The sequence below is a fragment of the Bacillus sp. J14TS2 genome (assembly GCF_018333015.1).
In the GTDB taxonomy this organism is placed as follows: domain Bacteria; phylum Bacillota; class Bacilli; order Bacillales; family Bacillaceae_C; genus Lederbergia.
Genome location: NZ_BORE01000013.1, coordinates 1 through 115,343, shown reverse-complemented (window position 1 = coordinate 115,343; position 115,343 = coordinate 1). Strand labels below are relative to the sequence as shown.

Annotated in this window: 111 protein-coding genes and 2 pseudogenes; 11 read left to right on the top strand and 102 right to left on the bottom strand. The window is 37.3% G+C overall.

What is annotated here, in order from left to right:
• Positions 1-341: 341 nt before the first annotated feature.
• The 15 genes from KI375_RS19100 to KI375_RS19030 form a co-directional block, all read right to left on the bottom strand.
• Entirely contained in the window at positions 342-1,157 is an 816-nt protein-coding gene (locus KI375_RS19100) for a sugar phosphate isomerase/epimerase family protein (RefSeq protein WP_212975036.1), read from the bottom strand.
• Between the two features lie 207 nt (positions 1,158-1,364).
• The gene (locus KI375_RS19095) at positions 1,365-2,972 is read right to left on the bottom strand and encodes an extracellular solute-binding protein (protein ID WP_212975035.1); all 1,608 of its coding nucleotides are present in this window, start codon (positions 2,970-2,972) and stop codon (positions 1,365-1,367) included.
• Positions 2,973-3,545: 573 nt separating this feature from the next.
• The gene (locus tag KI375_RS19090; protein ID WP_212975034.1) at positions 3,546-5,795 is read right to left on the bottom strand and encodes a helix-turn-helix domain-containing protein; all 2,250 of its coding nucleotides are present in this window, start codon (positions 5,793-5,795) and stop codon (positions 3,546-3,548) included.
• 759 nt (positions 5,796-6,554) lie between these two features.
• Complete coding sequence (locus KI375_RS19085; RefSeq protein WP_212975033.1) at positions 6,555-6,989, bottom strand: hypothetical protein; 435 nt, start codon at positions 6,987-6,989, stop codon at positions 6,555-6,557.
• Positions 6,990-7,242: 253 nt separating this feature from the next.
• On the bottom strand, positions 7,243-7,998 hold the full coding sequence (locus KI375_RS19080; protein WP_212975032.1) for a hypothetical protein: 756 nt from the start codon (positions 7,996-7,998) through the stop codon (positions 7,243-7,245).
• Positions 7,995-8,807, bottom strand: coding sequence for a hypothetical protein (locus tag KI375_RS19075; RefSeq protein WP_212975031.1), 813 nt, complete (start codon positions 8,805-8,807; stop codon positions 7,995-7,997). The genes KI375_RS19080 and KI375_RS19075 overlap by 4 nt, the downstream gene beginning before the upstream one ends.
• Positions 8,804-9,550: an ABC transporter ATP-binding protein gene (locus KI375_RS19070; RefSeq protein ID WP_212975030.1), complete on the bottom strand. Its 747-nt coding sequence runs from the start codon at positions 9,548-9,550 to the stop codon at positions 8,804-8,806. The genes KI375_RS19075 and KI375_RS19070 overlap by 4 nt, the downstream gene beginning before the upstream one ends.
• Positions 9,551-10,596: 1,046 nt before the next feature.
• Positions 10,597-11,553: a 2-hydroxyacid dehydrogenase family protein gene (locus tag KI375_RS19065; protein ID WP_212975029.1), complete on the bottom strand. Its 957-nt coding sequence runs from the start codon at positions 11,551-11,553 to the stop codon at positions 10,597-10,599.
• Between the two features lie 253 nt (positions 11,554-11,806).
• On the bottom strand, positions 11,807-12,832 hold the full coding sequence (locus tag KI375_RS19060) for a HAMP domain-containing sensor histidine kinase (RefSeq protein ID WP_212975028.1): 1,026 nt from the start codon (positions 12,830-12,832) through the stop codon (positions 11,807-11,809).
• Positions 12,822-13,514 (bottom strand): response regulator transcription factor, encoded by a 693-nt coding sequence (locus KI375_RS19055; protein ID WP_212975027.1) that lies wholly within the window; start codon positions 13,512-13,514, stop codon positions 12,822-12,824. The genes KI375_RS19060 and KI375_RS19055 overlap by 11 nt, the downstream gene beginning before the upstream one ends.
• Positions 13,515-13,523: 9 nt before the next feature.
• The gene (locus KI375_RS19050; RefSeq protein ID WP_212975026.1) at positions 13,524-14,237 is read right to left on the bottom strand and encodes a hypothetical protein; all 714 of its coding nucleotides are present in this window, start codon (positions 14,235-14,237) and stop codon (positions 13,524-13,526) included.
• Between the two features lie 389 nt (positions 14,238-14,626).
• Complete coding sequence (locus KI375_RS19045; protein WP_212975025.1) at positions 14,627-15,406, bottom strand: ABC transporter permease; 780 nt, start codon at positions 15,404-15,406, stop codon at positions 14,627-14,629.
• Positions 15,406-16,155 (bottom strand): ABC transporter ATP-binding protein, encoded by a 750-nt coding sequence (locus tag KI375_RS19040; RefSeq protein WP_212975024.1) that lies wholly within the window; start codon positions 16,153-16,155, stop codon positions 15,406-15,408. Before KI375_RS19040 ends, KI375_RS19045 begins: the two co-directional genes overlap by 1 nt.
• A 338-nt stretch (positions 16,156-16,493) precedes the next feature.
• Positions 16,494-17,354 carry an alpha/beta fold hydrolase gene (locus KI375_RS19035; RefSeq protein ID WP_280528661.1) on the bottom strand — a complete coding sequence of 287 codons (861 nt, stop codon included), beginning with the start codon at positions 17,352-17,354 and terminating at the stop codon, positions 16,494-16,496.
• Complete coding sequence (locus tag KI375_RS19030; RefSeq protein ID WP_212975022.1) at positions 17,354-17,605, bottom strand: hypothetical protein; 252 nt, start codon at positions 17,603-17,605, stop codon at positions 17,354-17,356. The genes KI375_RS19035 and KI375_RS19030 overlap by 1 nt, the downstream gene beginning before the upstream one ends.
• Positions 17,606-17,724: 119 nt before the next feature.
• Between KI375_RS19030 and KI375_RS19025 the strand changes: the two genes are divergently transcribed.
• Complete coding sequence (locus tag KI375_RS19025; protein ID WP_212975021.1) at positions 17,725-18,348, top strand: TetR/AcrR family transcriptional regulator; 624 nt, start codon at positions 17,725-17,727, stop codon at positions 18,346-18,348.
• Between the two features lie 275 nt (positions 18,349-18,623).
• Here KI375_RS19025 and KI375_RS19020 read toward each other — a convergent pair whose 3' ends face one another.
• The 6 genes from KI375_RS19020 to KI375_RS18995 all read right to left on the bottom strand — a co-directional run bounded on the left by KI375_RS19020 (position 18,624) and on the right by KI375_RS18995 (position 23,318).
• Complete coding sequence (locus KI375_RS19020; RefSeq protein ID WP_212975020.1) at positions 18,624-18,962, bottom strand: VOC family protein; 339 nt, start codon at positions 18,960-18,962, stop codon at positions 18,624-18,626.
• A gap of 275 nt (positions 18,963-19,237) precedes the next feature.
• The gene (locus KI375_RS19015; RefSeq protein WP_212975019.1) at positions 19,238-20,287 is read right to left on the bottom strand and encodes a sensor histidine kinase; all 1,050 of its coding nucleotides are present in this window, start codon (positions 20,285-20,287) and stop codon (positions 19,238-19,240) included.
• Positions 20,284-21,003 (bottom strand): response regulator transcription factor, encoded by a 720-nt coding sequence (locus tag KI375_RS19010; RefSeq protein WP_212975018.1) that lies wholly within the window; start codon positions 21,001-21,003, stop codon positions 20,284-20,286. The genes KI375_RS19015 and KI375_RS19010 overlap by 4 nt, the downstream gene beginning before the upstream one ends.
• A 28-nt stretch (positions 21,004-21,031) precedes the next feature.
• Positions 21,032-21,787, bottom strand: coding sequence for an ABC transporter permease (locus tag KI375_RS19005; protein ID WP_212975017.1), 756 nt, complete (start codon positions 21,785-21,787; stop codon positions 21,032-21,034).
• Positions 21,788-21,810: 23 nt separating this feature from the next.
• On the bottom strand, positions 21,811-22,584 hold the full coding sequence (locus tag KI375_RS19000) for an ABC transporter permease (RefSeq protein ID WP_212975016.1): 774 nt from the start codon (positions 22,582-22,584) through the stop codon (positions 21,811-21,813).
• Positions 22,584-23,318, bottom strand: coding sequence for an ABC transporter ATP-binding protein (locus KI375_RS18995; RefSeq protein ID WP_212975015.1), 735 nt, complete (start codon positions 23,316-23,318; stop codon positions 22,584-22,586). The genes KI375_RS19000 and KI375_RS18995 overlap by 1 nt, the downstream gene beginning before the upstream one ends.
• A 1,384-nt stretch (positions 23,319-24,702) precedes the next feature.
• Here KI375_RS18995 and KI375_RS18990 point away from each other — a divergent pair.
• A complete protein-coding gene (locus KI375_RS18990; RefSeq protein ID WP_212975014.1) occupies positions 24,703-25,068 on the top strand; it encodes a hypothetical protein in 366 nt (121 codons plus the stop codon).
• Between the two features lie 190 nt (positions 25,069-25,258).
• Here KI375_RS18990 and KI375_RS18985 read toward each other — a convergent pair whose 3' ends face one another.
• From KI375_RS18985 to KI375_RS18955, 7 genes are all read right to left on the bottom strand, one after another.
• Positions 25,259-26,326, bottom strand: a complete 1,068-nt coding sequence (locus tag KI375_RS18985; protein WP_212975013.1) for a sensor histidine kinase — start codon at positions 26,324-26,326, stop codon at positions 25,259-25,261.
• Complete coding sequence (locus tag KI375_RS18980; protein ID WP_212975012.1) at positions 26,323-27,042, bottom strand: response regulator transcription factor; 720 nt, start codon at positions 27,040-27,042, stop codon at positions 26,323-26,325. The genes KI375_RS18985 and KI375_RS18980 overlap by 4 nt, the downstream gene beginning before the upstream one ends.
• 35 nt (positions 27,043-27,077) lie before the next feature.
• Complete coding sequence (locus KI375_RS18975) at positions 27,078-28,010, bottom strand: ABC transporter permease (RefSeq protein WP_212975011.1); 933 nt, start codon at positions 28,008-28,010, stop codon at positions 27,078-27,080.
• Positions 28,007-28,933, bottom strand: a complete 927-nt coding sequence (locus KI375_RS18970; RefSeq protein ID WP_212975010.1) for an ABC transporter ATP-binding protein — start codon at positions 28,931-28,933, stop codon at positions 28,007-28,009. The genes KI375_RS18975 and KI375_RS18970 overlap by 4 nt, the downstream gene beginning before the upstream one ends.
• Before the next feature lie 244 nt (positions 28,934-29,177).
• A complete protein-coding gene (locus KI375_RS18965; protein WP_212975009.1) occupies positions 29,178-34,889 on the bottom strand; it encodes a S8 family serine peptidase in 5,712 nt (1,903 codons plus the stop codon).
• A 483-nt stretch (positions 34,890-35,372) separates the two neighbouring features.
• On the bottom strand, positions 35,373-35,729 hold the full coding sequence (locus tag KI375_RS18960) for a hypothetical protein (protein ID WP_212975008.1): 357 nt from the start codon (positions 35,727-35,729) through the stop codon (positions 35,373-35,375).
• A gap of 103 nt (positions 35,730-35,832) precedes the next feature.
• Positions 35,833-36,750, bottom strand: coding sequence for a helix-turn-helix transcriptional regulator (locus tag KI375_RS18955; protein WP_212975007.1), 918 nt, complete (start codon positions 36,748-36,750; stop codon positions 35,833-35,835).
• A gap of 91 nt (positions 36,751-36,841) precedes the next feature.
• Between KI375_RS18955 and KI375_RS18950 the strand changes: the two genes are divergently transcribed.
• Positions 36,842-37,297: an effector binding domain-containing protein gene (locus KI375_RS18950; RefSeq protein ID WP_212975006.1), complete on the top strand. Its 456-nt coding sequence runs from the start codon at positions 36,842-36,844 to the stop codon at positions 37,295-37,297.
• 423 nt (positions 37,298-37,720) lie between these two features.
• Positions 37,721-38,329 (top strand): CPBP family intramembrane glutamic endopeptidase, encoded by a 609-nt coding sequence (locus tag KI375_RS18945; RefSeq protein WP_212975005.1) that lies wholly within the window; start codon positions 37,721-37,723, stop codon positions 38,327-38,329.
• Between the two features lie 110 nt (positions 38,330-38,439).
• Here KI375_RS18945 and KI375_RS18940 read toward each other — a convergent pair whose 3' ends face one another.
• From KI375_RS18940 to KI375_RS18920, 5 genes are all read right to left on the bottom strand, one after another.
• Entirely contained in the window at positions 38,440-39,309 is an 870-nt protein-coding gene (locus KI375_RS18940; protein ID WP_212975004.1) for a DNA-3-methyladenine glycosylase family protein, read from the bottom strand.
• A gap of 21 nt (positions 39,310-39,330) precedes the next feature.
• Positions 39,331-39,795, bottom strand: a complete 465-nt coding sequence (locus tag KI375_RS18935; RefSeq protein WP_212975003.1) for a DinB family protein — start codon at positions 39,793-39,795, stop codon at positions 39,331-39,333.
• Entirely contained in the window at positions 39,792-40,352 is a 561-nt protein-coding gene (locus KI375_RS18930; protein ID WP_212975002.1) for a CGNR zinc finger domain-containing protein, read from the bottom strand. Before KI375_RS18930 ends, KI375_RS18935 begins: the two co-directional genes overlap by 4 nt.
• Positions 40,353-40,580: 228 nt before the next feature.
• Positions 40,581-41,420, bottom strand: coding sequence for a helix-turn-helix domain-containing protein (locus KI375_RS18925; protein WP_212975001.1), 840 nt, complete (start codon positions 41,418-41,420; stop codon positions 40,581-40,583).
• A 168-nt stretch (positions 41,421-41,588) separates the two neighbouring features.
• On the bottom strand, positions 41,589-42,011 hold the full coding sequence (locus KI375_RS18920) for a VOC family protein (RefSeq protein WP_212975000.1): 423 nt from the start codon (positions 42,009-42,011) through the stop codon (positions 41,589-41,591).
• 442 nt (positions 42,012-42,453) lie between these two features.
• Between KI375_RS18920 and KI375_RS18915 the strand changes: the two genes are divergently transcribed.
• Entirely contained in the window at positions 42,454-43,290 is an 837-nt protein-coding gene (locus tag KI375_RS18915) for an AraC family transcriptional regulator (RefSeq protein ID WP_244852842.1), read from the top strand.
• A 58-nt stretch (positions 43,291-43,348) separates the two neighbouring features.
• A complete protein-coding gene (locus tag KI375_RS18910; protein WP_212974998.1) occupies positions 43,349-44,308 on the top strand; it encodes a DMT family transporter in 960 nt (319 codons plus the stop codon).
• Between the two features lie 123 nt (positions 44,309-44,431).
• Here the strand turns inward: KI375_RS18910 and KI375_RS18905 are convergent, their stop codons facing one another.
• The 30 genes from KI375_RS18905 to KI375_RS18760 form a co-directional block, all read right to left on the bottom strand.
• Positions 44,432-45,103: an ArsR/SmtB family transcription factor gene (locus KI375_RS18905; protein WP_212974997.1), complete on the bottom strand. Its 672-nt coding sequence runs from the start codon at positions 45,101-45,103 to the stop codon at positions 44,432-44,434.
• A gap of 219 nt (positions 45,104-45,322) precedes the next feature.
• Positions 45,323-45,529, bottom strand: coding sequence for a hypothetical protein (locus KI375_RS18900; RefSeq protein ID WP_212974996.1), 207 nt, complete (start codon positions 45,527-45,529; stop codon positions 45,323-45,325).
• 34 nt (positions 45,530-45,563) lie between these two features.
• Positions 45,564-45,899, bottom strand: a complete 336-nt coding sequence (locus KI375_RS18895) for a hypothetical protein (RefSeq protein WP_212974995.1) — start codon at positions 45,897-45,899, stop codon at positions 45,564-45,566.
• A 38-nt stretch (positions 45,900-45,937) separates the two neighbouring features.
• Positions 45,938-46,516: a TlpA disulfide reductase family protein gene (locus tag KI375_RS18890; RefSeq protein WP_212974994.1), complete on the bottom strand. Its 579-nt coding sequence runs from the start codon at positions 46,514-46,516 to the stop codon at positions 45,938-45,940.
• 332 nt (positions 46,517-46,848) lie between these two features.
• On the bottom strand, positions 46,849-47,949 hold the full coding sequence (locus tag KI375_RS18885; protein ID WP_212974993.1) for a flavin monoamine oxidase family protein: 1,101 nt from the start codon (positions 47,947-47,949) through the stop codon (positions 46,849-46,851).
• A 154-nt stretch (positions 47,950-48,103) separates the two neighbouring features.
• On the bottom strand, positions 48,104-48,400 hold the full coding sequence (locus tag KI375_RS18880; protein ID WP_212974992.1) for a hypothetical protein: 297 nt from the start codon (positions 48,398-48,400) through the stop codon (positions 48,104-48,106).
• Between the two features lie 178 nt (positions 48,401-48,578).
• Positions 48,579-48,809: a glutaredoxin family protein gene (locus KI375_RS18875; RefSeq protein ID WP_212974991.1), complete on the bottom strand. Its 231-nt coding sequence runs from the start codon at positions 48,807-48,809 to the stop codon at positions 48,579-48,581.
• Positions 48,810-49,364: 555 nt separating this feature from the next.
• Positions 49,365-50,657 carry an MFS transporter gene (locus KI375_RS18870; protein ID WP_212974990.1) on the bottom strand — a complete coding sequence of 431 codons (1,293 nt, stop codon included), beginning with the start codon at positions 50,655-50,657 and terminating at the stop codon, positions 49,365-49,367.
• Between the two features lie 22 nt (positions 50,658-50,679).
• Positions 50,680-51,339: an ArsR/SmtB family transcription factor gene (locus KI375_RS18865; RefSeq protein ID WP_212974989.1), complete on the bottom strand. Its 660-nt coding sequence runs from the start codon at positions 51,337-51,339 to the stop codon at positions 50,680-50,682.
• Between the two features lie 179 nt (positions 51,340-51,518).
• Positions 51,519-52,457, bottom strand: a complete 939-nt coding sequence (trxB, locus tag KI375_RS18860; RefSeq protein ID WP_212974988.1) for a thioredoxin-disulfide reductase — start codon at positions 52,455-52,457, stop codon at positions 51,519-51,521.
• A gap of 118 nt (positions 52,458-52,575) precedes the next feature.
• A complete protein-coding gene (locus KI375_RS18855; protein WP_212974987.1) occupies positions 52,576-53,643 on the bottom strand; it encodes a sensor histidine kinase in 1,068 nt (355 codons plus the stop codon).
• Positions 53,636-54,319 (bottom strand): response regulator transcription factor, encoded by a 684-nt coding sequence (locus KI375_RS18850; protein ID WP_212974986.1) that lies wholly within the window; start codon positions 54,317-54,319, stop codon positions 53,636-53,638. The genes KI375_RS18855 and KI375_RS18850 overlap by 8 nt, the downstream gene beginning before the upstream one ends.
• 47 nt (positions 54,320-54,366) lie before the next feature.
• Complete coding sequence (locus KI375_RS18845; RefSeq protein WP_212975075.1) at positions 54,367-54,747, bottom strand: OsmC family protein; 381 nt, start codon at positions 54,745-54,747, stop codon at positions 54,367-54,369.
• Between the two features lie 55 nt (positions 54,748-54,802).
• Complete coding sequence (locus tag KI375_RS18840) at positions 54,803-55,378, bottom strand: TlpA family protein disulfide reductase (protein ID WP_212974985.1); 576 nt, start codon at positions 55,376-55,378, stop codon at positions 54,803-54,805.
• A 20-nt stretch (positions 55,379-55,398) separates the two neighbouring features.
• Entirely contained in the window at positions 55,399-56,157 is a 759-nt protein-coding gene (locus tag KI375_RS18835) for a cytochrome c biogenesis CcdA family protein (RefSeq protein WP_212974984.1), read from the bottom strand.
• Complete coding sequence (locus tag KI375_RS18830; RefSeq protein ID WP_244852834.1) at positions 56,157-56,792, bottom strand: hypothetical protein; 636 nt, start codon at positions 56,790-56,792, stop codon at positions 56,157-56,159. Before KI375_RS18830 ends, KI375_RS18835 begins: the two co-directional genes overlap by 1 nt.
• A gap of 227 nt (positions 56,793-57,019) precedes the next feature.
• On the bottom strand, positions 57,020-57,322 hold the full coding sequence (locus KI375_RS18825) for a metal-sensing transcriptional repressor (RefSeq protein ID WP_207451884.1): 303 nt from the start codon (positions 57,320-57,322) through the stop codon (positions 57,020-57,022).
• 114 nt (positions 57,323-57,436) lie between these two features.
• The gene (locus KI375_RS18820; RefSeq protein ID WP_212974982.1) at positions 57,437-57,718 is read right to left on the bottom strand and encodes a glutaredoxin family protein; all 282 of its coding nucleotides are present in this window, start codon (positions 57,716-57,718) and stop codon (positions 57,437-57,439) included.
• Between the two features lie 21 nt (positions 57,719-57,739).
• Positions 57,740-58,561: a hypothetical protein gene (locus KI375_RS18815; RefSeq protein WP_244852832.1), complete on the bottom strand. Its 822-nt coding sequence runs from the start codon at positions 58,559-58,561 to the stop codon at positions 57,740-57,742.
• A gap of 4 nt (positions 58,562-58,565) precedes the next feature.
• Positions 58,566-60,992, bottom strand: coding sequence for a heavy metal translocating P-type ATPase (locus KI375_RS18810; RefSeq protein ID WP_212974981.1), 2,427 nt, complete (start codon positions 60,990-60,992; stop codon positions 58,566-58,568).
• A 294-nt stretch (positions 60,993-61,286) separates the two neighbouring features.
• A complete protein-coding gene (gene copZ, locus KI375_RS18805) occupies positions 61,287-61,493 on the bottom strand; it encodes a copper chaperone CopZ (RefSeq protein ID WP_212974980.1) in 207 nt (68 codons plus the stop codon).
• Positions 61,494-61,601: 108 nt separating this feature from the next.
• The gene (gene copZ / locus KI375_RS18800; RefSeq protein WP_212974979.1) at positions 61,602-61,808 is read right to left on the bottom strand and encodes a copper chaperone CopZ; all 207 of its coding nucleotides are present in this window, start codon (positions 61,806-61,808) and stop codon (positions 61,602-61,604) included.
• 393 nt (positions 61,809-62,201) lie between these two features.
• Positions 62,202-63,239: a hypothetical protein gene (locus KI375_RS18795; RefSeq protein ID WP_244852830.1), complete on the bottom strand. Its 1,038-nt coding sequence runs from the start codon at positions 63,237-63,239 to the stop codon at positions 62,202-62,204.
• A gap of 295 nt (positions 63,240-63,534) precedes the next feature.
• Complete coding sequence (locus tag KI375_RS28015; RefSeq protein WP_374706874.1) at positions 63,535-63,693, bottom strand: zinc-binding dehydrogenase; 159 nt, start codon at positions 63,691-63,693, stop codon at positions 63,535-63,537.
• A 12-nt stretch (positions 63,694-63,705) separates the two neighbouring features.
• On the bottom strand, positions 63,706-63,879 hold the full coding sequence (locus tag KI375_RS18785; protein WP_212974977.1) for a hypothetical protein: 174 nt from the start codon (positions 63,877-63,879) through the stop codon (positions 63,706-63,708).
• A gap of 466 nt (positions 63,880-64,345) precedes the next feature.
• Entirely contained in the window at positions 64,346-64,930 is a 585-nt protein-coding gene (locus KI375_RS18780; protein WP_244852828.1) for a response regulator, read from the bottom strand.
• Between the two features lie 80 nt (positions 64,931-65,010).
• A complete protein-coding gene (locus tag KI375_RS18775) occupies positions 65,011-66,483 on the bottom strand; it encodes a sensor histidine kinase (RefSeq protein WP_244852826.1) in 1,473 nt (490 codons plus the stop codon).
• A 939-nt stretch (positions 66,484-67,422) separates the two neighbouring features.
• Entirely contained in the window at positions 67,423-68,082 is a 660-nt protein-coding gene (locus tag KI375_RS18770; protein ID WP_212974976.1) for a DUF6320 domain-containing protein, read from the bottom strand.
• Between the two features lie 5 nt (positions 68,083-68,087).
• Positions 68,088-69,344, bottom strand: coding sequence for an acyltransferase (locus KI375_RS18765; RefSeq protein ID WP_212974975.1), 1,257 nt, complete (start codon positions 69,342-69,344; stop codon positions 68,088-68,090).
• Between the two features lie 102 nt (positions 69,345-69,446).
• Entirely contained in the window at positions 69,447-70,346 is a 900-nt protein-coding gene (locus tag KI375_RS18760) for an alpha/beta hydrolase fold domain-containing protein (RefSeq protein WP_212974974.1), read from the bottom strand.
• 1,011 nt (positions 70,347-71,357) lie between these two features.
• Here KI375_RS18760 and KI375_RS18755 point away from each other — a divergent pair.
• Positions 71,358-72,263, top strand: a complete 906-nt coding sequence (locus tag KI375_RS18755) for a DUF2268 domain-containing putative Zn-dependent protease (protein ID WP_212974973.1) — start codon at positions 71,358-71,360, stop codon at positions 72,261-72,263.
• Positions 72,264-73,119: 856 nt separating this feature from the next.
• Here KI375_RS18755 and KI375_RS18750 read toward each other — a convergent pair.
• From KI375_RS18750 to KI375_RS18730, 5 genes are read right to left on the bottom strand one after another with little or no spacing between them, the layout of a single operon-like run.
• Positions 73,120-74,181, bottom strand: a complete 1,062-nt coding sequence (locus KI375_RS18750; protein WP_212974972.1) for a BtaManbiosPhlase — start codon at positions 74,179-74,181, stop codon at positions 73,120-73,122.
• Between the two features lies 1 nt (position 74,182).
• Entirely contained in the window at positions 74,183-75,124 is a 942-nt protein-coding gene (locus KI375_RS18745) for an MTP-1 family protein (protein WP_212975071.1), read from the bottom strand.
• Positions 75,125-75,148: 24 nt separating this feature from the next.
• Positions 75,149-75,982 (bottom strand): carbohydrate ABC transporter permease, encoded by an 834-nt coding sequence (locus KI375_RS18740; protein WP_212974971.1) that lies wholly within the window; start codon positions 75,980-75,982, stop codon positions 75,149-75,151.
• Positions 75,969-76,850 (bottom strand): carbohydrate ABC transporter permease, encoded by an 882-nt coding sequence (locus KI375_RS18735; RefSeq protein WP_212974970.1) that lies wholly within the window; start codon positions 76,848-76,850, stop codon positions 75,969-75,971. The genes KI375_RS18740 and KI375_RS18735 overlap by 14 nt, the downstream gene beginning before the upstream one ends.
• Complete coding sequence (locus KI375_RS18730) at positions 76,850-78,169, bottom strand: ABC transporter substrate-binding protein (protein ID WP_212974969.1); 1,320 nt, start codon at positions 78,167-78,169, stop codon at positions 76,850-76,852. The genes KI375_RS18735 and KI375_RS18730 overlap by 1 nt, the downstream gene beginning before the upstream one ends.
• A gap of 379 nt (positions 78,170-78,548) precedes the next feature.
• Between KI375_RS18730 and KI375_RS18725 the strand changes: the two genes are divergently transcribed.
• Positions 78,549-79,565: a LacI family DNA-binding transcriptional regulator gene (locus KI375_RS18725; protein ID WP_212974968.1), complete on the top strand. Its 1,017-nt coding sequence runs from the start codon at positions 78,549-78,551 to the stop codon at positions 79,563-79,565.
• Between the two features lie 291 nt (positions 79,566-79,856).
• Here the strand turns inward: KI375_RS18725 and KI375_RS18720 are convergent, their stop codons facing one another.
• Together KI375_RS18720 and KI375_RS18715 are read right to left on the bottom strand one after the other, a co-directional pair.
• Positions 79,857-82,376 (bottom strand): FtsX-like permease family protein, encoded by a 2,520-nt coding sequence (locus KI375_RS18720; RefSeq protein ID WP_212974967.1) that lies wholly within the window; start codon positions 82,374-82,376, stop codon positions 79,857-79,859.
• A complete protein-coding gene (locus KI375_RS18715) occupies positions 82,373-83,125 on the bottom strand; it encodes an ABC transporter ATP-binding protein (RefSeq protein ID WP_212974966.1) in 753 nt (250 codons plus the stop codon). Before KI375_RS18715 ends, KI375_RS18720 begins: the two co-directional genes overlap by 4 nt.
• A 373-nt stretch (positions 83,126-83,498) precedes the next feature.
• Here KI375_RS18715 and KI375_RS18710 point away from each other — a divergent pair.
• Positions 83,499-83,868: pseudogene (locus KI375_RS18710) on the top strand (DUF4180 domain-containing protein).
• A gap of 446 nt (positions 83,869-84,314) precedes the next feature.
• On the opposite strand, the gene KI375_RS18705 reads toward KI375_RS18710, so the two are convergent.
• The 11 genes from KI375_RS18705 to KI375_RS18655 form a co-directional block, all read right to left on the bottom strand.
• A complete protein-coding gene (locus KI375_RS18705) occupies positions 84,315-85,715 on the bottom strand; it encodes a sensor histidine kinase (RefSeq protein WP_212974965.1) in 1,401 nt (466 codons plus the stop codon).
• A gap of 3 nt (positions 85,716-85,718) precedes the next feature.
• The gene (locus tag KI375_RS18700) at positions 85,719-86,432 is read right to left on the bottom strand and encodes a response regulator transcription factor (protein WP_374706873.1); all 714 of its coding nucleotides are present in this window, start codon (positions 86,430-86,432) and stop codon (positions 85,719-85,721) included.
• A gap of 214 nt (positions 86,433-86,646) precedes the next feature.
• Entirely contained in the window at positions 86,647-87,669 is a 1,023-nt protein-coding gene (locus KI375_RS18695; RefSeq protein ID WP_212974963.1) for a DNA glycosylase AlkZ-like family protein, read from the bottom strand.
• Between the two features lie 542 nt (positions 87,670-88,211).
• The gene (locus KI375_RS18690) at positions 88,212-88,784 is read right to left on the bottom strand and encodes a GNAT family N-acetyltransferase (protein WP_212974962.1); all 573 of its coding nucleotides are present in this window, start codon (positions 88,782-88,784) and stop codon (positions 88,212-88,214) included.
• A 367-nt stretch (positions 88,785-89,151) separates the two neighbouring features.
• On the bottom strand, positions 89,152-90,156 hold the full coding sequence (locus KI375_RS18685) for a sensor histidine kinase (RefSeq protein ID WP_212974961.1): 1,005 nt from the start codon (positions 90,154-90,156) through the stop codon (positions 89,152-89,154).
• Between the two features lie 5 nt (positions 90,157-90,161).
• On the bottom strand, positions 90,162-90,845 hold the full coding sequence (locus KI375_RS18680) for a response regulator transcription factor (RefSeq protein WP_212974960.1): 684 nt from the start codon (positions 90,843-90,845) through the stop codon (positions 90,162-90,164).
• 12 nt (positions 90,846-90,857) lie between these two features.
• Positions 90,858-91,589, bottom strand: a complete 732-nt coding sequence (locus tag KI375_RS18675; protein ID WP_212974959.1) for an ABC transporter permease — start codon at positions 91,587-91,589, stop codon at positions 90,858-90,860.
• Positions 91,582-92,439 (bottom strand): ABC transporter ATP-binding protein, encoded by an 858-nt coding sequence (locus KI375_RS18670; protein ID WP_212974958.1) that lies wholly within the window; start codon positions 92,437-92,439, stop codon positions 91,582-91,584. The genes KI375_RS18675 and KI375_RS18670 overlap by 8 nt, the downstream gene beginning before the upstream one ends.
• Before the next feature lie 11 nt (positions 92,440-92,450).
• Entirely contained in the window at positions 92,451-92,624 is a 174-nt protein-coding gene (locus KI375_RS18665) for a hypothetical protein (RefSeq protein ID WP_212974957.1), read from the bottom strand.
• Between the two features lie 684 nt (positions 92,625-93,308).
• Positions 93,309-93,974: a Pr6Pr family membrane protein gene (locus KI375_RS18660; RefSeq protein WP_212974956.1), complete on the bottom strand. Its 666-nt coding sequence runs from the start codon at positions 93,972-93,974 to the stop codon at positions 93,309-93,311.
• Positions 93,975-93,999: 25 nt separating this feature from the next.
• Positions 94,000-94,578 (bottom strand): TetR/AcrR family transcriptional regulator, encoded by a 579-nt coding sequence (locus KI375_RS18655; protein ID WP_212974955.1) that lies wholly within the window; start codon positions 94,576-94,578, stop codon positions 94,000-94,002.
• 146 nt (positions 94,579-94,724) lie between these two features.
• Here KI375_RS18655 and KI375_RS18650 point away from each other — a divergent pair, with 146 nt between their 5' ends.
• Positions 94,725-95,240, top strand: coding sequence for a ClbS/DfsB family four-helix bundle protein (locus KI375_RS18650; RefSeq protein WP_244852824.1), 516 nt, complete (start codon positions 94,725-94,727; stop codon positions 95,238-95,240).
• A 257-nt stretch (positions 95,241-95,497) separates the two neighbouring features.
• On the opposite strand, the gene KI375_RS18645 is transcribed toward KI375_RS18650, so the two are convergent.
• From KI375_RS18645 to KI375_RS18595, 11 genes are all read right to left on the bottom strand, one after another.
• On the bottom strand, positions 95,498-96,466 hold the full coding sequence (locus tag KI375_RS18645) for a hypothetical protein (RefSeq protein WP_212974953.1): 969 nt from the start codon (positions 96,464-96,466) through the stop codon (positions 95,498-95,500).
• 100 nt (positions 96,467-96,566) lie between these two features.
• Positions 96,567-97,331, bottom strand: a complete 765-nt coding sequence (locus tag KI375_RS18640; protein WP_212974952.1) for a kanamycin nucleotidyltransferase C-terminal domain-containing protein — start codon at positions 97,329-97,331, stop codon at positions 96,567-96,569.
• Positions 97,332-97,370: 39 nt separating this feature from the next.
• Complete coding sequence (locus tag KI375_RS18635; protein WP_212974951.1) at positions 97,371-98,129, bottom strand: ABC transporter ATP-binding protein; 759 nt, start codon at positions 98,127-98,129, stop codon at positions 97,371-97,373.
• Between the two features lie 3 nt (positions 98,130-98,132).
• Positions 98,133-100,448, bottom strand: a complete 2,316-nt coding sequence (locus KI375_RS18630) for an ABC transporter permease (protein WP_212974950.1) — start codon at positions 100,446-100,448, stop codon at positions 98,133-98,135.
• Between the two features lie 10 nt (positions 100,449-100,458).
• A complete protein-coding gene (locus KI375_RS18625) occupies positions 100,459-101,091 on the bottom strand; it encodes a TetR/AcrR family transcriptional regulator (protein ID WP_212974949.1) in 633 nt (210 codons plus the stop codon).
• A gap of 424 nt (positions 101,092-101,515) precedes the next feature.
• Positions 101,516-102,940, bottom strand: a complete 1,425-nt coding sequence (locus tag KI375_RS18620; RefSeq protein WP_212974948.1) for a DUF6179 domain-containing protein — start codon at positions 102,938-102,940, stop codon at positions 101,516-101,518.
• The gene (locus tag KI375_RS18615; protein WP_212974947.1) at positions 102,940-103,410 is read right to left on the bottom strand and encodes a DUF6323 family protein; all 471 of its coding nucleotides are present in this window, start codon (positions 103,408-103,410) and stop codon (positions 102,940-102,942) included. The genes KI375_RS18620 and KI375_RS18615 overlap by 1 nt, the downstream gene beginning before the upstream one ends.
• 227 nt (positions 103,411-103,637) lie before the next feature.
• The gene (locus KI375_RS18610) at positions 103,638-104,090 is read right to left on the bottom strand and encodes an NUDIX hydrolase (protein ID WP_212974946.1); all 453 of its coding nucleotides are present in this window, start codon (positions 104,088-104,090) and stop codon (positions 103,638-103,640) included.
• An 82-nt stretch (positions 104,091-104,172) separates the two neighbouring features.
• Entirely contained in the window at positions 104,173-104,571 is a 399-nt protein-coding gene (locus KI375_RS18605; RefSeq protein WP_244852822.1) for a hypothetical protein, read from the bottom strand.
• Positions 104,571-105,161: a TetR/AcrR family transcriptional regulator gene (locus KI375_RS18600; RefSeq protein ID WP_212974945.1), complete on the bottom strand. Its 591-nt coding sequence runs from the start codon at positions 105,159-105,161 to the stop codon at positions 104,571-104,573. Before KI375_RS18600 ends, KI375_RS18605 begins: the two co-directional genes overlap by 1 nt.
• 142 nt (positions 105,162-105,303) lie before the next feature.
• Positions 105,304-106,383 carry a citrate synthase/methylcitrate synthase gene (locus KI375_RS18595; protein ID WP_212974944.1) on the bottom strand — a complete coding sequence of 360 codons (1,080 nt, stop codon included), beginning with the start codon at positions 106,381-106,383 and terminating at the stop codon, positions 105,304-105,306.
• Positions 106,384-106,497: 114 nt separating this feature from the next.
• Between KI375_RS18595 and KI375_RS18590 the strand changes: the two genes are divergently transcribed.
• The gene (locus KI375_RS18590) at positions 106,498-107,379 is read left to right on the top strand and encodes a LysR family transcriptional regulator (protein WP_212974943.1); all 882 of its coding nucleotides are present in this window, start codon (positions 106,498-106,500) and stop codon (positions 107,377-107,379) included.
• Between the two features lie 539 nt (positions 107,380-107,918).
• Here KI375_RS18590 and KI375_RS18585 read toward each other — a convergent pair.
• The 10 genes and pseudogenes from KI375_RS18585 to KI375_RS27495 form a co-directional block, all read right to left on the bottom strand.
• Positions 107,919-108,584, bottom strand: a complete 666-nt coding sequence (locus KI375_RS18585) for a DUF1295 domain-containing protein (RefSeq protein ID WP_212974942.1) — start codon at positions 108,582-108,584, stop codon at positions 107,919-107,921.
• Between the two features lie 17 nt (positions 108,585-108,601).
• Positions 108,602-109,078 carry a DUF2269 family protein gene (locus KI375_RS18580; RefSeq protein ID WP_212974941.1) on the bottom strand — a complete coding sequence of 159 codons (477 nt, stop codon included), beginning with the start codon at positions 109,076-109,078 and terminating at the stop codon, positions 108,602-108,604.
• A gap of 80 nt (positions 109,079-109,158) precedes the next feature.
• Positions 109,159-109,812 carry a TetR/AcrR family transcriptional regulator gene (locus tag KI375_RS18575; protein WP_212974940.1) on the bottom strand — a complete coding sequence of 218 codons (654 nt, stop codon included), beginning with the start codon at positions 109,810-109,812 and terminating at the stop codon, positions 109,159-109,161.
• A gap of 151 nt (positions 109,813-109,963) precedes the next feature.
• On the bottom strand, positions 109,964-111,364 hold the full coding sequence (locus KI375_RS18570; protein WP_212974939.1) for a sensor histidine kinase: 1,401 nt from the start codon (positions 111,362-111,364) through the stop codon (positions 109,964-109,966).
• A gap of 6 nt (positions 111,365-111,370) precedes the next feature.
• Positions 111,371-112,081: a response regulator transcription factor gene (locus KI375_RS18565; protein WP_212974938.1), complete on the bottom strand. Its 711-nt coding sequence runs from the start codon at positions 112,079-112,081 to the stop codon at positions 111,371-111,373.
• 108 nt (positions 112,082-112,189) lie between these two features.
• The gene (locus tag KI375_RS18560; protein WP_212974937.1) at positions 112,190-112,534 is read right to left on the bottom strand and encodes a YxeA family protein; all 345 of its coding nucleotides are present in this window, start codon (positions 112,532-112,534) and stop codon (positions 112,190-112,192) included.
• A gap of 21 nt (positions 112,535-112,555) precedes the next feature.
• Positions 112,556-113,287: an ABC transporter permease gene (locus KI375_RS18555; protein WP_212974936.1), complete on the bottom strand. Its 732-nt coding sequence runs from the start codon at positions 113,285-113,287 to the stop codon at positions 112,556-112,558.
• 15 nt (positions 113,288-113,302) lie between these two features.
• Positions 113,303-114,049: an ABC transporter permease gene (locus KI375_RS18550; protein ID WP_212974935.1), complete on the bottom strand. Its 747-nt coding sequence runs from the start codon at positions 114,047-114,049 to the stop codon at positions 113,303-113,305.
• Positions 114,049-114,966, bottom strand: coding sequence for an ABC transporter ATP-binding protein (locus tag KI375_RS18545; RefSeq protein WP_212974934.1), 918 nt, complete (start codon positions 114,964-114,966; stop codon positions 114,049-114,051). Before KI375_RS18545 ends, KI375_RS18550 begins: the two co-directional genes overlap by 1 nt.
• Positions 114,967-115,077: 111 nt before the next feature.
• Positions 115,078-115,343 (bottom strand): annotated as a pseudogene (locus KI375_RS27495) (IS5/IS1182 family transposase); the annotation flags it as partial.

Genomic DNA, 115,343 nt, shown 5'->3' with positions numbered 1-115,343 from the left:
TTTTAGTTTTGTCTCAGCCTCAATAAGGGATTATTTAAAATAAATAACCTAATCGACATACTCATATCACCTTCTTAAAACACTTGTCCCATTAATGCGTATATCCAGTTTTTAAGGATTTACCTCAAATAGACTCTTTGCCTTTGGCTACTGTCATAACCAATGAGCAAGTGTTTAAGAAAGCCTGTCCAATCTATCGTCTTTTTAATACCCTTATCTATATTTAAGAATGATATTGCTAGTTTTTTATTTCTATCTTTTTTGACTCAACAGCTGGGAGCGGAAACCCAACTGTTGAGAAAACGCATTAATCGTACTAGTAAAATTTCAGCTAAGGTTCATTACTTTTTATTTTCATATACTTCAAGTAAGTTATTCCAACATGCTGCCAAATGATGGGGATTGGGCTCTTCTGCAACCTCAAACATAAACGGTCCCTCGTAACCAAACTCTGAAAGAGAGCTAATCACTTCCGGCCACTTAACGATTCCTTCCCCAGGCATCCAATGTCTTTCGTCTATTCCATCATAATCAGACATATGGACTGTTTGAATCTTGGTGTTTAATTCTTTAATAAAATCAACGGAAGTCTCGGATAAAAGATGATTCACATCACAACAAACTCTTAAGTTCTCGTTTACACCTATAAGTGTTTTTATTTCCTGACTTGTGTTTCCTAGACATGTTCGTGGTAAATCCTCTACACAGATATGGATATCCAGCGACTTTCCTTTTTCTGCTAATCTATGAAGAGAATATTTGCATGCTTCAATACGTTCTGCCCGTTCTTCAATCGGTATTGGTTCAAAACTTGGATGTACAACAACCTGCTTTATTTTCCATTCATTCACCCAAGTTAACAATTCATAATGCTGGTCAAGAATGGAGTTTCTAGTCTCAAGATCTATCGTAGATATATCCCATGCGACACCAAAAGGTAAATGAACAGACCAAACTTCAAGACCTAAATCATGTGCTTTTTCAATGTACGGATTAAATACCTTCCTTAATCCTTTTATCGTTAAATCTGGCTCCTTCCGCGGAATAACTAACTCGATACTATCCAAACCTGCAGCTTTAATTTCCTGTAAAGTAACAGATGAACTTGGCAAATAAGATGTACCAACCGCCCAATTTGCTGGCTGCGATTTCTCCATATTAAACATCTCCTCATTGATCATTTGATTTTCATCCGCTTGTTTAGTTCATAAATTTTATCTGAGTATAATAAGAGACTAAGTAGAAAAACATCAATTTGACTTATTCCTCTTGAATAAAACATTGCCCTAAGCCCATCTTTTGAGAGATTAAAAGAATCCAATTAATGATAATTCTTATTAATGTATAGCAAATTCTCTGCTATGTTATTGCCGGCTATATGCCGCCTCTTTAATCTCCATATATTCACTTAATCCCATCTTTTCAATTGTATTGACATATTTATCCCATTCACCAAAAGAAATTTGGCCAGCTATAAATTTATCGCGCATTTCTGTGACATATTTGTCAATATCCGCTCCCACACTGTTTAATACCTTCGTTTCTTCTTCCGTATACATGAAGGTAGGCCACGGATCTTCAACTAGATCTGCCTCTAGCAAATCAGCCGCTTCTAAGTTCTTTTCCGAACTGGCTCCTCCCTGATAAAATTCTTGGACCGTCATACTTGGTCCTCCACCACCTGGGAATGTCAAATACTTTGTAACTGCCTCTTCAAAGGACAATCCATCTGGATTATTTTTTATCTCTTCAATAAACCCAAAAGTCCCATCATCTTTTTCTTCATAGGTAACGCCTTCTATACCCAAAAAGTATAATTTAATCCCTTCCTCACCATAAAAGTAATCAATCCACCTCATCGTTGCTTCAGGATGTTCATTCGCACTGGTAATAAGAAAGGCACCTACATTATTAACTGGCGAGTTCAATCTTGTGATCATCTTATCTCCATGCGGCCCTTCTAATGCTGGAATTGCAACAAATGGTTTTCCAGCCTTTTCTCCAAATGTCTCTATCGGTCCAAACCAACTCGTACTGCCATACAAACCTTCACTTCCATTTGCTATAAATTGCTCCGGATCGATCGAAAAGATATTTTGTTCAATAAGTTTCTCTTCATATAGTTTATTTATATATTGTAGTAATTCTTTATACTCTTCCGAAATAGGATAAAACCTTAATGTATCGTCCTCGGGATCTAAATCTATATTTGGGTTGGCAGAGCCTTTATTGGCAACTCCAAATGCCCCCCTAAGCCACTCGACAATTTTCGTACTATCACCAGAACCATATGGAACGCCATTATTTCCACCTGGATCCTGTTCCTTCACGGCTTTTAAATATTGATAAAATTCGTCAGTTGTAGTTGGCATATCCATATCTAAAGCTTCAAGCCAGTCTTTATTAATCCATGAAACAAACGCAAGACGGCTTGATAAAAACTCTGGGTCATTAAGCTGAGGAAGAGAATATATATTACCATCTGAAAAAGTGATTTCCTTTTCTATTTCAGGATATTCCTCAAGTAAGCTTTTTATATTGGGTGCATATTTATCTATTAAGTCGTTAAGAGGGATAAACATGCCTTGTTGACCATATTTTAATATATCGCTAGTAGGCATCGTTGTGCTGTGAAAGGCATCTGGCAAATCACCGCTTGCTAACCTAAGATTTCTTTTTTCTGCTAGGCCAGCTTTGGGGACCATTTCCCACTTAATATCAATATTCGTCATATCCTCATATTCATTAAAACTTAGGATGTCATTCCAGTCTGGAGCCGATTGTGGTGCCAATCCAGCAAAAAAGTTCAGCGTGATCTGTTCATCTACAATCGGCATTCCCGATTCATTAACGTCTGTAACTTCCGCTCCATCCTTATCTTTATCTTGATTTGTCTCTTTATTAGCACTACAAGCAGACATAAGTATTAATACGAATGCAGTTAATAAAACGAACCAACTTTTAAATTTCATTCAAAATCCTCCTCATAAAGACCAATGAATATAGACACTCGAAGTAAAAGCCATACATCGAGAGGCAATGGAATTAATTTCACAGCTAGATTTCCTTTCGTATATTCAGAAGCCAGAAGTGTTTCTTCTATTTTTTCAACGCTTTCATTTTGTAACAACTGAAATTCGAGTTACCCTCTCTTCAGTTGTAAAACTTAAGAGATTCCTTCAAACCACCAACACTTTCTCTCTTTACTCAGTCATCTAAATGCAAAATCACCTCCTTAAAATAGAAATGTAGCTGCACAATTATAGAAAATCATCTGAAAATAATTTCCTGAGTCTACATTCGTTGTCTAGTTTTTGATCCCATAAACCAGAGTATACTAAACACGTAATTTCTAGTTTATGTAGCTGAGAAATATGTGGTTCACATGTTTTCAGATTAGCACCGTTCACTTATTTTGGTAATATGTCACTTTTATTTTCGTTATGTAAAACATGACAAAACGAGCATGGTGTAAGGCTTTTGTTGTTCCAATCTTGTGTTAACGATAAAAAAATAGTGACTTTCCACTCGTAAGTGGAGAATCACTATTTTTCATTCTGGCTGGGATTTTGCCCCAGCCTTCGTCTATACTGCCCTGGTGTTAATCCTTCTTCTTTTTTAAATTTCCTAGTAAAGTTGGCAACGTCTACATAACCAATATCGGTGACAATGTCTTTTATTGCATGATTTGTTTCCCTCAATTGATTTTTGAACTCTTCATTACGTAATCTCCAAACAAATTGGGTAAAAGTGCTTCCTGTTTGTTCTTTTATAAACCGGCTAAGATAGGAAACAGATATCTGAAAAGCTTCAGCTACATGCTCCAAACTTAAATCATGCAATTTATAGTGATTCTGAATATAGTCCAAGATATTATCACGCATCAGGTTATTATGACTCTTTTTTCTTTTTTCAATCTCTTCACAAATATTTACTATAAGCACATTGATCTTTTTTTCTAAATCATCGATTGACTGAAACTCAACAAGAGCTTCCATATCTCCCACACTATGATTTAATCTTAATTCTAAAATGTTTTTTATAACAGTATTCATAATATCAAAACACATACATCTTAGCATATGAATAGACGTATCTTGCTCTCTTAAATTGTTCGTAATATTTTTCAGCGTTTCTTTCGCAACTACTTGATCTCCTAGCTTTAAACTCTGAATAAATTTCATTTGTTCTTCAAATGGAAACCAAACATCTATATTACTTTCTTTCGTAATTTTTTCAAAATACACTGTCGTAGATTTATTGCTAATGATTGAGTGCTCTGCTGAGGCCAGGGCTTCAATATACGATCTATTTATTTTATCAATTCCTTCATAAATTCCACCCACACCTATTATCGGTGTTGGGAATCCATGATCCCCCACTAATTCTATCAGGCTTACAATAATTTGTTCCCGTTCCTTCCCCTCCATCTCTGCTTGCAAGTTAATGATTAAGCCCATCGTATTATCTTCAATCAAATCAATACCATATGCCATATTCTCAGAAAAGGATACATCCCTTAATAGGGTCAACATTTTGTCTTTTTTCTTTATTGAATCTAATTGATTGCAAGAAATCACAGCGACAAAGAATTTATTACTAGGAAATGTAACCTTAACATCGTTCAGTGTTTCAACCGTTATTTTGTTCCTGTTAACATCACCTTTAAGTAAATTTAGCAATAATTGATCCCGCACATAAGGTTGATGAACTTTTGCTTTATGATGTAATTTTTCGCTATTATCATGTAAGGATGTGATTGTTTCTTGTATAGCAGTAAACACATCTTGTCTACTATTTTCCAATAAATTCCCACCATGTATTTTTAAAAACTGTGTAATATTTTGAATGGGCCTATATTGTATAAAGGTCATAATAATTGTCGCAATAATACCAATACATGCGATAAAAAATAAAATCGTAAAAATAGTATTTCGTAAAGTATCTAGTTCTGTATAAAATTGCTTTGTAGGCATAGCAGTCACGAACGTCCAATCCATAACATCTGAATGGATCGTTACGAAAGAATAATTTTCACCAAAAATTCTTTGCTCTTTAATTCCTTCATTAGCTGGAATTTTACTTAATATGTCTTCAGATGCAACGGTTCTTGCACTTTCATTTGATGCTATTAGTTCATTTTCTTGATTATAAATCAAAAAATTCCCTTCAAAATTACCTAATATATTTTTCGTTAAAGCATTTATTCTTTCTTCCTTCACCAAAAATCCAACTACGCCATTTGGGCTCGTCCCACCAATCGGATACATGTACAAAATTAGCTGTTTATCGTCACTTGTTGTTGTTTTGACAGGGCGAATAATAGGTTGAGTAATCGATTCTATTTCATTTTTTAATCTGTCAACTTCTGAATGGGCAATCTTGAATTTATTACTAGTATATATATCAAAACTACCTATCCCGTTTGATGAATGCACGTTTTCATAACCAAAGTAATAAAGAAATAATCCATCAATCATAGAGCTATTTACTTGATAAGTCGTTAACTCTTTAATCGCTTCTTTACTTTCGTATGGCTGGGTAAACATATAGGGTGTCAAACGCTGATCGTTAGATATCCTCGTAGCAATCCTTCCTAACTCTGTTACCCTAGCATTCAATATATCCCTAACTTGTTCTATTTTTCCTATGTTTGACTGATTAATTTCTGTTCGAATACTATTCACTGACATTTGATAGAAAACAATACTTATTGTACTAAAAGGGATTAGAAATATGATTAAATATGAAAGTAGGTATTTCTGAAATAAAAAAGGTCTTCTCTTTTTTAACACTAATAAATACCTCCTTCAAAAAGATTTTGAGAACAAAAGCGCAAGCACCTTGAACTAGGAAGAAAGGCTAAATTCGCGCCGTCCTGACGCAACGCTGTTCTGACCTACATCCTGTTGGCCTCCGACAAGCAAATGTTCCTGAACCTAGGAAGGGGCTTTTTCCCTTCATAGGTTTAGGGTTATTTGAACTCGAGGGGCTAGGCGCTGTAGCTGGATGCCGACCGCGACATAAGCAGTTATCCACAAGCGACAATTTTATAGTTTCCTAAACCAGAACAAAAGCGCAAGCGTCCGTCTAGCGACGTACAAACTTTTAATGAAGATGAACGACTAAAAACGTCCCCCTTGCCAACAACTCAAACTGCTGTCGTATGCACAGTACATCCTATACGTCGCAACGCCGATGGTGCCTGGAGCTAGACATCGACCGTAATATCTTACGAATTACCATTTTCTAGTTTCCTAGTGTAACTAGAAAGGAACTCAACTAGGAAAAACGCTTACACATTTTAGTTCAAAGAAGAACTTACATGATCGTATTTTTAAAACACCCATCCGTCATTCCCTTCTAACGGAATGCCCTCATTTTAATATAACCTAAATCTATCGTACGGTAAGTTGTCGTGTCAACCCATATAAGTTTAGTAATATTTCTTTTTTTCAGAAGAAAAACTTAGCCAATGACACGGTTTCACCCGATAAGAAACAGGCCGCTCCCTTTTATTTCTAGGGAACGGCCTGTTTCTTATCGAGATTGCTTTATTCTTTTTCCACAGAGTATCTAACTTGTTTAAAGGTGACAATATCTCCTGATTCTTCGTCGTTGCTTGTTTGCAGTAATTGAACTTTTGGTTCATAATCTGTTCTTAGTGCGTCCTTGATATCGCCGATCTCTAACGTGTATACTTCATCATTTTTAATTTTACCTTCAAAGACGGTCTCATTTGCTACAGAGATAAAAGTCGTCTTGTTTTCGTCGATATCTGTCATCTTGATTTCAATTTCATTATCTTTATCAGTGATAGTTGGAGTCACTAATTCAAGCGATCCTTCACCCGTATCATTGTTTACGGCAACTTCCAAGTCACTACGATCTTCTTCATCCAAAAGATCTTCTGAATCAAGAATCTGTGCACAACCCGCCAATCCAATGAACACAGTGAAAATAAATAAAAATCTTCCTGCATATTTCATGTTAATTCCTCTTTTCTTCGTACTATGTATACCCTCATTTTATCGTATGAAAAAAAACTAGACAATAAGCCCCCCGACGTATTTCTCAGATGAAGTTTCATAAATCTTTAGAGATAGATCATACAAGAGGAATGATTTCACAACAAAAAATATTTGCATCCTGCTATAGTATAACAAGATGCAAATGGATTATATCTATTGAATTTGCTGTGAAAATCATTTGAAGTTTTTAGCAATCTCCTCTTTTCACTGCTTAACTGTCCCTCCGCAGAAAAGACAACCAATAAGCCGTAGTGCATACCAACCCCCAAACTAAAAGTGTAAAGAAAGCAATCCATGGTGGAAGTTCTGTCACTTCATAAGCAGGTGTTCCGAGCAGGCTCATCCCCGCTTGATCCGGAAGGAATCGTAATCCTTCCGGCCATTGTAAGATACCTGTCCCAATAAATATAGGAATCATAATTAAAATGGAAAGCGGTACGATGGTACTTCGTGCTATACCTGCAATGCCAAAAGCAATCATAGACATGAAGAAGTAGACTGCCGTCCAACGCGCGATATCAATCAAGATGTCGCTCATACCTACATCCGAAAAGATATGAATAATCAATCGTGAAGGGATGATAGCTACCAATATGCCACATACTACCGCCAGTATAACTGCAACTATTTTTCCATTGATCAAAAGTTGTCGATTTGGGGTAGCGGTCAACGTCATACGATACTGTCCACCCTGATATTCACTGCTTGCTGCACAAACCGGTAGAATAAGAAATGCATAGATAGGAGCAAACATAACGATACCAAACTCTGACACCGTAGAAGGCGGCGTATCACTTGCTGAATATAAAAGGAGACCACTTGCGTCTAATATAGCGAGTCCAAGATTCACAATCGTAGTGATGAAGATAAATAGCACGATTGTAGGATGTGAGATCATCTTAGTAAATTCAGAGCGGACTATATTCGAAAGTTGAATGGCAGAGTGCTCAGAAACAGCTGTCTTCATCGAGCATCCCTCCGCTTCATTAGAATAAGTGAAACAATTAATACTATGATCAGCCATAGCACGAAGACAATGCCCCCCATTAGATTACTCGAAGTAAAACCCGGACCTATTACAGGCATAGCTGCTTCTTGTAAGATAAAATTACGAGCTGCGCTTAGTGGTGTCCATGCATCTACTGTTGGGGCAAACGAAGCAAGAACTTGGGACATGGTCACACCAATGAACCCTCCCATAATCAAAATACCTAACAGGGTACGCCGAGTAATAAGCGTGATGCCCAAAGAAAGCAAGGTAATCGCAACAAGGAAAAAGACACCACCTAAAATTTTAATATATAATTCAGGCGACCATAAGAGTTCAGGGCGCCAATCTTTGATCATAAAGTATGCTGTAAACAGTGTCATGACGATATAAATGATGCCAATACCTAACGTATAAAGAGCCGTCGCAATGACCTTGCTGATGCCCAATTGTGTTCGAGAGGGCACCGCAAGCAAACTCACCCCTAATTGGCCTGTCCGGAATTCGGCTCCTGCAATGATTGCACCAAGTAACGGGAACAGGATTCCAGGATTAAATATCGCTCCACCTATGGTACCGTAAAAGTCCATTTCTGCATTGATAGGTCTTCTATACTCCCAATGCATACCGTTCTCATCTATCGATTTCAATGATTCTAAAAATCCAGCTCCACTTGCATATTGAAAAAGAAGACCTGCAGCCAATAAGATAAACGTGATAATCCAAACACTTCGCAGCGTGATTATTTTTGTGAATTCTGATTGAATCGTTGCTATCATATGTATCACCAGCTCTCCCCGGTCTTGATGCCAGTTAAGGCAAAAAATGCTTCCTCAAGTGAATCATAATCAGCAACAACAGCTTCAAGAGAGCCCGAATCAATAATCTTTCCTCTATTGATAATCACAATATCATCGACTATTTTTGAAGTTTCATCCATCAAGTGACTAGAGAGTAACACCGTATTACCATTTCGTGCATAGTTTTGCAGAAGTCTTCGAACACTCCGAATACCTTCAGGGTCCAATCCATTCACAGGTTCATCCAGGATAAGAATCCGGGGTTCTCCAAGTAATGCAGCAGCTAATCCAAGACGTTGTTTCATCCCTAGAGAATACTTTTTTACTCTTGTTTTTGCCGCATTAGAAAGACCTACCATTTCCAACACTTCAACTATTCTTTCTTTCGGAATACGATTCGACTCAGCAATCCATTTCAAGTGATCGATTCCCCGACGCTCCGGAACAGCCGCAGCCCCATCTAACATTGCACCAACTGATCGTAAAGGCTGACTATGTTCAACAAATGCCTTTCCTTCAATCAGAGCAGTCCCGCTAGTGGGACGATCAAGACCAAGTAAAATACGCAGAGTAGTAGATTTCCCTGCCCCATTAGGTCCTAAAAAGCCTGTCACCCGGCCTGGATGTGCGGTGAATGACACATTCTCAACGGCTATCTTTGTACCATATTTTTTCGTTACATTGTTAACTACAATACTTTCTACTCCTATGCTGCTGTTTTTTGTATGCATGTACACACTACCTTTCTGTTTCATGTAACTTTTAGTATAGCTATGAATAATAAACTGCCACATTTGAATTCATAAACAATTGATAATAAAAGATTACAAATTGATAAAGCGCGACTGCCAACTAGGTAAGGTTACTTCATTTCCCACTGATGGTTGGCGAGACGAATATCAGCAAGAGCTTTGGCCTACAAGTTGGTAAGGTCATGCATATGGCACTCTCGCCGTTCCCTTTTTGACTCTTTTCCTTGAAAAAGGGGACGGCCCTCTCTCCCGCCGTCACCCTTTTAGCTCTTTCCTTGAAAAAGGGAACGGCCCTCTCTCGCCGTACCCCTTTTAGCTTTTTTCCATGAAAAAGGGAACGGCTTGCTCTCTCGCCGTACCCCTTTTAGCTTTTTTCCACGAAAAAGGGAACGGTCTGCTCTCTCGCCGTACCCCTTTTAGCTTTTTTCCATGAAAAAGGGAACGGCCTGCTCTCTCGCCGTCACCCTTTTGGCCTTTTCCATGAAAAAGGGAACGGCCCACTCTCCCGCCGTCACCCTTTTAGCTCTTTTCCATGAAAAAGGGAACGGCCCACTCTCCCGCCATCACCCTTTTAGCTTTTTTCCATGAAACAGGGAACGGCCCACTCTCGCCGTCACCCTTTTAGCTCTTTTCCTTGAAAAAGGGAACGGTCTGCTCTCTCGCCGTACCCCTTTTAGCTTTTTTCCATGAAAAAGGGAACGGCCCGCTCTCTCGCCGTCACCCTTTTAGCTCTTTTCCTTGAAAAAAGGAACGGTCTGCTCTCTCGCCGTACCCCTTTTAACTCTTTTCCTTGAAAAAGGGAACGGCCCACTCTCTCGCCATCACCCTTTTAGCTCTTTTCCTTGAAAAAGGGAACGGCCCACTCTCTCGCCGTCACCCTTTTAGCTCTTTTCCTTGAAAACAAGGACAGCCATTACTTGCGCTGTCCTTGTTTTTCTACTTTTTCATGAAAATGTCCTATATTGTTATGCCAATTACCCTTCGTTTTTTCGGGTTAAAGACTTATTGTCTCTCATTTTTATCTATCAAAAAACAGGTGTCAGTGGATCATCGCCATTTAAAACAGCCAAAATATTTCTCGCGGCAATTTCCGCCATGGCATCTCGTGTTTCAATAGTCGCATTGCCAATATGTGGGGTTAAGACGACGTTTTTAAGGCTCTTTAATGCATTTGTAATTTCGGGTTCGAATTCAAAAACGTCTAAAGCCGCACCTTTAATATCACCATTTGCTAATGCATTTGCGAGATCTTTTTCATGAACAATGGGGCCACGTGCCGCATTAATAAGAAAAGCGGTTGATTTCATCTTTTTAAAAGCATCTTTATTAAACATGTGATGTACGGAATGGCTATATGGTGTATGAATTGTAATAAAGTCTGCACTTTCAAGCAGCTCATCCTGAGACACATAACTTGCACCAAATCGATCTTCAAGTTCCTTTGGTTTTTGTCTGGGGCCAGTATAGATAACGTTCATGTCAAAAGCTTTGGCACGTTTGGCAACAGCTTGTCCAATACTTCCCAAACCAATAATACCTAATGTTTTGCCACTCAAATCCGTACCTAAAAAGAATAAAGGCGCCCAACCATTAAAACCTTTTGTTCTGCATAACTCGTCACCTTCAGGAATCCGGCGTGCCGCCGATATAATTAAACCCATCGTTAAATCTGCGGTAGCATTTGTTGAGACTCCAGGTGTGTTTGTGACAGGAATTTGCCGCTCTTTTGCGGAGTTAATCGCAATATTATCAAAGCCTGCACCAAAGTTTGCGATAATCTTGAGATTTTCCGCATGACTAATAACACTTTCAGTCACTGGCGTTGAAAGAGGACTTAATAAAGCGTCTATATCTTTTGTTTTATGTATTAATTCTTCTTCCGAAATCAGTGCCTCACTGTCATCAAACATTTCAACATCGTGTTCGTTAAGCAACTTTATTGCTTTTTCCGGGACTTTTCCTGCTATAAAAATTTTTGCCATTTTGATCACCTCTATACAAAATATTATACCCACAATGCAACAATAAAAAGCAAATAATAGACTGATAGGTAGTGTCGTGATGAAGAAAAGTATATATGTAGCAAAATACGGAAATGTCTATTTTCCCTTTATTAAAGTGACAATGTTAAAGTGAAACTTCAATCAGTTGGCTGTTGATCCCCCACTTACAATTCTAGATTTTTCCACGAATTCTTGAAGTGGAGGGCTTACAGCCAGTTAATGCGGGATAAATTCAATCACTTATGGGAATAGAGACTATAAAAGTAATCACATCTTTTTGAAGTGTGGCTTCAAGCTTGCCTTTCATCGCAGTGATCAATGTCTTCGCAATGAATAAACCCAAACCTAAATGGCCTTCAGCGTTTTGCGGGTTATTGGTATAAAATCTTTGAAAAATTTGTTCTAAGGACTCTTCTTTCATTTCTGCACCATCGTTTTTAATAGCCACGACAAAACAATCATCTTGAATTGCGACCGATAATGCTAAGAGCTCTTTTGTATAACGATAAGCATTATCTAAGATGTTCTGTAGTGCACGTTCCAATTGATAGATATCTACATTCATATAGTTATGTTGGAAAGACGAATGATCTAACGAGGTTTCTATTTTGATTCCTTTTGTATGGCAATCCATAGAAACTGTGTCAAGGAAACGTTGTGACCATTCATGGCAGTAAATCCGTTCCAACTGAATAGAAACAGAATCGCTTGTTTGATAACTTAAGCTTAATTGTTGCGATAATTCATTCAACAGATGAATTTTATTTTGTATGACGCGAAAATACTCTTTTTCCTCGGATTTTGTTTGCGCAATTCCATCTTGTAAGGCTTCGATATATGCTGAAATGGATGAAATTGGTGTCTTCAAGTCATGCGAAATACTGTCAATAAATTGCTTACGTTCTACCTCAAATTGTTGGTGTTCCAGTTGTTGCACATATAACTCATTTCTCATACTGTCAAAAGCAGAGATAAGTTGGCCAATTTCATCCTTTTTATTATAATGAATCGGCGCAGCCAAATCCCCTATTGAAATTCGCATAGTTTCTTTTACTACTATTGAAATAGGTGCTAGAACTCGTCTTTTTATATAAAAAATGGTCAGCACTAGCAATATACTCATAAGAAAGAGCACAAAAATCAACAAAATTATTTGATAGTCTTCTTTAATCTGCATGATAAATAATAAAGAACTTAGCGGAAGAATAAACAAACCAAGAAATAAGAGTATGAGCCCCTTGATAACACTATTTTTCATTTACTTCACCGTCAAATCGATAACCTACTCCTCTGATTGTTGTAATGAATGGTGTTAAAGCTAATTTTTCTCTCAGTTTTTGGATGTGGATTACAACCGTATTGATATCACCAAATTCGTTTATTCCCCAAACATGCTGATAAATCTTTTCTTTACTCAGCACTTGATGCGCATTTTTGACAAGAAAAGCTAATACATCAAATTCTTTTAAAGTCAGATGAACGATTTTCTCGTTTTTTGTAACAATTCTTGAAGATAAATCGATTTCAATATCACCGAAATATAAAAGCAAATGTTTAACAGGTTTTTTTAGATAATCAATTCTTCTAAATAATGATTCCACCCGCACTATTAACTCTTTCACCGAGAACGGTTTCGTTACATAATCATCTGCACCTAGTTTTAATCCAATAATTCGATCTACCTCTGTTTCTTTTGCACTGATAATAATAATTGGGACAATGGAGATGGCACGTATTTGTTTTAATATTTCCAGTCCATCCAGCCCTGGCAGCATTATATCTAATAGAATCATATCTGGTTGATACTGGTTTATGACGTTGAGCGCATGATTACCTTGGCCACATATCACTGCATCATATTTTTCTCGTGATAAATAATTCCCTATCATTCTTGCTAAGTCTGCATCATCTTCAATGACAAGTACTTTTTTCTGTTTCATTGGTACCCCCTATATAAAAAGGTCTTGTTTATTGAATAGCTTTATTGTACCAACAAAAAATAAGAAGGTGAAAATGATATAACTGCCAATCGAAATAATTCCAGTTAAACTATTAGATAAAACAAGATCTTGTAAGCTGACTACATACAGGGTCGGAAAATGGGCTGAAATAGTCGGATCAAGACCCTCTACCAATATTTGCAAGAGCACAAGTCCAAGTGCCGCACCAATCGTGACTGTTTCTTTTCCAGAAAGAGTTATGACGATAGACAATAAGGATGAAAATAGGAGAAGAGAAAGAACAGCTCCCAAGAAAAAATAGGGAATGTTAAAATAATTCAATTCAATCCCCGCTGCAACGGAGCCCATTACTACCCAGCTTGTGACAATGTGTACCAATAGAATAAATACGCCTACTACTGTCGCAATCATTATTTTTGATAAATAATAATAGTTGCGATTGGATGATTTAGGAATAACATTTTTAAATGTTTGGGAATGATAGTCTGTCGAAAGCAAATCAGCGATCAAATAAGCACAAAGTATCCAAAAGAATTGTCTAAAGTTTCCAAATGCCTGGATTAGAGTATCTTCTTCTACTGTTACATTGACTGCAGTGTAAATGATTAATCCTGCAGTTAATAAAATGGTAAGTAATACAAGTAATCGATACTTCCTGTTATAAATGACATAAAATATGTCGTGTTTTAATTGTTGAATCATATACATCCCCCTTATAGTGCGTGTTCAAAAAGGACCAAGTCGGTTAAAAACGCTGACGTCCTGTCAGCAACACCGCCACTAGTACATCCTGTACGTCGGAAGTTCGAGGCGGACTTGCATAGGATGTGCTGACTTCTACGTTGCCCACAGGACGTGGGCGGTTTTAGTAGAAGATCATCCCCCAAATACATGAATATAAGTAAATCTTCCACGAATCCGCATCTCACGAAGGAAAAGTGGTTTTCTTTTCCAACCAAGGAGCAGAGAAACAGGCCAACGAGCTTGCGCGTGTTGTGGTGATTTCGACGTCCGACACAGGACGTGGCGGTAATTAGTCGAAGGTCATTTATCTCGCAGTGTCATTTTTACCAGACTTTTTGAACATCCTCTTATACATACAAATCTTGCTTTTTAAATAGATAATATCCAGCAGTTCCAAGCACTAAAAGATAAACGACAAGTACACTAAAACTCATTATGTTGTAAGAAAAAGATCTTTCAAACAAGTCAATGTGAAAAAATAATAAATGTTCATAGATCACATATTGTTTTATTTGTGGATACACAACGATATATTGTCCAATTAGCGTAGACATTCCCATAAGCATTGCTAGCGTAGAAATCCGTTGAATAAACTGCGAAAGCAATAAAGCAATTAAACCAAAAATAAAATAAGCAAAAGCAAACGCTAATCCGGCTATAAGGGTAACTCCTACACCACGCCATCCACTCGTAATTACAGAGTAAAAAACAAACGTATCTCCCCATCCAAAGAATAGGATGCCAACAACATAACCAATCATAATCATGATGAACGTTAAAAGAAGCGAAAATAAAAGGATCGATAAAATCCTTGAAATATAATATTGAAATCTGGAAACAGAACGTAATAAAACAAATTTGATGGTGCCGTTGTTTCGTTCCTGTATTAATACTTCCCCTACATAAATCGCAATAAAAACGGCTGTAAATGTGATACTAGCTTGAAGCATCTCTACAGAGAATGATTGACCATAACCAGCAACTACTGTGGAGTCAGCGCCATAAACTCTAAAAAGGATGCCCGTTAAAACATACATCGCAATAAAAATAAGTGTATATACAAGCAGCATTTTGGAGGTCAAAGTACGTTTGAATTCGAATGAGGTCAGTCTCCATATGTTCTTCATTACGTTAAACTTTCCTTTATACATGCAAAAAATAAATCTTCTAAATTAGTGACTTGATAAGTTTCTAATAATTCGGAGATATTTCCTTCTTCAACGATTTTTCCACCTTGAATAAAGGCTGCTTTATGACATAAATCCTCCATTTCTCGTAACATATGGCTAGAGATAAGAAATGTAATTTTTTCTTTTTCTGCCAATCGTTTAATTAAAGTTTTCATTTCCCGAAGCCCCATTGGGTCAACGCCGTTCGTCGGCTCATCCAATATAATTAAGCTAGGATAACACAATAAGGCATTGGCAATTCCTAAACGTTGTTTCATCCCTAAAGAAAATGTTTTTACCTTCTTATCCTTTGCATCTTTCAAATCAACAATCGATAAAACTTCATTGATCCTTACTTTTGTCACTTTTGTTGCAGCTAATTTTGCACTTAATGTTAAATTTTGTCTGGCACTAAGATGAAGATAAAAAGCGGGATTTTCGATAATACTGCCTACTCTGGAAAGTGCTAAAATCGAATCATTTCGAATGGAATACCCGTCAATTAAAACATCACCAGAGTTAGGGAAAATCAAACGGGTAATCATTCTTAATGTCGTTGTTTTCCCCGCTCCATTTGGTCCAAGAAATCCGTAAATATCTCCTTTCTGAATCGAAAAATTGATACCATGAATGACTGTTTCTCCGACAATTTGCTTATTTAAATTTTTAATTTCTAAAATGGGCTTTTCCTTATTTGCTTGTTTCATTTGCTCATCTCCTTATTTTGATAAGCTAAATTGTAGCAAAGCAAAATAAGCTGAGAATATGGTTATGATAAAGTTTTGATAAAGTATATGAAACGAAAGAAAAGCGCAAGCGCCCGTTTAGCGACGTACAAACTTTCATAGTAGGGACGAACAGCTAAAAACGCGCCGTCCTGGCGCAACACCTTTCTGACCAACATCCTGTTGTTCTCCGACAAGCAAATGTTCCTGAACAAAGAAAAAAGCCCCTCTAATGTTGGATAGCATGTCCAACATTAGGGGGAGCAGTTCAATTCGTTCATCCAGTTATTGAAATAATAGGAGTTCTACCTATCTAATTATTAAACTCCGAGAAAATTGCTGATTTCATTAAAAGCTAAATCCATTCTACCAATTTGACAATGTTGTTCTCCGCCTGTTTCTTTTGTAAATAGTTTCGTTTCAATTTTCTTGGAATTCACCAAACCTTTTTTAATAGTGAATAGACGCTTGTATGGTACGTACTGATCTTCTTTACCAGCTAAAAGCAAACAGTCCTGATTAATGAATCTTAAGATTGATTTGGCGTTGTGTCTTTTCAAATTGTTTATCAAATCATACGGATTATTCTCTCCAGTAAGTTGATAGCCATTATTCAATTTCCACATCATGTCAACATCTTTCGCTGCTATTTTGTTAATCACTTTATTAATGAAAGAATCAGCCCTCATTCTTAGCAGAATCGAAAGACACATAAATTTCAAAAAGCCTAAATTCATCCTTACTGTATCCATTGGAGAATAGAAAATATCCATGGTGATCACTCTTTTTATTCTCTTTTCAAACGCTGCCGCCCGTAATACTAGATATCCTCCCCATGAAAGACCAATCGCATCAACCTCATTAAGAGAAAAGTAATCTAATACTTTAGAGACAGGTTTCTCGAAGTTCGGAATAAATGTCAGTCCATGCGATGACGTATTTCCTTGACCAGGCCCATCGAAAATAAGAATATTATAGTCTGTATTTTTCATGTGTTTAAAGAAAGAAGCAATTTCCTCCAAATATCCATCAAAACCTCCCAAAACCAGCAATGTCTTTTGAGCATTAGGATTCTTTAAGAGAAGTGTTGGTAAATATGCCCCTTCGTATGGCACTTTGTGCCGTTCGAATGCAAAATCATTATAACTTTTATAGAAAGTACGAATAAAGCCAGCATACATTATTTTTTTTTTGGATCATCCTTTTTTAAATAAAACATCGCTGCTTTATAATAGCTTGCCGCTATTTTAAATTCGTTTGTTTGTTCATATTCTTTTGCTTTCTCCGACCACCACTCAAACCATGTTTGAAAATCCTTTATAAATGAACCAACTATTTCTCTATCTTGTCGTACATGAGTGTTATCTAAAAAAGAGAAAGTGAAGCGATCAATTTGAAAATCGAATTGTCTGTTCCCTGTAAATATAGCCACTATGAACACATCCTTTATCCTGTTTAACTAGCTGCAAAGCCCTTCTTGAGGAAAACCTCCACTAATTGAAGTTTCACCTTATCCTTATCTCAGTATCAATGATATCTAATGGCTGTAAAATGTTAAGAATATATTTGACAATGTGTTCGAAAACGTACAAAATTATCATAAATGTACGGAAATTTGGTGATATTATGGTTGATATCCGTGTTGTTAAGACCAAAGAAAATATCGTGACAGCTTTCTTTTCACTCTTAGACATAGAAAAATATCGAGACATTACTGTAGAACAAATTTGCCAATACGCTCGATGCAGTCGATCCACTTTCTATTCACATTACAATAGCAAAGAAAGTGTCCTCAAGGAGATCATCGATGATTATATGAGTCAATTTGACTCTTATGCTAAGAAACGCTTCAAGGAAAATACAGTTTTCAGCAATTTGTTAGCAGAGATCATGAACAAATTAATAATTCCAGAAAAGAAAAAATTAGGGAAACTCCTTCAAATAGAATTAGAAAATCTAAGCTTAACCAATCGGTTCGAAATCTTTTACAAAGAAATATTCTTAGTCCATTATCCAGATATACCATCAAAAAATATAATTAGTGAATTATACGGGGCATGTGTTGTCAAAATATTGAAGGCTATCATTGAAGATCGTTTAGAAGAAAACGATATAAGAGTGATTAATGAGTTGCAAAAGGATCTATTGAAGGCATCTGTATTTAAAGAATATTAATTCTCAAACATTATATATAAATAATGTGATATTGAGTGATAGTAGATGATGAAAAACATAGGATAGATGTGCAATTATCGAGGAAGATTTTTGTTAAAAGGAAGGAAAAATCCTATCCAAGGGAGGTTTAGCAATGTGGTTAAAGGGTGACCTCCTAGAAATAACAAGGGGTTGGTGACATGTTCCCTCTTTGACGAGAAGTTTGGACCTACTATTCGACTGGCAACATAAAACAATCTCCATCATCCATACGTAAATGAAGGAGATTGTGGCAATCACGTTTTTTGAATGGGTTCCTCTTCGGCAACGATGTTCCAGTGGATCCCGTATTTATCAGTTACAGCCGCATGAAAGGTGGTATAAAAAGCTTCTGTAGGAGGAAGTGTAACAATTCCATTATCCTGGAGCTTGTTAAAGATACGACGCGCCGCTTCGGCGGTGGATACGGTTGTAGTAAGTCTAACTGAGTTCCCCTTTGTTATTGGCAGAACATCATCGGCAAACCAAAAGTTTGTCCCACATATTTGCATTTCAGCGTGCAAAATCCAGGTGTCTAAATTCTTTGGAGGATGTTTAATACCATTAGGTACATAGCTTCCATAGGATTGTGACATTTTGACTTCACTTTGGAATATATCTTAATAAAAGTCTATTGCTTCCTTACAATTCCCATTAAAGGTAATATACGGAATAACCATACAACATCTCCTCTTAGTATTATTATCATGGCTGAATTCATGTGCATTTCTACCAGTTATTCTATCATGCATGGCCTGTTTAAGTTTCTTCTGAATTGCTATTTTCTACGCTTGTTGAGATGATCAATCATAGGCAATATTATTAGAATTTATAATCCTTTATAGCACTTTTAAGCTGTGTGACATCTACTCTATTTCTTTAAAATAGGAATCGTAAAATAAAAGGATGTACCAACATTTAGTTCGCTCTCTGCCCAAATCTCACCACCATGTTTATCAATAATTTTCTTACAGATCGCTAATCCGAGTCCGGCACCGCCGAAATGACGGGAGCGAGATTTCTCTGTACGATAAAATTGATCAAATACAAATGGTAAATCTTTTTGTGCTATACCTGCTCCATTGTCTGTTACTGAAACTTTAAGAGCATGATCATCAGCACTTCCCTCAATCGTTATCACTCCCTTAGTATCAACATATCTTTTGGCGTTGCTTACTAAATTATCAAAAACTTGGGCAATTTCTTTTGCATTGACAGACAGGTCAGCCTTTGGAAATGGCTTGATAACTTTCAGTTGGATGGGTGTATCGGTAAATTCCATCTTCATTGGGTAGATAATTGTTTCCAATAATTCTGCAGCATTCCAAACGGAAAAGCCTTCTTCTGTATTGTTCATATCTAATTGCGAATATTGGAAAAGGGCTTCGATTAGGTGATCGAGATTTTCCGTTTTATTTTTAATCACCGAAATATAACGCTGAAATCGTTCTTCATCATGAATAATACCATCCTGTAATCCTTCTACATAGCCTTTAATCGATGACATTGGAGTACGTAAATCATGTGAAATACTGGCGATTAATTCTTTGCGTGCTGTTTCATGCGCAGCTTGTTTTTCCCTTAATTCCTTTAACTCCCCCTTCATTTCATCAAATGCATGAGATAGATCACCCATCTCATCATTTTCCTGATAGGAAATCACAAAATCAAAATTCCCCTCACGAATCTTTTTGGTTGCATGCCCTAATTCACCCAGTGGTGCCAAAATATTTCGTGAAATCACCCATCCAGTAACCCATGCCCCAATAACAAAAGGGATAAGCAAAGCAAGGAGAAGTGGAAGAAGGCTTCCAAAGCTGATACTATTTGAATAAACCCCAGAAAGTAGCGCAACCACTATCGGAAACAGGAACATAGATGAAAAAGACAAGATTAGTTTCCCTTTTACCCCCAATCTCATCTTTTGTCTCCTACAAATTTATAGCCTACTCCCCAGACAGTTTTTATCCATTTAGGCGAGGTGATATCTTCTTCTATCTTTTGACGAATTTTTTTAATATGTATGGTTACTGTGTTGAGATCGCCATACTCATTGACTCCCCAAACCTGGTCATAAATTTGTTGACGGGTTAAGACCTGATTCACCTTCGTGGCTAAAAATCGCAGCACCTCAAATTCCTTGGTTGTGAATTCCACCTGTTGCGAATTTATTTTTACTGTATAAGCATTCAAGTTAATTTCTAGCTGTTCAAATGATAAGACTTCATTGCTAGGTACCTCTTTTTCACTTTTAGGAGATGCGGAGAATTGATGATGTCTCCTTAATTGTGCTTTTACTCTTGCCACCACTTCTCTTGGACTAAATGGTTTCACAACATAATCATCCGCACCTAAACCCAATCCTAAAACTTTATCAACCTCTGATTTTTTAGCACTAAGCATAATAATGGGGATAGAAGATTCTGCTCGTATCGTCCGGCATACTTCCATCCCATCTAAACCCGGTAACATAATATCCAAGACAATAAGATCTGGCTGATATTCACGAAAGCGTGTCAGACATTCCTCACCATCTGTACTAATCTTCACCTCATATTGTTCTTCTTCCAAATAATCTTTCATCAATTCGGCAATTTCCAGTTCATCATCCACAACCAGAATTTTCATATTTCGCATGGCACATCCCCTCCTTTCATATTCATAATTATACCAACACATCCTTCTTTTTAATAAAAAGAAAACTGCCAATATAAAAGAGGATAATATAGGCTAAGATAATTCCGATATTAAAAGAGATTTCTTGCCAAGCTGTTTGGTTAATAAATAACGCAGGAAAAGTATTCATAATATGCACAATTGAATAATCTTGAATACTTCCCTTCAATAAGGGTGCAAACATAAATAAGGCTAGAGCAGCACCAATAGTGATCCCAACATTCAGTGATAATAATGCAATAAAAAAGATCAACATAGCAAAACCAAAGACAGGCAAGATAAAAGCAAATGCCGTAGTTAAAGTAAACATAACTGCGTTTTCACCTAAAAAAAGCGGTTCTCCTTGAACAAGCATATGCTCTCCCCAACCAAAGAAAATGAATCCTATACCATAGGCAGTGAGTATGGTAAAACAAACCATAAAACAGATGCAAACCAATACCCCCATCGACTTTGCAAAAATAAATTGGCTACGATTAATCGGGCGTACTAATACCATTTTAAACATACCCCGTTTATATTCTTCTACAATGGTTTCCGCAATAAATACAGCCAGAAACATTGTGATATAAAGGGAGCTTTCAGCTAGTGCCTCCAAAGGAAAAGACTGCCCATTTAACAAATGGGATGCATGTCTAGACTGCAATGCATTTACTAGCTGAACGGCAACTATAACTCCCATAAATAGATAAAGCTTTTTTTGCTTAAGGAATTTGTATAGTTCATTTTTGATTAAACCAACCATTTGATCATCTCCATGCGAATCACTTAATAGACAATTTCTTTCTTTTTAAATGTCCAGAAGGATAGCCCCGCAAACACAGCAGCATAAATGAGAACAACACTAATATTTGCTAGCATTCCGAGCCAATCCTCTGTCTGTATAAAGTTTTCGGGAAGGTACATTAGATGATATGCTAAAGAATAAGGAGCAATGGCTGTCATATCATTTAGGTTTAATCCAATCGTAATCAGAACCAATGATATAATGATCGCTGTACTCATATTTTTGGCTAACACAGCTATAAAGCTAGCAATAATGCCATATGCCATGGTTGGTAAAATAAATAAAGCGTAGACTGCGATGGTTACACCAATTCCTTTAATTGGCGTGTAAGTATTTCCCATATACTCTGTTGCCTCTCCCCAACCAATAAAATAAATTCCTAATGTATAAGATAGAATTAAAAAGATAATTGTTGAAGCAGCGATAAATACGCACAATGTCATTATTTTTGCCAGCAGTAGTTTTGAACGAGTAATTGGTCGCAGTAAAGATAACTTTAAAGTTCCACTCCGATACTCATTACTAATACTATCCGCTGCAACAATCGGGATAAAAATAATCATAAATTGAGCAAAAATCTGGATCATCGTCAGCGGAACAGATTGTCCATACTGAAAATCCCACACTGTCATTTCCGAACCACCAGGCTGGTAATCATATAAATTTAACAAAGTGATCCCCAGCATAACGATCATAAAAACATATAATTTCTTCATTTTAAAAAGTTTGTACAGCTCATTTTTTAATAGTCTCATCACCTCCCGCCCCCGCTGGTTAGATTGAAGTATAATTCTTCCAAGGAATGGACGTCTCCGCCGGCAATTAATTCACTGACATTTCCTTCAGTAAGAAGCTTCCCCTTATTTAGAATCCCGACACGGTCACATATCTGCCCAATCTCGTGCAGTAAATGACTTGAAATAAAGAAGGTAATATTTTTTTCAGAGGAAAGCTGAAGGATCATTTCTTTTATTTCGATCATACCTTGTGGGTCCAGTCCGTTCGTTGGTTCATCAAGAATGATTAATTGCGGGTCATTTAAAAGCGCGTTCGCAATCCCCAGGCGTTGCTTCATCCCCAATGAATAAGCAGAGACCTTGTCCTTCGCTCTTGTCGTCAATCCAACCTTTTCTAATACCTCTGCTATTTTTTCTTTATCCATACCGGGAATTAGATTAACCATCAAAGCCAAATTTTCATATCCAGAGAGATAGTCATAAAAAGTTGGATTCTCTACTATTGCGCCAATTTGAGAAATCGCTTGTTTAAAATCAGTCCTTAGATTCAGCCCATTCATCACAACATCCCCAGAATCGGGAAAAATCAAGCCAGTTAACATCCGAATTGTCGTTGTTTTCCCCTGACCATTACGCCCAAGAAAGCCGTATACATCCCCTTTTTTAATGTTAAGATCTAGATTGTCGATAACGGTTTTACCATGAAATGATTTTGACAGTTTATGTGTTTCTAATAATGTCGTTGCACCCATCAGGCAGTTTCCTTTCTATAGGTAATGTACATGTCGATTGTATTCCCCCAGTATAGCTATGATAAATAAACTGCCACATTTGAATTTATAAACAATCGATAACAAAAGATTACATTTTGATAAAGAACAAAAGCGCAAGCGCCTGTTTAGCGACGTACAAACTTTTTAAGCTTCTGACGAGATAAAGGATACACGGCGAAGAATGAGCCGATGTTGACTTATCGTAGGAAGAAGCTGAAAGTTTGCTAGTCGCTGGGCGCTGGAGCTAGACGACAAAACTCAAAATTACAACTTATCCACAAGCGGCAATTTTATAGTTTCCTAAGCAACAAGAAAAGCGCAAGGCGCCCGCCTATCGGCGACAAGCAAATGTTCTGAGCTAAAGAAAGGCGTTCTTTGCCTTTCTTTGGCTCAGGTTATTTGACCTCGAGCCGATGGCGCCTGGAGCTAGACACCAACCGTAATGTAAACAGTTATCCACAAGCTACAATTTTATAATTTCCTAAACCAGAACAAAAGCGCAAGCGCCTGTTTAGCGACGTACAAACTCTCATAGTAAGGATGAACAGCTAAAAACGCGCCGTCCTGGCGCAACGCTGTTCTGACCTACATCCTGTAGCCCTGAGATAAAGGAGGTGTCGAGCAGAAACCGTACATTTGCTAGGAACTAGAACCTAAATTAGGGCAGTTTAATCCCCTACGCTCTACACTCGCTAAAGTCTTGAAGTGTGGTCTTAGAATACGGAATAAACACAAAAAATCCCCGTTATAATTTCAGAACGAGGGGAAATAAGCCGTACATATTGCTATTCGTCTCCATGATAAATACTTTCTCAGCTGTTTGAAATTCTTACTTTACTCCTGAAGTTTCCTGAGGTAAACTTATTTTTACGAGGGAAATTTCTGTATATTTGAAACCTTTTCGTTTAGGGCTATTAATTATGAAACAGTTAGTTTTTTTCGCTAATTAATTTTGAATTTTCTTTTAAAAATCAAGAGGCTGAGACAAAAGTGGTTTCAAACAAGCCAAAACCGAACTACTAGGTTCAGATACCTCTCTCCGGAAATATACTTCGCTTTCCGCGGGCGGCTGGTGAGCTTCCTCGTGCTATCGCACTCCGGGATCTCACCGAGGCCTTTGCTCCCGCAGGAGTCTTCGTATATTTCCTCCGCTAAAGCAATTCATTGTTCGTCTTTGAAGGTTAGCAATTTAGTTATGCTCCAGCCTCTTTCAAGAAAGGGATGATGAAAAATGGTTCTGTTCATTCAATGCATTGTTGCCTGTCTGCTGTTCTCTCTTGCTATATTTATTCAAGTGCTTAAAAATGACCCTGTAAAAGGATTGTACAACTATCCTCCAAAAATACAGGAGCGCGTTAAATCAATGAAAGAGTACGAGGGGCGAATTCCGAGTAGAAGTGATAAGATATCATTCAAGCTGATTGGTGCGATCGTGTTTGTCATAATTGGCGTTCTACTTGTCTGGATTGCTGGTTCAGAAGGATTTCTGGATGCATTCATTCATATGTTTATTTTATTTACAGTTGTCGGTCTCTATGATTTGATTGTGATAGATTGGTTGCTTTTTCGACATGTAAAAAGGTTTCGTATTCCCGGCACTGAAGATATGGTCAAAGAGTATCATAATTACTGGTTTCATTTCGTAGCATTTATGAGAGGGATCGTCATTGGACTTGTCATAGCAATGGTTGTTGCTGGTGTTTATATGCTGATCTTTTCATTCTTGTAAATAATACTAAGTTTGTTATAGGGCGTGTTCAAAAAGAACAGGCCGGATAAAGTGAAACTTTATTCAGTGCCCCCACCTATACTTCTCTCTATTCACTAAAGCCTTGAGGTGGGGGAATTACTTTCCTGTTAATGCTTGGTACATTAATGTAACAGGGAATGTTTCCCATTTATATGATCTAACATAATATTTAACCAAGGGGCAAATGAACGACAATAACCGTCCCTTGTCCCAGCTCACTTTTTACGGAAATCTCTCCTCCATAAGCAGCGATAATCTGCTGAACAATCGCCATTCCAAGGCCGGTTCCCTCTGATGGCTTTTCTGTAGAAGTCCCTCGATAGTAACGATCAAATAAATGATTAACTGTATATTCGTCCATGCCTTTACCATTATCTTCTATCACAACTTCTGCCTGTGCTCTTTTTTGGATCGAAACTTTAACATTTGTGCCTGCTGAATTATGTTCAACTGCATTGACTAGCAAATTCGTAAACGCTCTTTGGAACAGTTGTATATCTCCTTTTATATAGACAGGTTCATCATTGACTATGAATTCAAACGAAATCTCCTTATCGGCAGGTCTACTAGCTGTTTCAGCTATCACTCTGCGAAGCAATTCCACCAATTCTATCTCTTGAAAATTTTTCTGGATATCCAGTGATTGATCCATTCGAAAGGCGATTCCAAGGTCAGAAATCAGTTCTTCCATATGCATTGATTTTTCTTTGATTAGCTGTAAAAACTCTCTTCTTTCTTTCTCGCTCCACGTATGTTTCTCTGATAAAAGCATATCAGTATAGCCGGATATATAGGATAATGGAGTTTTCAAGTCATGTGTCACTCCAGCCGCCCATTCCTGTCTCAGCTTGTCAAATTCCTTTCGTTTCTTCTCATTCTCTTGAAGGATAACAGAAAGGGATTCCAAATTTGCATTGACTTCACGGTAGATTCGACTGGAAGGAAATCGTTTTTTCTGCTTTGGAGCGATATAATCTCCAATAGAGAGCGTTTCTATTCTACTTAAAACACCGTACATCGGTCGTGCAAAATAATAGCCATAAAACAAACAATATAAAAAGTAAAATACTACTGCGGTCCAGGATAGCACCATAATCATCACTTGATTATCTGGCTCCTGCAAGAGATAAATATATACTGCACCGGGAATTGCTAATACTAGCATCAACAAAAACTGATGCAAAATAAAACTTAATGTAAACCGGACAATCAACTTTCCATTTAGTCGCCGTTTCATAGCGAATCCCCTTCATCCGGCGGTACAAACTTATAGCCAATACCTCTTAATGTAACAATCAAGGCAGGCTGTTTTGCATCCTTTTCAATTTTTTTGCGCAACCGCATAATATGAATGGAAACCGTCTTCTCATCTCCATGGCTATCGTATCCCCAGACATTTTCATATAGCTGCCCAGCTGTAAACACTTGATTAGGATGCTCTGCTAAAAAAAGCAATAGTTCAAACTCCTTTGCCGGACAGGCTATTTCATTTCCGTTAACATGTAGCTGGGCTGATTTTTTATTAATCGTAAGCGAACCAAAATCATACACGTCCGTTGTTTGTTCCATTTGTTGCCGAAACTGCTCCTGCCTCCGAAATTGTACATGAATACGTGCCACAACCTCCAAAGGATTGAAAGGTTTAGTAATATAATCATCTCCACCGATTCCAAGTCCTGTCAGCATATCGAAGTCGCCTGAACGGGCAGTAAGAAATAAGATAGGAGCAGTCGTCTCTTGGCGAATTTCCTGACACAGCTGAAAGCCATCTGTATCTGGAAGCATCACATCCAATACAATCAGGTCATATGTTGTCCGTGCAATTTTTGCCCTTACTTCTTTTCCTGAATGAGCACTGCTAATATTGGTATAGCCTTCTTTGCGCAGTAGCGTTTCAAGCATTTGGATAATACCTGGTTCATCATCGACTAACAATATTTTTTGTGAATGCATCTTTGCTGCCTTCTTTCTATCTTAATCTGTCATGATCAAGCTGTATCCCGTTTTTTAAATATAATCCAGCTTAAGGCCGCCAGCACCAAAATATAAATAAGCAGAACAGATAGCGAAAAACCCAATGTCATTTCCGGTCTTGCTGGCAAATGGAAAATATACAGGCTTATATCGCTATTGGCAAAAGGCAAATATTTTAGCCAGGATAAATTGGCAGTCGCCTCTATCATGGAATTTCCTACAATCATAATAAACAAAGAAATTCCAACTGCCAATGCACTATTACGTAAAATCGTCGAAATAGCAAAAGACAGTGTTACATAGCTTAGGATAGGAAGAAAGCTCAAGCTATACATTTTTATTGCTTGCATGGGCACATTCATTTCCGTAACCTTTCCATCTGCATTTAAGAATAAGTCGCTTGTGTTCAGATTGCCAAATCCATAGAAAATGGCGTTCACACCATATCCTGTCATAAACAATAATGCCAGCATGCCTAAAGCGAATAATGCTACAGAGATATACTTTGAAAATAAGATTTTCGATCGGCTATGCGGGCGAATCAGTAATAGTTTGATTGTACCACTTGTATATTCCCTTGATACAACATCTGCAGCGATGACAACGGCAAAAATAATGACCATTTCAATTAATCCGGAAAACTGTAACAAAGCAGACCACGGATTCTCCTTGATTGGAGCCATATTATTTTCCAGACGGTATTCTGCAATTTGAAGTTTATTCTCTGTATCTGCATACATTTGCGGTGAAAGCTCATCAATCTCCAATTGCCCTTTATAACGCTCTATAAGTTCCAATTGTTCACTTTTCCAGTCGAATACAGGCTCCTCATTTATTTTGTTCATAACAAAACTTCCTACCGTTATAACAATCAACAGGAATAAAATAATCCAAGTCAGTTTACGGTTAATGATTTTCATCGTTTCATTCTGGATTAATCCGATCATTGCCCTTCCTCCATCATTTTCAGAAATTTGTCCTCCAGCGTCTGCTCCTGTACATGAATACTTAAGACTCGAACACCATTCTCTAACAATAGTTTGTTTAACTCTGGCACCTCATCTTTATTCATCTGAATCCATAGCTGGTTTGGTTTGCTACCAACTACAGCCGTCTTACTTAAATCCGCTACTAGCATTTTTGCTAGTTCGATTTGTGACGACTCCACATCGAGACATATGCGGGAAACATTGTCCTCTGCAATAAATTCATGTACATTCTCAATGCTGACGAGCTTCCCCTTTTGCAAAACAGCAATTTTATCGCACATCAATTGCATTTCCGCAAGCAGATGACTGGAGACAAAGACTGCTACGCCTTCCTGATGAGCAAGTTCTTTTAAATTATGGCGAAGCTCTCGGATACCAGCAGGGTCAAGCCCATTGGTTGGTTCATCCAGTATTAATAGAGATGGGTGATGTAACAATGCCTGAGCAATTCCTAAGCGCTGACGCATTCCTAGCGAATACGAGCTTACTTTCTCATGAATACTGTCCGTTAATCCGACATTTTGAACGATCTCATTGATCCGATTCTTAGAAATACCAGAAACCATTCGCGCATAATGTTTTAAATTTTGATACCCCGTTAAATATTTATATAAATCTGGATTTTCTACAATCCCTCCTACATGACGGATTGCTTTCTCAAACTGCTTGCTAATACTGTGGCCCTTAATCAGAATATCTCCCTGGCTTATTTTTATCAGCCCTACCATCATTCGGATTGTCGTTGTTTTGCCCGCCCCATTAGGACCAAGAAATCCGAAAATTTCACCGGAAGGAACAGCAAAATTCAAATCGCTTACGATTGTTTTTCTGCCAATCTTTTTGGTCGTGTGCTGAAATTGAACAATTGTCTGTTGTTTCATATACTCGTTTCCCTTTCTATTTCATAATATGGAGCGATTATCTGACGCTTCCATTCGATTATAAAAAGTGAAAGTAAACAGACCGTAAACGGAAATGAAACAATAGCTAAATTCTGAAGTAGCGAAGTGTTATTTTCTGGATTAAATATTTTAGCTAGAGATTGTTGCATGCTAAGAAAAGCGGCCTTAGCTCGTATCGAGCTAAGACCGCTTTTCTAGTTTTAACAAATTCTCTTAACTTGCTTTAGGCATTTTTTCGTTTGCGTCTTATCAAGAAGAAAGTAATTCCTGCTACTAAGAACAATGCACCAGCTCCTAATAGATTGTACATATTCGTAGCTGTATTTGGTAATTTTTTACCTGTTTTATCTTTTTCAGGAGTTTGGGTCACCTTATTTTTATTATCTGTTTTTCCTTTTTCAGGATACAGGGTGTCATCTGAATAATCCGGATCAGGATCGACTGGTTCAGGTAATTCGGGTTTCCCTGGATCAGGATTCTCCGGATCCTCTGGGTCCGGATCTTCTGGATCTGGTTTACCTGGTTCTTCCGGATTCTCAATTAAAACAAGGGCTTTATGGGCTGCTTCTAATGCAGCAAGTGCCTCGTCGACTTCTGCCTGCGTCGCCTCCTCATTATCCAGCACTGATGTCGCTGCTTCCAATGCAGAAGCGAATTCTTCCCAGCTTTCTGTTGTATAGTCAGCTGCTTCTATGTCTTTGACTTCATCTACTTTTTCCTGCAGCGCGGCTTTATCTGCTGGATCAGATGGTTCTTCAACTGGGTCAAGGGCTTTATGCGCTGCCTCTAATGCAGCAAGTGCCTCGTCGACTTCAGCTTGCGTTGCCTCCTCATTATCAAGCACTGATGTCGCTGCTTCCAATGCAGAAGTGAATTCTTCCCAGCTTTCTGTTGTATAGTCAGCTGCTTCTAAGTCTTTGACTTCATCTACTTTTTCCTGCAGCGCGGCTTTATCTGCTGGATCAGATGGTTCTTCAACTGGGACAAGGGCTTTATGCCCTGCCTCTAATGCAGCAAGTGCCTCATCTACTTCAGCTTGCGTTGCTTCTTCATTATCCAGCACTGATGTCGCTGCTTCCAATGCAGAAGCAAATTCTTCCCAGCTTTCTGTTGTATAGTCAGATTTCTCTATGTCTTTGACTTCATCTACTTTTTCCTGCAGCGCGGCTTTATCTGCTGGATCAGATGGTTCTTCAACTAGTACAAGGGCTTTATGGGCTGCCTCTAATGCAGCAAGTGCCTCATCTACTTCAGCCTGAGTTGCTTTCTCATTATCAAGTACCGATGTCGCTGCTTCCAATACAGAAGCGAATTCTTCCCAGCTTTCTGTTGTATAGTCAGCTTCATCTAATGCATTAACCTCTTCTACCTTTTTTTGTAGTTCAGATTTATCTACAGCTTCTTGCCCTTCTTCTACTTGAACAGATACTTGTTTGACTATATCTTTATATGTTACTTCAATTTCTGTTTCTCCGGGTGCCATTGCAGTTACCGTACCTTCTTCATCAATCGTGGCTACTTCATTATCCAGCGATTTGAATGTGATATCTTTTTGATCAATCGGTACGATGATTTTTTCTTTTCCATCTAGCATAATACCTGTTACATTGAGTTCTGTTTCCTCATTTTCTTTTAATACGAGCGAATCAGGTGTTATTTTTAAATCTGTTATAACAACTTCCTTTTCACCTAGTATTTCTCGTACGGTTGAGCGAATCATGTAATTTCGCAAGGAACCTGCACTTTCTTTACTCCAACGTTTACCTTCTTTCCGCCATGAACGATCCGCAAATTCACCATCAGTATCAATTGCGAGTCCTGGTACATCTGGAGATATGCCCTTTTGTAAGTAAACGACATAAAAGTCTCCCTCTACAATTAGTGGGTCAAGAATGGGAACCTCTGTCCAACTTCCGTCAAGAGATGCAACGGCATCATACGGTCCTGCAAGCAATGTTCCAGGTCGACCGTTCACTCCGTCTGCATCATAAATCGCATACTGAAACTCTTCTCCACCTGGTGTTGGCCAGCCTTTATCCCAAAAATAAAATTGAGCATTTAATAGCTGGGATTGCTTTTCAGCTGTCATGCGCACTGCATAGCCTGCATCTTTCCCATTAGAAGCGACAGCATTTTCAGCAGTACCGTCATCATAAAATAACGTAATATTGTTACCAGCTTCATATGGCGTCAATGCAATATCTTCTGTAAGCTCACCTGTTCCATCAGAGGTTATTTGAACCTCAGCACTCATATACCCTTCTGCCGAAGCGACTAAATGATAATTCCCTTCATACAATTCTAAAGAGTAATGTCCTTTTTCATCTGTCTGTACAGGTGTTACTTTCGCATCTTCAATCACTTTAACATTTGCATTTTTAATTGGTTTTCCTGTAAATACATTTGTTAATGTTCCAGATACGGTCATTTTTGCAAGTGGTTCTAATTGAATATTTTTCGTCGTGACTTCATTTTCTTGAATATCGACCTTTTCTTCAAATGGCTTATATCCGTATGCATTAACGCTCAATGTGTATTCACCATCTGGATGTTTCAACGAATATTTCCCGGTTCCTGCATCTGATTTAGTGGAACGATTCGTTTCTATAATTGAAAGGTTTGCTTCAATTGGTAATGTTGAAGCTGCTAGCTTTGTTTCTACTTTGCTTTTCCCTTCCATTTGCTGGAGCTTTTGTGCTTCTGTAGTGCCACTCCAAGTAGGTGCTTCCAAATTTTCAATTCTTTCCTCTTGTTCTTCGACTTCCTTTTTCTCAGCATCTACTTCATTCAAGCCTGTTTTCACAGATGGTGTTTCTCTTACTTCAAAATCATCGATAAACCAACCATTTCCCCATAGGCTTTGAGACGAATTATTTAAGTGAAAGCGAATATTTACTTTTTCTCCAATATATTCGTCGATATTTAATTCTTCTAGATACCAAAATTGTCTTGGATGATTGGAATCATATCCATCCTTTGGATATCTGGCAAGTTCCTTCCATGTTTCACCGCCATCATCACTAATTTCAACATGGCCATATTCACGAATGGTATAATCCATGTCAAACCAATGTTGGAAATAAATTGTCGCAAATTCTTTACCCGTTAAATCAATCGTTGGTGAAGTTAAAATATGTTCTTGGTCAGGTAAGTAAGGTCCTCTTAAATTTGTTCCCCAAACATTCTCGCCAGAAACGGCATTTCTTGGGCCTTCTCGTGGTATTCCTAATTCCCAGTCGCTGCCTTCATTTGTTGTCCACTCATCGGCTCCATCTTCAAAGTCCGTACTGTAAATTTCTTCACCACCTGTAAACGTCCATTTAACCGTATTAGATGGGTCACTTAGATCACCAGCATATGTGCGTGCTCGTACTTGATAATAATACGTCCCTTTTTGTACCTCTACAATTTCACTAAATCTTCTATCTTCTGTTGCACCAATTTCTTCAAAGCCTTCATACGGATTTGTTGAACGGTAAATGACATATTCTTTTATAGCGTCATGGTCTAATTTTGTCCATTCGACAATGACTCTTCCAGGTGCATTGCTTCGAACGCTTACTTCTGGTGTCTCAGGTTTGATCACCTCTGGATCTGTTAATTTGAGATCGTCAAGATACCAACCTAGATCAGAACCGTATATGCCTCGTAAATTAAAAATGATATACACTTGTTCACCTAGATAAGGGGTTAAATCTACATGATCTGTCTTCCATTCAGCTTGCGAATAATCATACAGTTTCTCAAGTGTAAATTCAAAGTCCTCTCCAACTGCTGGCTGTGTTCCGACATAAACCTCTGCTGTGTCCAATAATGCCATCATCCAGTTGCCTAAGCTATACCAATGTGAGAAAGATAAGACTGTTGGATCTGTTTCATCTCTTAGATCAAGTAATGGTAAAACGAGCATACTTTCAGTGCCATTTGCATAAACTCCATCTAGATTTGTAGCCATAACCTTCTCACCTGAAATGGCTTTTCCCGGTCCTGAACTTGGAACTCCCCATTCCCATACATCGTCTCCTTGGAAATCAAATCCGTCGATATTATCTTCAAAGTCTTGAGTATATCCTTTTGTAAGCCCTTCTGAAACTTCCACTGTATATATCTCTGTCGTTACTTCATTTCCAGTAGCATCGATCGCTTTTATACGATACTCCGTTTCTGGTACAGTTAACTGTTCTACTGGAATGACGCCTTCATATTCACCACTGACAGTCGTACCAGTCATAAGTTTCATCTCATGAGATACCCATTCGGAAGAGTCTTCTGCGCGTACCTCCAGTTCGACAGATTGGACACCAACATTATCTGCTACTTTCGTATAAACTCCTTGATCAAGTACATTAAAGATTAATGGAATGGGAGTATGAGAAATTTTCGGTGCTTCATTATCCTCACCTTCAACTGTCACTTCTCCCGCTAATTCTCCAAGACCATCCGTAAAAGTACTTACCGCATTAAGCGCACTGACGATACCACGACCATATCCATTATTCGGTGAACTAGGAAACTGACTATCTGTTAGAGGATCAGCCGTCTCCATAATCACTTCTTCTAGTTCATTCACATTTAATGTTGGATTTGCTTGTAAAATTAACGCCGCCAATCCTGCAACATGTGGACTCGCCATGGAAGTCCCGTCCATATAGGCATATTTTCCATCTGGTGCAGCTGAGCGAATCGATACACCCGGTGCGGAAACTTCAGGTTTAGTCTCATCATATGGAGACGGCCCTAAAAGGGAAAAATAGGCTAATTCATTATCTTCGTCAAGGGCTCCAACAGTAAACGATTCAGGATAGTTTCCTGGTGCTGGAACAGATGAGGGTCCTCCTTCATTCAAACCTGCACGAGTATTTCCTGCAGCAAATACAGGTAAAATATTAGCAGCTCGCCAGCTTTGAATAACTTCTCTGAGATATTCATTTTTACCAGCTCCAGAAATCGACCATGAATTATTTACAATATCAGGAGCCAAATCAGTATTCCCACCTGGGGCAAGCATCCATTCACCTGCTCGAATAAGTGCTGAATCTGTTGTTTCGCCTTTTGTATCAAAAACTTTTGCAGCAATCCAACTTGCCTTTGGAGCTACCCCTATTTTATTGCTTCCATCTGCTTCTTGTCCTAAAACAGAACCAGCTACGTGAGTCCCGTGACCATTGCCATCGGTTGGTAATTCCGTATTTTCATGTGTTACATCTAACCAATGATATTTCACGTCACTATAACTAGTGTTTTGGTCGTTTCCTCGCCATTTGTCTTGTAAAGCTGGGTGATTTAGGTCAACACCTGAGTCAATCACTCCTACTGTCACACCTTCTCCTTCAATCCCCAAATCCCATGATTCTTGTACATTCATATTATTTAAATTCCAGGGTGTTTCTTTACTTTTTTCATCCGTCTTTTCAATTCTGGCTTTCTCTATCTCGCCTTTTTCTAGCGTATACGTTTCGTTGAGATTAATAGATAATACATCGTCTCGCTTCGCTATTTCTTTCATTACTTTTTCATTTGATGTGACCTCGATCGCATTAATAATATAAAAAGAATGATAGTTTTGAACCGCAGACTCTTCTTTCTTCTCATCTAAAAAACTCTTCATACTTTGCTGCGTATTATTTGACACCTCTTGTAATGAATGAACAACGTAGTTTCTGACAACGCCTTTTTCATCAGCTAAGGTGCTCTGGCTAAACTTCGCCATTGACTCTCCTTGCGTTTTTGCTTGCTGCAAATCTACTTGCTCTTCCATTTTCACAATATATGTAACAAATTCTTCTTTTTCAAACGTCTTTGTGAGATTTTCCCCCACATTACTTGAAGCTTCTTCCGCCAATACACTGCTTGATAAAAACGGAAGATTTGAAAATAGTAGCATTACAGCTAATAGGATCATTGATATTTCTTTAAATAACCTGCATTTACCCATACCCTACTCCCTTTCCATTTTTATAAATTCTTGCTTATTCTCTTCTCTGTATTTTTCCTTAGGTCAAAAGAATTTTAATTTAAAATATAGTTGCACAGAGGAAACTTTATTTACCTTAACAAAATATGTATTATTTTGTCAATTAAATTTTTAATTTTTTTAAACACTAGAACGAGAGAAAAACAGAATCTAGGATCCATTGAAGAAGCTTTGCTTTGAATGGAATCTGCCTATAAAAAAAGGCATCCTACTTCAAATTCGAGAGCATATCATCAATGGTATAGAATGGTGGTAGGTCTATTCTCCTCACCAAAAAAGGTAGAAAAGTATTAGATATAGTCGGCTATGCAATAAAAAAAACCACAGCATTACCTGTTAATCAGGTACACTATTGGTTTATTATCAACTAATATCCATTTTTAGCATGCTTTAAAACAATTCTATATTAACTACTTCTGCAAACTCCCCTCATAATAAAACATTCTATTTTGCTTTCTTTAAGAGTTTGACATCAGCCCGCGTAGACAAGATTTCATCTGATAATATCGACAGCTTTGCATCTACTTTATCAATCTTATCACTTAATTTCTCCTCAACAGAGTCTATTTTAGCATTCAATCGCGTTTCGACAGAATCGATTCTTTGTTCAACAGAATCAAATCTTTTATCAACAGAATCAAATCTTTTATCAACTGCTTCAAATCTTTTATCAACCGCTTCAAATTTTTTATCGATTGCTTCAAATCTCTTATCAACCGCTTCAAATCTTTGCTGCATATCTGCCGATAACTCAAGAATAGCTTGCATAATAGCAGCATTATCAATATTTTTCTCTGTCACTTTTTTCACTCCTCTCTGTATATATACGATAGCTTTATTATACCTCAACAACAACTTTATTTCATCTCCTCGCTTGATGAAATAGAATCCAAATTATCACATCTCAGGTATTATTTCTATCTGCATATTGATAGACATCCTTCACCTCATCTATATATGTGATGAAGTGGTTTAGAAAGGTGTTGGGAGATATCACTCTTACAAATTTCCCATAGCCAAGCAGCGTGTTGTATCCATATACATTATCTTTTAACGGGTAAAGAACAGAGTACCAAGAATCATCTACTTTTTTCACATTTTCTCTTCCCAACAGCTCTAAAAATCTATCGATCACCACTTTGTTTACAAGCAATGTCACAGGAATTTTATCTTTTTCCATCCACTCACCACCATTATAAGAAATGGGTTCGTAGTCTCTTTTAGAAAAAGTCCCTCTTGTGCTTAAATTAGCTATTCTCGCAAGTTTGTATACATTGAATCGTTCCGTCGAATAACAATAAGCATCCATATACCAGCTCCTGTCTTTAAAGACAATGCGATATGGTTCTGCTGTTTTATTTGATTCTTCTCCTTGTGCATTCATATAGTCAAAATAAATAAGTTGATTATTTCGTATCGCTGAGAGTAAATCCAAAACGAGCTTTCTTAATTCAGTATTTCCTTTTGAAAGAGACAAATCAATTTCAAAATCAGCAATTCCTTCCATTTTATTTAACTTTAAAATGGCATTAAAGGTGGCATCATCATCAAGTACTTGCATCCTACTTTTTAAACTAGTTTCGATGGACATTAATTCTGTTATTGATAAAGGGGGCTTATTCATATCAACAGCATCCATCAAATAGATTCCACCATTTTTTCCCTTCTTACAGTATAGTGGAATTCCAGCTATTGTTAGATCATCTATATCACGCATAATCGTTCTTCTATTTACTTGGAACGTTTCCGCTAGTTCTTTTGCGGTTGTTTTTTGATGGTCCATCAAATAGGAGATAATTCCCATATGTCTATCTATTTTCACGATAAACACGTCCTTTTATTTTTAATATGACATATAGTTGCCATATTTTGTTTGCTAGCATTATAGCATAAACCATAAGGAGGCTATAAACATGCAAAGAAAGTTAAAAGATGCATCAAGGTTTGTTGGTAAAAGTATTGCAATAGAAGGGAAAGGAGTAAATGATGAGAAATACTCGCAAAAAAAGACAGAATTTTATCAAGAATTATTTAAGATAGGTGTGCTGAAGGAATTAATGCCAATATCAAAAGATAAAAAGGGGTATGCAGTTATTATTCCAAGCGAAAATGGGATCAGATATTTTGCTGGGGTTCTATCCGATGATTGGATAGAAGGATATGAGAGACTAGAGGTTGCTTCACAGGATTATGCAGTACTCGCTGCACAAGATGGTGTATCAAGACTTTTATTTGATCAATTGGAAGAGGCGTTTTTTGCAGATAGCGAGCATGCTAGACAATATAATGGCAAAGAAATCCTTGAAGTGCTTTTGAATGGAGAACCAACAAATGCAGATGTTGAATTATGGGTGCCTGTAACAAATTAATTTGCAAAAGGCTAATAGACTATATTTGAGAGTCTATTAGCCTTGTTAACGTAGTTTATCAATCACCTTCAGACACTGGACCATCGTACTCCGGGTCATCAGAAGGAGGTTGAATTTCAGTTGTTAATAAAGCGACATGTCCATTTTCATCTGTTATGGTGAACAACAAAGTCTGCCCTCCTTGCAATCCTGGTTCTCCTGATGCTCCATATGAAAAGTTAGAAAAGTCTCCACTAAAATCGCTGTTTTCACATCTATTACTTTAATGGAATAAGAGAATTGAACATTTAACCAGACGGAATGGGTCCGTGGGAAAGTTTTATTTTGATCCGCTTTTGAGGAAATAGAGACTTATTTTTATATCTTTACTTTCTTTTATTTGCTAGACTTTATATAACGATCGCAAAGGAGTGTGGAAATCTATTGCTTATTCAATCCATCATAGACGCATTGGTACAAGTAATTATTTTCGCTATTATTCCCTTCTTATATTGGCTAATAGCATTTAGAAAACGTGAAAGTTTTACACATTGGATCGGTTTAAAAAAAGCCGTATTCCACAATAAGACAAAGGCATTTATCTTCTCTATCTTGTCATTTGCTATATTACTGGCTTCGGGAACTATCTTACTCTCCGTTATCGATGACAAAACAATGATAGCGAATGCACAATTTGCCTCTATGGGTCCGCAAAGTATCTTGCTTATTTTCATTTATGCCATTGTCCAGACTGGACTGTCGGAGGAATTATTATTTCGTGGTTTCTTATTAAAAGTCTTTTCTGGTTGGTGGGGATTTGGAGCTGGTAATGCTATTCAAGCTCTTTTATTCGGACTGCTGCATGGTGTTATCCTATTTAGCTCTCTAAATACTTTTCTAGTCATTCTAATCATTATTTTTTCTGCTTTAGCTGGATGGATGATGGGATATGTCAATGAAAAACTAGGAAATGGCTCTATCCTCCCTAGTTGGCTCATTCATAGTCTTATGAATATTAGTTCGTCCTTGCTTCTAGCATTTAGCATCTTATGATGTACATGTTTGAATATCCCTTAGTTATAAAGGATGTTTAAGTGTGTTTACAAAAAGTTCAGAACCCCCCTTTCTTTCTGACGTGAAGTTGTAGTGATATATTCACTGTTTTAAGAGTAAATATCATACCAATATGCAAGGAATTTATAACTTCCCCATTTATCATACACACTTTCAAGCTTTTGCTTCGTAGGGGGCTCGCCATTAAAATATTTTTTGATAACATGAGCTTTATATTCTGAATCAACAGGTAACAAATCATATTTTCCAAGTATCATCGAAAGTGTATTAAATGCATAAGGACCAATCCCTTTAATCTCCTTTAATTTTGTACTATCACTTTCTGGTGATGTATAAGACTCAAGGTCAAAAACAGGATCTAAAGCTTTTGTGGCTGCATCGATAATGTATGTACTTCGGTAACCGACTCGCACATGTTCTTTTAGGTATGATTCACCTGCTTCTAACACGCGTTCTGGTGTGGGAAAGGTTTTGATTTCAGGCTGATGATTGGTTTTTACGGATTCGCCCAATCCATTCACAAGATTATTCACCATATTCATGGTCTGCTTCCATCTCGTATTTGTTGTTAATATTACTTTTACTACATCTTCAAAAAGTGTCGGCGAACGCAAAAGTCTTCCTTTTCTTTTAGTGGGGATATGTAAAAGCTCCTCATAATCGTGACAGAGGGTATAGAACGGCTCAAAGGTATCTTGCAATCTAAACATCCAGGATACTTGGTCTTTAATCTCTTTGGTGTCATTATGTTCTAAAGGAATATTCGTTTCAGTTTCGATCATCAATTGATGATTGTGTTTTGAAATACACAATAATACATTTTTCCCCGTACTTAATTGGATTGGGCGATAAAATAAATGCTCTTCATTATTCCAATAATTCGGCGACAACATCCACCAACCATAATCAGTGATAGCAGCTTCGAAATTAAACGGTTCTTGTAGAGGTATGATAATCATGATCTATACCTACCTTTCAAATTAATCTACACCAAGTTCTGATTTCCAAGTTCCCTGTTGTTTTCGAATATCTACAATTTGCCCGATATGATAAGCAGTATGAATAGTTAAATGGGTAAGGGCGTCTACATTTTTATTGAAGTGCTCATCCGCTGAATCATCAATGACCTGTTTCCATTCCTGCATCACTTGATCAATAGATCTTAATGTTTCCTCCCACGTATATCCATCTAAGTTATCAAAGGATTGGGCATTTGTATCAATTGTAAAACGCGTTCCCCCAGTGCCTTTAAAACGGTTTAAATAACCCTGGTTATAATAAAGTAAATGATTTACGATTCCCCATATATTATTGGCGTTTGGATGGTTTTTCCACATTGCTTCATCCTGTGTCACACCTTTTAGTGCCTGTGCCAACGAAACAAACCAACCACTTTTATTATGAACGGCTTCTAGCTGGGATGTTATTACCTCTTTAGTATTCATTGTTTTTCCTCCTTGAGTGTATCTCTATGCTTTCGAACTCTGGATAAGTTTCCACATGTCTCACTACTGCACCAATGTTTTCGCCCGTTCTTCGTATTGTCGTGAAAGACCCAGCGACAATCTTCATTCTTGCAAAACTTCACACGCTTATATTCTTCTTTTGTAAATAGTTCGGAAAAAGAGAGAGCAATTTCAGAAATAAAAGTGTCCCAGTCCTGTTGATCAGATACAAACTTCAATTCAAAATGATCATCGCTTTTGATTAACACCGGGCTCCGTTTTGCTTTATCCATAAAAGTATTTAATTCCATTATTTCATCAGCTGTTGGTAATTGATCCTGTGTTGTTTTTTGAAGAATATCTCTCATTAGCCGACGTAAATTTTGCAATTCATGAATGGTTTGAGCAGAAGGATAAGATAAATGAGTTAGATGCCAATCCTTTATAAAATACTCTATCCATTTCGGGTTTGTTAAGCGATCTTCGGACTTCCCTGTTCCACGATAGTCATACCACATCGTATTGATAACATCTAAGCAAATCATATTGTTAGCCAACTTGCCTTCTCCTTTATTTATTTTGAATGCGCTTTTTATTATATCATGTAATGTTTAAAATGAAAATTACCCATTACAAAAAATAAATGTAAGCTGACAACAATACTTTTATTCATGACTCGATTGAATTTTGCATCATATTTTTCTAAAACAAACATAACCTCGCTCTAAATCTAGAACGAGGTTAAAATATAAATAATTAAATTTCAATGAATGGCACAATGCGCCTTATCTCCTTGCTTTGACAAGCTTATCAACGTCAATGAAAGGCAATAATGGCTCTATTTCAGAAAATCCTTGTTTCTCTATAGCGTCCTCCGCCAACTCCTGCAAGAAATCCCTTTTAAGGAATGGAGCAGCACTTCGTAAGGAAGATAGACCATCTCGTTCATAGCTTTGTTGGCTAATCTCTTCCATACAATTTTTGTTTAAAAAAGGGAAAAGACTGCTCATTTCATGAAGGCCGTTTTTTGTGAATTCTATCTTTGCAATCTCAGCAATACTTTCTTGAGACAGAAATGGAACAAGAGATTTCAGTGCTTTTATTCCATTAGACGTGTACTCTTTTTCTGCTAGTTTTGACAAGTACTCATTACTTAGAAATGGAAACAGCTTAACTAAATCAGGCAGCCCGCTGTCATGGTAAAATTCCTCAGCTAATTCTTCTAAATAAGCTTCACTCAAAAAGGGCGCGAGTGCACTCAAATCAGAGGCTTGGAGCGTTTTTGTATTGGTCTTTACCGAGAGATCAACTTGATCAACCGTTAAAATAGGGGCAACTGACTTCAATTCTTCAAGAGGAATATCGATTGGCTCCCCTTCCTTTTCTTCAATTAGTTGCTTAACTGCTGCCGCTGTCTCTTTTTGATTGACTAATAGTTCATCAATGCTAACGTCAAATACTTCAGCTAACTCTGGCAGCTTTGTGATATCCGGCATCGTTTCCCCTCGCTCCCAGTTACTGATGGCCTGATATGTAACACCTAATTTATCGGCCACACCCATTTGCGTAAACTGCTTTTCTTTCCTCAACTTTGCAATTTGCTTACCAACTTTCTTCATATCCATCGCTTGATCACTCCCTTGGTTTGATTAGTTCAATTCTAGGCAATCAAACGGAATAAGTATATCAAGTTCTGCTTGAGTGGCTTGATTCCCTCAGTGTCAATGTTTTGACGAATTATTCAAAAGGTGTCACTCAATTTTATTAGCTGGTATTGGGGGATAATCTTCAAATTATTCATTGATCTCCAAATGTGGATTCCACACAACTTCCCATAAATGACCATCCGGGTCTTGAAAGTAACCAGAATATCCACCCCAAAAAGTGTCATGTGGTTGAACTGTGATAGTAGCTGCGGCCTTCCTTGCCTGTTCCATTACCTTGTCAACCTCTTCTTTACTTTCGACATTATGGCCAATAGTGAATTCAGTAGGACTGGAAACAGATTGATTAATCTGAGCATCATGCGCAATATTTTTGCGTTCAAAAATAGCAAGCTTTATTCCAGATAGTAAATCGAAAAAGGCAACAGCACCATGCTCAAATTCTTGGCCAACTATCCCTTCTGTTGGGAGCCCCAATCCGTCTTGATAGAACTTTAAAGATCTTTCCAAATCATCTACACCTAACGTTAAAACTGTAACCCGTGGTTTCATAAACATCATTCCTCCTATGTCATATAAAATTACATATTGTTTTCTGCCTCCAGTATACTCTTTTTTCTCTTAGGTTCAGAGCTATTTAGTGCACTCTGTTTTGTAATTTTTCACAATAGGGGATGGCTGTACCTCTCGCCATTCCCTTTTTTCCGCTTTTCCACCCTAACGGGCACGGCCAATACTCTCGCCGTCCCCGTTTTTTCCCTTGGCATCTATACTGTTTCTTTTCCAAACGGATTATTTTTCAAGAAAGTCTTTAATTGTTTACTGAGGTTTGCTGCTCCTGCTGGAGTTACTTGTTTCCACAGTTGCGTTATGGTAGATTTGGATCAATTGATTAGCCATTATCAAAAAGTTACAGATTAAATAGTCGCGTTCACATCGGATTGATCGCGCTCGCTAAAAAGGCTGGAAAGAGGGGGCATATCTTATTTTGAACATGCAAAGGGAAAAAGTTGTTTTTTGGAAAAGCAAACACTTCGAATCGATGGATTGTTTGCATGCTACCTATATTGATCATGCCTTCTCTAAACATGCCCACAGCGAATTTGCTATCGGTGTTATTGAGAACGGTGTCGAAGGATTTCACCATAAGGGTGAAACACGATTTGGAATGAAGAATAATTTAGTCGTTATCAATCCCGAAGAAATACATACAGGATATTCCGCTCAAAATGGAGGCTATACGTATCGGATGATTTATCCTGAAAAAACATTAATTGAAAAAATGTTAGGGATAGAAAATGCAACAGATAAAAGTCATTTGTTTTTCAAACAAGTGATTATGACAGATCCGGAAATTGTCCATCTATTTCTAGATTTGCATTATACACTTGAATATTCAAATTCCGAACTAGAACAAAAAGAAAAATTTTTGCTCTTTTTTAATGTATTGTTGGAAGGATTTGCTGAAAGATCTTTGAGGCATATTAAGGGATTTTCTTTACCCCAACAGAGAATTCGGCGAGTGAAGGACTATATCCATGAATATTATCACGAAAACATTACTTTATCAGAACTTTCCAAGATAACGGGGCTTAGCGAATATCAATTTGCTCGAACTTTTACCAAGCAATGTGGGATATCACCTCATGTTTTTCTTAGCCAAGTCCGAATCGAAAATGCTAAAAAGTTATTAGAGCAAGGGTTTGCCATTTCTGAAGCAGCTGTAGATGTCGGCTTTGTGGACCAAAGTCATTTCTCAAGACGTTTTAAGAAAGCACTTGGAATCACACCTGGACAATATGTACTAGCAAGCAAGAATGTACAATACTGATTAACTTCCTTTCCCTATAATGAAATAACATCATTGCTTTTCGCGGAGGTAATCAGAAATGGGAAACGATCGTTCATCTTTGCTAGGAATTATATTTGGTGTGGTTGCAGGGGCTGCTTGGGGGTTGGCCTTTCTTATTCCCAATATGCTTTCTGGCTTTTCCTCTTTGGAAATCACTTTAGGACGCTACTTTATGTATGGGATGTATTCTGTCCTTTTGTTCATAGTATACAGAAAGAATCCTGTTCATATCCCACCAAAAGTATGGTTTAAAGCACTTCTATATGCTTTTACTGGAAATGTTGGATACTTCTTTTTTCTTGTACTAGGAATTCAATATACAGGCGCTACTATTACCACGTTGATTATCGGCACTTTACCTATCGTCATTAGTTTTGTCGGGAACTTATTTAATAAAGAATTTCCGTTTAAAATCATGCTCATTCCTGCATGCTCCATATTAATAGGTATTTTTCTATTATCTTACAGTGAGCAAGGAGCTATGGGCAGTATAACTACCTCCAAAAGTGATCTTTTGTTTGGACTTCTATGTTGTTTCATTGCGCTAGCCCTGTGGACATGGTATGGAATATCAAATGCCCATTTTCTCAAAAAGGAATCTCAGGTTTCTCCAGATCTTTTTTCGACAATCATTGGTATCCAAACGTTCACATTAGTTTTATTCGTTCTGCTTATTAGTTGGCTGACAAATCAACAGATAATAAGTAATCTTCTCGATCGGGATCATTTGATTCATTATTTAGTTGGCATCATTGTTTTGGGGGTTATTGCTTCTTGGGTAGCGACTTGGGCATGGAATCAAACTTCTATGAGAGTATCTGTCTCCATAGCAGGTATGATGATAGTTTTTGAGACATTATTTGGATTGCTTTACACATATGCTTATCAATCTGTGGTTCCTTCTCTAGCAGAATGGGTAAGTATTGTTTTTATCCTTTTAGGAATCATATTTGGAATATCGAGAATCAATAGGTATAGGTACTCCGAACAAAAGTGAATGTAAAGTAAGACTGCAACCGGTTGGGATTAATCCACACTGGTTGCAGCCTCTTGCTTCCTCTTTCCAACTTATTTGCATAATGTACCTATGAAAAAATTGTTCTTACTTGGGAAATATATTTTAATGTTTCTGTTCTAAATACTTCTGCCATTCATAAATATCTTCCGCCATATGAAAGGCTGCAAATCCTTCATTTTTCAATTTTTGCGCAGCCAAGGCTGAATAAACACAATACCTTCCTCTACAGTAAGCAACAACTTCTTTATCCTTAGGTATTTGTTGAAGATATAGGTCTAATTTCTCCATAGGAATAGAGACTGCTCCTTCTATATGCCCTGCTTCATATTCCTCTTCTGGTCTCATGTCCATAAGGACAATATCTCCACCTTTTAACTTTTCATAAACTTCATCCATCGTTAGTGTATATAAACCTTCGATATCACCGAAAAAATCTTCTTGAATGCGAGTAAGATCTGAAAGTTGACTTTCACCGATCTGCCATAAGGAGTGTAAAAAATCGTTAACAGAGGGATCAGCCAATGAATAAATGGCATACGTCCCCTTCTTCGTAAATTTTACTAATCTCGAGTCGTTGAGAACTTGCAGATGACGAGAAACATTTGCCACACTCATTCCTGTATCCTGTGCCAATCTTTCCACTGTTTTTGGACCCTGAGTTAGCAGATTTAATATTTCAAGGCGTTTATCACTAGATAAACATTTGCCAATTCTTGATAGTTGTTTAAACAACTCATCCTTATAATTCTTTGCAGAAAAAATGAGCTCTTCCATACTTATCATCCTCTACATCGATTAATTAACTATATAGTTGATGATACTACAGTGGAAGTAAAAATAGCAAAATAATGATTATTACTTCATACGCAATATGAACTAGAGAAGTGAGGGAGAATAACCACTTCTCTAGTTTGAACTATAAAAGGCCATTAAGAATTTACCCTGCATTCTGAAGGCAAACTTGCCATCCCGTCTTGAGTATTTGCATTCCTATTATTCTTCAACGACATCTAATTCTGTCCAATCGAATTCGCCTTTACGTATTTTTCCCCGCCGATCCTTGGTGATATAATCCAGATCAGGATCTAAATTATAATCTCCTACTTTTTGATCTGCCACAGGTCGTTTTTGAGTGAGTATAAATGCAGCTAGATCAGCCGCTTGTTGATCTGTTAATGTTCCTTCTTTCCCTTTTGGCATATTGTTTTGAATAAAAGCTGTCGCTTTATTTCACTTACCAATTTCTCCATTTATTTTCCAATATACCTAATTCTCTTAGTATACTTGTGAAAAGTGTATCCTTTTCACCTTTTAAAGCATTTTCTGTACATGATGAATGAGGTTTATAATTTAACTCTTTTGCTTTTTTTAAACTAGTCTCGTCAATCCAATTTGTAACATCTGCCTTGTCAAAACACATCGGGGCAATGTAAGTTCTGTAAGTATTATCAATAATAACTCTTGTACTAGGTGATGGCTTAGTTTCTTTAGGTATGAAAAAGCTAGAAATAACAATTATTCCGATGGATACCATCAAGATAACCAAATACCTATTCTTATTTATTTTCACATTATTTCCCGCTAAGAGGTTTATAGGGTATATGGGACTTATTGTATCTTTTCAAGTTGCTCTACCATAAAATCATAATTCATTGCCCCCATTACAATAAATTGAATGCGACCATCAGAGTCAATCATATAGGTTGTAGGATACGCCACAACTCGATATTCTTTTGAAACAACAGATTCCTTATCCAAAGGAATTGTTAACGACAGATTTAATTCATCAACAAATTTCGGAATATTATCGGGACTCGACTCTGTTTCAGATAAATTCACAGCCAATACTTGTACATCATTATTATCTTGGAACTTTTGCATATCAGGCATCTCAGCACGGCATGGCGGACACCATGTTGCCCAAAAGTTTAGCATAACTGGTTTACCTTTATAATCCGACAACTTCACTACTTCACCGTCTAAAGTAGTAAGTTCAAAATCAGAAGCGAGCTCACCTTTACGAATTCCTGAATTACTATAATCACTAATTTCTCCCGAATTATATATTTGCTCTGAGGCAGCACTACCATATTCCCCAGCAGCGTTTTCATTTGAAGCAGCTATTAAATCATAAGTTATCCAACCAAGTAACCCTATAACTATGACAACTAAAACTGCATTTTTCATTCCTTATTACTCCTTCACCTTGATTTTTCGAACTATGTATCTTGCACTCATTCCATTAGAAATTCGGTGACATGATGACATTTGAACGATAAATAAGATAAGTCCCATAACAACCATAATCACAGCACCTATGTCGAGTAATCCACTTGGCTGTCCCCATGGGCTCAATATGAACATTACCAGAGCTTTATGAAAATCTGATGAATATTAATAATTATTCAATTTAAAATTAGTTTCAATAAAGAGGACGACTCCAATTCATTCTTCGAGTTGTCCTCTTTGATTGATCAACTATATATCTCTAAACCGATTAGCACGTGCATTCATAAAGGTCAGTTATTTACATTCATAATTTCAAAAAATGCTTGTTCAGCTGAGTGCAGTGCTCCTTCAAGATGTCCACCAAATTGCGAACTCGTCTCAGTTCCAGCAAAAATAATTTTCTTTTCCCAAATCCCTGCTTTTGGCGGCCTACCATATACTGGAAAATCACTGAGTGGTTCCAGGTCCTCTTCAACAGCCGTTTCAGAATCCTCAGTCCAATCCTTATACAGGATAGCTCTTAGGTTTTGAGCTGGGGAACCAAAGAGCCTAACCAATTGGTCAACAACTAAATTTAAAACCTTTTCTTCCCCTAGTTCTCTGCGTTTATACGCTGGCATTCCAAAGAAGCCAAATAATGCACCAGATCCTTTTTCAGGAGAAGCATCATGGATTTCTTGTAAGGGGCCAACCCAGCTTGTTGCGAATCCAGATAGCCCTGTTTCCCGCCAAAATGGACGGTCATAAATCGCAACTGCCTTGGCCTGTCCTGCCATCCATGTAGGTTTACTTACAAGGTCAGTAAGAGTATTTGGAGGGAGAGAAGGAGAGAACTCAATATGACGCGCCACAATTCGAGGCGGCAATGCTAAGATAACTGCACTTGCTGAAACGCCTTTTCTCTTTCCATCAGCAAGCTCGACTTCAACAGTAAGAGCGCCAGCTTCATCGAGCCGAATTGACGTAACACGGGTATTTAGCTCGACTATCCCCGAAGGAATAGTATCTGCCACAGCACCAATGAGAGACTGTGCCCCTCCTTTAAATCGAATTGATCTTGCACTCGAATTTTCTGGCAACATATAACGCTCTGGTGCTTCATTTTGGTATCGTTCTGCCAGCATTGCTCCCTTGGTGTACTGTATGAAAGTTTCTAAATTTAATTCTTTAACAAGATTGGCAATCGTTCTCTCGTACTGTGGCCAGAACCATGTTGGTCCGAGATCAAACTTATCTAGGTCTGGTCTATTTGCGTCAGAGGTACTCAAAACCCTACCGCCAATCCTATCTCTAGCCTCTAGAACCTTGCATTTGACGCCCTGCGCAACAAGTAGCGATGCAACACGAAGACCGCTTAAACCAGCACCAACAATGATTACAGGTTTTTTCACATTCTTTCCCCCTTCCGAAAATGTATAAAATAGTTGCCTCAACCATAAAAAAGAGAAGAAAGGAAAACAACCCTCTCTTCTCCATTGTAACTGCATATAAGTGATTTAAGAACCCGTAGAGACTGTATAGAGCTTGATATCTAAAAATGCATCTTTAATTAACACGATAAATTCTAATCTCTGGTTCAGCATTTAATAAATCTTTTAATCCAGTTACAACATCATGATTAAAAAGATCACTTTGAAGATAAGCTTGAGCTTCCTCCACATTGTTAAAACCATGTAATACCTGAACATCTTCATCACGGATTAAAAGATCTTTAGAAACTGCACCAGGAATTGACGTCAAGAATGGTTCCTTATAAGAAGTATAAACCTTTGCCGCAGCTGCCCGGTTGACTGCATCAACATCTAAAGTAATTTGTAGATAAGCTTTTGGTGTAGTGGTCATAATAATCTGCCTCCATTTTTTCATAATTTTATATTCATTAATTCAATTGTATATTTGAATAATGGATAAAAAAACATAAAGGTCATATAAAAGTTCAAGACCCATTCTGTATACTTCATCTGAAACTAAACAGTGTATCTGTTCAGTGATTTCATTACTCCTCTTAATGCAGGCTTTTTTACTCTACTAACTGCATAACTTTTTCCGGATCAAATCCTAATACCCATTGGCCATTTATTTCAGTTTGAGGAACTCCCATTTGTCCTGTTGCTTGTACTAAACGATTTGCAGCAACCGGGTCTTGCTGGACGTTTACTTCTTTAAAAGGAAGTTCATTTTCCTTTAAGAAATTTTTCATCATATCACAGTAGGGACACGTACTTGTTGTATACACTGTAATTTTCTTCATAAGACACCTCTCCTTAATTTTTTGTCATTCAACCAACAAACTGCCTTATACATTTGATACTTATTCCTCCCAGGCACAAAGATATTGCACCTGGTCATAATGGAATCCGCAGAAAAACGCAGCCAATTAATTAGTTATAACACCATCTTAAACTTTCCAATTAACTCACTTTTGACGAAGAAATCTTATAGCGGATGTTCAAAGTAAGGATCAAAGGCTAAATTCGCGACATCCTGTCGCAATGCCTTTGTGACCTGCATCCTGCAGGCCTCCGGTAAAAATGACACAGCGAGATAAAGGATCTTCGACTAAGTACCGACACGTCCTGTGTCGAACGTCGAAGTCACCACAACACGCGCAAGCTCGTTGGCTTGTTTCTGTGCTGGTCATGTATTTAAAAGCATAGCACCGCCTCGAACTTTCGACGTACAGGATGTACTAGTGCCGGTGTTGCTGACAGTACGTCAGCGTTTTTAACCGACTCGGTCCTTTTTATTCTCCTTTTTGAACACGCACTTATAGTGTTTTTATCCGCCATACCCCAGTTGAGATACTTTACAGCTCTCTCATCTCTTTATTTTTCATGACTTTTTTACTGCCAATAGACCATATCATGACTGGAATAAGGATTAATGACAAAATCCCGCCGACAAGTGATAAGGTTTCATAGCTTGAACCAGCCACAACCATTCCGGACATAGCACTGCCTGAAGCTCCAGATAATGCAATAAAAACATCTACTGTTCCTTGAGTCTTAGCACGCGTTGAGGGTTCTGTTGAATCAACAATAAGAGCCGTACCACTTATCAAGCCAAAATTCCAGCCGAGCCCAAGTAAAGATAGAGCGATAATCATTAGCACTAAAGAATCTCCTGGTGCAACCGCCGATAAGACACCCGAAAGGAGCAACGTAACACCTGAAGCAATCGCCATGGCAGAACGGCCAATCTTATCAACAAGAATTCCCGTTAATAGGGAAGGGAGATACATGGCACCTATATGAAAGCCGATCACAAGGCCAATTGCACGTAAACTATGGCCATGATGCCCCATGTGAATAGGAGTCATGGTCATAATGGCCGTCATCACAATTTGCGTAAGCACCATAATGATTGCTCCAACTGCTATTCCTTTATTGATTGGATTCTTCCTCGATACTTCTTTGGATTCTGTACTTTGTTTATTCGCATTTATTTTTAAAGCGATCATAAATGGATCCGGGCGTAAAAGGGCAAATAACACAAGACCAGCTAAGATATACGCAGCAGCTGCCAAGATAAATGGCCCCGCCAATTCTGGGACACCAATAGAGTGGGCAACCTTTCCCATCACATCCACTAGATTCGGGCCTGCAACAGCACCAACCGTTGTGGAAACCATCGCTACACTTACAGCAGTGCCTCGCTGTTTGTTAGTTGCTAAGTCTGTACCAGCATAGCGGGCTTGTAAGTTCGTTGCAGAGCCTGCGCCATATACAAGTAAGAAAATAAATAATAAAAACACATTATTTAACATGGCAGCAAAAATAATACCAACAGCACCAAGTCCACCTGTTATAAAACCAGTGGCAAGACCCATGCGTCTGCCAAAACGATTGGAGAGTCTGCCTACTAACAAGGCAGCTCCTGCTGAACCTAACGTAAATAAAGCAGCAGGAAGTCCTGCGAATGCATTTGTTCCTAGCATTTGTTCGGCAAGCAGTGCTCCTACTGTAATTCCAGCAGCTAATCCCGCTCCACCAAACATTTGTGAAATTACAACAATCATTAATGTACGTTTGTATAATTTCTTAACTTTTTCTGGGTGATCTATATAACTTTGTGCTAAAACATTCGCTTCATCTGACATAATAAGCTCCTTCTTCCCCCAATCAATGTAAGTGTTCTTGAAATTCATACCAATCTTGCACACTATTTTCTAGACGAAAGGCATTAATACCTTTCGTCTTTAATAGCTCTACTGCTTCTACTGACATCAAACAGTATGGCCCCCTGCAATAGGCCACAACATCACGGCTGGTTGATAGGGAAGAAAGTTTTTCTCTTAACTTTTCAATTGGAAGAGAAACAGCACCAGAAATATGGGCCTTATCATATTCTTCTTTCGGCCTGACGTCTAACAATAAAACTTCACCTTTTTCCATCCGATCTTGAAGTTCTGAAAACGTAATCCCATGCAAACCAAGATTGGTATTTAAAAACCCCTGTTTTATTTGTTGAACCTCAACAAACTGCTTTTCTGACAAAGTATGCACATTTTTTAAAAAGCCAGAAATGGCGGTATCTGCTAATTCATAAATCACGAAATTTCCTTTTTTATGAGATTTTACCAATCTTGAATTAGAGAGAGTTTGTAAATGTTGCGATACATTTGCCACAGACATGTTAGTTGCTTTTGATAGTGATTCCACTGACTTTGGTCCTTGGGATAAAATGTCAAGAATCTCTATGCGTTTAGGGCTAGAAAGACTTTTACCTATTCTAGCAAACTCCTGATACAATAAATCTTTTAAATTTCTTTCATTGAGCATTTATAACCACCACCAACTATACTCAATTAAATAATTGAATAGTCGAATTATAATCATAACGAAGTCATTTGTCAAAAACTCGCTTTGAATGAAGTCACTAGTTTGAATCCCTGCTCCCAACCAGCTTTTGCTTCGACATCTTATCAGAATCTCGTAGAAATGATTATTGCAATCTATTATTATTGATGTTCTTTTACTTCCTCGACATAATGTTGTGCTGCTTGAGCAGCAATACTACCATCGCCAGTGGCTGTGACAATTTGCCGTAACATTTTTTCGCGAATATCGCCTGCCGCGAAAATGCCTGGTATTTTTGTTTCCATTTGCTCATTTGTTTCAATATAGCCACTTTCATTGGTAATCCCTAGATTTTTAAATGGAGTAGACAATGGCAACATTCCTATATAAATAAAAGCACCATCTGCTTTAAATTCTTGTTCAGTCCCGTCAACCGTGGAAACAAGAGTAACACTTCCGACTTTTCCATCTATCTCATGAATTTCTTTAACCGTATGGTTCCAAATAAAATCAATCTTTTCATTTGCAAATGCCCGTTCTTGGAGAATCTTTTGAGCACGAAGTTGGTCACGGCGATGAATAATCGTTACCTTTGAAGCAAATCTTGTTAAATAAACGCCTTCTTCAACCGCAGAGTCTCCTCCACCGACAACAACTAACTCTTTTCCTTTAAAAAAGGCACCATCACATACTGCACAATAAGATACACCACGACCACCGAGCTCATTTTCACCAGGAACGCCCAGTTTCTTATATTCAGCACCCGTTGTGATGATAACAGAATACGTTTTGTATTCTTTTGTACCTGCTAGGACTGTTTTAATGTCTCCATGATCTACAATCCCTTTAATATCACCATAGGCATACTCTGCCCCAAACTTCTTGGCATGTTCAAACATTTTTGTCGACAATTCTGGACCGATAATACTTTCGTAGCTGGGATAATTCTCAACTTCTTCAGTATTAGCCATTTGGCCCCCAGGGATCCCACGTTCAATCATTAATGTAGACAAATTGGCACGTGAAGTATAAACGGCCGCTGTCATTCCAGCAGGGCCAGCGCCAATAATGATCACATCATAAATTTTTTCCTCTGTCATGTTGTTCACCTCTATCATTCAATTGTTTTATTGAATAGTTGAATTATAAATCTTATTTCCCCAATAGTCAATTTTTCAATTTCTACATTATATTTGAATCAAACAACATAAGTATTTTTCACAAAGGAAGGGTAAACCAGAATGTGTTCTGATCTTTACTCGGTTTATAGCCAATTTTGCCATGATGTTGTTCTATAATTTCTTTTGTTATACTAAGTCCAAGGCCCGCCCCTCCTGTATCACGACTGCGAGAGCCATCAATCCGGTAAAACCGTTCAAAAATTTTATCCTTATTATCAGCTGGGATCTCTTGGCTTGGACCGATGATAGAGACATAATATTCATTTTCCAACTTTTTCCCCTCGATTGTAATCGAACCCATACCTACGTAATAGCGAATAGCATTATCGATTAAATTACTTATCGCCTGCAAAATTCCTTCTTTATACATACTTATTTCAGCACATTCTGTATGAATTTCCACTGGAATATTTTTATCCTTTAGTTGCCAATAAAACATTTTTACAGATTCTTTAATCAGTTGATCAATAGCAATTTTTTCCTTTTCAGAAAAGGATTGCTTTGAAATATAATCCCATTCTTTTAAGGTTTCGAGTTGTGTAACCATCTTTGTTAGTCGTTCAGACTCTTTATAAAGCGATTGGTATAATGTTTCATCCCCTTCAATCACTCCATTTTTCAGCGCATATAAATAACCGTTCAAATTCGATAAGGGAGTCCTTAATTCATGCGATAAATCCATTACTAATTTCTGGCGATGTTCATGGTTAACCTTTAATTGATTAACCAATTCATTAAAATTACTTATTAATTGCCCTATTTCATCACTTGAAGTAACTTCAAGCGACTCAGGATAATTACCTCGCTGCATACTTTTGGTAGACTCAATTAATCTTTTTAAAGGATGGATTAATTTTTTCGTTAAATAAAAATGAATAATACTTCCTATGAAGATTGCAATAAGACTAAAAATCCATAAGTAATAAAAAAGCGTTGAATTAAACTGCTTTTGTTTCGCTCCACTCATCCCTTCCACCAAGAAACAAGCGGTATTATAAATCGCCAAGCTACTTAGTACAATAAATAAAGAGACAATAAGTATATTCAAAAAGGTTAAACGAAATAAAAATTGCTTGGGCAGCCACGACTTTTTATGTTTATTCATGAACAAATTTATACCCCATTCCTCGAACCGTTTGAATCCGTGTTGGGGCAGACGGATTTATTTCGATTTTACTTCTTAATTTTTTAATATGTGCATCAATTGTTCGATCTAATATTGTTTTATCGGCGTTTGGATATAGCTGATTAATCAGCTTTTCTCTTGATAAAACAATATTTGGATTTTCCATAAAATAATAGAGAAGATTAAATTCATGTTTGGTTAAAGTAAGCTCTTCTTCAAATAGCAACACTTCTCCTTTTCTTGGTTTTATGCATAACCCATCATAAGATATTTTTTGACAAAACTGCCCGGTTCTCCGTAAAACAGCCTCTACATGAGCAAGTAATTCGTCTGGAACAAACGGTTTGGTTAGGTAATCATCTGCACCTATTTTAAGCCCATTAATTTTCTCGTCAATCTTTGTTTTAGCAGAAAGCATAATAATCGAAACTTCATTTGCTTCTTGTTTTTTCACCCATTTGCAAAATTCTTCCCCACTTAGCTTCGGCAACATTAAATCTAGAATAATCAAACAAGGATGATGTGTTAAAAAGGCTGCTTTTCCCTCTTGACCATCAGCCGCTTCAATAACCTCATAGCCATCCTTTTCCAAATACACTTTAATAAGCTTGCGGATCATTTGGTCATCTTCAACAACTAATATTGTCTGTTTCATATATGGCACCTCTAACAGATTACATAGTCTCTTTTCAAGTTCTTCAACTAATGGATTTCAAATGACTCTGTCACTTCTATACTATCTTGCACAGATTGGACCATCCCACAATTTTTTCTTGCAATCGCCCCCGCCTTTTCAATTTTTTCCTGACGAAGATTTTCTCCTCTAATGACAAAATGCAGATGTATTTTTTCGATCCGGTTTGCTTTTGCTTGATTACGCTCCACTTCTGCTGATACCCTGATGTCTTTAAAGTCTAATCTCATTTTAGTTAACACTACCCTCATTGCAATTGAACTGCAACCAGCAATCGAGGCAATCATTAACTGAAAAGGACGAAAGCCATACTCCGAATCTGAGGAAATAGATAATTCATCAAATTCCGTCTGCATATTATACCCATGTTCTTTCATATTCAATTCGATCATGTCCACTACTCCTTTTTACTTTTATAGTCACTAATTACTCTCTACAGTAAGATTATTTCATCTTTTCGAATTCCTGAATCATAAGTTCATAATTCAATGCTCCAAAAGCCATATTATGTATGGTACCGTCAGAATTAATTAAATATGAGGTTGGAATGGGACTAATTCTGAAAAGGATTGCAGCCTCATTTCCTTTATCTACTAAAACCGGAAACGTCAGTTCATAATCGTCAATAAAGTCAACTACTTTTTCTAAATCTTGATTCGTCTCACTTTCAATTAAATTAACTGCTAATATTTCAATATCTGTATCTTGATGAAATTTTTCCATATCTGGCATTTCAGCTCGGCATGGCGGGCACCATGTTGCCCAGAAATTTAACATAACTTTCTTCCCACGATAATCAGATAATTGTACTTCTTCCCCCTCTATTGTTTTCAGCTTGATATCTGGAGCGGTATTTCCGCGTTCTAATCCGATTTCATTACCGTTCTGTTCAATCTCTAACCCGCTCGAAACACTACTTTGTTCGCTTCCTTTTGCTGTATCTTCCTTATTGGATATAAATTCATACACTGCCCATCCAAACATCAGAACAAAAACAATGATAAAAATTGCCTTTTTCATTTGTAAAGCTCCTTCCGATATTAACCTAATCTTGACAACCAAGTACCCTCGACTAAATCAAGCAAGAAGCCTGTAATTTGCGGCATAAATCCTGTGAATAATACAACCCCCATGATAATCATAATTATTGCTCCGACTTTCATAATAATGCCGCTATGGCGTACAATCCATTTTGTTGACCCAAGAAAAAAACTTAACACAAGAAATGGTAACGAAAAGCCAATTACATACATAACCGTATAAAAGACACCTTGGGCAGGATTACTTGCCGCTAATAGCAGGATCGAAGCAAAAATGGGGCCGATACACGGTGTCCAGCCAGCTGCAAATCCAAACCCAATAAAAAATGAACCGATGTAATTAGCCCTTTTTTTCGTATATTGAAAACGTCTTTCCTTCATTAAGGCCGGGATATTGATCCACCCCGCTACAAAAAGTCCCATAAAAATAATCAGAATCCCTGCAATTCTTTGGATTAATAATCCTGAATTTCCAATTAGTAAATCCTGCACCCACTTTCCTAGAAACGATGCACTTGCACCAAGGCTAATAAAAACAAGCGATACCGCAAGCAAGAAAAGGAAAGAATGCCTAAGAATCTCCCTGCGAATTTTAGCATTTTGACTTCCTTGTAATTCTTTTACACTTATTCCTGTTATGTACGACATGTAAGCAGGAAAAATAGGGAGCACACAAGGAGATAAAAAGGATAAAGCCCCTGCACCAATCGCAAGAAACATTCCGACGATTAACATTGTATCTGCCGCAATTCCACCCATTAAAAATCCCTCTTTCTAAAAATAATGAAAAAATTTACAATAAAAAACAAACCTACAAACCACGGTGCGATTATATAACCAAACACTGTAACAAACGGTTGGATGAAAGTAAGAAATAAAACGCCAAAACACCAACCCGCTAATATCGTGACAAATAAGAGTTTTGTACTCAAACGCCCATTTAAAAGCAAAAATAGGAGTAAGACTATCGTTATTAAGATAAAGTATCCGTTTGGTCCCCCCTTACTAAGGAAAACGATATAAATAAATTCATACAAAAACGATCCTACTAAAAATACAGGTAGAAATGATTTCAATAACGAAACTACATTTTCCCTTCCCTTTTTTGATTTTAAGAAAAGGGAAACACTACTACATAAAACGGCAATATAAAACGATCTTGAATCACTCGGATAAGCGAATATGGCTAATGGATCTTGTACAAATAAGGAAAAGTTTATCGCAATTTTTCCTACCCAAATAAAGATGACAAAGTTAATTAGTTCTGAAATCATCTGTTCTATATGTACTTTTTTTCTTTCCTTTGATAAATTACTCGATAAATAAAAGAAAAGAATCCCGCCAGCAATGCTCGCAGCCAAAACACCAATAGGCGCTAATTTACTTATTTGCACCAACAACCTTCTCCTTTATTCAATTTATATTTCTAATCAAAGCCTACAGATCTAATATGAAAATTTGATGAAAATAGTCTTTGTTTTAAACTTATTCACAAATTAAAATAAGGGCTGTTCAGAAACTCAGTGAAAACTAAGTTTTTGAACAGCCCTTTATTTATTACGCTTTATTCGGTTGTTCGACATCAGGCGCGGATTCTTATAGCTTTCTGAGCCTTCCTTCCTTACTTGGAAAACTGCTTCAGAACGCCCATTAATTCCTCAATTGTTTCTTTGCCTTCACCTTGTTTAATCGCATCACTGACACAGTGGTTAATATGTCGTTCAGTCACAGCGAAACCTACATTTTTTAAGGCAGATTGAATGGCACTGATTTGCACTAGGATATCCACACAATAACGGTCCTCTTCTACCATTTTCTGTATTCCACGGACTTGGCCTTCTATGCGTTTTAAACGATTAATAACTTTTTGTTTTTCATCCTGTGTTCTTGGTTTACTTGGGTGATCATGTAAGAATTTATCCAAATGGATCACTTCCTTTTGTTATATATCTTCATTATACCCCTATTAGGTATCACTTTCAACTAACCTTATTGAGAGCTGCTTTGGTGATAGATACAACATAACAGCAATATATTATCAGTTATCCACATTTAATAGCTGTTTTATCTCTTGTTTATTCCGTTCGAACCCTATCAGACTCCTTGGTTTTCTCAACCATCCTAGGAAGGACGGTTGAGAAAATACAAGTGCTGGGACAATTCTGCTTCCTGTTATCTTTATCAGATCTTTTTCTTTTGATGGTTCTTTTGCTAAATCGTATTCTTTATGAGGAATATGCTGACTCTGCAAGAATTTTTTCAAGTCTTGGCAATCTGAGCAAGTAGGTCTAGTGTAGACTTCAAGTTGATAATTTTTCATCTCAAAACCTCACTCCTTTGTTTATGCCTGTACTTCAATAATAAATGGATAGACATGAACATAATCATCAAACTTAAATTCAGCCCAGATTTTGTACATGCTAGGTTGAGAAAAATGCGCGTTAAACGTTGTTGTATCATCAGATGCTGGATGAACATGAATATATTGTTCAACATCCTCATCCACAATCACCACATGCCCTAGGGCACCTAGATAGGAATCAGGCGTTTCTCCATGCATATCAAATACCAAAGGGACTTCATCTCCAACTGTTGCATGAACATCTTCTAAAGTGACGGTCTTCCCATCGACTTCTTTTGTCCAATTATCCTCACTCTCTAGGCTTACTTTATCCGTTTCGTTCGTTCCAACTTGAACAAGATTTGGAGCGATCTGGTACGCCTTATTTTCTGGGGCAATATCGACAAAGGCTTGATAGGTGCCATCATTTAAAGCTTGGCTTACGGCATATGTTCCCTCTTGTTCCTTCTCTGGGTGTAGATGATAGTAGTTCTCCAAGTCATTGGAAACCATAATGAAGTGCATTTCTGCTTCATGTTCAATAGCTAGTTCAGGTGCCGCACCTGTATGATCTTCCAATTCAATAAAGACTTTTCCATCATTATACGTTACATTTGTATGAACCTCTGATTCGACCTGATGGCCATGATGATTGTGCTCGCTATGATCCATAGTCTCTTCCTCCTTGTTAACTTCTGAAGTTTCATGGTCATGCTCTAATTTCCCGCTTTGAAAAGGGTTATTTCCAGTCATTAAGCCATATGCGAGGACCACCAATACTACATATATAATACCTAGAGAAACCCATTTTTTGATTGACATAGCTTTACTGCCCTCCCTTTAGCTTCAAGCGTTGTAACCGCAAGGCATTGAGTACAACAGATACAGAGCTAAACGCCATCGCAGCTCCGGCAACCCATGGAGCCAGCAATCCAATGGCAGCAATCGGGATAGAAGCAGAATTATAGATAAACGCGAAGAACAGGTTTTGCTTAATATTACGCATTGTTTTCGTACTCAGTTCTACACTATCAGCTACACTGTGTAAATCTCCTCGCATAAGCGTAATGTCAGCTGCTTCAATGGCTACATCTGTTCCTGTGCCAATCGCCATTCCGATATCGGCAATCGCTAAAGCTGGTGCATCATTCACACCATCACCGACCATGGCTACTCTTTTATTTTCTTGTTGCAATTTCTTAATTTCATCAGCTTTTTGCTCTGGTACAACTTCTGCAATAACACGGTCAATGCCAACCTGTTTTCCAATGGCTTGTGCTGTTCGTTCATTATCACCTGTCAGCATAATGACTTCTAAGCCAAGTTCGTGCATTCTTTTAATTGCTGCTTTTGATGTGTCCTTTACCGTATCAGCTACTGCAATCACTCCTGCTAACTGTTGATCCACCCCAATCAGCATGGCTGTTTTTCCATCAGATTCTAATTTCGCCATTGCTTCTTCTACAGAAGTAACATCAATATTCTGTTGTTGCATAAGTTTTCTTGTCCCGACAAAAATCGTTTGTTGGTTAATTGTAGAGCGAATACCATAGCCAGGTATGGCTTCAAAGGAGTCTACTTCTTCTACTTTAACGCCTTTATCTTTCGCCCCTTTTACAATTGCTTCTGCAAGCGGGTGCTCCGAACTTTTTTCAGCAGAAGCCACCAAAGATAGTACCTCTTCCTCCGTAAATTCTTGCTGAGGAAGAACATCTGTTAATTCTGGCTCTCCTTTAGTTACTGTTCCTGTTTTATCTAAAACAATCGTATTTAGTAAGCGTGTATTTTCTAAATACTCTCCACCTTTAAATAAAACACCAAGTTCCGCTGCTCTTCCTGACCCAGCCATAACCGATGTTGGTGTCGCTAAGCCTAGTGCACACGGACAAGCAATAACAAGAACTGTAATAGCTGGAACAAGTGCTGAACGTAATTCGCCAGGTTCGACGAAGAAGTACCAAACTAGGAATGTCACGATAGCAATCCCTACTACAATCGGTACGAAAATACCTGATACACGGTCAGCGACTCGTTGTATATCCGCTTTACTTCCTTGCGCTTCCTCTACCACTTTGACAATTTGTGATAGCGCCGTATCTTTTCCAACTTTTGTTGCCTCAATCGTTAAGATTCCATTTTTATTAATCGTTGAACCGATGGCATTATCGCCCATTTTTTTATCGACAGGGATACTCTCTCCCGTGATCATCGCTTCATCTACAGCAGATTCACCTTTTATAATTTGCCCATCAACTGGAATTTTTTCGCCTGGACGAACAATAACGGTATCTCCCACGATGACTTCTTCAATGGCTATTTCCTGCTCGTTCCCGTTGCGGATTACTCGTGCTGTCTTAGCTTGCATACCAAGCAATTTCTGGATAGCCTGACCTGTACGTCCTTTAGCACGTACTTCAAAAAGCTTTCCAAGAATAACTAATGTGATAATAACTGACGCAGCTTCAAAGTAGAGAACTGGCATCCCCGCTTGGCCGTTCATTTGCCATTCAATACCGAGGAAAATGCTATAGAAATATGCAACAGATGTACCTAATGCAACGAGTACATCCATATTGGCACTTTTATTGCGCAATGCCTTATACGCCCCTCGATAAAATTGGGCCCCAACGATAAATTGAACAGGAGTCGCTAATGCTAATTGCACCCAAGGATTCATTAGCATGTCTGGTGAATAGATAAAAGACGTAAACTTAAAATGCGTAACCATTGTCCATAGCAAAGGCAATGTTAGAATCGCGGAGAAGATGAATTTTCCAGTTTGATTTCTTACTTCTTCATCCTTACTATTCGCCGTTTCTTCTTTGGATGTTGGAACCTTTAGGGTATATCCGAGCTTTTTTACCGCTTCGATCATATCTCCCGTTGTCACTTGACCGTGGTCATAATCGACCGTGACATTTTCCAAGGCAAAGTTCACCGTCGCGTTGGAAACCCCGTCCATTTTCGAAAGTCGTTTTTCAATTTTATTCGCACATGCGGCACAGGTCATCCCAGATATATCAAATGTTTGCTTATCATAGGCCACCTGATAACCTAATTTTTCGATTTTAGCTTCAAAATCTTGTACATTTGTTTTCTCTGGGTCATATACAACCTTTGTTTTTTCTATCGCAAAATTGACATTGGCATCTACCACACCATCAATCTTATTTAGACCTTTTTCAATTTTATTGGCACATGCAGCACAAGTCATGCCTTGGATTTGTAAACTTACTTCTTTTTGTGCTCCCATTGTTGTTTCCCTCCTTACAAATACCTTATAAGGGTATATTTTTTTCTAAAAAAGGGGATCGTGCTACAGAAGCACGACCACCCTAATGGTGTGTTCAAAAAGGAGAATAAAAAGGACTGAGTCGGCTAAAAGTGCTGACTTCGACGTTCGACACAGGACGTGTCGGAACTTAGTCGAAGGATCTTTATTCTCGCAGTGTCATTTTGACTGGAGTCCTGCAGGACGCAGGTCACAAAGGCGTTGCGACAGGATGTCGCGAATTTAGCCTTTGATCCTTACTTTGAACATCCTCTATTAGGCAATATCGTAGCCTTGTTCTTCAATCACTTCTATAATATCTTTCAAGTCTACTTTTTCTGGATCAAAGGTTACGTCCACTGTTCCAGCTTGCAAATGGACTTTTACGGTTTCGACACCGCTTAGGTCCCCAACATTTCCTTCAATCGAATTTACACAATGTTCACATGACATCCCTTGTACGTTAAGTGTTTTATTTGTCATTAAAACAACCTCCTATTTATATTTTCATTATACCCTATCTACGTATAGGTAAACAAAAGAACTATCCTATCCTGGGCACAATCGTCCGTGTGCCTACTCGCTTTATTCTTAGGCAATATCGTAGCCTTGTTCTTCGATTACTTCTGTGATATCTTTCAAGTCCACCTTTTCTGGATCAAAGGTTACATCGACTTTTCCTGCTTGCAAATGAACTTTTACGGTTTCGACACCGTTTAGGTCCCCAACACTTCCTTCAATAGAATTTACACAATGTCCACATGACATACCTTGTACGTTAAGTGTTTTATTTGTCATCGAGATTCCCTCCTATTTTTAATTCATTTCCATATTACCATACCCTAGTTAGGTATTGTCAAACCAAAAAAATTACTGGTCATCATCCAGACCCATTCTCTCCCTTTTGAATGACTAGTTCATTCTATTTCCTCTTTACATTTATTATACTATACCCCCTGTAGGTATGTCAAATGACTCTTATACCCAAAGATACCACCTCATGATGGTATCGATCACTGCTTCTTAGAAAAGTAGCTATTTCTGCCAAAACTTCAATACCAATTATGCCGCATCCTATTACTGTTGCGCGTAAAATCTTTTTACGTTCTGCTAAGTTATTTGTTTGTTGAGCATAACCTTTAAATGGAAGACGAAGTTTCTAGAAGGGGATAGTATCTAAAAAAAACCCTCTTAAATATTTCCACAATGCATGCATCGGCTTCTTCTTCTCTGGTAATAAGCCCATGTTGCTACTCCAAGCGATGCCCCCCAAGGAAGCCATGACAAGGTCGGTGCCATTTCTCCCCAATTCTCGCTCGTGATTGCCCCATGAATGATCATAGAAAAAACTGCTGGAAATACCTTCAGACCAGATAAAGTAATAATTGCCGACATTAACATCGCTGGCATCACAACAACAAAAACTGGGACTTGTTTTCCCGCTAAAAATAAACACCACCTTGGAAATACTTCCCCCCACCTTTTAATAAGGGCGAAAGTCAAAATTCCACCACCAATGCATAGTCCACCCAAGATAGCTTCACCACTAAAATCCCCAACAATGGACATATTGTTCGTGCCCAACGGAATTCCTAACGCCCAGGCCCAACGAACCATCCCATAGGGAAGGGCAAAGATTACTGCCATATAAGTAAACCATCTTCCCCACCGAGCTGCAGATCCTGCAGTAGTCCTTCCAGGGGTTCTACCACAATTACTACATGCATTCCGTGATGTCCGGGAATAAGCTATAGCTGCGGCACCCCATATAAAACCACCGATGATACAAAAAATTTGATGGACAACAATCCAATCAATTAAGTCAAAATGAAACATAAACAAATAGGCAAAATTTTGCATAATTCTTGAATCGGGAACAATCAATATAAGCAAAGCACTAAATATCCAAGCAACGGTAAGTAAAATATATCTTGCTATTCCCTTCCCCCACTTATTGACCATTGCAAACGCTGCTATAAATCCAATCCATCCGGCAGTGGCAATAATACCCCCACCTGATTCACTCCGAAGACTTGCTAGGTAGGAACCCATCATCTCCCCACGGGGATCATTTTCTCCGAACGGAAAGCCCGCTCCGCCAAAAAACCAATAAATACCAAGTAATCCATAACATAGAGACCATATTGCTGCTACATATCCAACCCAGTGTGACCATTTGGATAGCCATGTGGTTTTTACCAATTTATTCGTACTTAAATTCGACTCCATTACTTTCACCCCATAACAAGAAAAGCGCAAGCGCCTGTTTAGCGACGTACAAACTTTCATAGTAAGGATGAACAGCTAAAAACGCGCCGTCCTGGCGCAACGCTGTCCTGACCTACATCCTGTAGCCCTGAGATAAAGGATACACGAAATGCGAAAGACGGCTGATTAGGAGCTGGGCGCTGGGCGCTGGAGCTAGACGATAAAACTCAAAATTATCCACAAGCCAAGAATTTTATAGTTTCCTTAACAACAAAATGAACTCCTCTAGCCCTTTATATTGCTCTCATTTGATATTTCATTTGAGAACTAACTGATTGCTAGAACAACCTTTCCCACGTCCATGACCACTTTCAACCTTCCTATGAGCGGCAGCATTAGCTTTACATAAGGGAAAACGCTCTCTAATATGAATATGCAATTTGTCCTTTTCATATAGATCAACGAGTTCTTGGATTCTTGTTTTAGATCATGTACCAAAAATCGGTTGAATGCCAAGCTTTTGAACGGGTTCACCAGCGACCAGCGTTTGTATACGAGCTTTATTCTTAGCAAGCTCCATCGATGCTCTAAGTTCGTCAGATCCTGTTGCATCTAAAGCAGCATCTATACCATCTGGAGTAATCACTCTGATCCGCTTCACAACCCCGTTTCCATAGACTCATCTGTGGATCTTTCATATCCATGATACGTAATACATCTGGCGGACCATACGAATAAAGAGCTAGGTCTCCTCCGCCATGTTTTGGCGACCGCAAGTATAAATATTGCTATAACATGACATGTACTAAATTTCCTTTTTACCGCTTGCCTCATCAAACTACTAAAGACAACTTTGCGGTTTCTCAGATTTATTCTTTTAAAAAAACTCTCTGCTATTTGATAATGAACACTATTCATCTTACTATGGGTGGCCAATGTTGAAACGAATCTACAGAACCGTTTATGAACAGTTCTCAGGTCCGGTTATGCAATGGCATACATAACACATTAAAAAGAAATGTTTCAAAAGAAGACTTCCTTCCACTCGCTTCATATGAATCGAAGCGACGAAGACTTCCTTTGAAACAGTCTTAATGATATAGACAAACTCTAAATATTGTTTCCTTTTATTCTTCTGATTGCATAAAGCCTTGTTTCCAGGCGAAAACAGCTGCTTTTGTCCGATCTAGCATATGAAGCTTACTTAAAATATTGCTAACATGCCCCTTCACCGTTTTCTCGCTAATAAACAATTGCTCTGCTATTTCAGCATTTGTGAGGCCATTCGCGATCAATTTTAGTACTTCAAGTTCACGTTCACTTAATTCAGAAAAGGGATTAGAAGATGATTGTTTTGTATCACGTATCTCTTGCACCACTCTGGTGGCAATTTGTGAATCCATGACGGTTTCTCCGTTTACAGCCCTTTTAACTGTTTTAATTAATTGCTCAGGTTCAATGTCTTTCAGGACGTATGAAATCGCACCTGCTCGAAGTGCGGGAAAAATATACTTATCCTCATGATAAGAAGTAAGTACAATGACCTGCGAACGTGGACTTACTTTTTTGACTTCCCGAATAGCCTCTACCCCATTGATGCCGGGCATAACAAGATCCATTAATACTACATCTGGTACAAATTCCTTTGCGAGTGATACAGCAGTTTCCCCCTTCTCGGCCTGCCCCACGACTCGAAAATCATGATCTATCATGAATAACGTCATTAGGCCTTGGCGCACTATAGCATGATCATCAACGATTAAAATTGAAATCGGCTCTATCTTCGTTATTTTTATTCACTCCTTTCGATTGTACTCATTTCTTTTTCATGAACATTTGGGACACCAGTTTGTTCACATTGTACGGTAATACTTACACCATCCCCAGGGGCGCTTTGAATATTGATTTGACCGTTTAGTTTATGAACCCGTTCATACATTGAAGATAGACCAATGCCTGAATATGCGCGATCGGGTATGTCAAACCCAGTCCCATTATCTTGAATTGAAAGAATAACAACTTCTTCACAAACCAAGTGAATTGTTACTAGGCTTGCTTTACTATGACGGGCTACATTGCTTAAAGCTTCCTGTGTGATTCGAAAATATGCTGCTTCAATGATGGGGGAAACAGGATGATATCCGGAAATTTCAAGCTTCACAGAAATTCCACTTTGCTCTTGCCACAAGGTAATATAATTTGCCAAGGCATGTGATAGGTTCTTACCCTCAAGTTCAACAGGACGTAATTTGTGGATTAATGCACTTAATTCCGCCTGTATATGATGTAGTAATTGCTCGGCTTTCATTAAATATTCCCTAGAGGATTGCTCATCTTTTTCCAAAAAAGACTTGCTTGTATTGAGCCAAATGGAGAGGGTGAATAGTTCTTGCTTCACACTATCATGAAGCTCCCTTGCAAGCCTATTCCGCTCCTCAAGTGCCGCTAATTCTTGTTGTACTTGTAACAAATGATGAAGCTGCCGGGCCATCTCATTAAGTCTTTGTGATAGCTGCCCCAGTTCATCGTTAGAGGAGTCTTCCACAAATGTTGTAAAATCGCCTTTGCTCCATTGATCAGTAGAAGTCAAAATCCCCCTAATTCTTCGTACCAAACTTCGAGAAGTAAAAATTCCAAACGCCACACCTACAATCGCCGCCCCAAATAAAAAGGTTACAATACTTAGGCCAAAGATCTGGTATGTACCCTTCCAAAAATTCGTAGAGAATAGCTGGATATTTTGAGCCACCAGGACTAATGTTCCACGTACATCTTTTTCATTCGCTAAAGGTGCAACTATATAAATAACTCCACCTTGCTCGTAACTATATGTTCTCATCTCCCGTGCCTCAGAAGGATCAAGTGTTAAAGCTCTTTGCACATTTGCTCGGGCCTTTTTAGGTAGTTCAGAAGAGATATCAATATCATGTGATCCTTTTTTAGAAATGGCCATAACTTCCCCTTCAGGATCAATAACCATGGAATATCCTTCGAATTCCATGCCAATCTCAACTGGCCAATCCTCTAAGGACTTCTTTAAATTATTCCTATCCATAAAAGGCCCATTAAAATTAGTTGCTAAGACTTGCGCTTGAATACCAACCTGAAATTCAAGCACTCGGCTTTTATTAAATGTAACAAAGCTAAAAAAAAGGATTATCGCTATTATTTCGAGTACAAGAAGAACGATAATGGTAATGCATATATAGTATAAGGTTAATTTCCACTGCAAACGTTGGAATTTAAAATGGGATAAAAAGCTCATATTTGTTCCTTTCTATTGATCTATGGAACATCTAGCCCCCAATCACAATCAACCTATGCTGGAGAAAGAGTAACATTTACTATCTACCTACACCCACTAAAAAGCCAGCAGCTTTCTAGAATAGTGAAAGGCTTCCTATTACAATTAGTTTCTACCATTACTCCAAATGGTGAAACAAATTTGGGCTCCACATGACCAAATTTTTAAAAAGTACGTAAGGCTAAATACGCGCCGTCCTTACGTAGACTCATAGCGCTACGTCCTGATTCATCATCTGCATTACGTCCTGTACGTCGCAACACCTGCATGACTACAAGCTATAGGTATTTCCCAAGCGGGTTATAGGTCATAGATACATAGTAGTTCAACTTTTTGGGTGAAAATACTTCTGTCCCAGCCTTTAATACATATTTCTATTTCTTTCGATAAATTCCTTCTTAATATAACCCACACTCAAAGTATATTTCTTAGAAATTCAATATTTTTGACATACCGTTATAGTAGAAAAAAACTGCTCCTCTGTTCCTCTAAAAATAGTACAGTGGATTACATTCTATTGGCAGGTAGCTTCGGGACAGGATTAGCGGGAAAAATGTTTTTTATTAGATTAATCTTATTTAGTATTAGGCTGGTTTCTCAGAGCATATGGAAATGTTCATCATTGCAGGAGCTTTTATGGGGTTTGCTACTTCTTGACGGTGTTTATCGGCATAATTTTTATTGTTATAGCGATCACCACTACCATTCTTTTTCTCCTGTCACAAGCTATGACAACCAATAAAAATTAGGTATGGGCTGTTCCGAGTCAGGTGTAGACGGACTGAGTATTGAAGGTGTAGTAGCACAAATATAAAGTAAACTTTCATTGTGTCTTAGTTTTTTATTCTCCACTCAATAGAGAGAATGAAAAACTAAGACACAATATCCTGTATTTTATTATTAGAAATGGAACCTCCTCACAATTTCATTCTTCATCGTTTTTTCTGAAAATAGTATCATCCCAATCAGCGTTAGCAGGGCATATAAGGCAGTTGCCGCGCTCGGCCATAACACCGTTGACCATGAGCTTAGAAAAAGAATGACGGGAAGAAAGCCTAAAATAATCATTGTCGTCATATACCCAATGTATTCCCGCCATTTCATTGGCTTTCTCAGTACAATAATGGTTACAAACAATGTAGCAAGCATTACAAGAAAAGGAATAACGTAGTGGATCGACCATTTTGAACTTCCAGATGCAGCATCCAGAATAAAAAGCATAATGGAAAGGGCAATAACTTGAAAAATGACTTTGGAGCCAGTATGTGCTTTAGAGAGGATTGTATGATTAATTAATAACAATCCATATAAAACGGGCCCCAATACATACAAGAACCATAATTGATTCGGTTCAGTTAATAAATTGATTAATAAGCATGTACTAATAACAAAAGTCGCAATAAATAAAACGATTCGTTGTGCAAAGCGACGCCGGTGGACCTTGGTTTCATAGACGGGATAATACGGGTTATCTTCCAATTTAGCAGAAAGCTCATGTTTACATAATGGACAATATTGTTGTTTTGTATAGGTCTTGCAATTTGAGCAATAATGTTGCATTGGTTTCACCTGCTATCATTGGAATATACTTCTATCTCCAAATTATATGTCTCGGAAAGCTCTCTAAAGAAAGTACGGATAATGTCCGCTTCTTGTATCATTCTTGCAAATGTGATGACGAGTTCATCCCCGACCGCGATCATCCCTGCGTTAATTGGGCTTTTCTTTGTCGGGTATAAAACCATTTCCATATGATCAATATGTGATTCCATTGAGTCAGGAAGCCGTACTTTCCCCATATTTGTCAAGGTCATTGCTTTGGTGCGCTCACTAAAACTTCTATAACCATACCGAATTGCATGGTATTTAAGCGGGAGCGGAATAAATCGTGCTGTCAATCTAGTTTGCCATTTCACTCGATCGTTAATACTTTGCTGCAAGCTTTCTTTTTGCACTTTCTCACGCAATTGCTTCGATGTTTCTTCGATTATTTCTTCTAAAGTCATCTTCTCTGTCACAGACATGCCGATATTGACAACACCAAAAAAATTGCGGAGTGTACTGGAAGGGAAAAGGCTCCGTAAGTTAACTGGGATAGCAATCTTTATCTCTTCTTTATATGCTCGATACTGTAATCTCTCTTTATAAATAGCTGCAATTATAACGGCCGTGATAAAAGCGGTAATCGTTGTTCCGTACTTTTTGGCAAGTTGATGCACTTTACTTGCGCTCATTTTTCCATGCACAGTAATGGTTTGATCCATGGAAATACCGCGGATCTGATATGAAGGCGTCTCTTTAAATTTCTCTGCCTTTTCATCTGTCCCATAGTTTTGGTAACTATCGTCTCTTTCATAATAGCTTGGCTGATTATGAATATCGATTAATGTACTTTCATAGGTCACATCTTCTCCAAGATGAGATAGATAATAATAAATGAGTGCTTTAATAAATTCTAAAGCCCCTGTTCCATCAGTTACAGAATGGAAAAACTCCACAGCAATCCGTTTTTTATAATAAATAACACGCAATAAAAACCCGCTTGTTTCTATCGGATCAATTGGTGCACATGGATATTGGTTTTCAAGCTGAACATAAAGCTTTTCTTTATTTTCTACAAGAAAATCCCAGAAAACCCCTTTTCGAAGCTTTACTGAGAAAATAGGGAGGCGTTTGAGAACATCGTCCAACGCAAGTTGCAGTTTAGCTGGTTGTACTGTGTTCTTCATAATTGCAGCAACCCGGAAGACCGAAGAATTTGCTTGCTCCGATACAGCATGGAACAACTTCCCTGCATTATCAAGTTTGTACCATTCATCCATCTGTTGAACACCTCTATACATACTGATTTTGCCTCGCACTCTATTTTACCTTATATTTACTCTCGATTCATAATTAAATCTTATTTTACTGAGGTTATCCATTTACACATTCATTATGATATCCACAATTTTCTTAGTCGCCTTTTTTGCTTCTGGAATCGGGTAAAGTACAAAGATATGATTCATTTTCGGATATTCAAAATAGTTGATTCTAGTTCCTTTTGATGCAGTAATATCTTTGAACTTTCTAGCATCAGGTAAAAAAACTTCATGTGTTCCTATAAATAAAGTAATTTCTCCCAATCCTGTTATCTTCCCATTGATGGGACTGAGTAAATAATGATTTGGGTCAGTATCTCCTGCATAGGCTTTTCCCATTTGGATCAAACCATAAATTCCTAACATTGGATCCTTATGTTCCAATTCATAAGCATCTGGGTTTTCCATCGTAATATCAAGCCAAGGTGAGAATAAAATAATATGCCTGGGTTGTTGCAATCCTTTTTCTAAGAGCAATTGTGCTAACGCTAACGCGAAGCCTCCTCCGGCGGAGTCACCCATTAAGATAATATTTTCCTTAGCTGAAGTATCTAATATCCATTCATATAGTGGAAGAACCTTAGCAAAAGACTCTCTATATTGATGATTAGGTGCTTTAGGATAAATTGGAACATATATTTTAACATTGGTTTCCTTTGCAATTTTCCCAAGAAAATTCCAGTGATATATCGATGGTTGTTTTATGTATCCTCCTCCATGCAAATAAAGTATGGATCCTGAAGAAGTGCTTTCCTGATTAAAAATATAACAGTCCATTCCAGCAAAATGCAGCTTTTCAATATTAAACTTTCTCTGAATATACGTTGATAAGACATAGGGTTTTTCATTTTCAATTTGTTTTGTTTTTAAAAACTCAGCGTATAATTTTTCATCGGTGAAGCTATCTTTATTACTCAGTCGTTTGAGTAAATGTTCTACAAACCAGCTTCGAATACTTCTCATATTCGTTTCCCCCCCTCGCAAGTCTACAGTGTCTAACATATCCCCATAATATCAGAGTAGTACCTGCTCTATACCTATACTAGCAATAATCAATTAGCTTTGTATATTCTGTGCCGAAAAAATAAGTCCAACTCACTTTTGATTAATGACTGAATTAATTTCATAATCCCTTTCTGTAAAATACAATGTGAAAATTCAGTATAAGATGAGAGATGATGACTCAATTACGTAAAATAACGCGTAGAATATTACTATATACCAAAATTCAAGGAGAATCTCTGTAAAGTGGCGAGTAGGGGATTCTATAAATCAAAATTCAAGGAAAATCTTTGGAAAACAGTGCGTAGAGGCTTCTATGCACCAAAATTCAAGGTGAATCTCTGGAAAACGGCGCGTAGAGCATTCTATACACCAAAATTCATGGAGAATCTCTGGAAAACGGTGCGTAGAGCCTTCTATACACCAAAATTCATGGAAAATCCTTGTAAAACGGTGCGTAGAGTGTTCTATGAACCGAATTCCATGGAAAACCTCTGTAAAACGATGGCCAAGACAGCGCGTATTTAGCCTTTGTACCTTGACTCTCCTGCAGATCTCAACCACACGCCTCCCCCTCCCTCGGAAAGCGTTCACTTGGAGTTAAAATCAATATTGTTCGGATTTTAATACTGAATTTTCTATTATGAAATTGATTCAGATAAAAAAGGTTCCGTTTTGAAAGCTAAGTATAATTGACATTGACGCAACGGCATACTTTAACCTTTTAATTGGGAGGTGAATTACGCTGTTTACAACAGAAGTAGTTTATAAAATGACAGGAGTAACTGAATGCTCTATACGATACTATGCCACTTTAAACTTATTGAAGGCAAAAGAATGGCTTAGAAAAGTTTGTTCAAATCCTTTCCGCAAAAATGACAGGTTATTTCATTTAGACTTAGCTACCTCGGAAGAAAATATTAAGATGCTGCAAAATTACAACACCAGATATTGGCGAAAGGGATGATTGAAATGAGCTTAATCTATAAAATGATTAATACAATAGAACAGTATGAAGAATTGCTTGCTATTACAGAATTGGAAGAAAGAAAAGAATACTTTCGTTACAAAATGATGGCTCCATTTAAGGAAATGTGGAATCTAATAAATGTTCCTATAAAAGCAAAACAAGAGAATGGCTATGACGTTTTAATGGCCACAAACATGCTAGGTTACGCAGACATTTCTAACGATAAGCAACTTCAACAAGGACTATATATTCTAAAAGATCATAATGCCTATGAAATGGCAGAGGCTGCTATCCAAGCCTGCATACAAAATGCTATTGAGTCAGGCTTAAAAGTAAATGCAGATGAAATAAAATTTGGATTATACGTAGCAGATCCAGATAAATTGAAGCTTCAGAAGGGATATACGGGATTTGGGGGTATTCCTGGGTTTATTACTGTGAATATTTTCCCGAATGATTACAATATACCTAAACTTCCTGCCGTTATTGCTCATGAGTTCCATCACAACATTCGTTTTTCTTATTTCGACTGGGATCATGGCAATGTGACAGTGGGAGACTATCTTGTCATCGAAGGTTTGGCTGATTCGTTTGCAAAAGAGCTGTATGGAGCAGAGCAGTTAGGTCCATGGGTGACCAGCATGGATAAAGATGATTTAGAGTATTCAATCCATGTTATTGGGGAAGCTCTAAACATAAAAGGATTTGCCGAGGTCAGCAGCTATATGTTTGGGGATGAGATCGCCAAACAAGAGGGATACGAGCCTGTAGGACTTTCCTTTTGTGCTGGTTATGCAGTAGGTTTTAAGGTTGTTCAATCTTTCATGATGAAGCATAACAAAACGATCTATGAAACAACATTGCTTTCTAGTGATGAAATCATTCATGGATCTGGCTTATTTTCATGAAGACTAAAATCTCTTGCTTATTAACTATGAGAGAAAATTGAATTTTATTTGAAACATGTTGAGGTAATTATTGAAGAGACTGGGACTTAACTAAAATGCTAAGATTCAAAGACAAACAATGTATTGAGCGGAGGAAATATCCAATCAACTAAGGAGAGCCATCTCTTCAGAATAAGCTTGGAAAAAATGACGCGTAGAATCTTCTATGAACCGAAATCCATGAAGAATCTTCGAAAAATGGTGCGTAGAATGCTCTATGAACCGAAATCCAAGGAAATTCTTCGAAAAACAGTGCGTAGAGGCTTCTATGAACCGAATTCCATGAAGAATCTTCGAAAAATGGTGCGTAGAATGATCTATGAACCGAAATCCAAGGAGAATCTTCGAAAAGTGGTGCGTAGAAGGGGCTATGAACCAAAATTCAAGGAAATTCTCTGGAAAATGGTGCGTAGAGTCCTTCTATGAACCGAAATCAAAGGAAATTCTTCGAAAAATAGTACGTAGAAGGGGCTATGCACCGAATTTCGAGGGAATTCACTGGAAAACGGCGCGTAGAATAAAATCATAATCCTCTTTATACAGGCATTAAGATCCAGTATGGTAACCTTTATGCAGTTAGCGAAGTCTTGGACATATCGTAGTATATAAGAAGGAGACTGACGAGTTGGATGGAATCGAAAAGCTCTAAACGATTCTTCATGAGGTAGGATGTGAAAGAAGAGGAAAATAAGTTGAATCTCTGCATACTTTTAAATGTCATGCGTGCTGTTATCTAGACCAAAAGAAAGTTTTTTAGCAACCATTAAATCCAAAAGAAACGCAGTCTGACTAAATGCCAAACTGCGTTTCACCTTTTTTATACAGCTGTTAACGAGTCAAGTATTTCTTGCAAGCTTAATTCGGCGCAGGCCATGGAGGTGTCGGCAGCACCATAAAACATTTGGACAACATCGCCTTTTACAATAGCACCACATGAGAAGATAACATCACCAAAGAATCCTTCAACTTCATAATCGGCCTCTGGTTGTATAAGTGGCTTGTCTGAGCGGGCAATGACAGTAGTCGGGTCTTCAAGATCCAGTAAAACAGCGCCCATGCAATAGCGGTTATCTGTTGAAGCGCCATGGTAAAGCGCTAGCCAACCCTTTTCTGTTTTAATCGGAACAGCACCACCGCCAATACGCGCATTGTCCCACATCCCTTCACGTAACCCGAGCAGGTGCTTATGATTGCCCCAATACAGCAGGTTATCGGATTCTGCAAGCCAGATTTCAGGCATCCCGCCGCCCTTTGGCACTGGACGGTGCATGGCAAAGTATTTCCCATTAATTTTCTCAGGAAAAATGCAAACATCCTTGTTTTCTGGGGCAAAAATCATTCCGTGACGCTCAATGCTCTTGAAGTCCTTGGTGGATACTAATGCTTCGCCGACCCCATATGAGGAGGCAGCACTATAATAAATATAGTAGATATCATCAATTTTTGTAATCCGCGGATCCTCAATACCAAACACTTCCAATGGATCCTGAGGATAGATAAATGGCTCATCATCTATAGTAAATTCGTGTCCATCCTTACTTCTGGCAATTCGCAAATAGGATAATGACGTTAAATAGGCATAGCTATCTGGATCACTGGCTTTTCTGATCGAGCGCGGGTCTTCAAATCGATAATCCGGGTTGCTCGTTTCTAGCTCAATAATATCTAATGTATTTGTTTCATGGTTATAAACAGGCGCTTTAACCACATTTTTTTCATGATGAATTGGGCGCTCTGCCACACGTAAAAGCATGATGATCTCGCCGTTATATTCTGTAATTCCTGCATTAAATGCACCGATCACCTCGAAATCATCTCTATGTGGTGGTACATCTGTAGGTGTGACTAATGGATTTTCTTTGTATCGGTAAACATTCATATTAATTCTCCTCTTCGAACTGAGTAAATGGATCAACAATTGTTACTTTTTGAGCACTGGCATCACTAATGCCTACATATAAATCGGCTAAACCGTCTGCCCGCCTTATTAATCCGCCACTGAAAACAACTTGCTGTAAATCTGGCCGCTTTGATTCGCTAGGAAGAAAATCAGAGCGTTTGGCAATGAGCTGGAGATCGGAATATTGCCCATTTTGAGGATTGACAACAAATGCCATTGAATAGTAGTGGCGGTTTCCTTCCTCATCAAATCGAGCAATATGGCCTAATACACCAAGCAGTCCATTGGAGAGAAGATGTATTTCATTGGCTCCGCCCCATTCTTCTTCTGTAAATTGTTCGTCCAACAATGGGACTTGATTAATCAGATCATGTGTAAACTCTTCAATCGAATCAATCACTTGAAAACCAATTTTTCCTCGTCCACCTTTTTCACCTTGCGGGCGGGTGAAGACTCCAATGCGTCCGTCCGCTACTTGAACGAGGCGCAAATCCTTCATTCCGTCAGGACCGGTCGCAAATTGTTTTAAATCAGAGAGATTGCTTCCTCTATAAAAAACGGTTCGCCAGCTTAACGCATCCTGCATCGTGGGGTGTGGAAATATCTCAACTCCCCCTAAAATTAGTTCACTGTTAATCCTTGTGACAAATGGGTCCTGCAATTCAAAAATAGGCGCATCTGCCCGCGGCGACCATACTCCATCGTTTTCAACGAAAAAGTAGACGTAAGCATGTTCACTGTCCCGTTCTTCAACTCGGCCAGCGATCACATGTTCACCATTGTCTTCAAACGGAGCTGAAATATTGTATACATCTCGTTTTCCAACACCAGCAAACTCGATGTTTTCTGCTTGTTTAGAAGCTGGCCTGTTTTCATATTCGGCTAACAGCTCTGAGCATGTTTTCAACTCGTTTTTTATCATTGATTTCATTTACTAGCACTCCTTTTACTTTAGCGTAAACTGCATTCCGTCCTTGAACCTTTTCGCAAAGAGCAGGAAGATAATAATAATTGGCAGCGTGAGCAATACAGATGCTGCATACATTGGACCAGGGTAGCCACCATAAGGACCAAACATTTGCGAAATGAGCACATTTAGTGTCAGCATCTGATCACTGCGGACAACAATCATATCCCATAAAAGCTCTGTCCACCGTTCCATAAAGAGAAACAAAAAGATAACGGTCGTAATCGATTTCGACATAGGTACAGCAATCTTGAACATTATTTGTAAGGTCGAAGCCCCGTCTAATTTTGCCGATTCAATAAATGTCTCCGGAATAGCCCGGAAGAAGTTGGTGTACATAAAGACTGCCCATAGACTTAATGCCTTAGGAATAATCATCGCCCAGTATGTGTCATATAACCCAACATTTTGAACTAATAAGAACATTGGCACGAGCAAAATGACGCCAGGGAAAAACATTTGAAACAGGATGACATTGTTTAAAAATTTTCCGCCTCTAAACTTAATTTTTGCCAGCGTATAAGCGACGACTATCCCTGATATCATCATGAGGGCAGTGGAAGCCGCAGAGACAACAAATGTATTAAAGAACGCTCGTAACCACGGCTGTGGAATGTTAGCTTCACCGCCAATAAACAACCATTCATAGGAACGAAGTGTGAAACTAGTCGGAATTAGTTTTCGATCTACTTGTCCCCAGTCTGCAAATGACATGAGAACCATATATAAGTAGGGGAAAACCATAATGCCTAATAAGGCAAATGCAATGACATAACGTAATTGAACTTTTTTGTTCTTTTTAACTCCAGCCATTTCGTTTCCCCCACAATTCTAAAAGTTTTCTGAAGACAAAAATTGATGCGAATGTTACAACAGCGGCAATTAACGCAACTGCAGAAGCATACCCAGCGTTCAGGTTTGCAAATGCTTGGTTGTAAATTTCCATTTGCCATGTATTGGTGGCGTAGTTCGGGCCACCGCCAGTTAACTGGTAGACTTCAGTAAATATGCCAAACGTAACACCAATCGATAAAATCAGCGTTGTATAAAGAGCCGGGTACAACATTGGAAGTGTGATCTTCCAGAACCGTTGTGCCGGCTTTATCCCATCCATCTCAGCTGCTTCGTAGATTTCCTGATTGATGCCTTCCAAACCAGAAGTTAGAATAAGGGCATAATACCCTGAGAATTTCCAAGCAATAATGATAGCGACAACTACAAGAGCTGAAAACGGGGTTCCGAGCCAATTAATATCCAAGCCGAGTGTCCCACGCAAAAATACATTCACTGGGCTGTTATACGATAATATGCCTTTGACAATCAGTGAGGAAACAACACCAGATGCTAAGTAAGGGAGAAAGAATCCGACAAGGAAAATTCCTTTAAAACGGCTAGGCAGACTATTAACAACAAGGGCTACAAGTAAAGAACCCACGATCACCATTGGAACAAACACAGCTAAAAATTTAAAGGTAACAAAAAAAGCTGCTTGAACCCCTGGATGGTTAACAGCATTAATAAAGTTTTGTAATCCAATCATTTCAAAATCCGGCGATATTAGATTCCAATCTGTAAAAGCCAGATAAAATGACCATACTAATGGGATGAGGAAAAAAATAAGTGTGTATATAAGGTAAGGACTGGTAAATAACCAGCCCAATTTATTATTTTCCTTATTCATTACTGAAGTGCCCCCTCTATGGCCCTCTTCATATCCTCCCAAGCAGTTTTTGGATCTTTCGCTCCGGTTACAACTGGATTAAGGGCTTCCTGACCAATAAATGTTTGCAGTGTATTGAAATCAGGATTATCAATTGGTGGTACTCCGTAAGGAACTGCTTCTGCATACTGGACAAGCTCCGGATGGTCCTCCAAGAAGGTTTGGAACTGTTCATTCGTTCCCAAATCATCGCGTGCCGGCGGCATGTTCGTCTCTTCAAACCATTGCAAGTCCATTTCTGGGTTGTTGTAAACCCAAGTAATAAACTCCATTGCAGCTCGTTGCTCTTCCTCTGTTGCAGAGGCATAAATGACTATTCCTTTTGAATCAGCGAATGTATTCACTTCGTCTGTATCCATATCGTCTGGCACTGGAGGTGGTGTTAGCACAAACGTTTCTCCATATACCATTTCTGGAAACTGCTCAGCCCAATATGGGAACGTCCATGGTCCTAAATCAGCAAAGATACTAAGACCTGTTTCGAAAGGATCAGATGCTTCATTGGTCAATAGTCCATTTTGTTCCTGTACATTGCTTAGGAACTCTAATACTTGTTGGCCAGCATCATCATCGCTAATTAATGAATCACCTTCAATAAAGTTATTGCCATTTGAAGCGGCAGCATATAAGGTGAAAAAGTCAAACCATCGCGCACCCGCATCAGGTGACGCTAATTCACTTTTCGCCCATAAGAATTTATCAGGATATTCTTCTTTTAATGCATCAACCACTTCATACACTTCACTATATGTTCTTGGTGCTTCTTCAAAGCCAAGTTCCTTTAAGATGTCGATTCTCCAACCGAACTGCATAGAATTCGAATAAATTGGTAAAACATATTGGTTACCATCTGCAAATTCCCAAGCTTCGACGGTTTCTGTCATATTACGTTCCGTAAGAATATCATCCCAGCCATCTAATTCATTTAAAGGAACAAGCGCTTGGCTGTTCGCTAATTGGGATGCAAATCCACGATTAATATTTTCTGACATAGTTGGAGCGCTATCAGAAGCAAGAGCAGACTGAACAGTCGCTTCTGAAGTTGGCGTTTCTCTCATTTGACTGACTGCAACATGAATTTCATCTTGCGAGTTGTTGAATTCATCTGCAACCTTATTCCAGAATGATTCCTGTAATGGGTTTGCTGCTGCCCAAAACTCAATCACAGTTGCACCTTCGGGCGCGTCGATATCTGCGCCTTGATCGTCTTTGTTTCCACAAGCAGCAAGTGCTAACATAGAAAGTGAAACGGCAAGGACTAAATAAAGTGACTTCTTCATATGTGTATCCCCCCATACTAGTTTGTAAAAGCGTCATCTCTTATTTAGTAGCGTTACTTAATTTTTGAAAATTATTACCAAAACAGCCTGTTCAATACTTTTTATTCTTTCATTTTGAACCCACATGTAATGGAATTTAGAATTCTACTAAAACAAAGAATGACAAATTAAACATTTCTAATTACAAAAAATATTTTGTAATCAAAAAGTAATGATAAATAACCTTACAAAACCATCATATAATGTAATTACAGATTGGTCAATGAATATTTTATAAAATAAATCGGTTTCATCTATTTGTAACAAATTACTTTTTCATGTATAGTTAAATTTGTAACGTGACAAACAATGTAACTAACGACTTGCGAGGGATATAGAAATGAAACCAAAAAAAATAACCATGCAATATATAGCTGATCAATTAAATATTTCCAAGAATTCCGTATCCCAGGCGCTGTCAGGAAAGCCCGGAGTCAGTGAGGACACTAGAAAACGGATCGAAAAAGCTGCAGAAGAGTTAGGATATCACTATACAACGAGCAAAAAGCAACCTCCTAGAAAGCGTGGAAATATTGCTTTACTTGCCTCCGACTTTGCTTTTTCACAGAAAGGCTTTTTTGGGGAAATTTATTTATCTGTTCAAAGAGAAGTGGCAAAACGCGGAATGAATTTGGTCATCCAATCGATTGATGATGAGTCAAGAGATCGGCTCATCCTGCCTTCTTTTTTTGAATACGATACAATTGACGGAGTCATTATTATTTCACATATCAGTACTGACTACATTAATCGCATTTTAAGTACAGGAATTCCAACAGTTCTAATTGACCACCATCACCCATTCAATTGCACGGATGCAATTTTGCTTAATAATCGGTTTGCTGCTTATACAGCTACGCATCATTTAATTGAGCTTGGTCATAAACAAATTGGATTTATGGGAGATGTGGAACGTTCTCCAAGCTACCAGGAAAGATTGGAGGGCTATACGCTTGCCTTAAAGGAGCACGGAATCCCTTTAGAAAGAGAGCATATTTTGGCTGATATTAAGGAAAGGGAAGAGGATGTTTCGACTGCTCTGGACAAGCTTAAGGAACAGCCGACAGCTTGGTTTTGCATCAATGATGGATTTGGCTTCCTTGTGTTAACACATCTTCAGGCACTGGGCTATAAAATTCCTAACGACCTGTCCGTATGCAGCTTTGATAATGGTCCACTTTCTCGGCTGTCGAAACCAAAAATAACAACATTTAATGTAGACCTAGAGTTGTACGGCAGAAAAGCAGTTGAGCAATTATATTGGCGAATGGACCATCCAACTGAACCGCTGCAGGAGACCTTACTTCATACTTCGATAGTAAAGCGAGAGTCAACTGGACCGGCGCCTGGTCTGTAATGTTTCCATTTGTCAAAATATCAAAACACTTTTTTAAGATAAAGTGAAACTTCAATCAGAGGGGATTTCTTCATCCCCCACTGATTTCGGAAGAGCAAAATTCTTTGCCGTCATTGTCTATTATTTCCGATACCGAGTTCACTATATGGAGTCTAGGACATAATTAAAATATTAAACTCCAAAGACGAACAATGCATTACCTTTAGCAGAGGAAATATACGTAGACGCCTGAGAGGAATTACCACTCGCCCGTGGAATATACTAGTTCGTCTTTTCTTTCGTCCCAGACTCCTAACGTAATCCTTTCATTACATCTTGCCTCGTTGCCCATAGAGCAGGAAATAAGACTGCCCCCATCCCTATTAATGGAGAAAAAACGATTATTCCTCCCAGAAGTAAGGGCATGGACGGAATTGTCGTGGCATTTAAACTTTGAAGCAAACAGTAAGTAGAAATCATGGATAATCCAACTGCAAATACTCCAACTGTTCCCGTTAAAAGAGCTCCTTCAAGTAATAACAACGAAAATAATCGTTTCTTCGTATAACCAAGCACACGCAGCATACTTAATTCTTGGATTCTTTCCTTAATACTACTGGCTGTACTATTCATTAACCCGATGATGGTAAACATAATGATTAATCCGACAGCTAGAAATAGAATCAAAAAGCGTTGCATTAATTGTTCTTCTAGCTTATTTAATTCTTCCACTCTATTATATAAAATCGTATTAGCATACTGTGGTTGTTGAATCAGTGATTGTACTTCTTCTATTGTTTCTTGTTCGTCTACATCTGATGTTAGATTCATCTCTACACTGTGAAGAGTATGAATTTGAAACATCTCTTCCATATTTTTTCTAGTAGTGAAAACTTTGTAATCATCACTCATATGCTTTGAATTCGTTATAATACCTTCTACAATAAATTCTTCCTTATCAACTTGATCTGTATTTTCAGAGATATTAGCCTCTATGACATCGCCTAAATGATATCCTAATTTCTTTGAAGTAGTCTCTGTGAGCATAACGCCATTCGTACTCAATTCTTCCTCGAGACGAATTCCATCCTTTGTTTGAACCTCATCTCGATCTAAGCTGTATTGTAAATCAGTCCCGCTAAAGGCTAATATCACTTCACCTTGTTTTGCTGGAAGATTCATCGTATCAAACAGCATCTCGTTTGTGTAAAAATGCGCTTCTATATGTGGATTCTGACTAACAATTTCATAGAATGAAAACGGAAATCCCTCTTCTATTTGGGAGCCCACTGATACCAATTTTAAGTCATTGGGGTAAGTATCTATGATTGCTTCAGTGGTGTTCGCTTTAACACTTGTTAATACCACCATTCCTATAATTGAGATGACAACCCCTAAAGTGAAAATAGTAGATATTTGTATATTTCTGCCTAATTGCCTTAGTAAATTCTTCGTGGCTAATAAGCCTTCAGCTCTAACCTTTATTTTTCGATCGAACAGACTGATCCCCTTCTCAAATAGTACAAACATGAGTGGAATCGTAATAAAAATCAACGCTATAAACGAAACTGCGTTCATAACATACATCAGCCTTGATTGCCAATACCATTGATTAACGGCAAATAATAGAATGATGAATATTGCGTACAACAGACTAATCATGAAATATCTTTTAGTAATACCTTTGCTGTTTTTCACACCTCTATAAACAACAATGGGTGGAGAAAGACTTGCTATATAGCCGGGAATGAGAGAAGACAGGAAAATGACTCCTGTAAAAATCCCCAAACTAAATAGTATATTATCGTATGGTAAGACAATCCCGGCGTTTGGAATGCCCATTAGTCCTAAAAATACATCAAGTGTAAGAAAAGGAACTAGAATACCAATAAGGATTCCCACGGCTAAGGACACTAATCCTACTATCATCGTTTCAAATAAAACTAAAAACATAATGTGTTTTTTCTCAAAACCTAATAGTCGTAGCGTTGCATGTTCCTTTTGCTTTTCTTGTATGGACATTCTCATTGTGCTAATAAGTATCAATGCGCTTATAAGATAAATGGCGATATTAAGCCCCTTAACAAAAGGGCCTAGCCCTCCAATATTATTACGTTCATTGTTAATCTCTTGTCGATTATCAATAAAAAAATCTGGGTTAAGCTCTCGCAATGCTTGAACAGCATCCGATTTCTTTTCAATATCATCTAACTTAATAATCAATGCAGTTGTTCTTCCATCATTTAACGTAGCCTCTTGAAGCCAATGAAAATCGAGAATCACCATATTCGTTAAGCCTTCATGCTCTTCACTTATTCCCGATACCGTGATCTCTCTTTTCCCTTGTGGTGGAAAATTCAGTTCTATCATTGAACCAATTTGCAAGTTATTTAATTTCGCATATGTGGGAGAAATTAATGCTTCTGCTGCTTTAGGGAAATCTCCAGATGCTATTGACACAAATGGGTATTCATAAGCCATTTCATCATTATTAAAACCAATATAAATTGGTTCGCTCCACATCTCGTATTCTTCTTCTTTGTTTAAATAGGGGTATAGAAATGGACTTGTTTTTTCTACTCCTTCTATTGCCTCAATCGTCTCAATTTCTGACTTCGTTACGGATTTATGACTGTCCTGATAACCGACTACTACATCAAAATCACCATGTAAATCTTTGATTGTCTGTTCATTTGCTTCTTGTAAACTAGCCAATAAAATTTGCACAATAACAATTAGCGCAACACCTAGAGAAATGCCTAAAACTAAGAAGCCATTTCTTGCCTTATGATTGAATAATGAGTTAAAAGCTGCCTTAATAAATAGTCTCATAGGCTTAGTTCCTCAATCTTAGATGCAATGATCCTAACTATTTCATTATCCTGCATGTTTGAGTTTTTTAAATTTAACGTATCGCGGATTTTACCATCATGCATGAAAATAACTCGATTCGCATAGGCAGCTACATTTGCATCATGTGTGACTACAATTAATGTGTGTCCTAGCTCCTCACAGAAGTTCTGAAGAATGCCCATCATGGCTTTAGAGGTTTTTGAATCAAGGCTACCAGTAGGTTCGTCTGCCAGAATTAATTCTGGTTCATTGATCAGTGCTCTCACGATTGCTACTCTTTGTTGTTGACCACCCGATAATAGATTAGGTTTAGTTTGTATAAAAGAACCTAAACCTACCAAATCCAACAAGTCAGTGGCCTTTTTTTCTAATTCTTTCTTATTCTTTGCAGTTAGCATTGCCGGGAGTGTAACATTCTCTAGAACGGACAACACAGGAATTAGATTAAATAATTGAAAAATAAATCCTATTTTTTCTCTGCGTAAACGAGTCAATTCATGATCTGAATACCCCTTAATATTTTCACCACTTATTAGGACTTCTCCTTGTTCATAAGTATCTAGTCCAGATATCATATTTAAAAGGGTCGATTTCCCAGAACCACTCGTCCCCATGATTGCGACAAATTCGCCTTTTTCAATTTCTAATTCAATCTGATTTAATGCCTTTACTTGACTTTGACCTTGGCCATATACCTTAGAAAGTCCTCTCACGCTAAGAACAGACATTTTTGATCTCCCCCTTCTTATTCTCATAAAAATTATAGTCAAGGGAAATCAATTCTCTATCGATCTATTATCAAGACTTTATCAAGAAATATCATTATTTTATAAACAATAACAGGGTATAACCTTGAAAATATAATAATCCATCCTAAAAAGAGCTGTCCCAAAAGTCGAAAATCGTCATAAAGGCTCCCATCGCTTCAGCCTCCTCACATTCGCTCTAAGGTCTTCAGCTGATGCTATTCCCGCAGGCGTGTCACCATTTTTGCCGATTTTTCTTAGCGTTTACTCAAAAATAAAAAAGAAGTTATGGTAGTATTATCACAATGATCTAGAACAAACGGAGCAAACTATTCTGCATTAGGAGGTACACAAGATGAATATAAGAATCGATCAAAAAAAAGGGTCAAAAGTAGCCATTGTTGAATCTTCCGAAATATTAATTCGAAATGTCCAAGATGCTTTGGATTTAATGGGCAACCATTAGTTATATTCATGATAGCAATAAAATTGTTATTCACCAATCAAACATTACGGAGGAATTTTTTGATTTAAAGACAAAGCTAGCTGGTGACATCCTGCAGAAATATGTAAGCTATCATGTTAAGTTGGCAGTTCTAGGAAACTTCGAAGAGTATACCAGCAAGAGTCTTAAGGATTTTATTTATGAATGCAACAAAGGCAAGCAAGTTTTCTTTCTCACTGATGAAAAATCAGCTATTCAAGCTCTACACGCATTACATTAATGAGGACGTTAGTTTAACAATGTGAAAGGGAATACACTCGATTGTGAAACAAGATGGATAAGGCGAAAAACATACTAAGATTAGTGGGTAAGGTCATTGACGAATGACTTTGCCCACTATTTCTTTTTTTAGATGTATAGTGAGAAGTGGAAGAATAGCAAGATTTTGGACAGTCGTTCTCTGGATACCCTATTTTGTCTTTTTTGTACGTACTTTTGCTTTTTTCTTTCCTGCGACCAATCCTGGAGATGACCCAGGTCCAGGTGCAGGTTTCATACTAATGGGTGGATTGATTTTCTTTCCGTTTTATATACTATTTCTCAATCTCATTAGTATTCGTTCAGACTAGAGTTCACTTCACTCTAGTTTTTTTATGGTCCGATTGACTGGCACAATTGTTGTAGACAATTATTTACAATAATAAAAACGAAGGAGATCCTTCGTTTTTATGCTTTATGATCGCTGATATGTTTAGGTATTTTTATCACAATCTTTGCCCCTTTTTCCTCATCATTTGCGGCTTGGATTGTTCCACTATGCTTCTGAATTATAACCTGGGCAATGGTTAAACCTAATCCCATTCTTTGTTCAGCACTAAACTTTTCTTCTTCCCCTTTATATAAAGGTTGAAATATATGCGCAAGATCCTCTTCTGCAAAACCCTTGCCATTATCTACAATAATCGTTTCTATAAAACGATCTCTTTCTCTAATGACTACTTCTATTTTCTCTGTTGGCGGGCTATGACGAATACAATTGATCAGCACATTTTCAAATGCTCTTTTGAGCAATCTATAATCACCAGCAATGAGCTGATTCGTTTGATTATTTACTTCTAGTGTAAGTTTTTTCTCTGAAAGGTTAAAAAACAGCATCTGCTTTAAATCATGTACTAGATCATAAACTCGAAATTCTGTTATGTCTTCGAGTTTAATTTTTCCTTCGATATTTGCATAATTGGCCAAAGACGTGACCAATTCATTCAGGTGATTTGCTTGTTTCATACTCATTTCTACATATTGCCTTTTCTTTTGTTCATTTTTAAATAGGCCTTTTATTACCCCTTCCAAATAACCTCGCAATGAAAAAATAGGTGTCCTTAGATCATGAACAATGGAAGACACAAAGAGCTTTCTTTCATCTTCTAATCTTTCGTTCGTTTCCTGCGATAATTTAAGTTTTTTAGCCATTTCAATAAAGGCATGAGTCGTATAGCTCATTTCTTTAATGGTGGAACCTGGTAAATCTATGTTGTATGTTCCATTCGATATTAGCTGTGAAGATTTATTAATTGCACGCAATGGCTTCATTAAATTTACTTGTAAAAATACTATATAGAGTATCGAAACCAGAGAAAATGCACCTATGTAAAAGACAAAGTCGTAGTTTGTACTTTTAATTTGTTCTTCTGCAGGTATAGGGTAATTCATATAAACCGTTGCAATGAAAGAATCATCTGCATAAATATTATAAGGAACTATATTTAGATCAGGGGTCTTTTCGAGATTTTCCGAAAGGGCCTGCCTCCCTTCAGAAAGCTGGGTATTTTCAGATTTATTCATTCCTTCAGTATAGAGCAATTCATTATCTGCAAACATAATTAGAAACTCAAGATTATCTTCTTCAGCTTTCTTTTTTAATTCACTTCTCCATTCTTCCTTATCGAACTGTGTCTTATCTGCATTCACTATATTGTCCTGCACCCACAAGTCCAAATCGAATATTTGACTTTCCTTGGATGAATACACATCCGTTAGGCGTGTAACGGTTTTTGCTAAAAGGATTGGTGTGAAAACAATAATAATTAGGCTTAACGCAATAAACGCCTTAAAACTAATCTTTGGCATCTTCTATCCTCTCATTCCCTTATGCAACTGATAACCAACGGATCTAATTGTTTTTATCTCTGGAATTGTATCAAAAGGAGCTAGCTTTTCTCTTAATTTTGCAACATGGACTCGTACACTGTGAAACCCCGTTACATCATCATTCCATATCCGATCGATAATTTGCTCATACGTTAGCACTATCCCGTCATTTTCCATAAAATAATATAATAAATCAAACTCGATTGACGTTAACTCTACAGGTTGTTGTCCTACTTTTACTGATCTTGTGTCTAGGTTTATTTCAAGTTGATCGATGGATAAAATTCTATGCACATCTATAGCTTTCCGAGAATGTATAGCTATTCTTCTTTCAACTGCCTTGACCCTTGCCACAATTTCACTTGGACTTGCCGTTTTAACAATATAATCATCGGCTCCAAGCATAAGACCTCTAATTTTATCTGCATCCGTTTGATGATTGGCACTTAAAAATAAAATAGGAACTTCTGATTCTTTGCGGATTCTCTTACAAAGTGTAAAGCCATCAATCCCAGGCAGCATAATATCTAAAATAATACAATCGATTGTCATCTCTCGTAACAGTGTTTCTGCCTCTTCAGCATTTTTAGCACTATAAACTTCGTAATGTTCCATTTCTAGAAAATCAGTCATCAATTCGATAATTTCTATATGGTCATCAACAATTAATATTTTCTTAAAAGGCAATATAAACACCACTTTTTCTATAGCTTGTTTGATCCTTAGTATGATTCTACTATATCATTAGTTCAAGAACATGATTTAACGGTGCGTAAAATAGCTTGCCCTAAAGTCGAAAATCGCCAAAAAGATTCCCTTGCCACTTCAGGCTGCTCGCTTCCATGGGTGTCTTCAGCTGATATCGACATTACTGACGATTTTTCTTACTCATAAAAAGAAGGAGAATTCTCTAGTCTTTCTTTCTATCAATGAGCTTCATTCGAATGAACTCTCCCTCGATTTTCGCTTCTAAAGAATCCTCTTCATAGCAAGTAAATAATTTATACGCTTTTAATAAGCCCTTTTCTTGCTTCCAAGTACCGATTACAATACCATCTTTTAAAATAACCGCTTCTATATTGCCAGCTTTTTTAAAAACATTTGGATAATACTCGCGTTGAATATAAAATTTCTCTTTATGTGCAAGTAAATAAGGATCAAATCTAGGTAGAACATTAATTTGTGGATTAGTGTGTGGGAGCTTTGTGTTGGGAATATGTATACTTTTTTTATTTAGTATTTGCTTTAATCTTTTTATCGTCGTCCCGCTCCAATGGACAAAGTCTTTATAATCAGCAGGACCATATGAATGTATATAGCGTTTAAATAGCTCGAACAAGGCATCATCAGCAGACAACTTTACAGTTTGATTCATTCCAACATCTTTTCTTAAAACATATTTATTTATTTCTCCATCCGGATTGAAACATAAATAATTTTGGTAGCAAAGAGATTTTAAAAGCCCTCCCCAAGATGAAAAGGCATATTTTACCCAAGGAAAATCTCCAAATGTAGAAATAGCCTCCTCCATTAATTTATTTCTTGTAATGGGACCATTCGAAACTTTGTTCACGATCCACTTTTCCAGCATCTCTTTTTGTTCACTCGTCATATGGTTGAAAATAAATTTACTCCATCTATTTTCCCATTCTTTAGCAAATGCTTTTTGAAACAAAGACCAATCTTCAGAGGTTATCGTGTGCATCGTACCTCTTACTGTCCATATTCTCTCTAACAATTTGCTGGTAAACATCTTATTTAAAGTGTTAGCATCCACCTCAACATTCCTAGCTCTCGCTGAAAAAATAAGTGAATTTTTTGTTTGACTTTGGATGCCCACTAATTTAGTGATAAGTTGCAACATAGTACTATTTTCATTTAGGTACAAACCTTGTCTATACGAAAATTCTGCAGCCTTTTTTGCATCTACCAATATAATTACTCCTTTCTCAAGAAATAATGGTACTAATCTAAAACGAATCCTTAGTTTTTCATAATTTTATTATAAAACATTCAATATACGCGTTTCACTAATCATACTTGTCAATACATCCCATTTAGGCATGTCTAAAAATAACTAGTCAATTAAATCAATTTCATAATTAAAATTTTATGTTAAAACTCCGAACAATGTTGATTTCCGCTTCAGGCGGACGCTTTCCGGGGGGCATGCGGTGAGCTTCTCGTCGCTACCGCTCCTGCGGGATCTCACCTGTCATGCTAATCCCCCAGGAGTCACCGCCTTCCACTCCAATCAACCGGTGTAAGGTTACATTAAATATTTGAATCACCACAATGTTCGTGTTTTATCTTTTGATCCATAATTATGAAATTAACTCAATTCAAGTGAAAAAAATTTGATTATCCCATTGATCGCGCCCGTTTGTTGAATGTACGTTAAGGCTGAAAATGTGATGCAAAAAACTTTCTATTCTTTAAAACATATAAGCCCGTCCAAGAGAGGGGTTAAAAAAATTAATTATTCGTGTATTCCTCTTTAAGGATGCTGTATATTTCTAAATCAATAACTCCTTTGTCTGACCATATAGATGCTTGTCTTAACAATCCTTCTTTCATAAATCCGTTTTTCAAGAGGACTTTCTTTGAAATCTCGTTTGCAGGCATGACCTCTGCTTGAATTCTGTTAATATTAACCTCTTCAAATAAGAATTTTACTATCGTATGAACGGATTCGGTGGCAATGCCCTTCCCCCAATAATTTTCTGCCAAAAAGTAACCAATCGTTGCCATGTTCACTTTTTGGTTAAAGTCCATAAATTCAAAAACCCCAACCAATTTATTACTTTGATTCTTCTGGAAGATCCCCCACTTAACTCTTCTTTTTTTCTGATAATCCTTATCAAAATGACCAATCATCTTACTAACCGTCTGTATGTTATGTCTAGGAATGATCCCGCAATATTCGAATACTTTTTTATTGTCATAGATCGAATATAACTCTTGTAAGTGTACCTCTTCGATTTTTTTTAATATCAGATTCGTAGATTCCAATACTGGAAAATCCGCAAAAATTTTTTCAATATTCATGATACTTCCTCCCTTAGGCTATCCCTCAATTGGTATGTAGATCTTCATTTTCATTTCATGCGGAATTGTTGAATTTAAGACATCCGTTCTTTAAATGCTTAAGTTAGAATACTTTTTCCAGCTCCCGCAAATACCTAACAAATGATATCGGTTACTTTACTTTTTATAAATCCCTATAATTTACCATACCATTGTATCTTTTATTTTTATACGTTATATACCATTTGATTCGCTTTATCTGTTAAACCTGCTATAATCTCCTATCAGTTATCTTTTATTGTACAACGTTCGATATATTCTTTGTCTTCTAGTTTATTCAAAATTTGACTGACCACACTTATCTAGTCAATTCTCCATTATTTTTCTCTTATATTTTAGTTAGTACAATCCTTGTGCCAGACTCATTGCTCTCTATTAGAATGTGGAGATTTAACAATTTGGGAACCTCATTAATAATATTTAGCCCTTTTTGATTTGATTGCTGAAGTTGTTTTGTGAGATCGAAGCCCACACCGTCATCGGTTATAATCAACTGTTCTTGATTATTTTCTTTAATACCTTCTATTGTTAGCTGACTAGCCTTAGAGTGATATAAAACATTTTGCAATATATTATCAAAAAGCCTTTCAAACCATACTCTATCCAACTCCCAAACAAGATTAGCTTCTATATTGCTCGTAAACTTTATTTTCTTGTGACTTAAAGCATTGTTCCATTTTTCGATAATCGCATTTATGCAGTCATTTAAGCTGACCGGTGACATATGAGTAATGATAGAGTCGGAATTCAGATAATTCTTGTGATATATTCGATCGCTTAGCGTCGATATGATATCTGCATTTTTATTAATTTCTTCGATTGCCTTGTCGACATTTTGTTGCGTTTTTAGGTAGAATAAATTAATTTTTATGATCGATAATGGCGTTTTAATATCATGTGATAGTTGATCTAAATATCTTTTTCTCATCTCTTCTGATTCCCTATATTTATCCTGATTGTATTTTAATTGATCAATCAAAATATTTACTGACTCGCCCAGATGTTTCATTTCACTATTTTTCAACACATGGGACTCTACTGGTTCTGGATAGTTTTGATCTTTTGCTATCCTTCTTATCAGATGTGAAAGAAGCCTTATTTCAGATGAAATATTGATAATAATTTTTGATAGGAAGAAAACGTATAATAAAATCATAATGAAGAAAAGAGAAAAAACATATATATAATTTTCGTATGCTATAAAAGGAGTATCAGTCCCATTGATATAATCGTGTATTAGGTGGGCTCCCAATACGATATAATTGGAAATGATAAAGGCAATTGGAAAGAATAAGACAGAGATCAGCGTGAAAAAATATAGTTGTTTTTTCAATAACATCATTCCTTTTGATCCGATAATTTGTATCCATAACCATAAATAGTTTGAATCAACTTGCCTTCATTATCTACTTTATTCCTCAAACTATTGATATACACATTTAAGGAATTTGCTTGACTGCTACGCCCTTCTCCTCCCCACACATGATTAATTATTTGCTCTCTCGATAAGCTAATATTAATGTTATCGTACAAGTAAAAGAATATCTTATTTTCGGTTTCACTTAATGGAATTCTGGTTCCCGTTACACTATCTAATATTAAATGTGCCCGTTTATCGACTATTATCTCATCCAAATAGACAAGATCCCCATACTTGTCTTTCAGCAAATTTTTAAGTCTCGCAATAAGCTCTAAAGGTTCAAAAGGCTTAGGTATAAAATCATCACCCAATTCTAATCCTTTGATTTTATCATCTAGTTGACTATGCGCTGTAAGAAAAACGACTGGCTTGTTAGGATAAACCATTTTAATCCGTTTACAGACCTCATATCCACTATCAAACGGTATCTCGATATCTAACAAAAAAATATCTATGTTGCCAAAATCCGAATAATTAAAGCGATTATCTGTTTTGACAGTTACCCTATTAAAATAATCACTCAAGAATAGGTTTAAAAATTTTGATATATCTGGATCATCTTCAAGTACAAAGATGTTTAACTTTTTAAGGATATCCTCCATAATCAGACTCCTTTACAGATTCTTTTTATAAATTAATCTCAGGTTGATCATTAGCATTATAGCGTTTATTAGAATAAACAGGCCTATGCCTATAATAGTTGAAGATGTACCTCCTTCATAGTAGTAGCCATTATCAATGACTAATAGTCCGAGTCTGTACCCGAATGCTGTAGGAATGAAAAAAGAAAATGGTGCCGCCATTAGAATCATTGACAATAAAGAAACACCTATCCCAATAGATATACTGGCTACTATATTCTTCGTTAATTGGATGACGGCAGCAAATACGATAGTAATGGTTGTCACCACGATTACATTAAGGATAATATAAGAAGTTATTAAGCGCAGAATATTCTCTATATTTCTGTCTATAGCAAAATAGAAAACAGACAAAATAACTAATTGGATGATACAAATAGCTGACATAATGATGGTAGAGACAAGTATTTTTGAAAAAAGCAATTGAAAACGTGGAATATTATACGTTATCCAATCTAAATACATTTTGTTCTTAAATTCCATATAAAAAATAAAGGAGATTAACACATTAGAAATAATCGGTAACATCATAAAATACTGATTATAATAGGTAAAGTAAAAACCACTATCCAAGCTTATATCTTTATTATTTATAGCAAAATTGACGAAATTCATTAGTAAGGGAATTAAGCTAAGTATGACAATAACTAAGATTACCTTTTCACTCTTAATTTTAATCCATTCATTTTTGATCAACTTAAACATAGCTTTTCACCTCAATCAAATCTGTAGACATCAACTCAATATATAAGCTTTCCAATGTTAGTTGCTGTACCTCACTGTATACAAAATCTGTCATAGTCTTTAGCTTATTGAAATTGATTTCGCTTAAAATGAAGTACATTTCTTTTTTACTATTTTTCAATAAAGTAATAGCCTGTTTAACGTTTGAATTATCAGGTATTTGTTGTACACTACCAAACATATATATATCTTCGTTATTATCAATTTCTAAGATTTTTTTGCCGTCTCTTATAAATAGAAAAGTATCCGTAATCAAAGAAACTTCATTTAAATTATGGCTAGAAATTACAATCGTTCTGTGTTTGCCTTTTAGATTCTGTTCGATGAGATTTCGCATATCTTTCATGCCCATAGGATCTAACCCGTTAGTAGGCTCATCCAACAATAATAGATTTGGATTTCCCATCAACGCTTTTGCTACACCCAATCGTTGTTTCATTCCCATAGATAATTCTTTAAACTTTTTATGTTTAGCGTCAGGTAAGCCGACTACCCCTAATAAATGATTTACGATTGAATCATTGTACTCCATATCAGCATATGAGGCATGTAGCTTTAGGTTTTCTATACAGGTTAAATTTGGATAAGAGGCTGGATATTCAATCAATTTACCAATTGTCATATTACCATCTTCTTTGAAGATGTCGCCCTTATATACAATCGTATTTAATAAAACCTTAAATAACGTGGTTTTACCTGCCCCATTGGGACCTAATAATCCATAAACTTTCCCTCTTCTTAGTTCCATATTTATGTTATTTAGAATGCTATGTCTTCCCACTTTGAAACTAACATTTTTTAAAGTAATCATTATTTTCCTCCCTAATTGTTATGGACAAGCAAGAATAAAATCACACTAATGATATAAACAACAAATAATAATAAGGCTGGCTTGAAATTACTTTCTTTAAAACCGTTTTTAACAATTTCTACTACAAATAATGCAACGGATAATATAAATGAAACAATTGCTAGCATTATAAATACCTTTTCCATACTTCCATCTCCTTGACTTATATTGTTATCTCTACTGTAATCTACGATTATTAAAAAAAATTTAATTTTTTAGTATCCGAATTAGTTTCATAATTGCTTTTTGTAAAAATATATTTCGTTCAATAGAATTTGTATTAAAGTCTGCAAACATAACGTATGAGCTTATATACAGTTGATTTCCGTTGCAGGGGGGCGTGCGGTGAGCTTCCTCGTCGCTACGCGCTCCTGCGGGATCTCACCTGTCACGCTAATCCCCTAGGAGTCGCCGCCTTTCACTCCAATCAACTAGTTTATCTTTCGAAATCTGGTATTAGAGTTCGTTGTTGTTATTTACTCATTTCAACATTTTGAGGATTTACAGGTAATTAATTCGTCCGTATCTTTTCAAGTCAATTTTATAGTTAACCATAAAACCCAGCTTCTCATTTAAAAATAGCTGGGTGTCTAGAGAATTATAGCCATTCATTTAGCAATTTTGATTTGCCTGACAGCAATGTTTTTGTTCCGTAATTGAAATGGGGATTTATGAGAATTTTTGATTAGAAGAAGCCTAATTAATCTTTTGAATTTCAAGAGATTAATTAGGCCTAGATTCATTCTGTTAGATCAAAAAGCTAAAATAATACTTCATCTACAGAAAACTAATGGTTGCAGTATAGGAGGCTACTATTTATTTAGTTCATATCATATTATCTTTTTAGCATGTGATAAGGGCTTTTCTTTTTTTATTCTGAGAATAACTCTATTTATCAATATTAGCAGAAAACCAAGCACGGAATATACAAAAGTGAGACCTACCATAACGACGGCTACATTTGCATAGCTGCCAACTCCAATAGGAATATTATCGTTCGGGTTTAGGAAGAAATAAGGATAGAATCCATCATACATTCCTCTAATTAATGAGATCGCACCATAAAGGATAGGGAAAATTAGCCATAGGACGATTGATTTGTAACTATACCACTTTTTTTCCTCAAAGATGAGCCAGTTTAGTAAAACAAACAATGGAATTAAATAGTGTAATGTGAAATTTGTCATCACTCTAATCCCGGTGTATTCCCCACCACTAGAAAGGATAAAGTGGTAAGTTGATAAAACGACCATCATATAAATAAGTGCTGCATTTTTACAAAAGTTCAACACCCTGCTTTCCTGTTTCCTTACCAAAAGAGCAAAGGTGCTAATTGTAAATGTTATGGTAACAATGATATTGGAATGAATTGTGAATTTTGTAATCGATATACTTGGTTCGGGAGAAAGAAGGATATGTAATGGCACACTAATAAGACCGATTACAGCTATTAACATATGAAATAAAAATTTTCTATGTAAAAATCTTTCAGTCATAATCCACCTCACTTTTTCTATTACTTTACTGTTTCTTTAAAACGCCGTGAAAGATGATATTTCCGAGGGAATGGCCCAGATTCTCAGGTGAATAATCTTCATCCAACCCGTAGCGGGCAACTATACGTTCAATAGAAGCAACCAATAATTCAGCAAACACTTCTGTGTTAATTTCAGGCTTTAAAATTCCGAGGGTTTGATTTTGACTCATATTAGCTTTAATCTGAGTAACTATGCCTCTGCGTAATTCCTCTGCTTGCACTCCTTCAGTAAGGACAATTTTAGTCACGTTTTTATTGGCCCCAAACAACTGAAACAAACCTATATAGGTTTGAACTAAGTGTTCTTCCACTTCAGAAGAATCCTTCTGACCAATTTGCTGACCCGTTTCTACAAATTGAGCCAGTTGTTGCTCAAAGTTAAAGAATATCTCATCGAGTATTTCTTTTTTACTTTTAAAATATAAATAAAACGCTGCCTGTGTCAGACCAGCTTCACTCACAATCTGACTAACAGTAGTTCCATGATAACCACTTGCAGCAAACAAGTATTCAGCAGCAGTAAGTATCTTTTCCCTACTGACTTCACCTTTTCGTTTAGGCATTATCTCTCTTCCTTTCATATAACTAACTAATTAGTTATATTTTATTCACAAAACTATCCACTGTCAATGTCCAATTATAGCTAGGACAAAACATTAACTAAGACACTATGTTACAATGGACGAAATATAAGGAAAGGATGGTTTGCTTGCAAGGATATGCTGATAAACAAGCTTTAATTGATGAGATCACTAAAAGATCAAAGTTATTTATTGATGAATTTCGTTCTGTTAACGACCTTGATAAAGATGTTTTGATTGATGATGTCGATAGAACACCATCCCAAATGATTGCTTACCAATTAGGGTGGATTAATTTAATATTGTCGTGGGAACAAGATAATAAAAATGGAAAAGAAGTGATTACCCCAACCCCTGATTATAAATGGAATAACCTTGGTGGACTTTATCAAAGTTTTTACGATCAATATGCAGAATACTCGCTCGAAAAATTAATTAAAATGTTTGAACATGATGTAAATAAAATAATTCAACTAGTAGAAAGCTATAATGATAAAGAATTATTTGAACAAGGCGGCAGACAGTGGGCAGCTACAACTCCTTCTAGTTGGCCAATTTGGAAATGGATTCACATTAATACCGTTGCCCCATTCAAATCATTTCGAACTAAAATAAGAAAATGGAAAAAGATTAGAGCTGTATAACCTTTTATGGTATCAAAGGAAGCTAGACGCTAAACAAGGTTTGGACATAACTAAAAAAGCTCCAAAGACGGAAAAAATTTATTACCTTAGCGAAGGAAATATACGTAGACTCCTGCGGGAAGTGAGAGTTCGGCAAGGCCCCGGACTCGGAATAAAGGATCAAAAGCTAAATACGTGTCGTCCCGGCGGCAGGGATGTGCCAAATAGACTAAATAGCCTCAAGCTAGAATAAATATTTAGTGAAGGCATTATTTGAATTAAATAACTCCCTCTACTGTCATTGCGTGATGTATTTTAAGACTTTCAGTATGTTCATTAAATAGTCTTTTGGCAAAATGGCGTAAATCTTCATAATCTATTGCTTTCCATTTTATCGGTTGTTTTTCTAGATCTGTATTAAAAAAGTGTTTAGAGTACTGTTTGATAATGACGAAAGCTGAATAATTATGCGGATTAGAATTATTCACCGCTTGAATCAATAATTTTTCAAAAAAAGTGTGGTTTGAATAATAGATAACTTCAACAAGTTTTGCTCGATACTCTAAATCAGGAGCTTTTAATTTTGGAAATTGTTTGTAGTCACTATAGTGTTGGGCCTCGTGCTTTAGAAAGGATACCAAAAATTCGTCTCTATCTAATTTGTCTTGATACCTAGGCAATATACAGTAGAGAGCATCTTCTTTTGCCCAACCGCCAGTATATACTTGCCCAAATGTCGCAAAATGTAACCAACTTATCATAAGAAAATCATCTAGTAACCTTACCTGCACTTGTTCCGTCGTATCAGGGAGTTCAACTTGATATGTTTTTTTGTCCACTGTTTTCCAAATATAAGGTCCATAATGCGGGTTCGTTTTACCACCTAAAAAGTAAAATCCCTTTTGTCTAAAAATGGCCTCTATCTCTTTCTCTGCCGTATTCATATCCACCAGATGATCATTTTTATCTAAAAGTCCAATTAAACTTTCTAATAATTCTAATTCCGCCTCAGAGCGTTCTACCTTATTTGTTAAAACATCAACAAAATAAGAACGATATACATTGATGACAGCCTCTATCCACGGGTCAGGATTAAAGAATTTATAAACAGGATCTTTTTGAAAAAAGCGTTGATAGTACAAATTTTCAAATTTTATTTGTTCATTTGTTTTATGCTTTAGATTTCTTAAATAATCATATGTTTGGTTCACATCACCTTTGACACAAAACATAAATATATCCTTCAAAGCAATTCTCCTATTCTCTAGCAAAATGTTTCAGCTGATAATCACTAAAATCAATAGTAGGATTCTTCCATCACTATATATCTAGAAGCTGCGTCTGCTATTAAAATGAAGGGAGTTCCTGAACCCTATAGTCGATGCCAAGCTTTTTATACCATTCATTTAGACCAGCCCATAAACTTTCACATAGCTGGTAAATATGTTCTATATTACTTAGCTCCCCTCTCATAACACAGTTAGCAAGTTCGACGTATCCACTTGGTTTAGATTCCATCCTAATTGATTCCTCAAAAGTTCTAGCCCGTGTGCTATAATATTTCTTATTCGCAAGACCAATAAGTTTAGCCGTTTGCCATGTTAGATCCTTTGCTCCCATAGGGATGTAATTGAAATTTTCAATCATAAAATTATTTCTTAGTTTAGCGATTGTTTCATACGGTTCCCAAATCATAAATTCCCTCATTGTTTCTCGTATTGCTGAATCGGGAACTTGTAAAGGGATTTTCTTTATTTCATCGAATAAGTTTTGCGGGTCATAAATAGACATAATATTGATAAAAACCCCCGTTTTAACAGCCCATGAATCATCTACTTCTGTTGCTTGTTTAAAAAACTCTCTTTTTTGTTTTACACTAAGCTCTATTTTGAATTTATTGTATATAAATTCATGACTTTCCATGATTGTGTCATCTGTTGTGATCACATGCAACTCAATATCAGAATAAGGCCTATCACTTTCTAATCCAAGTGATCCATATACGCCAATGGCTACAATGTTTTCGGAATGTGCGACTAATAATCTTTCTTTTATTTCCTCTATTATTGCTAACTTCTCTTTTCGAGTAGTAGCTACTGGAAAAGCTAACATACTGATCTACCTTTCTTCATTAGGGATTTTAGGACGCTTTTACATTTCTACCTTCAGCATTTTGCTCGTTACTCTTTCGACACGGTCTTCGATTGTCTGATTAGATAGCTTGCCTAAATGTAGTTCCTCGACGATTTGTCCGTCCTTCATAAATAACACGCGTTCACTTTGTGCTGCAACCTTCGCATCATGTGTCACAAGCATGATTGTCATACCTTCTTGATTAATCTGAAGAAAATGGTCCATAACTTCTTGTGCAGTCTTTGAATTTAAAGCTCCTGTTGGCTCATCACCAAAGATAATTTTCGGTTGATTGATTAACGCTCGACAAATCCCGGCTCGCTGCAGCTGTCCCCCGGAAGCTTGACTCGTCATTCGATAGGCTAGGTTGCCAATCCCTGTTGTTTCCAGAAGCTGCCGTGCTTTATTCGCTAATTCTTTTGCCTTTTTCCGATTATCCCGCATAGCAGGAAGCACAATATTATCGATAATCGTTAAATTTTTTAAAAAGATAGGTTGTTGGAAGACAAAGCCCATTTGTTGGCGGCGAATATCTGACAACTCTGTTTCTCCACATTTCGTAAGACTTTGATCAATGAATAATACATCTCCACTGTCAATCGTATCCATACCACTTAAAGCATAGAGCAAGGTTGATTTTCCCGATCCTGAAGGACCCATAACAGAGATAAACTCACCTTCATAAATGGTTACAGATACATCTTGTAAGACCTTGACCTTTTCCTTCACACCATCAAAGGATTTATGAATATGTTGCCCATCAATTATTTTTTTCATGGTTTACTCCTTTACATTTTCTGCGATTGCCATGCTCCCAGCTTGATTTGTTCCAAGTTTTGTTGCTAGTAAAGTAACGAATAACATCAATAATGGAAAACCCAAGTAGATGAGTGGGTGACTAACAAAGGTAAACGTATCTACACCAAAGGAAGAGATCGCCATTCCTGCGATTGATTCTCCAAACGTATTGGCCAATATACTTCCGCCAACAACGCCAATGATCAAAATAAAAATTCCGCGTGTCGCATATTGCCTGGACAAGTCTTGATTGGTAAATCCGAGCGCTTTTAACATCGCAATGGCAGAACGATCTTTAGCCACTAATAATTTCATAAACAAGAGACTAACTAATCCTGTAATAAATAAAGCCACAAGTAAAGCAACATATGCTGCTGTCTTGATGGAAGCCATAGTGGAACCGAATACTTGCTGTTTATGATTATGGGCATCCGTTACTTTTGCAAAAGGCAAAGCCTGTGACATTTCTGCAGTTTTAGCGGCTATCTGACTGGCGTCGTTAAGCTTAATATAATAGTTTAGCCACATCATTGGAGCCGTTTCATCCAAGAAGGTTGCTTTAGCTGTTTTTCCTCCATTAAAAATATTGGAGTAAATCCCAGATACAACAAAGCTCTCGTCTCCGCTAGCTGTAATGATTTCAATCGTATCACCAACTTGCTTTTCAAGCTCAGCCGCATTCATGGAGGATAAAGCAATTTCAGTCGGCAGCGCTGGTGCCTTTCCTTCACTGTATTCGATTGGAAATGCAGAATGATCTCCAAGCTCAATGACTATTTTTTCTTCTGAACCGTCCTCTTTCCTTACTTTAAAAGATTTTGAGGTAATTTGGACATACTGTTCAATAGCATCATCTTCATTAAAATAGTCAGTGATTTGCTCCTCCTCCTCAACTGATTCATCTGATGGATACATACTGACCATCAGATCCATTTCTCCAAAACCCAAGTATTTCGTGAAGGTTGGGGACGATACAGTATGATACGTATTCCAAGGAACCATCATAATAAAGCAAGAAAGCAACAGGACAATCAACATCGTGGTGTACAGCTTTTTCCGGGATAATACATCCTTTATGCCTAAAAATATATTAGTTGATAGTAACGTATTTTTGCTGAGCAAAAGATAGTTTTTGCGGGTGGTTTTTTCCTCTGGGCTGCCAGTACGGATTGCCGCAGACGCAGAGATTTTTTTAAAACGCCTTAATAAGAAATGGACATAGCAAATAACTAACAGAAAAACGATGATACTCCCAAAGCCAGCTAGTAAAATACTCAAGTTACGATACTGACTTTCTCCCATATAAAGGCGGATATTCTCCAGTAAAGAATCACTAAAAGCAAAGGATATAAATAATCCAAGCAAACAACCTACAAAAGCAATCAATGCATATTTGGCCAGATAGATTTTCTTGATATCAGACAGCCGTAGACCAATTGCCTTCATCGTTCCAATCTCGTGATAATCCTCCTCTATTTTTGTTAATAGTGTAAAACGAATGCACATAAAGGCTATCATCACAATGAGAAAGCCGACTAGTAGAATCATGGCAATCATAATGCCATCCGATAAACCATTGATTACTTTAAACAAATCGCCGGTTAAGGTTGGACCGTTGGCTTCTAGTCCTGCATCCGCATACGCCGTTGCAAACTCATTGTTTTTGGTTGGATCATTCAGTTGGAATTCAATTAAATATTCCAATGTGCCTTCTGATTCTAAATCCTGATAATCCTGTTCATGGATTAAAAAACGTTTTGAGGAAGCTAAGGGTGAATTCATTTGCCCATCTCTGAGAAAACCAGTAATCTTAAACTTTTTCCCGGCAATAATTGCCTCGTCACCAATTTTACCTAACCCATCCTTCATATAACCAATCGGTACATATAATTCTCCTATAGCAGGCTGGATCGGCTGGCCATCCAGGTTTAACAGATAATCGAATGACGGACTCTGTGTAGAAAAGCCGTTGTCCTGAATATTGTCGGCTAAATTATTTTTCCCTAATTGAATCTTTGAACCGGGAATGTTTAAGAAATTTAAAACCTGATAATCTTTTACATTTTCGTGTTCTAGAGCAAAACGATTCAGTCGTTCCTTATCAATATGCCCAGCATGCATTTGCAAGAAGTCTGGTACCTGGGTCTGCTTCATTAATGTAGTGATAGAGCCAGAAAGGTTAACAGTTAATATAGCCACTAAGCTTACAAGTGCTGTTGCAGCAGTAATGAATAAGATCGTCGTGATGCTAATTAGCTTATTCCTCAACAGGTCATTACGTATAATTCGATGATACATATCCTTGCCTCTATTCTTTTGTTAAAATTTTCAGCAATTGCTCGCTGATCATCCCTTGCTCTGTTCCAAACATTCTTTCTGCATTAAAGGCAAAAGCGGTCATCCTTTGCAACTGCTCCTCTTTCGTTAATTCAATCATCCCGTCATCAAAGATCATAGTGGCATACACCAACAGCATCTCCACACTTTCATAGGGATAGGCTGTCTGAAAAATATTCTCTTCTATTCCATTCTGGATAATGCTCGTAAAAATTGGTGTAATTTCTGTAAATAACACCTTCTGAATCTTCTGATGCATAAGCGCGTTTTGCGGCTTATGAATATGTGTCATCAATTCTTCCGAGACAGCTCCACTCACATTTAATGAGGTAATGGCCATCAGTAATCGCTCAATCACAGGTATCTCCTTTTTCCCTGCAATGGCTTGTGCCCCCGCAATTACTTTTTTGTTGTAGCGATCGATAATTCCATCCATGATCGCTTCCTTACTCTTAAAATGGTAATACAGCGTGCCCCTGGCAATCCCAACCTTTTTCAAGATGTCATTCGTGCTTGTTCCATCATAGCCCTGCTCATTAAATAAAGCTTCCGCCGCATCTAAAATTTCATTTCTTCTTTCCTCTGCCTCTTTAACTACTCTCATGAATTTCACTCCTTGGGTTGTTTGGATTGTTTGGGTTGTTTGGATTGTTTGGTCCCCCTAGACCGTCTGTCTGTCGGTAAAATAGTATTAATAAATTATAACGGAAAATTTCTAAATGTCTATTAGACTCGAGGCTTATTTTTTTACTATAAAGTGAACCTTCAATCCAAAAAGAACATAGGAAGGTGCTCTATGCACCGAAATTCATGGGAATGCGTCGAAAAATGGCGCGTAGAACGCTCTATGCACCGAATCTCAAGAAGAATCACTGAAAAATGGTGCGTAGAACACTCTATGCACCGAATTTCATCGAAAATCACTGAAAAAAAGCGCGTAGAACACTCTATGCACCATGTACATGTATGTGTTCGTGTTCATAAATCCTCCCAAATAGCTTATTCTACTATAATCGATTTCCTTAATTTTAGTAAAAACTAATTTCTTCATAATCAATATCATTAACGTATTTCTCAATGGCCCCTTTTCTATTCATATCAATGCTTTGAATAAATTCAATGAAATGGGCTTGCCATTCACTTTCATGTTCCTTTTCCTTGCCATAGAGAGAGGATAAATCCGCTGAATCATTTCGTAATTCTTCATAGAACACTATTTTTATCAAAATAGCTAGTTCTACATCACCAAAGGTCTTAAACAGTGCTTCATATTCAGCATTCATTAAACAGTCGGTATTCAGCATATCGATATAATCATGAAGGGAGTGGAAATTTGCCTGAATCACAGCCACCTTGTCCGCTATCTTTTCACTATTCATAACTTTTTCAATGATTAACCGAAAGCGAGTATCGCTCATTCGATCGGCCGCTTTGAATGCCGTTACGATCGGCTTCGATTTCACTTCCCTTTCCACGATTACCACTGTTTCAAGGCGGTTTTTAACCCTGTCTACAAGATTCATTCCACACTGGTTCAAATAATCAGTCATCTGTGGATCATTAAGATTGAAATGATCTTGCAATTGCTCCACGGCTTTTAAAATAATGGACTTAACCTGCTGATCATCCGATCTCTCAAATAAATCTTCTAATTGTTTAAATTGATTACTTGTAATTTTTAATTGATCGGGCTGTCCTCCAGATAAAACAGAAAAGATCGCATTATTTAATACTAGCTCAAATATATTGAATAGTTCTATTCGATAGTCGAACTCACATATTCTCCCGTAATTAATCAAAACAGATTGAATATCATCTTTTTTATACAAGAGGCAAAACTGGGTTTCCATTTTTAAATGAGTTAAATATTGTCTAAGATAATAAACACCTTGAATACTCATATCATCAATTGCTAACGGATAATCAATGCTTGCCATCGTATTATGCGCATCGAAAATGATACCATATTTCTTTAGAAACACAGGGATTGATTCATCAATCGTTAGATTATAAGCTTCTACGGCAACATCTAATTTATGATTGTAGATTTCTTTATAGAGCTGTTTTGTTTCCTCAAAACAGTGGCGGATCAAGTCTATTCCTTGGTCATATCCATTTTTTATATTACCGTTTTTTAAGACGTCGATTGCTTTTTCTGGATCGCTAAAATGGAGCAGGTACGCATCTACAGCATATAGAACTGAAGATAATATACTAACAGCTGTTTCAGATGTTACAGAAGAGCTTTCTCCTTGGGTATACCTTCTAATTAACTTCTCTAATATAGACATCAATTGCCTTTGTGTGCCGTATACATCCTCATTATTCAGCAAACCTACTCGTAATCCTTCATTCAAAATGGACAGTGTATACTGGTTTTGTAATAGACGAGCTTGATTTATCTTTCCTTGTGTCACTAAAGAATGATCATTGTATCGTTTTTCTGATTCCATTAACGTTCATCCCTTTCAAGAAAAGACTTTCTGAATGAAGATTCATTTCTAAACCTTTCCGCAAATTCTTCAAGCTTGCTCTTTAAAAGTTCCAAAGAGCCATTGCAAACATCGTCAAAGTAATTCTTCATCACGGCAATCAATGGAGAGTCGCCAATCTTATCTTCCGTCTCATTTTTTAAGTAATAAAAGATTTCTTGCAGCTCATATAGAGTGGATACATAGTTCTTATTATCAACATGAGGAGAGGCACAAAAAACTGCTGCTAACTCTTTGGTTACATCAACACTTAATTCCACTCGACCATAGCTATGAAGGACTTGATTTCTAGCAACTATGATATTTTTTATTTCATCACGGGTTAACTCAAGCCCAAATTCTTTTGTTTTTTGATTCACCTCTACGATTTCATCCGTATATTTATCCAGCATCGAAGAATTTAGCGCATATAACATTTTGGGCGAAAACATATACAGTTCCTCCTAAAAAATATTTTTAATAACCATTGACTTTCATTCCAAAAAGTGTTATGATATATTTATATATGTTTATTTTTATTAAGGTGTATATTTTAAGCCTTTATTCATTGATTGTCAATCACATTTCTTATCTTAAAAATTCAAAATAGTCAAAACAAAAAAAGCGCAGATTAATCTCTGTGCTTTTCTTGTTCTATATTGTATATAAATGTCCTGAATTAACGCCCGGTGCTTTCTATAAACTGCTCAATAAATCCTCTATACTCATCAGTTACTCCAGCCGGCAAATGATTGATTGAAAAATATTGCATTTTCTCTGACTCGCTATAATCAACCGCCAAATCTCCACTAACATCTCTCGTATAATAAACAGCTGTTACCGAATACAATTCGTCGCCATTTTCAACTTTGAAATAGTGTTCAGAACCAGAAAACACATTGAGTAACTGTAAGTTTTGCACGACTAATCCTGTTTCTTCATACACCTCTCTTTTTGCTACCTCCTCAAAACTTTCTCCTAAATCCATTAAACCACCGGGTAACCCCCAATATCCATCGAGTCTTTTTTGCAGTAAAATTTCATTTTGTTCATTCAAAATGATCACAACAGAACCAGGCAAAATAATGGGTTTATGTCCTACATACTGTCTCAAATATTTATAGTACTCCATATTACTCCTCCCTTAGAAAAGTTTAAGTATTATCTCCTTTTAAGAATAAGAGCACCTACCCCTACAATCCAAATAAGACCTATCAATGAGCCTGCTTCCCTGACCTGTTTTTTACACTCTCTATCCTTAAACCTAGTACCCAAAACAAAACCAATAGATAATTCTCAACCGCTCCAATTAAACTGATAGTTTTACTTCCATCCTCAATAAATCCGAGAAGATGATTAGTTCCAAATCCTAACCCTCCAACAATCAGAGATATTACGACAATCTTTAAAAAGTAATAGTCGTATTTCAAATTCACTCCAATTAAAATGGGCAAGATTGCTAGGTTCCAAAATCCAATTTCTCTCTGCCATCCCGGTGCGATCCCATATTCTGAATTGGCACCCATTATTTCTGGAAAAAACAACTGCATGATTGCAGCACCAGTCATAGCAACAATTAAAATAATAAACATAATGCGCAGTAATTTATTCATCATGTTTCCTTTCCAATACTTCTACTGGTAATCATCGAAGCTAATTCTCTAAATGCTTCGTCAAAGCTAATAATTTCATCGCCATCAGCAATAGAAAGCAATAATATCGAAACTAATCCTTGAAAAACAGATTTACTGACGACTAAATCATCTGCAATCGAGTTATAAACTTTTTCCCATATCAGTTTTTTCTGAGAAGAAATTTGATTTTCCCCTTCAGTCGACAGCCTATTTAGCATGGAACTAAACTCGTTTCCAGTAATTTCAGTAATCCATGGATATTCTTTTGCCATATTCTTTAAATAAAGCAAAACATCAAAAAGAAAAACGGAATTACAAGAGCTTGATCGTTTAATTTGCTCAATTTGTTTTTCTATTACTGTGAGAATTTCCAGCACTACTTCAAGAAATAGTTGCTCCTTATTATCGAAGAAAAAGTAAAATGTTCCCTTCGCAATATTAGCTTTCTTCACTAAGCTGTCAACGCTAATTTTAGAAGCTGCTCCATCATTAATTAAGTATGTTTTGTACTCATCCAGTATAATTTTTCTAATCTTTTCTTTGTCTAAATCACTGAATTTCTTTGGCATAGGCTCTCCCTTAATGACTATTTTTTTTATTTAGTCATTTAAAAATAACACAAAAGCAATAATTTCACAATCTTAATGACTATTATATAAATATAGTCATTATTACAACCTCCCAGGCAGATTGCGCAACTTCTCATGGGGATTATAGGCCAGTATATTCAGAAAGAGGCCTAAAAATCCGATTGTTTTCTGCTTGTTCAAGAACATGTGCACTCCATCCGGCTGCTCTGCTTGCAGTAAAGGTTGGTGTGTATAGTATTTCAGGCAGATCGATTGCTTTGAATACAGCTGCAGCATAAAACTCGACATTTGTATAAAGCCTTCGTCCAGGTTTATATTCTTCAAGCAGACGAATAGCTGTGTCATCAACATGCCTTGCCAGTACAAACCAATCATCATCGCCTGATAAACTTTTAGTTACATCTCTTAATGCCTCGGCTCGGGGATCATTGGTTTTATAAACACGATGTCCGAATCCCATCAGCTTTTCTTTTTTGTCTAGTTTTTCCCTCAGCCAATTTTCAGCATTTTCTATTGCCCCTATGCTGTTTAGCATCGCCATAACACCAGTTGGTGCACCGCCATGTAACGGACCCTTCATTGCGCCAATGGCCCCGGAAACTGCAGAGAACAAATCAGATTCAGTAGATGCAATCACCCTTGATGTGAATGTCGCAGCATTCATGCCATGTTCTGCTGTAAGTACAAAATAAGCATTCATAACCCTTATATGTGCAGCTTTCGGTTTGTTACCGGTAAGCATATACAGATAATTAGCAACATGATCCAAACGATGATTCGGAGGAACAAATTCTAATCGGTGTAAATATCTATAGCGATAAGCAAGTATAGTTGGTATCACAGCCGTTATGCTGATTGCCTCTTCTAATGTTGGCGGCCATTCCGGATTTGCTTTTAATGAAGAGATGCATGTTCTTAAAACAGCCATCATTTCCATATTCTCTGGCAGTTCATCGATAATATGAATAATGTGCTCAGGTAACTCTCTTGCTTTTTGAAGTTGTTTTTTCAAGCTTTCTAATTCACTTTGTCCGGGTAACCTTCCATACCAAAGCAAATAGACAATTTCTTCAAATGTATGTTTACGAGCTAATTCGTCTGCATGATATCCACGAAAAATCAAGCGACCATTCTCTCCATCTACAGAACTCAATTTGGTTCGCACCGCTGTAACACCTTCAAGTCCAGGCCGAAAATCCATAAAACCCCTCCACTTTTACTGTTTGTTTATATCATAAACGAGATATATAATAATGGATATTAGTTATTTACTCATTAAATGATTAACAATCATAATCAATTAAGGGATGGTAATATGGATATTAATTGGCTACGGACTTTTATTACAGCAGCTGAAAATGAAAATTTTAGAAAAACTGCAGAAAAGCTGTATATGGCACAGCCAACCGTAACAGCGCATATTAAACAACTTGAAAGAGATGTAGGTACACAATTTTTTAGGCGAGCTGGACGTAATATCGTTCTTACAGAAGCTGGACATCGATTCTTGCCCCATGCTCGACTAATATTGTCCTCCTATGATCGTGGCACACATGACTTATTAGCTTGGGAACAAGGCTATAAAAGAAAATTGTCCATTGCTGTTTCTCCATTGTTAGCCGCCTCAATTCTTCCGTATATTATTAGGCAATTTATGGAACAACATATGGATGTCGAGGTAATCGTACAAGTAAAAGAATCAAAGGAAATCAGTGAAATGGTTGAAAAGGGAGAAGCAGATCTCGGGTTGCTGCAGATGAAGCCCGTGCAAAGCTTATTAGATGTGCAGAAAATAAAAGAAGATGATGTAATCTGTGTATGCCCACATGACGGCGGCGATTTAGAAAGCAGCCCGCCAATCGACATTCATGATCTATTTGAAAATCAGACATTATTCACTTATAATCATCCAGAATACTGGGACGACCTCTTAAGTGCGATTCACGCAAAGCATCACAAGATACGTACCATGGTTGTGACACAGGTACATATTACGAAAAGATTTATTGAGGAAGGGTTGGGCTTTTCTTTTCTTCCAAAAATATCACTGCATCGAGAGCTAATGGAAGGGCGGTTGCTAGAGGTAAAAACACCTGGATTGCAGCTTCCAAAGGCATCCACTTATATGATTATTCGTGAGGATACAGAAGAAAATAGATTGTTTCAAGCTTTTCTCAGAGAATATTTTTCATATTGATCTATTCAGATCAGTAAAGGTTCAACGTATAAAAGAGTGCCTCATTTTAAAACCACCTCTACCCTTGAGGTGGAAGGATCACTGCTCATTAATGTGGGATAAAGTGATACCTCATTCAGTGTTTTTTCCTCCCCACCGAGTGTTAAGGATCAAAGGCTAAATTCGCAACATCCTGTTGGCAGACTCAAACGTGACATCCTGCCGCTCTTCATCTGCACTAGTACATCCTATATGTCGCTACGCCCTCTGTGACCTGCGTCCTGCAGGCTTGAACCAACCGGGTATTTACTGGCAGTTGTTCCCCACTTACAATTCTCGTTTTCACCTCAAATTTTTGAAGTGGGGGGTCTTACTGCCCATTAATGCGAGATAAAGGAATTTTCATTATCATTTCCACACCTTTTTGGGAGGAATTCCTTTCAATATTACATTCTCCCTTATGCACTTTCATAATTCTGAAGACCATCGGTAATCCCAAACCATGCCTCTGTTTGACTCCGTCTGGCAAGGTTTCAAATACAAAGGTAAAATAGTTTTGACTAATAGACAAAAGGGATAAACCTTTTTGTCTCCTTCTCATATTGTTCAAATGACTTTCCGTATTTTCCTCTTAAATATTGATCATGATGCGGGATATTCAGAAACACAAACATTAGGAATAAAAAAAGCGGCATCACCCCGGACCACATGTTTCTTGTGAGCAATGCAAAACCGGTCACCCAGACCACATCCCCAAAATAATTAATGTGGATTGCATACTTGAATAATCCTCCAGTATAGAGTTTGCCTTTATTCCGGCTGTGCCTCTTCCATCGGTCCCTTAAAATCTCGGCCAATGTATTAATCACTGACCCCGCCAAAAATAGAAATACGGCGATGCCATCAATCCAATCCAACGGCTTGTCAGTGATCCCACCTAACACCGAAAATCCGATATAATAGAAAGCAAACGCAAAAGGGACACTCCCTGCTTCTCCCCAGGTAATTCCCCGTTTTAACAAATAAACTACCATGAAACTCATTCTAAAAAATACAATTAAGCAAAATACAAATAACAGCTCTTTTCGATAAAAATCACCTTCAGGTAAATGAAAGATTTCATTTCCGTTTAAGAATAAAAACCAATACACAAACACAAGAAGAACACACTCACTTGCAAGAATTGTTAATCTTTGTGGCCAGGATTTGTTTGCTGAACCATACATGACAAATCACCCTTTTTTTAAAATAAACTCCTTTGAAAAATCATCAAGTACAAAATAAGTAAAATCGCTACAATTACTGGAAAGCCGGTAAGATAGTATCTCTTGCTGACACTCCAATATTTATCGGATATCACCTGCTGTTTGTTTTCCTCTGAACGTCCAGCAATTTGATGTAATCGATTCTCATAATGATTTCCAACAAAAAATAAAATGAATAAAACGGCAAGAATTATGGTGGCTTGCAAAACCCATCCCCCAAGTAATGGTAAGTGAAGGATAACAGTTAGCCCTATCCCGCTCAACGCCACAACCACCAAAGAAGGGAATATCAAAACTTTGTTAAAATACACCGTTAAGGCGAGAACTGAAGCCATTCGATGTACATTTCCTGTACGGTCTGCGAACATCTTTCCGAACCCATTCGCAAGGGAAATACCTACCATGACCATGGCCGCAAAAATGTGAATATACAAAAGCACATGATACAATACCATCTTCGGTCGCCTCCTTTCATTCTAAAAAAATAACTGTCTGTCCGATCAGTCAGTTTCATGACAAACAATTTTGTTTGACGCTATTTACCCTGAATCCCTAAAACCTGAAGAATACCCTTCGTTTGCAATGCCCAGATTTGTTGATACTTTTCTCTCTGATCATGAAGTAAATAGTGGAAACCAATGCCGTCCATCATTGGCAGAATCAACTGAGAAACAGATTCAATCGTTTCTTGTTTAACATGATCCGGCGCCAGTTCTATGAGTTGATTATAGAAAAGTTCATTCATTTGGGCAGCATAAGAAACCAAAATTTCTTGATAAGCCGAGTCAAATATCCCTTCATGAAAAAAGGACAAAAAGGCCTTGACAGAGCTCAGATTGGCTTCGGGCACCTGAAACAAAGATTGACCCAGTGTATCCAAAAAATGTTCAACATCCCGATATACCTCTATTTTCATTGACTGTAACAACTCTTCAAATACAAGGTTTAATGCACTCATCAGTAATTCATCGCTGGATTTGAAATGATGGAAAATCGTGCTTTTACTCACTCCGGCGGCGGTAGCCAGCTTAGCTGTGGATATGTCTTTCAAGCCATTTACTGCGATAATTTCAATCGCCGTCTGTAATATGATCGCACGCGTTTGTTTCCCTTTTTGCATTCGTTTATCATCATACACATCCCCCACCTCCATTTTAATCATTAAAACTCTGACCGATCGGACAGTCAATTACTAACAAACTCCTAAATATCTTACTCATTATATTGCATAGCCCAGAGGATAAGCCCGATGGATGCTGCTGAAAAGGCTGGTATCTCCCGGATGATGGTTATATATTGAGGGTAGTGACAGCTTCGCTGATACTACCCTCAATGAAGGATCACTGCCCATTAATGCGAGATAAAGGAATTTTCATTATCATTTCCACACCTTTTTGGGAGGTATTCCTTTCAGTACTAAATTCTCCTTTATGTGCTTTCATAATTCTGGAGACCATTGGTAATCCCAAACCATGTCTCTGTTTGACTCCGTCTGCTCTTTTTGAAGCATAAGGTAAGAAGGTGATCTGAGAAATAATTTCTTCGGGTATCCCTATCCCATCGTCTCGGACAATGATGCAATACATTGAATGGTCTTCTGATCGTTTCGTTTCTAGAACGATATTGCATCCTTGAGGATTGTGGGTAACACTATTTTGTATCAGGTTAGTGAGCGCACGCGATAGTAATTTCTCATCCCCTGTGATCAGACCCTCCTCATTGGAAATTTGCAGTTCAAGCGTATATTTCTCTTCCAGACCTCCGTTCAAAAATTCCGCTGCTACCTTTCGAACGATCACAGACGGTCGCAATTCTTTTAAATCTAACGGCTGCATTTCATACTCTAGCATGGAAATTAAGTTGAGATCATTTACAAGTTCACGGATTTTTTCAGTACGACGTCTAATGATGGAAGCCTGTTCCTTTTGTTCTGCTGGCATTTGCTGATTATCTTCCATCTCACTTGCATAACCGAGGATAATCGATAGCGGTGTTCTAATATCATGAGAAATACCAGCAATCCAGTTAGACCTTGCTTCATCCCTTTCTTCTAATGCCTGCTTATTTTCTTGAATCTTGGAAGAAGTAGTGTTAATGCTTGTTGCAACATCTCTAAATATCCCATTCGTGCTTAAATTCACTTTTTTCTCTCTGCTTAAATCATGGATACCGCTAATTAATGGACGAATGCCTTTAATAACCCTTGTACTTAAAATAAAAGAAATAAGGATAGCCATTGCAATATTAATAGCAAGCAAAATAACGATTCTTAATGGCGTAGAACGTGCCCCTTCTGACCAAAATTGGATTTGGTATTTCCATAAGCTAGCTTTCGGATAGCCAACTACTAATAATCCATCTTGTTGCTCCCAAGTATAAACTGGATAATCATTTAAATAATACCTTGAAAATTTTGCGATATCCACAAGGCTATAAGAACGCGGAACATCCTCTGGCAGATCAAACTCCCACATTACTTTTCCATCATGATCTATTAACATCGCCCATGCATTATTATTCTCAAGAAACATCTGACCATGTTTTCGTAAAGCATATTCACCATTCTGAAATACCAAATCCTCTGTTAAACCTTCCATTATCTTTTTTGGCGAAGGGGTATTACTAAGTTCATCACTAAATATCAAGGTGAACAGAAGGATAAAATTGACGATAATGAGCAGAAAAGCAATGAATACAGTGATCATTAAATAACGACGGATTATTCGAATTACACCTGCCATGTAAAATCATTCCTCTTCTGCTATCAATTTGTATCCGAGCCCTCTTACTGTTAATAAAAATTTAGGCTTTGAAGGATCTGCTTCAATTTTTTCTCTAACTCTTCTTATATGAACCATCAATGTATTCTCATAACCAAAATTATCATCACCCCATAGAAATTGGCACAAAGAATCAATGGTTACAATCCTGCCTTTATTTTCATAAAGCTTTATTAATATAGCATGTTCTTTCGCTGTTAACTGTAATGTTCCATCATCCCTTTGCACAACAGCACTTTCCAGATCGATCGTTACTTCTCCTAATTGAAATTTGGAAATCAGCTTTGTTTCTTGAGGAGCATACACCCGTTTTAAAACCGCAGAAAGGCGTAAAACAAGCTCTCGCGGAAGAAAAGGCTTCACGATATAGTCATCTGCTCCCAAACCCAAGCCAAGGATTCGATCTTCTCCCTCATCACGAGCAGTTAGAAATATCACCGGCAAATCACTAAATTTCCTTATAGACGATAACAGAGTAAAGCCATCTTCGTCAGGTAACATCACATCCAATATCGCGATATCTGGTTGAACAGAATGCAATGTTTCGATTGCTGTTTTATAATCTTCGGCTGGATATACGAATGAGAATCCATGCTTTCGTAATATCGCCTCAATCATTACTCTTATTTCCTCTTCATCTTCAACAAGTAATATTTTCTTATCCTTTACGTTACTCATAGGCGCCCCCCTCCATTCTTAAATAGACACAATGTAAATATTATATTTACAACATAACATAACCTGAACGCTGTATTCATATATGATGGAAGGAGATACATCACTTTTTTATTCCAAGTATGGTTGCACTGCCTCAGGTAATTCTTCCAAACTTACTTCTTCCCAATGGGTTACGCCTCGAAGCTTTGTACGATAAAGTTGTATATAGGCGCCCTCTCTAAGTTGGTAGCTTGCAGAAAACTCTATCTCCTTTTCTTTTGCGTCTTCGTCATATGCCAGTACTTCATAATTATATCGGCCGCTATCTCCTTCCGTTCCTTCCCCAGTAATGACTGTATAATAGATCTCTTTCCCTTTAGGGTTGTCTGGGGAGAGCTTATCAGCTGAGCATCCTCCTACAAACATTAATAGACCAACAATCAATAATATGAATTTCCATAGATTAACTTTCATATAAGAACCCCCTCGGATCAATTAGGATGAAACAATATCTTTTGTTTTTAATTGGCGGATTGAAAGCATGGAAAATAGTAGAATAAATAAACTAGTCATTCCCCAAAACAATATATTTTGCATCCCTGCCAAACTATCTTGACTAAGTACACTTAAGCCAATCGTTAGCAAAGAAAATGGAAAAAGCACACCTATATGTGAGACATACATCAATAAACCAAAAAAGACGGCACACAGGCTGATTCCTATCGGGGTAGCAAAACTACGGAATCGAAGCGAAAGACCCAATTGAAAAGCGATAATAGATAACGAAGCAAACCAGCCTCTTAATGTCCACGCAATTATTTCTATAGGTAACGAACCTTGCAGGGATAGTATGATTCCTGCGATCCAATATAATCCGACAAAGACAAGTTGAGCAAATAAGATTAACATGCTCACGATCACAAACTTTGCAACGTATACACTGCCAATAGAAACTGGGGCTGACATCACCAAGTTCCAATTTTGATTCGTGTGTTCCAAACGACAGATATAAGCACAGCAGATGGCAATCAGAATTGGCAGAAAAAACTCACCATAGAAAAGACCAACCTGACTCCAAAGGCTATGCCACCCTCCTTCCAACACCTCTTGATTCATATAAAAATTTGCACTCCCAATAATTAGGCTTAAGATTGGTAAGATCGCTATAACCAAAATAATCTTAGAGTTTTTTAATTTTAGCCATTCAGCAGATAAACTTCGTCTCATTATTGTTCCTCCTCATTAGATTTCTTGTCTATTTAAATTGATTCTGCCCAAGAAATAAAATATAGCTAACATAATTAAAGCAGAGATGGCTAAAGGTATATTTAAAGTCTCCCGAGCATAGACCGTTCCTAGTGCTTCGGTGTACGAATAGGAAACAGGGTTTAAATCTACATAATAGGCCCAGATGAAAAAATGTCTGATGGAAGAAGGAAACAAGGCAGCCGTCATACCGATAAACCCACCTACCATACCTAAGCAAAGAGCGAAAGCCTGATTTTTAATAGCTAGAGAAATCCATTGTTGGATAGCTGTAATAACCATTGTTGTTATAAATGCCCCAGCAAAAAATGAAATAAGTAAATGAAGTGGAAAGCTTCCTGAAAAGTTATTTAGAATTCCAAAAAGAAAAATGAACATCGTCTGAACAATAAGGACAAACAGTAATAGACTATTTGCACAAATATACTTGGCGGAAAATAATGTACTTCGCTTTACATTTGTAGCTGCAAGCATTTTCCAAGTATTCCCTTTATGTTCCATATCACAAATACGAGACACAACAATCGCTGAAAGGATGGGCAGGAAAAGTCCATTCATACTTGATACAACATAGATAATAGATTCCCAGCTTGCATCTTCTGGATTATTAGCAATAGAACGTGTAACAGACATAAATACCCAAGCCATCTCTACCATCAGGAAAAGGATCATCATTAGCCAGATTTTTTTCCGACGTATCTTAAAAAATTCTAGTTGTAGCATTATAGACTCTTCTCCTTCCCAGTTAATTCTAGGAATATATCCTCTAGACTTAGTTTCTTCTCTTCAATACGAGTTACCATAATATCGTTGTCTATCAATAATTTATTAATCCTGGCCACTTCTTGATCTCCATTATTCTCAAACGTGATTCTTGAGGCTTCTTGAGACAAACGGTAGCCATGACTTCCAAGCAATTGCTGTGCATCTATATTGTCCTCCGTTTTTAAACGGATGGTGCTACGCCTTTTTTCCCTCAAGTCATCCATACTTCCTTGATATAGCAATTTCCCTTCATTTATAATCCCGACAGATGTCGCCATTAGCTCTATTTCTGAAAGTAGATGACTGGATAGCAAAACCGTTATTCCATAACGAGATGGCAATGATTTGATAAGCTGACGCATCTCACCGATACCTGCTGGATCAAGACCATTTGTTGGCTCATCCAAAATTAATAATTTCGGAAAGGAGAGCAATGCCATCGCCATTCCTAATCGTTGTTTCATACCTAAAGAATATTGGTTTACTTTCTTATCCTTTTGCTTGTCTAGTCTGACAATACGAAAGGCTTCATCCACATTCTTCATCGGGACATTTCTAAGCCGTTTCATAACGAGCATGTTCTCTAATCCCGTTAAATGTCCATAATAAGAGGGGGATTCAACTAATGAACCCGTATTTTGTAAAATTGCTGACCGAGATTTACGAATATTTTTTCCAAATACCTGAATGTCTCCTTCTGATGGCTTAATTAGACCTAATAACATTTTTATCGTTGTTGTTTTCCCTGCACCATTTGGCCCTAAAAAACCATAAATTTCGCCTTCTGGTACATAAAGATCAACCTTATTTACACTTTTAACAGTGCCATGCATTTTGGTTAAATTTTTTGTCTTTACTATAATTGGCTTATTCATCGTGTCATTTTCCTCCATATAATTATGATTAACATAAGTATAGAAAGGGAACCTTGCACCCTCCTGAAAGCTACCTGAAGATTACCTTAAGAATTTGAAAATCAAGGCCATTCATTTAAATCGGTTCTTTTCCAAAATGAAAGAGGCTGGGACATAACTAGCCAAAAATAAAAAAAGATGGATTCCACATCGAGTTTTGATGCGAAATCCATCTTTTTTGAAATCATTTATAAGTAGATACATAAAAAAACGGCTAGAGGCAGTGTATCTTCTCAGATTCACTGCCATTAAGGCGAATCCCAATTCATTTTCCACTTTGGGTTTTCCTCGTACGGAGAAACGAGTGAAACCCAAATTAGCCTTCAAGAATCCAAAAA

Excerpts from the sequence above, each read along its gene's own strand:
- KI375_RS19100 (WP_212975036.1), bottom strand. The coding sequence starts at position 1,157 with ATGGAGAAATCGCAGCCAGCAAATTGGGCGGTTGGTACATCTTATTTG.
- KI375_RS19095 (WP_212975035.1), bottom strand. The coding sequence starts at position 2,972 with ATGAAATTTAAAAGTTGGTTCGTTTTATTAACTGCATTCGTATTAATA.
- KI375_RS19085 (WP_212975033.1), bottom strand. The coding sequence starts at position 6,989 with ATGAAATATGCAGGAAGATTTTTATTTATTTTCACTGTGTTCATTGGA.
- KI375_RS19080 (WP_212975032.1), bottom strand. The coding sequence starts at position 7,998 with ATGAAGACAGCTGTTTCTGAGCACTCTGCCATTCAACTTTCGAATATA.
- KI375_RS19070 (WP_212975030.1), bottom strand. The coding sequence starts at position 9,550 with ATGCATACAAAAAACAGCAGCATAGGAGTAGAAAGTATTGTAGTTAAC.
- KI375_RS19065 (WP_212975029.1), bottom strand. The coding sequence starts at position 11,553 with ATGGCAAAAATTTTTATAGCAGGAAAAGTCCCGGAAAAAGCAATAAAG.
- KI375_RS19060 (WP_212975028.1), bottom strand. The coding sequence starts at position 12,832 with ATGAAAAATAGTGTTATCAAGGGGCTCATACTCTTATTTCTTGGTTTG.
- KI375_RS19055 (WP_212975027.1), bottom strand. The coding sequence starts at position 13,514 with ATGAAACAGAAAAAAGTACTTGTCATTGAAGATGATGCAGACTTAGCA.
- KI375_RS19050 (WP_212975026.1), bottom strand. The coding sequence starts at position 14,237 with ATGATTCAACAATTAAAACACGACATATTTTATGTCATTTATAACAGG.
- KI375_RS19045 (WP_212975025.1), bottom strand. The coding sequence starts at position 15,406 with ATGAAGAACATATGGAGACTGACCTCATTCGAATTCAAACGTACTTTG.
- KI375_RS19040 (WP_212975024.1), bottom strand. The coding sequence starts at position 16,155 with ATGAAACAAGCAAATAAGGAAAAGCCCATTTTAGAAATTAAAAATTTA.
- KI375_RS19035 (WP_280528661.1), bottom strand. The coding sequence starts at position 17,354 with ATGTATGCTGGCTTTATTCGTACTTTCTATAAAAGTTATAATGATTTT.
- KI375_RS19025 (WP_212975021.1), top strand. The coding sequence starts at position 17,725 with ATGTTAAGAATATATTTGACAATGTGTTCGAAAACGTACAAAATTATC.
- KI375_RS19020 (WP_212975020.1), bottom strand. The coding sequence starts at position 18,962 with ATGTCACAATCCTATGGAAGCTATGTACCTAATGGTATTAAACATCCT.
- KI375_RS19015 (WP_212975019.1), bottom strand. The coding sequence starts at position 20,287 with ATGAGATTGGGGGTAAAAGGGAAACTAATCTTGTCTTTTTCATCTATG.
- KI375_RS19010 (WP_212975018.1), bottom strand. The coding sequence starts at position 21,003 with ATGCGAAATATGAAAATTCTGGTTGTGGATGATGAACTGGAAATTGCC.
- KI375_RS19005 (WP_212975017.1), bottom strand. The coding sequence starts at position 21,787 with ATGGTTGGTTTAATCAAAAATGAACTATACAAATTCCTTAAGCAAAAA.
- KI375_RS19000 (WP_212975016.1), bottom strand. The coding sequence starts at position 22,584 with ATGAGACTATTAAAAAATGAGCTGTACAAACTTTTTAAAATGAAGAAA.
- KI375_RS18995 (WP_212975015.1), bottom strand. The coding sequence starts at position 23,318 with ATGGGTGCAACGACATTATTAGAAACACATAAACTGTCAAAATCATTT.
- KI375_RS18990 (WP_212975014.1), top strand. The coding sequence starts at position 24,703 with ATGAAAGAGTACGAGGGGCGAATTCCGAGTAGAAGTGATAAGATATCA.
- KI375_RS18985 (WP_212975013.1), bottom strand. The coding sequence starts at position 26,326 with ATGAAACGGCGACTAAATGGAAAGTTGATTGTCCGGTTTACATTAAGT.
- KI375_RS18980 (WP_212975012.1), bottom strand. The coding sequence starts at position 27,042 with ATGCATTCACAAAAAATATTGTTAGTCGATGATGAACCAGGTATTATC.
- KI375_RS18975 (WP_212975011.1), bottom strand. The coding sequence starts at position 28,010 with ATGATCGGATTAATCCAGAATGAAACGATGAAAATCATTAACCGTAAA.
- KI375_RS18970 (WP_212975010.1), bottom strand. The coding sequence starts at position 28,933 with ATGAAACAACAGACAATTGTTCAATTTCAGCACACGACCAAAAAGATT.
- KI375_RS18965 (WP_212975009.1), bottom strand. The coding sequence starts at position 34,889 with ATGGGTAAATGCAGGTTATTTAAAGAAATATCAATGATCCTATTAGCT.
- KI375_RS18950 (WP_212975006.1), top strand. The coding sequence starts at position 36,842 with ATGCAAAGAAAGTTAAAAGATGCATCAAGGTTTGTTGGTAAAAGTATT.
- KI375_RS18940 (WP_212975004.1), bottom strand. The coding sequence starts at position 39,309 with ATGATTATCATACCTCTACAAGAACCGTTTAATTTCGAAGCTGCTATC.
- KI375_RS18935 (WP_212975003.1), bottom strand. The coding sequence starts at position 39,795 with ATGAATACTAAAGAGGTAATAACATCCCAGCTAGAAGCCGTTCATAAT.
- KI375_RS18925 (WP_212975001.1), bottom strand. The coding sequence starts at position 41,420 with ATGGATATGAAGAAAGTTGGTAAGCAAATTGCAAAGTTGAGGAAAGAA.
- KI375_RS18920 (WP_212975000.1), bottom strand. The coding sequence starts at position 42,011 with ATGAAACCACGGGTTACAGTTTTAACGTTAGGTGTAGATGATTTGGAA.
- KI375_RS18915 (WP_244852842.1), top strand. The coding sequence starts at position 42,454 with ATGCAAAGGGAAAAAGTTGTTTTTTGGAAAAGCAAACACTTCGAATCG.
- KI375_RS18910 (WP_212974998.1), top strand. The coding sequence starts at position 43,349 with ATGGGAAACGATCGTTCATCTTTGCTAGGAATTATATTTGGTGTGGTT.
- KI375_RS18905 (WP_212974997.1), bottom strand. The coding sequence starts at position 45,103 with ATGGAAGAGCTCATTTTTTCTGCAAAGAATTATAAGGATGAGTTGTTT.
- KI375_RS18900 (WP_212974996.1), bottom strand. The coding sequence starts at position 45,529 with ATGCCAAAAGGGAAAGAAGGAACATTAACAGATCAACAAGCGGCTGAT.
- KI375_RS18890 (WP_212974994.1), bottom strand. The coding sequence starts at position 46,516 with ATGAAAAATGCAGTTTTAGTTGTCATAGTTATAGGGTTACTTGGTTGG.
- KI375_RS18880 (WP_212974992.1), bottom strand. The coding sequence starts at position 48,400 with ATGACCACTACACCAAAAGCTTATCTACAAATTACTTTAGATGTTGAT.
- KI375_RS18875 (WP_212974991.1), bottom strand. The coding sequence starts at position 48,809 with ATGAAGAAAATTACAGTGTATACAACAAGTACGTGTCCCTACTGTGAT.
- KI375_RS18870 (WP_212974990.1), bottom strand. The coding sequence starts at position 50,657 with ATGTCAGATGAAGCGAATGTTTTAGCACAAAGTTATATAGATCACCCA.
- KI375_RS18865 (WP_212974989.1), bottom strand. The coding sequence starts at position 51,339 with ATGCTCAATGAAAGAAATTTAAAAGATTTATTGTATCAGGAGTTTGCT.
- trxB (WP_212974988.1), bottom strand. The coding sequence starts at position 52,457 with ATGACAGAGGAAAAAATTTATGATGTGATCATTATTGGCGCTGGCCCT.
- KI375_RS18855 (WP_212974987.1), bottom strand. The coding sequence starts at position 53,643 with ATGAATAAACATAAAAAGTCGTGGCTGCCCAAGCAATTTTTATTTCGT.
- KI375_RS18850 (WP_212974986.1), bottom strand. The coding sequence starts at position 54,319 with ATGAAACAGACAATATTAGTTGTTGAAGATGACCAAATGATCCGCAAG.
- KI375_RS18840 (WP_212974985.1), bottom strand. The coding sequence starts at position 55,378 with ATGAAAAAGGCAATTTTTATCATTGTTTTTGTTCTGATGTTTGGATGG.
- KI375_RS18835 (WP_212974984.1), bottom strand. The coding sequence starts at position 56,157 with ATGGGTGGAATTGCGGCAGATACAATGTTAATCGTCGGAATGTTTCTT.
- KI375_RS18820 (WP_212974982.1), bottom strand. The coding sequence starts at position 57,718 with ATGAAAAATTATCAACTTGAAGTCTACACTAGACCTACTTGCTCAGAT.
- KI375_RS18815 (WP_244852832.1), bottom strand. The coding sequence starts at position 58,561 with ATGTCAATCAAAAAATGGGTTTCTCTAGGTATTATATATGTAGTATTG.
- KI375_RS18810 (WP_212974981.1), bottom strand. The coding sequence starts at position 60,992 with ATGGGAGCACAAAAAGAAGTAAGTTTACAAATCCAAGGCATGACTTGT.
- copZ (WP_212974980.1), bottom strand. The coding sequence starts at position 61,493 with ATGACAAATAAAACACTTAACGTACAAGGGATGTCATGTGAACATTGT.
- copZ (WP_212974979.1), bottom strand. The coding sequence starts at position 61,808 with ATGACAAATAAAACACTTAACGTACAAGGTATGTCATGTGGACATTGT.
- KI375_RS18795 (WP_244852830.1), bottom strand. The coding sequence starts at position 63,239 with ATGGAGTCGAATTTAAGTACGAATAAATTGGTAAAAACCACATGGCTA.
- KI375_RS18780 (WP_244852828.1), bottom strand. The coding sequence starts at position 64,930 with ATGATAGATCATGATTTTCGAGTCGTGGGGCAGGCCGAGAAGGGGGAA.
- KI375_RS18775 (WP_244852826.1), bottom strand. The coding sequence starts at position 66,483 with ATGAGCTTTTTATCCCATTTTAAATTCCAACGTTTGCAGTGGAAATTA.
- KI375_RS18770 (WP_212974976.1), bottom strand. The coding sequence starts at position 68,082 with ATGCAACATTATTGCTCAAATTGCAAGACCTATACAAAACAACAATAT.
- KI375_RS18765 (WP_212974975.1), bottom strand. The coding sequence starts at position 69,344 with ATGGATGAATGGTACAAACTTGATAATGCAGGGAAGTTGTTCCATGCT.
- KI375_RS18760 (WP_212974974.1), bottom strand. The coding sequence starts at position 70,346 with ATGAGAAGTATTCGAAGCTGGTTTGTAGAACATTTACTCAAACGACTG.
- KI375_RS18755 (WP_212974973.1), top strand. The coding sequence starts at position 71,358 with ATGAGCTTAATCTATAAAATGATTAATACAATAGAACAGTATGAAGAA.
- KI375_RS18750 (WP_212974972.1), bottom strand. The coding sequence starts at position 74,181 with ATGAATGTTTACCGATACAAAGAAAATCCATTAGTCACACCTACAGAT.
- KI375_RS18745 (WP_212975071.1), bottom strand. The coding sequence starts at position 75,124 with ATGATAAAAAACGAGTTGAAAACATGCTCAGAGCTGTTAGCCGAATAT.
- KI375_RS18740 (WP_212974971.1), bottom strand. The coding sequence starts at position 75,982 with ATGGCTGGAGTTAAAAAGAACAAAAAAGTTCAATTACGTTATGTCATT.
- KI375_RS18735 (WP_212974970.1), bottom strand. The coding sequence starts at position 76,850 with ATGAATAAGGAAAATAATAAATTGGGCTGGTTATTTACCAGTCCTTAC.
- KI375_RS18730 (WP_212974969.1), bottom strand. The coding sequence starts at position 78,169 with ATGAAGAAGTCACTTTATTTAGTCCTTGCCGTTTCACTTTCTATGTTA.
- KI375_RS18725 (WP_212974968.1), top strand. The coding sequence starts at position 78,549 with ATGAAACCAAAAAAAATAACCATGCAATATATAGCTGATCAATTAAAT.
- KI375_RS18720 (WP_212974967.1), bottom strand. The coding sequence starts at position 82,376 with ATGAGACTATTTATTAAGGCAGCTTTTAACTCATTATTCAATCATAAG.
- KI375_RS18715 (WP_212974966.1), bottom strand. The coding sequence starts at position 83,125 with ATGTCTGTTCTTAGCGTGAGAGGACTTTCTAAGGTATATGGCCAAGGT.
- KI375_RS18705 (WP_212974965.1), bottom strand. The coding sequence starts at position 85,715 with ATGCCAAAGATTAGTTTTAAGGCGTTTATTGCGTTAAGCCTAATTATT.
- KI375_RS18690 (WP_212974962.1), bottom strand. The coding sequence starts at position 88,784 with ATGAATATTGAAAAAATTTTTGCGGATTTTCCAGTATTGGAATCTACG.
- KI375_RS18680 (WP_212974960.1), bottom strand. The coding sequence starts at position 90,845 with ATGGAGGATATCCTTAAAAAGTTAAACATCTTTGTACTTGAAGATGAT.
- KI375_RS18675 (WP_212974959.1), bottom strand. The coding sequence starts at position 91,589 with ATGTTTAAGTTGATCAAAAATGAATGGATTAAAATTAAGAGTGAAAAG.
- KI375_RS18670 (WP_212974958.1), bottom strand. The coding sequence starts at position 92,439 with ATGATTACTTTAAAAAATGTTAGTTTCAAAGTGGGAAGACATAGCATT.
- KI375_RS18665 (WP_212974957.1), bottom strand. The coding sequence starts at position 92,624 with ATGGAAAAGGTATTTATAATGCTAGCAATTGTTTCATTTATATTATCC.
- KI375_RS18660 (WP_212974956.1), bottom strand. The coding sequence starts at position 93,974 with ATGACTGAAAGATTTTTACATAGAAAATTTTTATTTCATATGTTAATA.
- KI375_RS18655 (WP_212974955.1), bottom strand. The coding sequence starts at position 94,578 with ATGCCTAAACGAAAAGGTGAAGTCAGTAGGGAAAAGATACTTACTGCT.
- KI375_RS18640 (WP_212974952.1), bottom strand. The coding sequence starts at position 97,331 with ATGTTAGCTTTTCCAGTAGCTACTACTCGAAAAGAGAAGTTAGCAATA.
- KI375_RS18635 (WP_212974951.1), bottom strand. The coding sequence starts at position 98,129 with ATGAAAAAAATAATTGATGGGCAACATATTCATAAATCCTTTGATGGT.
- KI375_RS18630 (WP_212974950.1), bottom strand. The coding sequence starts at position 100,448 with ATGTATCATCGAATTATACGTAATGACCTGTTGAGGAATAAGCTAATT.
- KI375_RS18625 (WP_212974949.1), bottom strand. The coding sequence starts at position 101,091 with ATGAGAGTAGTTAAAGAGGCAGAGGAAAGAAGAAATGAAATTTTAGAT.
- KI375_RS18620 (WP_212974948.1), bottom strand. The coding sequence starts at position 102,940 with ATGGAATCAGAAAAACGATACAATGATCATTCTTTAGTGACACAAGGA.
- KI375_RS18615 (WP_212974947.1), bottom strand. The coding sequence starts at position 103,410 with ATGTTTTCGCCCAAAATGTTATATGCGCTAAATTCTTCGATGCTGGAT.
- KI375_RS18610 (WP_212974946.1), bottom strand. The coding sequence starts at position 104,090 with ATGGAGTACTATAAATATTTGAGACAGTATGTAGGACATAAACCCATT.
- KI375_RS18605 (WP_244852822.1), bottom strand. The coding sequence starts at position 104,571 with ATGAATAAATTACTGCGCATTATGTTTATTATTTTAATTGTTGCTATG.
- KI375_RS18600 (WP_212974945.1), bottom strand. The coding sequence starts at position 105,161 with ATGCCAAAGAAATTCAGTGATTTAGACAAAGAAAAGATTAGAAAAATT.
- KI375_RS18595 (WP_212974944.1), bottom strand. The coding sequence starts at position 106,383 with ATGGATTTTCGGCCTGGACTTGAAGGTGTTACAGCGGTGCGAACCAAA.
- KI375_RS18590 (WP_212974943.1), top strand. The coding sequence starts at position 106,498 with ATGGATATTAATTGGCTACGGACTTTTATTACAGCAGCTGAAAATGAA.
- KI375_RS18585 (WP_212974942.1), bottom strand. The coding sequence starts at position 108,584 with ATGTATGGTTCAGCAAACAAATCCTGGCCACAAAGATTAACAATTCTT.
- KI375_RS18580 (WP_212974941.1), bottom strand. The coding sequence starts at position 109,078 with ATGGTATTGTATCATGTGCTTTTGTATATTCACATTTTTGCGGCCATG.
- KI375_RS18570 (WP_212974939.1), bottom strand. The coding sequence starts at position 111,364 with ATGGCAGGTGTAATTCGAATAATCCGTCGTTATTTAATGATCACTGTA.
- KI375_RS18565 (WP_212974938.1), bottom strand. The coding sequence starts at position 112,081 with ATGAGTAACGTAAAGGATAAGAAAATATTACTTGTTGAAGATGAAGAG.
- KI375_RS18560 (WP_212974937.1), bottom strand. The coding sequence starts at position 112,534 with ATGAAAGTTAATCTATGGAAATTCATATTATTGATTGTTGGTCTATTA.
- KI375_RS18555 (WP_212974936.1), bottom strand. The coding sequence starts at position 113,287 with ATGAGACGAAGTTTATCTGCTGAATGGCTAAAATTAAAAAACTCTAAG.
- KI375_RS18550 (WP_212974935.1), bottom strand. The coding sequence starts at position 114,049 with ATGCTACAACTAGAATTTTTTAAGATACGTCGGAAAAAAATCTGGCTA.
- KI375_RS18545 (WP_212974934.1), bottom strand. The coding sequence starts at position 114,966 with ATGAATAAGCCAATTATAGTAAAGACAAAAAATTTAACCAAAATGCAT.